At 47.1% G+C, this 115,343-nt stretch carries 113 protein-coding genes and 1 pseudogene (1 of these 114 running past the window's edge); 35 read left to right on the top strand and 79 right to left on the bottom strand.

Going from position 1 to position 115,343, the window contains the following annotated elements; genetic code table 11:
• On the bottom strand, positions 1–725 hold the 5' portion of the coding sequence (locus Q0394_RS09550) for a hypothetical protein (protein ID WP_298947203.1). Its footprint begins 325 nt before the window's first position; the window shows 725 of its 1,050 coding nt (coding positions 1–725); the start codon lies at positions 723–725; its stop codon lies beyond the left edge, outside the window.
• Positions 726–730: 5 nt separating this feature from the next.
• Entirely contained in the window at positions 731–1,624 is an 894-nt protein-coding gene (locus Q0394_RS09545) for a DMT family transporter (RefSeq protein WP_298947201.1), read from the bottom strand.
• Between the two features lie 138 nt (positions 1,625–1,762).
• Between Q0394_RS09545 and der the strand changes: the two genes are divergently transcribed.
• The 6 genes from der to Q0394_RS09515 all read left to right on the top strand — a co-directional run bounded on the left by der (position 1,763) and on the right by Q0394_RS09515 (position 9,029).
• Positions 1,763–3,166 carry a ribosome biogenesis GTPase Der gene (der, locus tag Q0394_RS09540; protein ID WP_298947199.1) on the top strand — a complete coding sequence of 468 codons (1,404 nt, stop codon included), beginning with the start codon at positions 1,763–1,765 and terminating at the stop codon, positions 3,164–3,166.
• Positions 3,159–3,674 carry a shikimate kinase gene (locus Q0394_RS09535; protein WP_298790166.1) on the top strand — a complete coding sequence of 172 codons (516 nt, stop codon included), beginning with the start codon at positions 3,159–3,161 and terminating at the stop codon, positions 3,672–3,674. Before der ends, Q0394_RS09535 begins: the two co-directional genes overlap by 8 nt.
• Positions 3,675–3,962: 288 nt before the next feature.
• On the top strand, positions 3,963–4,928 hold the full coding sequence (trpS, locus tag Q0394_RS09530; RefSeq protein ID WP_298790164.1) for a tryptophan--tRNA ligase: 966 nt from the start codon (positions 3,963–3,965) through the stop codon (positions 4,926–4,928).
• A 16-nt stretch (positions 4,929–4,944) separates the two neighbouring features.
• A complete protein-coding gene (locus Q0394_RS09525; protein WP_298947195.1) occupies positions 4,945–5,385 on the top strand; it encodes a copper resistance protein CopD in 441 nt (146 codons plus the stop codon).
• 9 nt (positions 5,386–5,394) lie between these two features.
• Complete coding sequence (gene serS, locus Q0394_RS09520) at positions 5,395–6,639, top strand: serine--tRNA ligase (protein ID WP_298947194.1); 1,245 nt, start codon at positions 5,395–5,397, stop codon at positions 6,637–6,639.
• On the top strand, positions 6,639–9,029 hold the full coding sequence (locus tag Q0394_RS09515; RefSeq protein ID WP_298947193.1) for a tetratricopeptide repeat protein: 2,391 nt from the start codon (positions 6,639–6,641) through the stop codon (positions 9,027–9,029). The genes serS and Q0394_RS09515 overlap by 1 nt, the downstream gene beginning before the upstream one ends.
• A gap of 223 nt (positions 9,030–9,252) precedes the next feature.
• On the opposite strand, the gene Q0394_RS09510 is transcribed toward Q0394_RS09515, so the two are convergent.
• From Q0394_RS09510 to Q0394_RS09375, 28 genes are all read right to left on the bottom strand, one after another.
• Positions 9,253–9,951, bottom strand: coding sequence for a vWA domain-containing protein (locus Q0394_RS09510; RefSeq protein WP_298947191.1), 699 nt, complete (start codon positions 9,949–9,951; stop codon positions 9,253–9,255).
• 195 nt (positions 9,952–10,146) lie between these two features.
• On the bottom strand, positions 10,147–11,664 hold the full coding sequence (locus tag Q0394_RS09505; RefSeq protein WP_298790180.1) for a 2-isopropylmalate synthase: 1,518 nt from the start codon (positions 11,662–11,664) through the stop codon (positions 10,147–10,149).
• Positions 11,665–11,787: 123 nt separating this feature from the next.
• Entirely contained in the window at positions 11,788–12,567 is a 780-nt protein-coding gene (gene pssA / locus Q0394_RS09500) for a CDP-diacylglycerol--serine O-phosphatidyltransferase (RefSeq protein WP_298947188.1), read from the bottom strand.
• A complete protein-coding gene (locus tag Q0394_RS09495) occupies positions 12,548–13,192 on the bottom strand; it encodes a phosphatidylserine decarboxylase (RefSeq protein ID WP_298947186.1) in 645 nt (214 codons plus the stop codon). The genes pssA and Q0394_RS09495 overlap by 20 nt, the downstream gene beginning before the upstream one ends.
• A 4-nt stretch (positions 13,193–13,196) precedes the next feature.
• A complete protein-coding gene (gene ftsH / locus Q0394_RS09490) occupies positions 13,197–15,125 on the bottom strand; it encodes an ATP-dependent zinc metalloprotease FtsH (protein WP_298947183.1) in 1,929 nt (642 codons plus the stop codon).
• 18 nt (positions 15,126–15,143) lie between these two features.
• Positions 15,144–15,974 (bottom strand): 50S ribosomal protein L11 methyltransferase, encoded by an 831-nt coding sequence (locus tag Q0394_RS09485; RefSeq protein ID WP_298947181.1) that lies wholly within the window; start codon positions 15,972–15,974, stop codon positions 15,144–15,146.
• Positions 15,975–15,986: 12 nt separating this feature from the next.
• Positions 15,987–16,352 (bottom strand): chemotaxis response regulator CheY, encoded by a 366-nt coding sequence (locus Q0394_RS09480; RefSeq protein WP_039888294.1) that lies wholly within the window; start codon positions 16,350–16,352, stop codon positions 15,987–15,989.
• A gap of 66 nt (positions 16,353–16,418) precedes the next feature.
• On the bottom strand, positions 16,419–17,129 hold the full coding sequence (gene hisA / locus Q0394_RS09475; protein WP_298947273.1) for a 1-(5-phosphoribosyl)-5-[(5-phosphoribosylamino)methylideneamino]imidazole-4-carboxamide isomerase: 711 nt from the start codon (positions 17,127–17,129) through the stop codon (positions 16,419–16,421).
• Positions 17,129–17,740, bottom strand: coding sequence for an imidazole glycerol phosphate synthase subunit HisH (hisH, locus tag Q0394_RS09470; protein WP_298947179.1), 612 nt, complete (start codon positions 17,738–17,740; stop codon positions 17,129–17,131). Before hisH ends, hisA begins: the two co-directional genes overlap by 1 nt.
• Positions 17,737–18,633 carry a PDC sensor domain-containing protein gene (locus Q0394_RS09465; protein WP_298947177.1) on the bottom strand — a complete coding sequence of 299 codons (897 nt, stop codon included), beginning with the start codon at positions 18,631–18,633 and terminating at the stop codon, positions 17,737–17,739. Before Q0394_RS09465 ends, hisH begins: the two co-directional genes overlap by 4 nt.
• Before the next feature lie 2 nt (positions 18,634–18,635).
• Positions 18,636–20,414 carry a UDP-N-acetylglucosamine 4,6-dehydratase (configuration-retaining) gene (gene pglF / locus Q0394_RS09460; protein ID WP_298947174.1) on the bottom strand — a complete coding sequence of 593 codons (1,779 nt, stop codon included), beginning with the start codon at positions 20,412–20,414 and terminating at the stop codon, positions 18,636–18,638.
• Positions 20,415–21,503 carry a UDP-N-acetylbacillosamine transaminase gene (gene pglE, locus Q0394_RS09455; RefSeq protein ID WP_298947172.1) on the bottom strand — a complete coding sequence of 363 codons (1,089 nt, stop codon included), beginning with the start codon at positions 21,501–21,503 and terminating at the stop codon, positions 20,415–20,417.
• A gap of 234 nt (positions 21,504–21,737) precedes the next feature.
• Complete coding sequence (gene pglD, locus Q0394_RS09450; RefSeq protein WP_298947167.1) at positions 21,738–22,343, bottom strand: UDP-N-acetylbacillosamine N-acetyltransferase; 606 nt, start codon at positions 22,341–22,343, stop codon at positions 21,738–21,740.
• Positions 22,330–22,935, bottom strand: coding sequence for an undecaprenyl phosphate N,N'-diacetylbacillosamine 1-phosphate transferase (gene pglC / locus Q0394_RS09445; RefSeq protein WP_298947161.1), 606 nt, complete (start codon positions 22,933–22,935; stop codon positions 22,330–22,332). Before pglC ends, pglD begins: the two co-directional genes overlap by 14 nt.
• The gene (pglA, locus tag Q0394_RS09440) at positions 22,928–24,055 is read right to left on the bottom strand and encodes a N,N'-diacetylbacillosaminyl-diphospho-undecaprenol alpha-1,3-N-acetylgalactosaminyltransferase (protein WP_298947155.1); all 1,128 of its coding nucleotides are present in this window, start codon (positions 24,053–24,055) and stop codon (positions 22,928–22,930) included. Before pglA ends, pglC begins: the two co-directional genes overlap by 8 nt.
• Before the next feature lie 59 nt (positions 24,056–24,114).
• Positions 24,115–26,475, bottom strand: a complete 2,361-nt coding sequence (locus tag Q0394_RS09435; RefSeq protein WP_298947153.1) for an STT3 domain-containing protein — start codon at positions 26,473–26,475, stop codon at positions 24,115–24,117.
• A complete protein-coding gene (locus tag Q0394_RS09430) occupies positions 26,465–27,592 on the bottom strand; it encodes a glycosyltransferase (RefSeq protein WP_298947151.1) in 1,128 nt (375 codons plus the stop codon). The genes Q0394_RS09435 and Q0394_RS09430 overlap by 11 nt, the downstream gene beginning before the upstream one ends.
• On the bottom strand, positions 27,589–28,572 hold the full coding sequence (locus Q0394_RS09425) for a glycosyltransferase family 2 protein (RefSeq protein WP_298947149.1): 984 nt from the start codon (positions 28,570–28,572) through the stop codon (positions 27,589–27,591). The genes Q0394_RS09430 and Q0394_RS09425 overlap by 4 nt, the downstream gene beginning before the upstream one ends.
• Position 28,573: 1 nt before the next feature.
• Positions 28,574–29,638 (bottom strand): glycosyltransferase, encoded by a 1,065-nt coding sequence (locus Q0394_RS09420; RefSeq protein ID WP_298947147.1) that lies wholly within the window; start codon positions 29,636–29,638, stop codon positions 28,574–28,576.
• Positions 29,639–29,731: 93 nt separating this feature from the next.
• Complete coding sequence (locus Q0394_RS09415) at positions 29,732–30,487, bottom strand: glycosyltransferase family 25 protein (RefSeq protein ID WP_298792009.1); 756 nt, start codon at positions 30,485–30,487, stop codon at positions 29,732–29,734.
• Positions 30,484–31,998 carry an MATE family efflux transporter gene (locus tag Q0394_RS09410; protein WP_298947142.1) on the bottom strand — a complete coding sequence of 505 codons (1,515 nt, stop codon included), beginning with the start codon at positions 31,996–31,998 and terminating at the stop codon, positions 30,484–30,486. Before Q0394_RS09410 ends, Q0394_RS09415 begins: the two co-directional genes overlap by 4 nt.
• A complete protein-coding gene (gene tviB / locus Q0394_RS09405) occupies positions 31,998–33,230 on the bottom strand; it encodes a Vi polysaccharide biosynthesis UDP-N-acetylglucosamine C-6 dehydrogenase TviB (RefSeq protein ID WP_298792006.1) in 1,233 nt (410 codons plus the stop codon). The genes Q0394_RS09410 and tviB overlap by 1 nt, the downstream gene beginning before the upstream one ends.
• On the bottom strand, positions 33,227–33,670 hold the full coding sequence (locus Q0394_RS09400) for an ecotin family protein (protein ID WP_298792004.1): 444 nt from the start codon (positions 33,668–33,670) through the stop codon (positions 33,227–33,229). The genes tviB and Q0394_RS09400 overlap by 4 nt, the downstream gene beginning before the upstream one ends.
• Positions 33,667–34,989 carry a UDP-glucose/GDP-mannose dehydrogenase family protein gene (locus Q0394_RS09395; protein ID WP_298947271.1) on the bottom strand — a complete coding sequence of 441 codons (1,323 nt, stop codon included), beginning with the start codon at positions 34,987–34,989 and terminating at the stop codon, positions 33,667–33,669. The genes Q0394_RS09400 and Q0394_RS09395 overlap by 4 nt, the downstream gene beginning before the upstream one ends.
• Positions 34,986–35,972 (bottom strand): UDP-glucose 4-epimerase GalE, encoded by a 987-nt coding sequence (gene galE / locus Q0394_RS09390; RefSeq protein ID WP_298947123.1) that lies wholly within the window; start codon positions 35,970–35,972, stop codon positions 34,986–34,988. Before galE ends, Q0394_RS09395 begins: the two co-directional genes overlap by 4 nt.
• A 57-nt stretch (positions 35,973–36,029) precedes the next feature.
• Positions 36,030–36,248 carry an excalibur calcium-binding domain-containing protein gene (locus Q0394_RS09385; RefSeq protein ID WP_298947095.1) on the bottom strand — a complete coding sequence of 73 codons (219 nt, stop codon included), beginning with the start codon at positions 36,246–36,248 and terminating at the stop codon, positions 36,030–36,032.
• Between the two features lie 296 nt (positions 36,249–36,544).
• Complete coding sequence (locus tag Q0394_RS09380) at positions 36,545–37,456, bottom strand: DNA ligase (protein WP_298947093.1); 912 nt, start codon at positions 37,454–37,456, stop codon at positions 36,545–36,547.
• Positions 37,453–38,511 carry an NAD-dependent epimerase gene (locus Q0394_RS09375; RefSeq protein ID WP_298947092.1) on the bottom strand — a complete coding sequence of 353 codons (1,059 nt, stop codon included), beginning with the start codon at positions 38,509–38,511 and terminating at the stop codon, positions 37,453–37,455. Before Q0394_RS09375 ends, Q0394_RS09380 begins: the two co-directional genes overlap by 4 nt.
• 220 nt (positions 38,512–38,731) lie before the next feature.
• Here Q0394_RS09375 and Q0394_RS09370 point away from each other — a divergent pair, with 220 nt between their 5' ends.
• A complete protein-coding gene (locus Q0394_RS09370; RefSeq protein ID WP_298947090.1) occupies positions 38,732–40,054 on the top strand; it encodes a DUF1565 domain-containing protein in 1,323 nt (440 codons plus the stop codon).
• Positions 40,055–40,369: 315 nt separating this feature from the next.
• Here Q0394_RS09370 and Q0394_RS09365 read toward each other — a convergent pair whose 3' ends face one another.
• Positions 40,370–41,287 (bottom strand): 3'-5' exonuclease, encoded by a 918-nt coding sequence (locus tag Q0394_RS09365; protein WP_298947088.1) that lies wholly within the window; start codon positions 41,285–41,287, stop codon positions 40,370–40,372.
• A gap of 63 nt (positions 41,288–41,350) precedes the next feature.
• Between Q0394_RS09365 and waaC the strand changes: the two genes are divergently transcribed.
• The 4 genes from waaC to rfaQ are packed head-to-tail and all read left to right on the top strand — an operon-like array spanning position 41,351 to position 45,075.
• Positions 41,351–42,337: a lipopolysaccharide heptosyltransferase I gene (waaC, locus tag Q0394_RS09360; RefSeq protein ID WP_298947085.1), complete on the top strand. Its 987-nt coding sequence runs from the start codon at positions 41,351–41,353 to the stop codon at positions 42,335–42,337.
• A complete protein-coding gene (locus Q0394_RS09355; RefSeq protein WP_298947083.1) occupies positions 42,330–43,223 on the top strand; it encodes a lipid A biosynthesis lauroyl acyltransferase in 894 nt (297 codons plus the stop codon). The genes waaC and Q0394_RS09355 overlap by 8 nt, the downstream gene beginning before the upstream one ends.
• Positions 43,217–43,990, top strand: a complete 774-nt coding sequence (locus Q0394_RS09350) for a glycosyltransferase family 2 protein (protein WP_298947081.1) — start codon at positions 43,217–43,219, stop codon at positions 43,988–43,990. The genes Q0394_RS09355 and Q0394_RS09350 overlap by 7 nt, the downstream gene beginning before the upstream one ends.
• Complete coding sequence (rfaQ, locus tag Q0394_RS09345) at positions 43,987–45,075, top strand: putative lipopolysaccharide heptosyltransferase III (RefSeq protein ID WP_298947078.1); 1,089 nt, start codon at positions 43,987–43,989, stop codon at positions 45,073–45,075. Before Q0394_RS09350 ends, rfaQ begins: the two co-directional genes overlap by 4 nt.
• A 198-nt stretch (positions 45,076–45,273) precedes the next feature.
• Here the strand turns inward: rfaQ and Q0394_RS09340 are convergent, their stop codons facing one another.
• From Q0394_RS09340 to Q0394_RS09325, 4 genes are all read right to left on the bottom strand, one after another.
• On the bottom strand, positions 45,274–45,711 hold the full coding sequence (locus tag Q0394_RS09340; protein WP_298947075.1) for a hypothetical protein: 438 nt from the start codon (positions 45,709–45,711) through the stop codon (positions 45,274–45,276).
• Positions 45,712–45,758: 47 nt separating this feature from the next.
• On the bottom strand, positions 45,759–46,517 hold the full coding sequence (locus tag Q0394_RS09335; protein ID WP_298947073.1) for a hypothetical protein: 759 nt from the start codon (positions 46,515–46,517) through the stop codon (positions 45,759–45,761).
• 141 nt (positions 46,518–46,658) lie between these two features.
• The gene (locus tag Q0394_RS09330; protein ID WP_298947067.1) at positions 46,659–47,417 is read right to left on the bottom strand and encodes a polysaccharide deacetylase family protein; all 759 of its coding nucleotides are present in this window, start codon (positions 47,415–47,417) and stop codon (positions 46,659–46,661) included.
• The gene (locus Q0394_RS09325; protein ID WP_298947062.1) at positions 47,407–48,750 is read right to left on the bottom strand and encodes a hypothetical protein; all 1,344 of its coding nucleotides are present in this window, start codon (positions 48,748–48,750) and stop codon (positions 47,407–47,409) included. The genes Q0394_RS09330 and Q0394_RS09325 overlap by 11 nt, the downstream gene beginning before the upstream one ends.
• Positions 48,751–48,913: 163 nt before the next feature.
• On the opposite strand from Q0394_RS09325, the gene Q0394_RS09320 reads away from it, so the two are divergent.
• Positions 48,914–50,200, top strand: a complete 1,287-nt coding sequence (locus tag Q0394_RS09320; protein WP_298947060.1) for a lipopolysaccharide heptosyltransferase family protein — start codon at positions 48,914–48,916, stop codon at positions 50,198–50,200.
• On the opposite strand, the gene Q0394_RS09315 is transcribed toward Q0394_RS09320, so the two are convergent.
• Genes Q0394_RS09315 through Q0394_RS09300 form a run of 4 tightly spaced genes read right to left on the bottom strand, consistent with a single transcriptional unit; the run spans position 50,148 to position 54,373 of the window.
• Positions 50,148–51,335, bottom strand: coding sequence for a glycosyltransferase family 4 protein (locus Q0394_RS09315; protein WP_298947058.1), 1,188 nt, complete (start codon positions 51,333–51,335; stop codon positions 50,148–50,150). The two genes, Q0394_RS09320 and Q0394_RS09315, sit on opposite strands and share 53 nt — an antisense overlap.
• The gene (locus tag Q0394_RS09310; protein WP_298947056.1) at positions 51,332–52,405 is read right to left on the bottom strand and encodes a glycosyltransferase family 9 protein; all 1,074 of its coding nucleotides are present in this window, start codon (positions 52,403–52,405) and stop codon (positions 51,332–51,334) included. Before Q0394_RS09310 ends, Q0394_RS09315 begins: the two co-directional genes overlap by 4 nt.
• Entirely contained in the window at positions 52,392–53,444 is a 1,053-nt protein-coding gene (locus tag Q0394_RS09305; RefSeq protein WP_298947054.1) for a glycosyltransferase family 4 protein, read from the bottom strand. The genes Q0394_RS09310 and Q0394_RS09305 overlap by 14 nt, the downstream gene beginning before the upstream one ends.
• On the bottom strand, positions 53,441–54,373 hold the full coding sequence (locus Q0394_RS09300) for a glycosyltransferase family 9 protein (RefSeq protein WP_298947052.1): 933 nt from the start codon (positions 54,371–54,373) through the stop codon (positions 53,441–53,443). The genes Q0394_RS09305 and Q0394_RS09300 overlap by 4 nt, the downstream gene beginning before the upstream one ends.
• A 133-nt stretch (positions 54,374–54,506) precedes the next feature.
• On the opposite strand from Q0394_RS09300, the gene Q0394_RS09295 reads away from it, so the two are divergent.
• Both Q0394_RS09295 and Q0394_RS09290 read left to right on the top strand, forming a co-directional pair.
• Entirely contained in the window at positions 54,507–55,538 is a 1,032-nt protein-coding gene (locus tag Q0394_RS09295; protein WP_298947050.1) for a glycosyltransferase family 4 protein, read from the top strand.
• Positions 55,522–56,694, top strand: coding sequence for a glycosyltransferase family 9 protein (locus Q0394_RS09290; protein ID WP_366115918.1), 1,173 nt, complete (start codon positions 55,522–55,524; stop codon positions 56,692–56,694). The genes Q0394_RS09295 and Q0394_RS09290 overlap by 17 nt, the downstream gene beginning before the upstream one ends.
• Positions 56,695–56,960: 266 nt before the next feature.
• Here Q0394_RS09290 and Q0394_RS09285 read toward each other — a convergent pair whose 3' ends face one another.
• The 6 genes from Q0394_RS09285 to gmhB form a co-directional block, all read right to left on the bottom strand.
• Entirely contained in the window at positions 56,961–57,269 is a 309-nt protein-coding gene (locus tag Q0394_RS09285) for a YolD-like family protein (RefSeq protein ID WP_122873410.1), read from the bottom strand.
• On the bottom strand, positions 57,262–58,524 hold the full coding sequence (locus tag Q0394_RS09280; RefSeq protein WP_298947049.1) for a DNA repair protein: 1,263 nt from the start codon (positions 58,522–58,524) through the stop codon (positions 57,262–57,264). The genes Q0394_RS09285 and Q0394_RS09280 overlap by 8 nt, the downstream gene beginning before the upstream one ends.
• 94 nt (positions 58,525–58,618) lie before the next feature.
• Positions 58,619–59,185: a D-sedoheptulose 7-phosphate isomerase gene (gmhA, locus tag Q0394_RS09275; RefSeq protein WP_009492810.1), complete on the bottom strand. Its 567-nt coding sequence runs from the start codon at positions 59,183–59,185 to the stop codon at positions 58,619–58,621.
• The gene (rfaE1, locus tag Q0394_RS09270; protein ID WP_298947048.1) at positions 59,175–60,578 is read right to left on the bottom strand and encodes a D-glycero-beta-D-manno-heptose-7-phosphate kinase; all 1,404 of its coding nucleotides are present in this window, start codon (positions 60,576–60,578) and stop codon (positions 59,175–59,177) included. The genes gmhA and rfaE1 overlap by 11 nt, the downstream gene beginning before the upstream one ends.
• Positions 60,571–61,557, bottom strand: coding sequence for an ADP-glyceromanno-heptose 6-epimerase (gene rfaD / locus Q0394_RS09265; RefSeq protein WP_298947047.1), 987 nt, complete (start codon positions 61,555–61,557; stop codon positions 60,571–60,573). Before rfaD ends, rfaE1 begins: the two co-directional genes overlap by 8 nt.
• Positions 61,554–62,078: a D-glycero-beta-D-manno-heptose 1,7-bisphosphate 7-phosphatase gene (gmhB, locus tag Q0394_RS09260; RefSeq protein WP_298947045.1), complete on the bottom strand. Its 525-nt coding sequence runs from the start codon at positions 62,076–62,078 to the stop codon at positions 61,554–61,556. Before gmhB ends, rfaD begins: the two co-directional genes overlap by 4 nt.
• Positions 62,079–62,218: 140 nt before the next feature.
• Here gmhB and Q0394_RS09255 point away from each other — a divergent pair, with 140 nt between their 5' ends.
• Together Q0394_RS09255 and Q0394_RS09250 are read left to right on the top strand one after the other, a co-directional pair.
• Positions 62,219–62,524 carry a c-type cytochrome gene (locus tag Q0394_RS09255; protein ID WP_298947043.1) on the top strand — a complete coding sequence of 102 codons (306 nt, stop codon included), beginning with the start codon at positions 62,219–62,221 and terminating at the stop codon, positions 62,522–62,524.
• Positions 62,525–62,667: 143 nt separating this feature from the next.
• Positions 62,668–62,970 carry a c-type cytochrome gene (locus Q0394_RS09250; RefSeq protein WP_298947042.1) on the top strand — a complete coding sequence of 101 codons (303 nt, stop codon included), beginning with the start codon at positions 62,668–62,670 and terminating at the stop codon, positions 62,968–62,970.
• 182 nt (positions 62,971–63,152) lie between these two features.
• Here Q0394_RS09250 and Q0394_RS09245 read toward each other — a convergent pair whose 3' ends face one another.
• The 5 genes from Q0394_RS09245 to Q0394_RS09225 all read right to left on the bottom strand — a co-directional run bounded on the left by Q0394_RS09245 (position 63,153) and on the right by Q0394_RS09225 (position 67,997).
• Positions 63,153–63,452: a hypothetical protein gene (locus tag Q0394_RS09245; protein ID WP_298790627.1), complete on the bottom strand. Its 300-nt coding sequence runs from the start codon at positions 63,450–63,452 to the stop codon at positions 63,153–63,155.
• Complete coding sequence (gene ccoS, locus Q0394_RS09240; protein WP_298790625.1) at positions 63,403–63,615, bottom strand: cbb3-type cytochrome oxidase assembly protein CcoS; 213 nt, start codon at positions 63,613–63,615, stop codon at positions 63,403–63,405. Before ccoS ends, Q0394_RS09245 begins: the two co-directional genes overlap by 50 nt.
• A complete protein-coding gene (locus tag Q0394_RS09235; RefSeq protein WP_298790623.1) occupies positions 63,612–66,014 on the bottom strand; it encodes a heavy metal translocating P-type ATPase in 2,403 nt (800 codons plus the stop codon). The genes ccoS and Q0394_RS09235 overlap by 4 nt, the downstream gene beginning before the upstream one ends.
• 309 nt (positions 66,015–66,323) lie before the next feature.
• Positions 66,324–66,776 (bottom strand): hypothetical protein, encoded by a 453-nt coding sequence (locus Q0394_RS09230; RefSeq protein WP_298947040.1) that lies wholly within the window; start codon positions 66,774–66,776, stop codon positions 66,324–66,326.
• 111 nt (positions 66,777–66,887) lie between these two features.
• On the bottom strand, positions 66,888–67,997 hold the full coding sequence (locus Q0394_RS09225; protein WP_298947037.1) for a cation diffusion facilitator family transporter: 1,110 nt from the start codon (positions 67,995–67,997) through the stop codon (positions 66,888–66,890).
• Between the two features lie 141 nt (positions 67,998–68,138).
• On the opposite strand from Q0394_RS09225, the gene rho reads away from it, so the two are divergent.
• Positions 68,139–69,485, top strand: coding sequence for a transcription termination factor Rho (rho, locus tag Q0394_RS09220; RefSeq protein ID WP_298947035.1), 1,347 nt, complete (start codon positions 68,139–68,141; stop codon positions 69,483–69,485).
• Positions 69,486–70,242: 757 nt separating this feature from the next.
• On the opposite strand, the pseudogene Q0394_RS09215 reads toward rho, so the two are convergent.
• The 3 genes and pseudogenes from Q0394_RS09215 to nusA all read right to left on the bottom strand — a co-directional run.
• Positions 70,243–71,193, bottom strand: a pseudogene (locus Q0394_RS09215) (minor capsid protein); the annotation flags it as partial.
• Positions 71,194–71,310: 117 nt separating this feature from the next.
• A complete protein-coding gene (locus Q0394_RS09210) occupies positions 71,311–73,863 on the bottom strand; it encodes a DNA polymerase III subunit gamma/tau (protein WP_298947267.1) in 2,553 nt (850 codons plus the stop codon).
• A gap of 721 nt (positions 73,864–74,584) precedes the next feature.
• On the bottom strand, positions 74,585–75,685 hold the full coding sequence (gene nusA, locus Q0394_RS09205) for a transcription termination factor NusA (RefSeq protein WP_298947031.1): 1,101 nt from the start codon (positions 75,683–75,685) through the stop codon (positions 74,585–74,587).
• Between the two features lie 148 nt (positions 75,686–75,833).
• Between nusA and Q0394_RS09200 the strand changes: the two genes are divergently transcribed.
• From Q0394_RS09200 to Q0394_RS09165, 8 genes are read left to right on the top strand one after another with little or no spacing between them, the layout of a single operon-like run.
• Positions 75,834–76,076, top strand: coding sequence for an HP0268 family nuclease (locus Q0394_RS09200; RefSeq protein ID WP_002949978.1), 243 nt, complete (start codon positions 75,834–75,836; stop codon positions 76,074–76,076).
• Positions 76,073–77,383: a tRNA (N6-isopentenyl adenosine(37)-C2)-methylthiotransferase MiaB gene (gene miaB / locus Q0394_RS09195; RefSeq protein ID WP_298947029.1), complete on the top strand. Its 1,311-nt coding sequence runs from the start codon at positions 76,073–76,075 to the stop codon at positions 77,381–77,383. The genes Q0394_RS09200 and miaB overlap by 4 nt, the downstream gene beginning before the upstream one ends.
• A complete protein-coding gene (locus tag Q0394_RS09190; RefSeq protein WP_366115940.1) occupies positions 77,373–77,999 on the top strand; it encodes a lysophospholipid acyltransferase family protein in 627 nt (208 codons plus the stop codon). The genes miaB and Q0394_RS09190 overlap by 11 nt, the downstream gene beginning before the upstream one ends.
• Positions 77,996–78,448, top strand: coding sequence for a hypothetical protein (locus tag Q0394_RS09185; protein WP_002949984.1), 453 nt, complete (start codon positions 77,996–77,998; stop codon positions 78,446–78,448). The genes Q0394_RS09190 and Q0394_RS09185 overlap by 4 nt, the downstream gene beginning before the upstream one ends.
• Before the next feature lie 56 nt (positions 78,449–78,504).
• Entirely contained in the window at positions 78,505–79,506 is a 1,002-nt protein-coding gene (locus Q0394_RS09180) for a hypothetical protein (protein WP_298056685.1), read from the top strand.
• Positions 79,499–80,023, top strand: a complete 525-nt coding sequence (locus tag Q0394_RS09175; RefSeq protein ID WP_298947023.1) for a hypothetical protein — start codon at positions 79,499–79,501, stop codon at positions 80,021–80,023. The genes Q0394_RS09180 and Q0394_RS09175 overlap by 8 nt, the downstream gene beginning before the upstream one ends.
• Positions 80,016–80,543 (top strand): hypothetical protein, encoded by a 528-nt coding sequence (locus tag Q0394_RS09170; protein WP_298947021.1) that lies wholly within the window; start codon positions 80,016–80,018, stop codon positions 80,541–80,543. The genes Q0394_RS09175 and Q0394_RS09170 overlap by 8 nt, the downstream gene beginning before the upstream one ends.
• Positions 80,544–80,603: 60 nt before the next feature.
• Positions 80,604–81,956 carry a PAS domain-containing protein gene (locus Q0394_RS09165; protein ID WP_298947019.1) on the top strand — a complete coding sequence of 451 codons (1,353 nt, stop codon included), beginning with the start codon at positions 80,604–80,606 and terminating at the stop codon, positions 81,954–81,956.
• A gap of 85 nt (positions 81,957–82,041) precedes the next feature.
• Here Q0394_RS09165 and Q0394_RS09160 read toward each other — a convergent pair whose 3' ends face one another.
• The 4 genes from Q0394_RS09160 to panC form a co-directional block, all read right to left on the bottom strand.
• Positions 82,042–82,812 (bottom strand): DUF2971 domain-containing protein, encoded by a 771-nt coding sequence (locus Q0394_RS09160; protein ID WP_298947017.1) that lies wholly within the window; start codon positions 82,810–82,812, stop codon positions 82,042–82,044.
• 299 nt (positions 82,813–83,111) lie between these two features.
• Positions 83,112–84,098: a tRNA lysidine(34) synthetase TilS gene (gene tilS / locus Q0394_RS09155; RefSeq protein WP_298947015.1), complete on the bottom strand. Its 987-nt coding sequence runs from the start codon at positions 84,096–84,098 to the stop codon at positions 83,112–83,114.
• 1 nt (position 84,099) lies between these two features.
• Complete coding sequence (rimO, locus tag Q0394_RS09150; protein WP_298947013.1) at positions 84,100–85,407, bottom strand: 30S ribosomal protein S12 methylthiotransferase RimO; 1,308 nt, start codon at positions 85,405–85,407, stop codon at positions 84,100–84,102.
• Position 85,408: 1 nt separating this feature from the next.
• Complete coding sequence (panC, locus tag Q0394_RS09145) at positions 85,409–86,230, bottom strand: pantoate--beta-alanine ligase (protein ID WP_298947011.1); 822 nt, start codon at positions 86,228–86,230, stop codon at positions 85,409–85,411.
• Between the two features lie 107 nt (positions 86,231–86,337).
• Here panC and prfB point away from each other — a divergent pair, with 107 nt between their 5' ends.
• The 4 genes from prfB to Q0394_RS09125 are packed head-to-tail and all read left to right on the top strand — an operon-like array spanning position 86,338 to position 89,725.
• Positions 86,338–87,438, top strand: a complete 1,101-nt coding sequence (gene prfB, locus Q0394_RS09140) for a peptide chain release factor 2 (protein WP_009492776.1) — start codon at positions 86,338–86,340, stop codon at positions 87,436–87,438.
• An 11-nt stretch (positions 87,439–87,449) separates the two neighbouring features.
• A complete protein-coding gene (locus tag Q0394_RS09135; RefSeq protein WP_298947009.1) occupies positions 87,450–87,755 on the top strand; it encodes a type II secretion system protein in 306 nt (101 codons plus the stop codon).
• On the top strand, positions 87,752–89,095 hold the full coding sequence (locus Q0394_RS09130; protein ID WP_298947006.1) for an FAD-dependent oxidoreductase: 1,344 nt from the start codon (positions 87,752–87,754) through the stop codon (positions 89,093–89,095). The genes Q0394_RS09135 and Q0394_RS09130 overlap by 4 nt, the downstream gene beginning before the upstream one ends.
• A gap of 21 nt (positions 89,096–89,116) precedes the next feature.
• Positions 89,117–89,725 carry a tetratricopeptide repeat protein gene (locus Q0394_RS09125; RefSeq protein WP_298058706.1) on the top strand — a complete coding sequence of 203 codons (609 nt, stop codon included), beginning with the start codon at positions 89,117–89,119 and terminating at the stop codon, positions 89,723–89,725.
• Positions 89,726–90,109: 384 nt separating this feature from the next.
• Here the strand turns inward: Q0394_RS09125 and Q0394_RS09120 are convergent, their stop codons facing one another.
• A complete protein-coding gene (locus tag Q0394_RS09120; protein WP_298947004.1) occupies positions 90,110–92,107 on the bottom strand; it encodes a TonB-dependent receptor in 1,998 nt (665 codons plus the stop codon).
• Between the two features lie 216 nt (positions 92,108–92,323).
• On the opposite strand from Q0394_RS09120, the gene exbB reads away from it, so the two are divergent.
• From exbB to Q0394_RS09105, 3 genes are read left to right on the top strand one after another with little or no spacing between them, the layout of a single operon-like run.
• On the top strand, positions 92,324–92,752 hold the full coding sequence (gene exbB / locus Q0394_RS09115; protein ID WP_002950017.1) for a TonB-system energizer ExbB: 429 nt from the start codon (positions 92,324–92,326) through the stop codon (positions 92,750–92,752).
• The gene (exbD, locus tag Q0394_RS09110) at positions 92,745–93,122 is read left to right on the top strand and encodes a TonB system transport protein ExbD (protein ID WP_002950018.1); all 378 of its coding nucleotides are present in this window, start codon (positions 92,745–92,747) and stop codon (positions 93,120–93,122) included. The genes exbB and exbD overlap by 8 nt, the downstream gene beginning before the upstream one ends.
• Positions 93,088–93,951 (top strand): energy transducer TonB, encoded by an 864-nt coding sequence (locus Q0394_RS09105; protein ID WP_298947003.1) that lies wholly within the window; start codon positions 93,088–93,090, stop codon positions 93,949–93,951. The genes exbD and Q0394_RS09105 overlap by 35 nt, the downstream gene beginning before the upstream one ends.
• A 277-nt stretch (positions 93,952–94,228) precedes the next feature.
• Here Q0394_RS09105 and Q0394_RS09100 read toward each other — a convergent pair whose 3' ends face one another.
• From Q0394_RS09100 to gap, 7 genes are all read right to left on the bottom strand, one after another.
• Positions 94,229–95,254: an NADH:flavin oxidoreductase/NADH oxidase gene (locus tag Q0394_RS09100; protein WP_298947001.1), complete on the bottom strand. Its 1,026-nt coding sequence runs from the start codon at positions 95,252–95,254 to the stop codon at positions 94,229–94,231.
• 193 nt (positions 95,255–95,447) lie between these two features.
• Positions 95,448–95,630 carry a DUF2625 family protein gene (locus Q0394_RS09095; RefSeq protein WP_298947000.1) on the bottom strand — a complete coding sequence of 61 codons (183 nt, stop codon included), beginning with the start codon at positions 95,628–95,630 and terminating at the stop codon, positions 95,448–95,450.
• Positions 95,599–95,937 (bottom strand): DUF2625 family protein, encoded by a 339-nt coding sequence (locus tag Q0394_RS09090; RefSeq protein ID WP_298946997.1) that lies wholly within the window; start codon positions 95,935–95,937, stop codon positions 95,599–95,601. Before Q0394_RS09090 ends, Q0394_RS09095 begins: the two co-directional genes overlap by 32 nt.
• 209 nt (positions 95,938–96,146) lie before the next feature.
• A complete protein-coding gene (gene fabI / locus Q0394_RS09085; RefSeq protein WP_298946994.1) occupies positions 96,147–96,965 on the bottom strand; it encodes an enoyl-ACP reductase FabI in 819 nt (272 codons plus the stop codon).
• A 265-nt stretch (positions 96,966–97,230) separates the two neighbouring features.
• Entirely contained in the window at positions 97,231–97,929 is a 699-nt protein-coding gene (locus Q0394_RS09080) for a triose-phosphate isomerase (RefSeq protein ID WP_298946992.1), read from the bottom strand.
• On the bottom strand, positions 97,926–99,128 hold the full coding sequence (locus Q0394_RS09075; RefSeq protein WP_298946985.1) for a phosphoglycerate kinase: 1,203 nt from the start codon (positions 99,126–99,128) through the stop codon (positions 97,926–97,928). Before Q0394_RS09075 ends, Q0394_RS09080 begins: the two co-directional genes overlap by 4 nt.
• A 16-nt stretch (positions 99,129–99,144) precedes the next feature.
• Entirely contained in the window at positions 99,145–100,140 is a 996-nt protein-coding gene (gap, locus tag Q0394_RS09070; RefSeq protein ID WP_298946982.1) for a type I glyceraldehyde-3-phosphate dehydrogenase, read from the bottom strand.
• A 313-nt stretch (positions 100,141–100,453) separates the two neighbouring features.
• Here gap and nadD point away from each other — a divergent pair, with 313 nt between their 5' ends.
• Together nadD and rsfS are read left to right on the top strand one after the other, a co-directional pair.
• Entirely contained in the window at positions 100,454–101,005 is a 552-nt protein-coding gene (gene nadD, locus Q0394_RS09065) for a nicotinate (nicotinamide) nucleotide adenylyltransferase (protein WP_298946980.1), read from the top strand.
• Positions 100,990–101,316, top strand: coding sequence for a ribosome silencing factor (gene rsfS / locus Q0394_RS09060; protein ID WP_002952699.1), 327 nt, complete (start codon positions 100,990–100,992; stop codon positions 101,314–101,316). The genes nadD and rsfS overlap by 16 nt, the downstream gene beginning before the upstream one ends.
• Positions 101,317–101,478: 162 nt before the next feature.
• Here rsfS and Q0394_RS09055 read toward each other — a convergent pair whose 3' ends face one another.
• Positions 101,479–101,625, bottom strand: coding sequence for a hypothetical protein (locus tag Q0394_RS09055; RefSeq protein ID WP_298946979.1), 147 nt, complete (start codon positions 101,623–101,625; stop codon positions 101,479–101,481).
• Positions 101,626–102,233: 608 nt separating this feature from the next.
• Between Q0394_RS09055 and Q0394_RS09050 the strand changes: the two genes are divergently transcribed.
• Positions 102,234–103,061: an alpha/beta hydrolase gene (locus Q0394_RS09050; protein ID WP_298946977.1), complete on the top strand. Its 828-nt coding sequence runs from the start codon at positions 102,234–102,236 to the stop codon at positions 103,059–103,061.
• 260 nt (positions 103,062–103,321) lie between these two features.
• Here Q0394_RS09050 and Q0394_RS09045 read toward each other — a convergent pair whose 3' ends face one another.
• From Q0394_RS09045 to rpsB, 13 genes are all read right to left on the bottom strand, one after another.
• Entirely contained in the window at positions 103,322–104,668 is a 1,347-nt protein-coding gene (locus Q0394_RS09045; protein WP_298946971.1) for a hypothetical protein, read from the bottom strand.
• 199 nt (positions 104,669–104,867) lie between these two features.
• Positions 104,868–105,515, bottom strand: coding sequence for an aldo/keto reductase (locus Q0394_RS09040; protein ID WP_366115938.1), 648 nt, complete (start codon positions 105,513–105,515; stop codon positions 104,868–104,870).
• A complete protein-coding gene (locus Q0394_RS09035; RefSeq protein WP_298946969.1) occupies positions 105,466–105,804 on the bottom strand; it encodes a twin-arginine translocation signal domain-containing protein in 339 nt (112 codons plus the stop codon). The genes Q0394_RS09040 and Q0394_RS09035 overlap by 50 nt, the downstream gene beginning before the upstream one ends.
• A 212-nt stretch (positions 105,805–106,016) precedes the next feature.
• Positions 106,017–106,886 carry a neutral zinc metallopeptidase gene (locus Q0394_RS09030; RefSeq protein ID WP_298946968.1) on the bottom strand — a complete coding sequence of 290 codons (870 nt, stop codon included), beginning with the start codon at positions 106,884–106,886 and terminating at the stop codon, positions 106,017–106,019.
• Between the two features lie 243 nt (positions 106,887–107,129).
• Positions 107,130–107,489, bottom strand: coding sequence for a VanZ family protein (locus Q0394_RS09025; RefSeq protein ID WP_298947262.1), 360 nt, complete (start codon positions 107,487–107,489; stop codon positions 107,130–107,132).
• Between the two features lie 68 nt (positions 107,490–107,557).
• Complete coding sequence (argS, locus tag Q0394_RS09020) at positions 107,558–109,144, bottom strand: arginine--tRNA ligase (protein WP_298946966.1); 1,587 nt, start codon at positions 109,142–109,144, stop codon at positions 107,558–107,560.
• 9 nt (positions 109,145–109,153) lie between these two features.
• Positions 109,154–109,378: a twin-arginine translocase TatA/TatE family subunit gene (locus Q0394_RS09015; RefSeq protein WP_002952710.1), complete on the bottom strand. Its 225-nt coding sequence runs from the start codon at positions 109,376–109,378 to the stop codon at positions 109,154–109,156.
• A gap of 40 nt (positions 109,379–109,418) precedes the next feature.
• Entirely contained in the window at positions 109,419–110,027 is a 609-nt protein-coding gene (gene gmk / locus Q0394_RS09010) for a guanylate kinase (protein ID WP_298789944.1), read from the bottom strand.
• Positions 110,028–111,617, bottom strand: coding sequence for a saccharopine dehydrogenase (locus Q0394_RS09005; protein ID WP_298789946.1), 1,590 nt, complete (start codon positions 111,615–111,617; stop codon positions 110,028–110,030).
• Positions 111,618–111,681: 64 nt separating this feature from the next.
• Complete coding sequence (fliR, locus tag Q0394_RS09000; protein WP_298946962.1) at positions 111,682–112,443, bottom strand: flagellar biosynthetic protein FliR; 762 nt, start codon at positions 112,441–112,443, stop codon at positions 111,682–111,684.
• A 429-nt stretch (positions 112,444–112,872) separates the two neighbouring features.
• Entirely contained in the window at positions 112,873–113,529 is a 657-nt protein-coding gene (locus Q0394_RS08995; RefSeq protein ID WP_298057567.1) for an ABC transporter ATP-binding protein, read from the bottom strand.
• A 4-nt stretch (positions 113,530–113,533) separates the two neighbouring features.
• Complete coding sequence (gene tsf, locus Q0394_RS08990; RefSeq protein ID WP_297940000.1) at positions 113,534–114,598, bottom strand: translation elongation factor Ts; 1,065 nt, start codon at positions 114,596–114,598, stop codon at positions 113,534–113,536.
• Positions 114,598–115,343 (bottom strand): 30S ribosomal protein S2 (gene rpsB, locus Q0394_RS08985; RefSeq protein ID WP_298946958.1); only part of this gene is annotated, 746 nt, incomplete at its 5' end. The genes tsf and rpsB, both read right to left, overlap by 1 nt.

The raw sequence follows: 115,343 nt of genomic DNA, 5'->3' as shown, positions 1-115,343 counted from the left end.
TTAACGTAGTCTTTAGAAAGTTGATAGTTGCGTATAGTCGTTTCCGGCTTTTGTTTTTCTACGTTTTTTGTATCTTTTAGGCTCTTTTTATCAAACAAGGATAGCATCTGGTAAGAACGCATAAAAAGCTCCGCCGTATCAGCCACATTACCACTTATCTCCAAAATAGGTTCTAAAACCAAATTTGAAAAATCGCTATTTGCTATTATTCTAAAGTCAAATTCAAATCCCATCTCTTGTATTATGTTGTTTATATCAACAAAACAAGGGCGCAAGGCATCTAAAATTTGTCTATTTATTTTAGGGGATGCAAAGATAATTTCTGCTTTTTTAACACCAAAATATCCATAAATACACATGGCGGTTCTAAGACATTTTTTTACTACTCTAACTACCGTCTCATCAAGACCGCCGTAGTTTAGTCCGGACTCATGAAAAGCAACATCAACTGCATAAATTTCATTCATACGATCATTTGAACAAACACCCAAAGCATCGCATTCAGCCTGCTGCAAAAGCTGCTTTAAAGAAGTATTTTGCTTGTAAATTTTATATCCGTATTTATTAGAAAAAAAACCATCTGTTTTCGACATAATTTTTTCTAGTTCGTCTGAAAATTTTAGTTCCCATTTTGGAGAAATTTTCCAGTTAGTTTGCACTATTTGACACTCTTTAACATGGCGAAGCCAGGAGTAAAATAAAGATTCGCCCATTTCTATTTTCATAAAATTTATCTCTCCCTTGCTACGATTATTCCGCTGATAACGACCAGCATTATACCAAAAAACGCCGCCGCATTAGGCAGCGTATCGCCCATAAAAAAGCCCACTACTAGCGAAAATACGACGTCCATATAGCTTATCGCGGCAACCGAGCCCGCCTTTTTGCTCGCCGCATACGCCTTCGTCATATAAAACTGGAAAAAATAGCCCGCAAGCCCCATTAGCACGATTAGGATTACGCCTTTAAAATTTGGCGCAACAAACGGCGAAAGCAAGAAATCTAGAGGCTCAAATTTGACCCACTCCGCAACGCCCATCAAGAGCATCGGCAGAGCCGTTCCCCACGCCATAAAGCTAAGCACGATGACGCTCGTGTCGTAGCTTTTGCGCAGGGTTCTAACGCTAAGCATCGCAAGCGCCGCCCCCACGCCGCTCCAAAGCCCCAGCCAGTCGGTTTTACTGATGCCTAAATTCGGCTGGATGATAAAAAGTATGCCGATAAAACCTAGAAATATCGCGCCCCAGCCCTTTTTACTAAGCGCTTCTTTTAAGAAAATCGCCGCAAAAATCGCCGTGAAAATTGGGCTCGTTTTTTGAAAAGTATAAGCCGCGCCTAAATTTATATGAGCGATGTTGTAGAAAAGAGCAAAAAGCGCGATCGTGCCGATAAATCCGCGAAACATCAGCACCAAAAGTTGCCCGCCTTTTTGATGCGTCGGCGGCCTTTTGTAAATCGCGTAAAGCACGATAGCAAGACCGACGGCATTTCTAAAAAATACGACCTCGATACTAGACATCTGCTCGCTCAAAACCTTGGCAAAGCCTCCCACGGCGGCAAAAAACATACACGCGATGATCATATAATAAGCGCCCAAATGGTGCAAAACGTATCTGCGAAACAAAATTTTTCCTTTAAATTTAGGCGTATTGTAATGCAAAACGGCTTAAATTTATAAACAATGTAAGCAAAAAATTTGTATAATCGGGATTTTAAGCGGCGAAGTCGGCCGCAAATTTAACGGGATTTTTAAGGGAAAATTTTGCAAAAGATAATTTTAGTCGGCAAGCCAAACGTCGGCAAAAGCTCGCTCTTTAACCGCCTAGCCGGCAGACGTATAGCCATCACCAGCGACGTTAGCGGTACGACGCGAGATACGAACAAAACGATTATAGAAATTTACGATAGAAGCTGCGTTTTGATCGACAGCGGCGGACTGGACGATAGTAGCGAGCTCTTTAAAAACGTCAAGGCAAAAACCCTAGCCGAAGCTAGAAGCTCGGATGCGATCATCTTTATGGTCGATGGCAAAATGATGCCTAGCGACGAGGATAAAGCCCTATACTACGCGCTTTTAAAGCTAAATTTACCGACCGCGCTCGTAATCAACAAAATAGACAGCAAAAAAGACGAGCTACGAAGCTACGAGTTTGCAAATTTCGGCGCAAAAACGAGCTTTGCTATTTCAGTCAGCCACAACGCGGGCATCGACGAGCTAGCGGACTGGATCTATAAGCAGCTAAAAGACGAGATCCGCCCCGACGTCGGCGAGGATCTGGACGAGTTTTTAGAAAATTTCGGCGACGACGGCGAGGTGGTTAAAGAGCTATCAGCTCGCGAGGACTATGAACGCAAAAATATCCAAGTAGGCATCATCGGACGCGTAAACGTCGGTAAAAGCTCACTTCTAAACGCGCTAGTAAAAGAATCTCGCGCAGTGGTGAGCGACATAGCCGGCACGACGATAGATCCGGTAAACGAGACTTTCGTCTATGAGGATAGGGTTTTTGAGTTCGTCGATACCGCGGGCATCAGAAAACGCGGCAAAATAGAAGGCATCGAAAGATACGCGCTAAACCGCACCGAGTCTGCGCTAGAGCTCGCCGATATCGCGCTTTTGGTACTTGATAGCTCCGAGCCGCTAACCGAGCTTGACGAGCGTATCGCGGGTCTTGCGGCCAAATTTGAGCTCGGCGTCATCATCGTGCTAAACAAATGGGACAAAAGCGAGGAAGATTTTGATAAATTTAGCCGCGAGATCAGGGATAAATTTAAATTTCTAGCCTACGCGCCGATCATCAGCGTCTCTGCTCTGGGCGGCAAAAGGGTACATAAAATTTACCCGCTTATTTTAGAAGTTTATAAAAACTACACGCAAAAAATCCAAACCGCAAGGCTAAACGAAGCCATCGAAGAGGCGGTAAAAGCGCACCCGATACCGCGCGAAAAGGGCAAAAGCGTGAAAATTTACTACGCGGTGCAGTTTGGTTTCGCGCCGCCAAAAATCGCGCTCGTGATGAACCGCCCGCGCGCCCTGCACTTTAGCTACAAGCGCTACCTAACGAACAAGCTACGCGAGAAATTCGAGCTATCGGGCACCCCGATCGTGCTGATACCTAAAAATCGTAGCGGCTCGGACGAGAAAAACGAGGGAAAAAGTGAGTAAAAATTTAGTTTTTATCGGCTTCATGGGCGTTGGCAAAGGCACGGTAGCAAGGCATATCGCGAAAAAAACGGGTAAGCTGTTTTTAGACACCGACGAGCTGATCGAAAGCGAGCAAAATTTAAAAGTTAAAGAAATTTTCGAGAAAAAAGGCGAGGAGTATTTTAGAAAATGCGAGGCAAAACTCGCTAAAAAGCTGGCCAAAAACGTAAAATCCTCGGTGATAGCGGCGGGCGGCGGCTTTGCAAAGGTTAAAGGCCTTAAAAAAATCGGCAAAATCATCTATCTAAAATCAAGTTTTGAGGCGATTTTAAAGCGTATAGACGAGAGCGGCGAAGCGCAGATGCACTACGCCAAACGCCCGCTTTTGCGCGATCTAAACGCGGCTAAAAAGCTTTTTAACGAGAGAAAAAAGATGTATAAAAACGTCGCCGATCTCATAATCGACGTCGAAGGCAAAGGGCTAGAGCAAGTCGCGAAAGAGATTTTAGAAAAAATAAAAAAGGATTAAGTAAAATTTGGGTTGAAATTTGAGCGGTAAACGTCAAATCTTAAGCGATCTAAAATTTAAGTTCAAATTTGATGGATTTCAAAAGTTTAATGCAACAAAAATAAGCGGCAATATTGTCAAATAGCCGTGCAAATTTTATAAAAACAAAAAATAAGGCGCGATATTTTTTCGCTAGACGCGGCAGATTTTGCTTTGCGAACGAGGTGCACTTGTCGTGCGTCGCAGTGAAGCTAAGCAAAATCTAACAAAGTAAAGCGGAAAAAGATAAGCCGCAAAAAAGGATAAAATTTGAGAGTACTAACGGGTTTGCAACCAAGCGGCAAACTACACCTAGGCAACTACTTCGCCTCAATTAAGCAAATGGTTGAGGCGCAGGGGCAAAGCGAGATGTTTATGTTTATCGCAAACTACCACGCGATGACCTCGGTCGCCGACGCAGGGAAGCTAAAACAAAACACTTATGAGGCGGCGAGCGCGTTTTTGTCGCTGGGTATCGATCCGCAAAAGAGCGTATTTTGGGTGCAAAGCGACGTCAAAGAGGTTTTAGAGCTCTACTGGATACTTAGTCAATACACTCCTATGGGCCTGCTCGAGCGCGCTCACAGCTACAAGGACAAGGTCGCAAAGGGCCTAACCTCGCATCACGGGCTTTTTAGCTATCCCGTTTTGATGGCGGCTGATATCCTGCTATACGGCGCGCAGGTCGTACCCGTGGGCAAGGATCAGATCCAGCACGTCGAGATCGCGCGCGATATCGCGATCAAATTTAACAACGAGCACGGCGACATCTTCGTCCTGCCGGAGTACAAAGTCGATGAAAACGTAGCTACCGTGCCCGGCACAGACGGCGCGAAAATGAGCAAAAGCTACGGCAATACTATAGATATTTTTGCCGGCGCCAAAGAGCTAAAAAAGCAAATTTCAAGCATCGTGACGACCTCCGAGCCGCTTGAAGCGCCTAAGCAGTGGCAAAACTGCAACGTCTATAATATCGCAAAATTATTCCTAGACGAGGACGGACAGCGCGACTTGCAGGCTAGATATGAGCGAGGCGGCGAAGGACACGGACACTTTAAGATGTATCTAAACGAGCTGGTTTGGGAGTATTTTGCAGACGCGAGAGGCAAATTTGATTATTATCTAAATCACGCAGGCGAAGTGGATGAAATTTTAAACGAAGGCGCGAAAAAAGCGCGAGCCGTCGCAGCGCCGATAATGGAAAAAATACGCGCCGCAACAGGCATATACAAATAAATTTTAAAGGAAAAAAATGCAAGCAATCTACCCTTACGCGCAGCTTATTCACCTGATCTGTGCTATCATTTTCGTCGGATTTTTATTTTTCGACGTGATTATTTTTTCAAGAGCCAAGGCCAAACTGCCCGCGGAAATAGCGCAAAAAGCGCAGCAAGCCATCTCAAGCGTCGCGATAAAAATCATGCCGCTTTGCGTGCTGCTTTTAGTACTAACGGGCGGCATGATGATGAGTAGCTGGGTCGGCTCGAAAGCCGGCGGATATTTTGAGTCGAATTTACAAATCGTCTTTATGATAAAGGTTATTTTGGCGCTACTGATATTTGCGGCCGTAGCAACCAATCTCACGTGTAAATTTATACTAAAACGCCCTAGCCCTCTAGGCAATATCCACCCGTTTGCGTTTGCGGCGGCGGCGATCATCGTGATATTTGCTAAAGTTATGTTTATGGTTTAAGGAGAGGATATGATAAATTTAAAACTACTCGACACTCGCTACGACGAGTTCGTAAAAAAACTACAAGGCAAAAACGTAAAGCCCGAAGTTTTAAACGAGCTTTTGACGACGTTTAACGAGCTAAAAGCAAAGCGTCAAGCGCTAGAAAATTTCCAAGCGATCCAAAACGCCAAGAGCAAAGAGCTTGGCATAAAGGCTAGAAACGGCGAGAACACCGACGAGCTAAAAAACGAGCTAAATTTGAACAAAGCAGCGATGGGCGACGCCTCCGAGATCGTGCGAACATACGAGGAAAAGCTAGAAAACATCGCAAGCTGCGTGCCTAATATCACCGATGACGACGTGCCGTTTGGTGCCGACGAGAACGATAACGTCTGCGTAAAAACAGTGCTCGAGCCGACCAAATTTGACTTCACGCCAAAAGAACACTACGAACTTGGCGAGAACTTAGGCTGGCTTGATTTCGAGCGCGGAGTTAAGCTCTCTGGCTCACGCTTTTGCGTACTAAAAGGCATGGGAGCGCGCCTATCAAGAGCGCTAGTTAACTACATGATCGACTTTAACAACGCGCGCGGCTTTGAACTGGTTAACGTGCCGTTTTTGGTAAATGCAAACACGCTTTACGGCACAGGACAGTTGCCTAAATTTGAAGACGATCTATATAAGGCTCAGGGCGAGGATTTGTACCTGATCCCTACTAGCGAGGTGCCGGTGACCAATCTTTACAACAACGAAATTTTACCCGTCGAGAACCTACCGATAAAGATGACTTGCTGCTCGGCGTGCTTCCGTAAAGAAGCGGGCTCAGCAGGACGCGACACGCGCGGCATGATCCGCCAACATCAGTTTGAAAAAGTAGAACTAGTAGCCATCACGACTCCGGAGCAAAGCGCGCAGATGCTAGACGAGATGGTGGCGTGCGCTAGTGATTTGCTAACAAGCCTTGGATTGCCGCACCGCCATATGCTACTTTGCAGCGGAGACCTTGGCTTTAGCGCGGCAAAGACGATAGATCTTGAGGTCTGGCTACCCGGACAAAACAAATACCGCGAGATAAGCTCGGTATCAAACACGCGCGATTTCCAAGCTCGAAGAGCCAAAATCCGCTACAAAGACGGCAAGAAAAACGCTCTGGTAAACACCCTAAACGGCTCGAGCCTAGCCGTAGGCAGGACGCTCATAGCGATAATGGAAAACTACCAAAAAGTAGATGGCAGCATCGAGATTCCGGAAGTTCTTAAAAGGTATATGTAGTGGCGCAAAACGACGATGAAAACGTAGTAATCCTCGAAGAGGCCGAAACCCAGCTAAGCGACAAAGAGCCTCGACCGGAAGGGCAAGAAGGCGGCGAAAGCGACGAGCTGGTTTCGCTCGACGAGCTAGAACCAGTAGTCCCCGAACAAACCGCAGACGCGCAAGATGACGCCAAAAAAAGCAAGAAAAAGCTTTTTATCATCGGAGGATCGGCGGGCGCGCTCGTCATCATCTTGGCCGTAGTTTTGTTTTTCGTTTTTAGGGGCGAGAAAAAGCCTCCGATAGATGAAAAACAGATCGTAAAAGATATCGAGGAGCACTACGAGTCGCAAAAATTCGGCAGCTCAAAGATCGACGACATGATCGCTAAGGCAAATTTACTCTACGAAAAGGGCAATAAATTTGAAGCGCTAAAAATCTACGAAAACATCGCCGTCTACAACCAAAGCCTCTCAAACTACAATCTTGGCGTCTCGCAGATGAGGCAGGGTAAATTTGAAGACGCGCTAGAAAGTTTTAAAAAAGCTATCGACAATAACGAAAACGTCGCCGTTAGCGCCATAAACGCCGCGGTTAGCTCGCTGGAGCTAAAAAACGAGCAAAATTTTAACTATTATATAAATCTCGCTAATTCGTTTTTGTACAAGGAGGCAGACTCTCCGCTATACAACTACTACTACGCGCTCATAAACTACTATAAAGGCCAATACATCGAGGCTCTAGCGGCCCTCTCGCACGCCGAAAACGGCTACTACAAAGACCGATATGACTACCTCGCGGCTAAAATTTTAAGCTTTATCGGCGACGATACCGAAGCGATACAAAAGCTAGAAGCGCAAAAGGAATTTGACGCAGACCTGGCGCTTGGCATGCTTTACGCAAGACTCGGGCAGTACGAAAAGGCCAGAAATAGGCTAAATTTAGCGCTAAACAAGGGCGGCGACTCAAATAAAATAAACTCGATGATAGCCATCATAAACCTAAAAGACGGCAAATTTGAAGCGGCGACAAATGAAATAAAGGCCGTATTTCACGAGGATCCGTTATTTTTAAACGCGAATTTCCCGATTAAAACGATACTAAAACCCGAGCTTTTTGACGTAAATTTAGCTCAAGCACACTTTAGAAACGACCTGTTTTTCGATAAAACCAAACGATATGAGACGCTGTTTTACTTCGCGCCTTATAAGGTTTTTGACCCGAACCAAACGATAAACTACATAAGAAAAGGCGGCGTTAGCCTATTTTTGGACGACGCAAGCGCGGCGGGCAACTACCTAAACGCTAGCGGCGCGCTCTCAAAGGTAAATTTAGAGCTCTCATCAGCCATCGCAAACGCCCTAAACTACAAGCTAAAACAGGCCAACGCGCAGTTTGCCTCGCTCATCTCGCTCTATCCCGAGCACTCGGTTTTACACTACGACCTAGCGCTTAGCTACGCGCAACTGGGCAACTTTAGCATGGCGGCAAAGCACTTTATCATGAGCTATCACCTAGACCCTACAAATCATCTAGCTGGCGTGCTAGGCGCTATCGCAAACGATATAAACGCCGTGGATAACACCAAACTACTACAAGAAATTTCAGAAAATCTCGACCACGACGCGAGCTCAAAAGACGCGCCCGTAAGCCAAGCTCTAATGGCGCTCATCGCAAACAATAGCGGCGCTTTAATGCGCTGGCTAGAGCAAGAAAAGGAAGAGAGCGCGCTAAATTTAGCCTTTGACGCGATAATCGCAAAGATGACCGACAAGGGCGAGGAGTTTGCTAAAAAAACGCAAATTTTAAAGGCCAAGCTGCCTGAAGATATCGTGGCGAATATCCTTGATTTTATCGCAAACTATAAGGATGAAGGCATCAAAAAATACGTCGAGCAAATCCAAATTTACTTCCACGACAAACGGCTAAATGACGCGGCGTTTTACCACGGCGCAAACATCATCAAAGAGCAATACATAAAGCTTTTGCAAATCTCGGGTCTACTAAACTACGAACGCGAGAAAATAAAAGCGCTACTAAAACAAGGCGCCAATAACACCGATTTGCTCCAGACGCTAGCTTATATCGACATTTTCACGAATGATTTTGAAGAGAGCTATCAGATCTACAACCGCATAATCGACGAATTTAAGATAAACGACGCGGGCACGCTATTTCTAGCTGCCGTAGCCGCCATCGGCTCAAACCACCCGCAAAACGCAACCGCGCTTTTGGAGCTATCTAAGCTTACCGATCCAAATGCGATGGAAAGCCGCGTGGCGCTTGGACACCTATACCAAGAGATCGATAATATCGAAGCTGCGACGATACAATACGGGCTGATAAAAGATCCGAATTTTAAAAGCAAATTCGTTGATTTTATGATTGATTACGAGAAGCTGAAAAAGTAGTTTTATGCGGGCGATACGGCGATAAACTCGTCGCAAAGTCGCCCGAATAATTTTTATGGATTAATAGCACCGAAGCGAAGCTGCTTTGTTAAATTTGACGAGAAGCAAAAATAACTCGCCTCGTCAAATTTGATCGCCCTGCTACACTTTGTGCTATGACTAGCTATTTTAAAAAATAACCGCAAATTTAAGCACGGCACTAAGCCGCGCCTAAAGCCAAATTTTACTTATCCTCAAGCACCTTTTCGCGCCATTTTGAGCTTGATTTTTTATCCATCGCCATATCTTTAGACATCTCGGCAGCAGCCTCAAAGTTTTTCTGTACGCCCTCGCTGCTGTTTTTGTATTTCACCGCGTTCGTACCCTTTATGCCTAGGCTCTGTGCCTCGCTAACCGCATCGATGTTCGCACCCAAAAATATAAACTCCCAGTCGTATTTTTCCTGCTTGTCGCTTATCATTTTTTTGATCTGCGCCTTTGAGTACTCCCTGCTCGAATTTTCTTGCCCGTCGGTTACGATCACGAAAAGCACGGCTCTGTTTTTAGCATAGATATCCTCGACTTTTGAGATTTTATTTATCGTATCGCCCACAGCGTCTAGTAGCGCGGTGTTGCCGCCTGCGACGTAGTCTTTACTCGTTAACTTCTCGACCTTTTTGATATCGGCTCTATCGTGCAGCGTCTTAAAATTCGTATCAAAAAGCACCGTAGTTACCTTGGCGTCCACGCCCGCTTCTTTTTGCTTGTCGATCATCGAGTTAAAGCCGCCGATAGTATCGCTCTCAAGCCCGCTCATAGAGCCTGATTTATCCAGGATCAGCACCATCTCAAGCTGCTTTGGCTCAGATTTTTGCGGCGCTTCCTCGCTTTTAGCAAACGCAAAAGCCCCGATAATCATCAACAAAAACGCGATTTTTTTCATATTTTCTCCTTTGAAAATTTGGTTTGATTATAGCAAATTTTAATGGCGCGGCGGTAAATGCGAGAAGGTTTAAATTTGAGTTTTGTATTTTTGTTGATTTTAAAACAAGCCGAATTTAAAGGTTAAATTTTACAAATTTAAGGCCCGAATCCGAGCCTTAAATTTACTAAGAAACGCGGTCAAACCGCTCGAATTTTACTTTGTCGCAGTGATTTTTACGTAGCTGTTTAGCGCACCTATATACGCTCTAGCGCTCGCCGTCATCGTATCGATATCAAGTCCGTGACCGATGATGGTTTTACCGTCAAATTCGACCTTTACTACGACATTTGCCAGCGCATCCTTGCCCTGAGAAACGGCGCTAACCTTGTAATCCTTGAGCACGCCGTGGATGCCGCTTAGGCGGTCGATGACCTTAAATATCGCGTCCACCGTACCGTTGCCTAGCGCCGCGTCGCTCTTGATCTCGTCGGCGTAACGAAGCGTGATCGCCGCGCTGCTTAGGCCTTTGTTGCAGCTGTTTTGCGTAAGCGTCAAGAACTCGAAAACCTCAGGGATCTTGATGATCTCGCTCGTGACTAGCGCGCGCAAATCATCATCAAAGATCTCTTTTTTCTTATCCGCAAGCGCCTTAAATTTCTCAAACGCCTCGTTTAACGCGCTATCTTCTAACTCAAAGCCAAGGCTGATTAGCTTATCTTTAAAGGCATGGCGGCCCGAGTGCTTGCCAAGCACGAGCGAGTTTTTATCTAGCCCGATACTCTCCGCGCTGATGATCTCGTAGGTCTCTTTGTGCTTTAGTACGCCGTCTTGATGGATGCCGCTTTCGTGAGCGAAGGCATTTTTGCCAACGATGGCTTTGTTTGGTTGAGGCTCGATGCCGATGATGCCCGATAGCAGGCGCGAGCTAGGATAAATTTCCTTGCAAACGATGTCGGTATAAAGCGGTGCGAATATATCTTGGCGCGTCTTTATCGCCATTACGATCTCTTCAAGCGCGGCATTTCCCGCACGCTCGCCGATGCCGTTTAACGTACACTCGACCTGCCTGGCGCCCGCTTTTATCGCGGCTAGCGAGTTTGCCGTAGCTAGGCCTAGGTCGTTGTGATTATGCACCGAAACGACCGCGCGACCGTTTATAAATTTAACCATTTCTCCTATGCGAGCGGTAATCTCCTCGGGATATAGATACCCCACGGTGTCTGGGATGTTGATCGTTTTTGCTCCGGCGTTTATAGCGGCGTCACAAATTTCTTTTAAAAAGCTCATCTCGCTCCTGCATGCGTCCTCGCAACTAAACTCCACGTCGTCGCAAAATGTTTTGGCGTATTCTACGGCTTTTACGGCGCGTCTGATTACTTCATCGGGAGCCATTTTTAGCTTAAACTCCATATGGATCGGGCTTGTAGCGATAAAGGTGTGGATGCGTCTGTTTTTAGCAGGCGCGATAGCCTCTCCGGCGGCCTTTATATCGCCGTCCACGGCGCGGGCGAGCGAACAGATGGAGGCGTTTGAGGCCTGCTTGGCGATCTGATGTATCGCGTCAAAATCGCCCCTACTAGCCGCAGCAAAACCGACCTCCATGACGTCCACGTTTAGGCGCTCCAACTGGCGCGCGATACGGATTTTCTCCTCGGTATTCATCGAGGCACCAGGGCTTTGCTCGCCGTCTCGTAAAGTCGTATCAAATATTATTATTTTATCATTGTTCATTTTTTATCCTTTTTGGAGTTTTAGTTCGTATGGTATAAATTTGATTATTAGGGTGTGAAACAGTCGCTGCTTAGCGCAGCAGCAGAAGTAGGGAGAAAAATGCGTTAAATTTGACGTTGCCGTTCATTCGCTCTCCTTTTGGATTTTTTTGTTTTTAAGTCTCATAAAAACGTATCTGATTATACCGTAAGAAACATAAACGCTCATTAAAGTCGTAACCGCTTCGATGGGGCAAACGTAAATAGCCGAAAACGCAACCGTAAGTCCGACTAAGATGCGCAAAAAGTCAGCCCTTTTGAGATCTACTTTTTTAAAGCTCGGGTAACGAATGTTGCTTACCATCAAAATAGAGAGCAAAATTTGCAAAAACAGCAAAAACCACTCGGCGCTTCTAGTAAAATCATACTCTAAGCTCAGCCCGACCCAAAATGCAGAAACTATAGCGGCCGTAGGTATCGGAAGGCCGATAAAAACAGACGGCTCATAGGTGCCGGTCATTACGTTAAAGCGTGCAAGTCTAATAGCGCCAAAAACTACGAACAGTGCTGCGACAAGCGAACCCAAACGTCCAAAGCTATGTCCGACTGTAAAGTAAAAAAGCATCGCAGGCGCGACGCCGAAAGCTATCACGTCGGCAAGACTGTCAAATTCTACGCCAAATTTAGACGTGGTTTTAGTTAGCCTAGCTACGCGTCCGTCAAGTCCGTCCAAAAATAGCGATAAAACTATGTAAATAATAGCCTTGAAAAAATAGCCGTTGGCCTCCTCGACCAAACCCGCGCTAGCCGCTATGTAGCCGCGCACGGAGACGATGATACTAATGATACCCAAAAACGCCGAAGCCGCCGTGAATAAATTCGGCAAAATGTACATTAACTGAAGTTTATGCTGATTGTCTTGCATCTTTTTCCTCGTAGCTAAAAAACCCTAAAATGCCTGCGCTTGCCACTTTTTCGCCAACACTAACGCTTATTCTCGTATTTGTGGGCAGTATCAAAACCACCTCGCCGCTACTTAAAAAACCAAATCTCCTGCCCGCTTTTAAGTGGCTAAAATTTTCAAATGAAATACCCTTACTAAGAGGCCCGGCGATGATGCGGATCGCAAATTTGTTGTTTAAATTTTTACATACGAACAAGGCTCGCTCGTTTAAATTTTTAGAAGCTTCCATGGCGTTACACAAAAAAAGTCCGTGCCTTTGTTTGACTTCCAAAAGCTCCATATCGCAAGGAGCTCTGAGCGCGCCCGCGTCAAATACGCCCTTGCGGATAGTTATGGCTACACACTGCGTGTCAAAATAGTAAATTTTATCTATGCTTTTGATCTTACCGTCGATCGGGCTAAGCATGGCGTAAGCATCGTCGCTTCCTAGCGCTCGCTCTGGGTTTCTAAACCAAAATACGCAAAGCGCAAAAAGCATGAAGAATAAAATTTGACACACGCCCAAAAACAGCGCAAGCAAAAGCAAAAGCCCTAAAACGAAAACGTATTTGTAGCCCTGTTTTGCGATTAGCCCGATGTTTTGCATATCTTTACGCTTGTTCCTCTTTGTTTTCTTCTAAATTTACGAGCCTGCTAGGCATGCCGCGCTCTTTTTCGTAGTTTGCGATGATCTCTCTAACCTTCGCGCCCTCGATAGTTTCCTCTTCGTAAAGCGCTTCAACCATCTTTTCTATCGCGTCACCGTAAGTTCTCAGCGTCTCAAGCACGTGTTTATAGCGCTCATCAAGCGTGGTTTTGATAAATTCATCCACTTTTTCCGCCGTTTTATCGCTATAGTCCCTATCGGCCTGACCGCCAGCCAGGAAAGTACTGCGGCGTTTTTCAAGCACCATAAGTCCAGCGATATCGCTCATGCCATATATCGAGATCATCGAGCGAAGTATATCGGTCGCGCGCTCTAGGTCGTTACCAGCACCGGTTGAAATCTCTTTTATAAAGACCTCTTCAGCTGCACGTCCAGCTAGAAGCACGTCCACTTCAGCCATTAACTCGTGACGCTGCATCATAAATTTATTCTCTTCAGGCGTATGAAGCGTGTAACCAAGCGCCGCAAGTCCGCGCGGTATGATCGATACCTTGGTGACTCTGTTTGCGCCTTTGGTAGTCTCTGCTATGAGCGCGTGTCCGCTCTCGTGATAGGCCACGATGCGCTTTTCTTTCGGATTTATACGGCGAGATTTTTTCTCAAGACCAGCGATCGCTCGCTCGACGGCCTCTAGCAAGTCAGCCTGCTCGACTTTGCCTTTTTCTTTTCTGCCTGCTAGCAGGGCGGCTTCGTTTATGATGTTTGCAAGATCCGCTCCCGCAAGACCTGCTGTCATACGCGCGATATCCTCGATACTAACGCTATGGTCAAGCTTAATATCTTTTATATGCACGCGTAAAATTTCGATCCTGCCTTTAAAATCAGGCTTATCGACAAGCACCTGCCTGTCAAATCTACCCGGCCTTAAAAGCGCGGCGTCAAGCACCTCCGGACGGTTGGTTGCGGCAAGTACGATAACGGGCGACGCATCCGAGCTAAAGCCGTCCATCTCGGCTAAAAGCTGGTTTAGCGTTTGCTCGCGCTCGTCGTTTCCGCCGATCATTCCGCTAGCTGCGCGGCTCTTGCCGATAGCGTCAATCTCATCTATAAAAACGATCGCCGGAGCTTCTTTTTTCGCATTTTCAAAAAGATCTCTCACGCGGCTAGCACCCACGCCGACAAACATCTCGATAAAGCTTGATCCAGAAACCGAGAAAAACGGTACATCCGCTTCGCCAGCGACGGCCTTTGCGAGTAAGGTTTTACCAGTGCCCGGAGGTCCTACCAAAAGCACGCCTTTTGGGATTTTGGCGCCCAAATTTATATATCTATCCGGATGCTTTAGGAAATCCACGATCTCTTTAACTTCTTCTTTTGCTTCCTGCACGCCCGCCACGTCGGCAAATTTAACCTTCGGTTTTTCCGAGTTTACTAGCTTTTTAGAGCTCCCCATCCCAAGGATACCGCCGCCCATATTTCGTTGCATACGGCTAGCCAAAAACATCCAAATTCCAAAGAAAATAAAAATAGGAAGTATCCACGAAAAGAGCATTTCGGTAAACCAGTTCGTCTCGCTATACGCTCCATAAGGGATCTTTTGCTCCTCCAAAATCGGCACTAGCGTCGGGTCATTTACTCTTTTGGCAAAGTACGTTCTGCCGCCGTTATCAACGGCTTTTATCGAGGTTTCGGAGATGCCAACCTGCGCTACTTGCTTGTTTTTTATCATCTCTTTTATCTCGGAATACGAGGTGCTTTTCGAGCCGGCCGCGCTCTGCCCTAGTAGCGTGCCGTCCATCTCGCCGCCTCCAAGCCCACGAAATGCTATCACTATCACGATAGCAAAAATGGCGAAAATCAAAATCGGATTTTTATTAAAAAAATTATTTCCACCGTTATTTAAATTTTTATCATCATTTTTTCTGTTATCCATTACGTTCCTTAAATTATTTTACGCTTTTTGAAATACGAAGCTTTTCCACTCGTTTTTGGTTTGACTTTCTACTAGTTTGAGCGACGAAAAAGCTTCTAAAATTCGCGTTTCGTATTTATCCAAAACACCTGCTAAAACCAGATATGAGCCCTCTTTTAGCAAATTTATCAAATCATTTTTTAGCATTAGTATCACGTCGGCGATTATGTTTGCGACGACGATATCGTATTTTTTATCCAAATTCGCCACCGAACCGGTCCAAATTTGATTAAATTTAACCCCGTTTAGCTCGGCGTTTTTCTGCGAGCTTTGCACTGCTTGCTCATCAGTATCGCAGGCATCCGTGACGCAGCCTAGTTTTGCTAGGGCGATGCTTAGTATCCCACTTCCGCAACCCACGTCAAGCGCACTCATACAGCTTGATGCGTATTTTTGCAGATACTCTATGCAAGCGCTCGTACTCTCGTGGTGACCCGAGCCAAAGGCAAGCGCGGGATCGATGATGATGTTTTCAAACACGTCTTTAGACTCTTCCCAGCTTGGGTGGATGTAAAATTTACCGATCTCTATCGGTCTTACGTTTTTTTTGTATTCGTTTAGCCAGTCTTTATTTTCTTTTTGACTTTTTATTATCTTAAACTCGATCTCGCGGCCAAGCGTATTTTGCAGAGATTTTGCGTATTCTCGTAGGCCAAATTCCACTTCGTCTAGCTCGTCTTCGTCCCGCACGATAAACCCGCCGGCAGTCTCCTGTGTACAAGTAACGCCCAAAGAAAAAACGAGATCTTCGAAAAGCTCGCGAAGCTCCTGCGAGCAAAGAACTTCAAGCTCGTAAAATTTATCTTTCAAATTTATGCTCTTTTAGCCTAAGACGTCTTCAAGTTTTTCTTTCAAAACTTGCGGCGTAAACGGCTTTACGATGTAGTTATTGACACCTGCTTTTAGCGCGGTTATAACCTCGGCCTTACCGCCCTCAGTCGTTACCATGATGATAGGCATATCGACGTATTTTTGCTCGGCGCGGACTTTTTTTACTAGCTCAAGGCCGTTCATCTCAGGCATATTCCAGTCGGTGATAAGCACGTTTATATCGCTATGTTGGCCTAAAATTTGCCACGCTTCGACTCCGTGCTCAGCCTCTAAAATTTCCTGATGTCCGAGCCTTTGCAGGGTGTTTTTTATGATTCTTCTCATAGTGGAGCTGTCGTCAACTACTAGTATTTTCACAATCGTATCCTTTTTTAAAAAATGTCCAATTCTAGCAAATTTTATATTTAAATTTACTTTAAAATTTTATCGGCCCAGCTTAAAGGCCTCTTTTAGATCAAGCGCTCCTTCGTAGTACGCCTTGCCTACGATAGCGCCGTAAACGTCTCCCGCGCGCATTAGCGCCCGAATATCCTCTATATCTTTTACGCCGCCGCTTGCGATCGTATTTATGCCGCTAGCTTTTGCGATTTGCGATGTAAATTCCACGTTCACGCCGCTAAGGGTGCCGTCTTTTGAGATATCGGTGCAGATTATCGCTTCGACTCCGGCTCCGGCAAATTTAGTCGCTAGCTCGGTCGCCCTCATCTGCGATACCTCCGCCCAGCCCTGCACGGCGACGAAGCTGTCTTTGGCGTCTATGCCGACGGCGACGCTATATTTTTGAGCCATTTCTTTAGTAAAATTCGGATCCTTTAGCGCTACCGAGCCCAAGATAACGCGCGTTATGCCGCTATCAAGGTAGCTTTTTATTCGCGCTTCATCGCGTATCCCGCCGCCGATTTGGATTTGTAAATTTGCTGCTTTTGCGATTTTTTCTACGGTTTTTAGATTTACCGCTTCGCCGGCAAACGCTCCGTCAAGATCGACGACGTGAAGCCACTTTGCGCCCATATCTTCAAATTTTTTAGCTAGCTCCCACGGCGCGTCCGAGTAGACTTTTGCGCTACTCATTTCGCCTTTAAAAAGCCGAACCGCCTTGCCCTCTTTCAGATCTATCGCAGGGAAAATTTCCATCACATCTCTCCGAAATTTCGTAAAATTTTTAGTCCCGTCTCATAGCTCTTTTCAGGGTGCGGCTGAAAGCCGAAAATATTATCTTTGCACACCGCGCTTACAAATTTATAGCCGTATTCGCTAAAGCCAAGCGCCGCATCATCATCGCAAACTACATGATAAGAGTGCACGAAGTATAAATACTCGCTAGCGGCTAGATCCTTATTTATCGGCGTTTGCTTGGTAAAATTTATCGTATTCCACCCGGTGTGCGGCACCTTTAGCGGAGCGTCAAATTTGGACGGGTCAAATTTAACCACTCGCCCATTTATGAGTCCTAGCCCCTCGTTTACGCCAAATTCCTCGCTTTGCTCAAAAAGCAGCTGCATACCCAGACAAATGCCTAAAAACGGCTTTCCGCCGGCTACGGCCTCTTTTATCGCGGGGATAAAATTTCTATCTTTTAGCTTTTGCATAGCTTCGCCAAAAGCCCCGACTCCAGGTAAAATAATCTTGTCAAATTTACCCAGCTCCTCGCCGCGACCGACGAGTTTCGCCTTTAACTTTAAACTCTCAAACGCGTTTAAAACGCTCCTTAAATTTCCCGCGCCGTAGTCGATGATGCCAATCATTGCGAGCTCCTTTGCTTGGTAGCAAAAAGATAGATGCTAAGCGCGATCATCAATATCGCGACGCCGCCGATGAGATAGATCGCGTTTATGATGTGGTCCGGCGCCGTGATGGCAAATTTAAACACGAGCATCAGGGCCTCGATCGCAAGCGCGATGATGATCGATCCGATAAATCTGATCATCGTCTTGTTTTCCATATCCTCGCCGCGCTTGCTTTTGCCTAGCACCTCTTCTTCAAATATCGCTTTAACCAGGTCAAATATCGCAAGCGCCAGCGTCAGCACAATCGTGTGCTCAAACATCTTTTCGACTTCGATATTTAAAAGATCGTTAGCCAAAAGCCCTTTAAGCGCGTCAGCAAACAAAAACAAGGCTATGGTAAAAAGCGCGACCGAAAACGCGGCGTAAACGACCTTAAGAAATTTGCCAAAGTAGCTCTCTAGCTTGCCATGAGAGACGATGGTTAGGATATTTTCTAGCGAAACGTCGATACACGCGACGAATTTTAGCTCTCCCTTATCATCATATATCGGAGTGGACGCCGTCACGCACAGCTCGCCCGTTAGCGAGGATGGATACGGGTCGCTTAGCACGCAGCGCTTTTCGCGCACCGCGGTGTAATAATAAGACTTATTGCTACAGTTTTCGCCGCCGCCGGCTTTGTATTTTTCATTTAAGCTCACGGTGTCGCCTATTTGCACGCCGTTTGCGTCAAGTACGTAAAACGCGTCAAAACCCTCTATCTCGTGAGCCATTTTATCAAAGCCGCTTTTTATCGACTCGGCGTTTACTCCCGGCAGCCTGTTTGGCAAATTTTTACTAAAAAGATAGCATATATAGGCTCTAGCCTTATATCTTAACTCTGAAAATCTCTGTATATCTTGCAGCGTCAAATTTATTCCTTATTTAGCGCGTGATTAAACTCCGGCACGATCTCTTTGAGCGCAGCCGCGACATCGTCCGCGTGCGTTAAATTTTTAATTTGCTCGTTTAGTTTAGCTAGGTCGTATTCGCCCGAGTGCGTCACGAAAATAGACTGAAACTCGGTTTTTACGTCGTCTTTGTTTATTAAAAGTTCCTCGTAAAGCTTCTCTCCCGGGCGGAGACCGACGAATTCGACGCCTAGGTGCTCTTTGTTTGATAAAATCAGCATCTTTTTAGCTAGATCGGCGATCTTTATTGGCTCGCCCATATCAAGCACGAAAAGCTCGCCGCCTTTTGCGATCGAAGCAGCCTGAAGCACGAGCTGACAAGCCTCGGAAACCAGCATAAAGTACCTCGTGATATCAGGGTGCGTGACGGTTAGCGGTTTATTGTTTTCGATTTGTTCTTTAAATTTCGGTATTACGCTACCGCTTGAGCCTAGCACGTTGCCAAAGCGCACCGCGACGATCTCAGTTTTAGCAGGTAAATTCGAGTTTAGCGCGTAAAGCTCGCACACGCGTTTAGTCGCGCCCATGATGTTCGTCGGGCGTACAGCCTTATCGGATGATATCATCACGACCTTGCTAACGCCGTATTCGATAGATAGATCGATCAAAATTTTGGTGCCGATTATGTTATTTACGACCGCGGCTTTAGGGTTTGCTTCGCAAAGCGGCACGTGCTTATAGGCTGCGGCGTGGATCGCGATCTGCGGTTTAAACTCCTCAAAAACCGCGCGCAAGTCAGCTTCGTTTACGATATTTATCATCTTGCTCACGGTTTTGTCGCTGTGAGTTATCTCGCCGATTTTGTAGAGATTAAACTCGCTGTGATCGATCATGATTAGCTTGCTAACGCCAAATTTTAGGCACTGCTTGCAAATTTCACTACCGATACTACCGCCCGCGCCCGTGACCAAAACGACCTTGCCGCCTAAAAATTTCTCCACCGCGCTACTATCTAGGTCTTTTGGCTTTCTAGCTAGCAGATCCTCGATCGAGATATCCTTGATCGCGTCCTTGCCTGTGCCAAACATCGAGAAGATCTTGATATCGCGGATACCGTAAGCCGTAAGCTCGTCAAAAAGCTCGGCCAGCTCGTCTTGACCGAGCGCTAGCGCGATGATAGCGGTTTTTACGTTGTACTCTTTGATCAAATTTGCGATTTCGCTCTTTGGCTGCACTAAAAACCCGTCGCAGTAAGTGCCGACTAGATCGCTCCTGCCGTCTACCACGCCCACGGCATATAGATCGATGTAGCCCTGCCTAAGCCCCTTTAAAACATGCAGCGCCTTTGAGGTAGCGCCGATAACGACGCATGGCTCGCCCGTATGCGGCTTTTTAGAAAAGTCCAAAAACATACGCTTGGCGATCCTTAAATTTCCGATTAGCAGGCACGAGATAATAAAGTCTATAAAAACCACGCTTCGAGGAAACGGGTTAAAAACTGCAGGCATCGCAAAATAAACGATCCAAAAGCAGACGATCGCGCAAAGATGAACGAGGAAAATTTTCCTCGCTTCGTTTAGTCCGAAAAATCTCCACGGCACCTTGTAAATTTTAAAAAGCCACATGAAAAATAGCTTTAAAACCACCATCGTAGCGCAGCCCGCGACCAGTCCGCCTCTAAAATAATCAGGCAGAACGCCGCTAAATCTAAGCAGATACGCCAGATAAAACGACGCGACAAATATCACGATGTCAAAGGTTAGAAAAAACGCAAGCCGCTTTAGCTTCGTCGCTTTAAACATTTATAAATTTTCCTTTACGATTTTTACCACTCGCGCAAACTCCTCGTCCCCCATCGCCGTACCGCTAGGCAGGCAGATACCGTGCGCAAACATCTCCTCGCTAGTGCCGTCCGTGAACGCTAACGCCCCCTCAAACACCGGCTGCATGTGCATCGGCTTCCAAAGCGGACGGCTTTCTATATTTTCTTTAGCGAGTGCGTCTATCACGCGCAAGTGCGCACCTTTTTCTTTAAACAGCGCGGTCGTTAGCCAGCGGTTGCCGCGAGAATTTAGGGTTTCAGGCATAAACTCAAGCTCAGGAAGCTCTTTTTGATATTTTTCAAAAATTTCGCGTTTTTTTATCACGCGCTGCTCGAGCACCTCCATCTGCGCCGTTCCGATCGCGCCTAGCACGTTGCTCAGGCGGTAGTTGTAGCCGTAGTCTTTGTGCTCGTAGTGCAAAAACGGCTCTCTAGCTTGGGTGCTGTAAAATCTTGCCTTTTCCACGAGCTCTCTTTCACCCACTAGCATGCCGCCGCCGCTTGTGGTGATGATTTTGTTGCCGTTAAAGCTATATGCGCCCAGCCGTCCGAACGTGCCCAGCGCTTTGCCGTTCAAAAATCCGCCCAGCGCCTCGGCCGCGTCCTCGACAACGGCGATATTTTCCCGCTCGCAGATCTCGCAGATCTCTTTCATCTTTGCCGCCTGACCGTAGAGGTGCGTGACGACGAGCGCTTTTGGCTTTTTAGGCGAATTTGCGATCGCCTTTTTTAGCAGCTCGGGGCTTAGATTCCAGCTTTCGTCGCTATCGACAAAAATAGGCGTAGCGCCTTGATAAAGTATCGGGCTAACAGACGCCATAAAGGTAAACGTAGAGGCTAACACCACATCTCCCGCGCCGATGCCTAGCACCCTTAGCGCCAAGTGGATCGCCGACGTGCCGGAATTTAGCGCCAAAGCATCGGGCGCTCCCGCGTAGCTTGAGACGCTTGCTTCAAATTTATTCACGTATTCGCCAAGCGGCGCGATGTAGTTGCTCTTAAAGACCTCGTTTATGTACTCTTGCTCTTTGCCGCTCATGTGCGGCGGACTTAGGAAAATTCTTTGCATTATTATTCCTTAAAGAAATTTACGCATTGTAGCACTTAAAATCTAAATATTTTTATAAAAACTCGTTTAAATTTGCTTTTAGGCCGTAGAAAATGGGGATTTTGTTAAATTTTGCGTCAAAATGTATTTTGGAACTGCAAATTTGACGCAGCAAATGATATTTATATATTTTGCCTGTGCCGACTTTTGTCGCTACGGACGTAAATTTGACGAGCGATATTTTGGCTCTCAAATTTAGCTCAAATTTCGCCTAACTTTAGCGGGATTACCGTAGGCGACGCTACCGTCTGCGATATCTCGTACTACGACGCTGCCCGCTCCGATGATACAGTTTGCACCGATTTTTATGCACTGCACTGCGCAAGATCCTATGCCTACGTGGGTATTTGCACCAACGATCACGCCGCCCGCTAACGCCGCGTTTGGGCTAATGTGCGCAAAATCGCCGATCTCGCAGTCATGCTCGATGATCGCGCCAGTGTTTATTATCGCACCCTCGCCTATTACAGCGCGCGCGTTTATGACGGCATTTGGCATCACGACCGCGCCCTCGCCTATTTGCGCGCTAGCGCTTACTACCGCGCTTGGATGGATCAAATTTACTATGACAAAGCCCGCGTTTTTTACTCTTTCTTGCAGGATGCGCCTGATTTTATTATCTCCGATAGCTACGATCACGTCCGCTTTTTCTAAGCTCGGGTCAAATTTGAGCACGTTTTTGCCGTCAAATTTGGCATCGTCTAAAAACACGACCTCGCCGTATCCGCAGGCTCTTGCTACGTCCGCGACGACGGCTCCGTGTCCGCTAAAGCCGTAAACGTAAATTTTAGTTGCGGCCATTAAATTTCTCCGTCGTGGCCATGCCTTCTTTACTTACACCGCTTCGTTTTAACACCTTTTGCACCGTTAAAATCGCGATTTTCACGTCCAGCGTAAAGCTAAGCTCGCGGACGTATCTCGCGTCAAATTTAAACTTCTCCGCCCAGCTGATCGCGTTGCGGCCGTTTACCTGCGCTAGTCCCGTGATACCCGGTCTCACGTCATGGCGGGTTGCCTGCTCGGCGTCGTAAAGAGGCAGGTACTCAACCAAAAGCGGACGCGGCCCGATGAAGCTCATATCGCCTTTTAGCACGTTAAAAAGCTGCGGCAACTCATCAAGGCTCAGGCTTCGGATGGTCTTGCCGACGCCGCTTAGGCGCAGCTCGTCGGGCAGCAGTTCGCCGTCCGCACCGCGCTCGTCGCTCATCGTTTTAAATTTGTAAATTTTAAAAATTTTAGCGTGCAAACCCGGGCGCGCCTGCGTAAAAATGACGTCCTTGCTAACCTTAAAATATATCAAAACTGCAACAACCGCCATAATCGGCAGCGTCAGTACGATTAAAAAAATCGCACCGCAAATATCCAGTAATCTCTTAAAAAACACTCTATACATCGATAAATTTCCTATAAATTTCTATATATTTTCGCGCGACCGCTCGCTCGTCAAACTCGCGCAGGGCGAGCTCCCGTCCGTTTCGGCCCATTTGCGAGGCCAAATTTTCGTCGTTTAGTAAAATTTCTATCTTTGCGGCTAGGTCGGCGGAGCTTTTTACCTCGCAAAGCAGGCCGTTAAAGCCATTCGTCACGGCCTCGTTACATCCTGCCACATCGCTAGCTACGACTGGCCTACCCATACTCATCGCCTCTAAAACCGTGCGCGGAAAGCCCTCTTTGTAGCTTGGAAGCGCAAGCAGATAGCTAGTCTTTAAAAGCTCTGGCACGTCGTCTCTAGCGCCCAGATACCGCACGGCGCCGCCAGTTAGAAACTTCGCGTCGGCAGTACTTTTGTTTCCTTCAAACCCTTCGCCCGCAAAGACGAACGCGCAGTCCTCGCGCCCGCGCAAAAGCTCTGCCGCCTCGTAAAACTCTCGCACGCCCTTGTGCCACATCGCGCGCGCTATCATCAGCACTATCTTTTTGCCGCGCAGATCCTCGCCCAAATTTGCGGCCGACACGCTGTTTTCGTCAAATTTGAGTGTATCCACGCCCACACTTTTTATCTTAAAAATTTTCTCCTCGGCTATCAAACCGCGGCTCAAAAAATACGCCGGATCGGCCTCGTTTACGAACACGCAGCCGTCGCTCATATTTAGCGCTTTTTTATAAAGCGTCTCGATCGCGGCGCGTACTAGACGGGTTTTTAAGTCGTTATCGATATAAAAGCTGCCAAGCCCCTCGACCAAATTTATCACGCGCTTTATGCCCACTTTTTTAGCCGCAAAGGTGCCAAATACGTTTGACTTGTGCGCCGAGGTTTGCAGCAGATCCAAATTTAACCCGCGTAAAATCTCGGCGAGCTTTTTTGAGTTTTCAAGCACGGTTAGAGGATTTAAGCTCGCGCGGTCAAGCTCGTACGTCACGCAGTTAAACTCGCTTTTTAGCCTATCCGTGTAGTCGCCCTTTGGCGCGATAGCAAACACCTCATGCCCGAGCCGCTTTAGCTCGCGCATGATCGGCGCGCGGAAAAAGTAAATGCTCATATCGGCGTGACTCAAAAATCCAAATTTAGCCATTTAAAAAACCTCTATCGCAAATTTAGCGGACACCTGTGCCTTGATCAAATTTACCGCCCTCATCTTAGCAACCTATAAATTTTAACCGCGCCGTTTAAAACGACCGGCTCAAACAGCTCTTTATCGTAGTTTTCGAGTACGAAAAGCTGTATGTAGGCCGAGTTTAGCACCGCTTCGTCAAGCACCAAAAACCGCCTGTAATCCTTCATAAAAATTAGGTAAATTTTACCGTCCGAGTCCATCTCGTGTTTTTTGACGACCAGCTTATCCTTTTCGTCGTAGCTTGTTTCAAAGTAAGTATTTACGGGTATTTCGCGCTCGCCGATATAGACCTTGGACGCGTCGCCCGATACGCTAAACCCTCCGCCGATATTTATCGTATCGCCGTCCACCGAGTAAGGCTTGCCCGGATAAAATATCGCTCCATACTCCTCGCCGCTGTTTAGATCGAGGTTTGAAAAGCGCAAAACGGCGCTAAAGATATCGATCATGGAGTCAGGCAGATAATAATAAATCTCGCGTGTTTTTTGTGGCGGCTGGAAATCCTTGCTATTTAGCGAATACAAAAACGAATTTACGCTCGTGGCGTTGTAGTCCTTTATCATCTGGTTTAAATTTAACCCGAATCTCTCGCTAAAATTTCGCTCGGTGTATTCGACCTCGAGACGCGCCATATTTGCCGACATGCGCTGGTTGCTAGCAAGAGCAAAGCTCACGGCGAAGTTATCCCTACCTAGGTGCTTGCCACCGTCGATGAGGGTTTTGACGTCCGCGTAGTAGCGGATCGGGTAGCCATAGTCCCACCACGCCAGCACGTAGTCCTCGCGCCCCGCGATCTTGTGTAGCTTATCCAGGCTCTCGACCTCGCTTTTGGCAAAAACGGTGCCGACTTTGTAGCCGTAAATGTGCTCTAAGCAAGGCATCAAGGATAGCGCGGCGATACAAAAGACGCAAATTTTTTCTAAAAGGGCGTGTTTTTTGAGCGAGCTTAGGCCTGAGACCATAAAATAAGCCGCCCCGCAAATAAGTGCCGCCGCCGCAAACGTGGCTAGATATACGCCAAAGCCCGCCTCGCCGTCAAAATTTGGCGCGAAAACTGGAGATTTGCCGTGCAAAAGGCTGTAATATTTATCAAAATACAAAAAGAAAAACGCAAAAAACGCCGCTAAACAAACGGTGCAAAATTTGTCTAAAATTTTATCTTTTCCAAAAAAACTCACGCAAAGTGCCGCAAAATATCCAAATCCTATCGCCATCACGGGCACGGAGTAGATCGTAAATCTAAGCCCGCCTTTTAGCGCCAAAAACCCAAGTAGCAGCATCGGGAGCGCAAGCAAAAAGGAGCGAAATTTAAGACAAAGCGCGGCGATGCCTACAAGCGACAAAACAAATGTAACGATATGACCGCTGATACGCTTAGCAAAGGCATTTATCGACTCAAACTCAAACGAATAATCGCTCATTTCCATTATCGTTTTATTTACGTTATAAAAATGAAAAACCGGCTCACTACTCTCGGAACCCCCGCGAAATACGTAAAATTTAAGCTGAAATAAAATTTGATTTAGTCCGCCGCTAAAACCCAGAAGCGCGACGGCTAAAGCAAGACAAGCCGCGATAGCGCGTTTATCCCAGATCTGCGGACGAAATCTCATCGCTAGATAAAGCGCGACCGCAAGCGCGCTTTTAGCGTAAAAATCGATATACGTAAGTGCAACTATCATCAAAATGACAGCCTCGTAATTTAGCGCGTTTTTCCTATCAAAAACCAAAGTATAGAGCAAAAATGCGCCCAGCATGGCAAAATTTAGAGAGTAAGAGCTCGGATACCACCAGTCGTTTATCAGGATAAAAATCGGGATAAAAATGAGATCATTTGCGTTTTTTTTCTGCGCGAGGCGTATCATCGCCCAGACGCTAAATGCGGGCAGCACGATCGTGAGCATATCGGTGTCGTAGTAGCCCGCCATCGTGCGGTTGTAGTAGCTATTTGCAATGCTAGCTAGCAGCGCCGCCGCAAAGCCCATGCCGGGCATCTCATACTCTTTGCCTATCAAAATCACGGGAATAACGATAAGCGAGCTAAAAAACACGCTCATATAAAGCAAGATACTCTCGAAGCTAAAAGGCAAAATTTGATACAAAAAATACGTAAGCGTGGGCATCGAGCGGCCGTAATAGCTAAGGTCGTTTGGCTGATGAAAGCCCGCTATCATGTCGCGCGCGCCCTCGGCAAAGGCGTAGCCGTCGTTTGTGCTGATCATGAGCTGATCGTTCCAGAAAAAGTGCTGATATTCGCCCGCCCAGTACACCCAGTACATCCTGCAAACCACGCTAAAAACAAACGCCGCAAGCATCAAAAAACAAGTTTGCTTTGAAAATTTAAATTTGCCGGGGAATTCTAAAATTTTACTCGCCATTTTCACCCTCTAAGTATCCTATGAGTTGCGCCGCGACGGCGTTTTTATCAAATTTTACTACGCGGTCGTACGCTCTTTTTTCGTAATCTTGCCTCAGATTTTCATCCTCAAGCGCTCTCCTCATCGCCGACTCCATAGCTTTTTCGTCGTCAACAGGAGTTAAAATGCCGTACTCATCGTCGCCAAGAAGCTCTCTAGCGCCGCTTTTATGATCGGTGGAGATGATAAATCTCTCGCAAGCAAGCGCCTCCAAAAGCACGTTTGAAAAGCCCTCAAAGCGCGAAGCGCAGACAAAACACTGCACGCTTTTGATAAATTTAAACGGATTTTTATCCGTGCCTAGCAGCTTTACTCGCTCGCTCACGCCAAGCTCATCGATCAAATTTTGAAGCTCGCCTTGCAAAGGCCCTTTGCCTAAAATCCCAAGCGTCGCGCGCTCGTCATTTAAATTTGCGATTATTTTTATTAACATCGCTTGATTTTTACCGCTATCAAGCCGCCCGATATTTAGAAAAAACGGCTTAAATTTGCCCTCTAACGGCTCATCGGCGAGAGTTTTTATCGCCGCTAAATCAACCGCATTATATAGCACTTTCGTCTTTTCCCTGTCGCAGCCGAAATTTCGCACGAGATCATCGGCATTTCCCTGCGCGTTAGCAAGGATAAGATCGGCTCTAGAGTAAAGAGCCTTGACTAAAATTCTATTAGCCAGCCCGCTAAGGCCGCTTTTATAGATAACCGACGGACAGCTGCGCTCGCTTATAACCATACGTCCTTTTACTCCGGCGATCCTTGCTAAAAGCGCGATGTAGCAAGGACGGTTCATTAAGACAAAATGCAGGTCAATAGCCAAGTCGTCGCAAAGTTTTTTATAGTTTAAGGCTAGAAACGGAAACAAAAGCCCCAAACGAAAAAGCTTTTTTACGCCGCTCTCATATGGATCCGAGCGCTCGAGGAAGTGAATTTTAACCGCGCTTGGTATCTCGTAGGCTACAACCTCGCTCATCAAAACGAGATGAACTTCGTATTTTTCGCACAGAGCCGGGAGCAAATTTGAAACCACGCGCTCCGCGCCGCCCGGCCCCATCGAGTAGAGAAAAACGGCTAATTTTTTCATTCGCCGCGCGTTTTTTTGTATATCCAAACGCGAATTTTAGTTAAAAACAAAATCATAGACTTTGGAAACGGGCTTAAAGTCAGCATCGCCAGCGCTTCTTTGGTAAATTTAAATTTGAGGCTTTTAAAAAGATATTCGTACATTTTTTTGTATTCGCCGCCAAATTTAGCATAGTACGCCGCCATTTTATAGAGGATCGCGATATGAGCATCGTTTACGCGAAATTTCGGCTCGGCCGAATTTGCCCCGTTTGCTCTAGCTTGAGCGTTTTTCTCAGCAATCTTTTGCAAAATGAGCTCCGCAGTCATCGCGTAGCCTTTCATTATGCAAAGCGGGCGCTTAAACGAGTTTATCGTGACGCTGTCGCTGCGGTGAAAGCGGTAAATACGCACTGCATCGTGTAGATAGTAAGCAGGAAGATCAAAAAGGTAGATCCAAAGCGTATTTTCGCTACCGTAAAGCCCCTTTTCAAAGCGCCTCTGCCCGATCGCATCGCGGCGAAACATTATCAAAAACTCGCCCGTTATCTTGCCGTCGTAGTAGTCCTGCGGCGAAATTTCCCCGCTTTTATTTAGTCCAAATCCCGAAAATTTCGTCGTCGGCTCGCCGTCAATCTCAAAATAACAGTTCGCCCATACGCTAGCATACCCCTGCTCTAGCACGGCCGCCATCTTGCTTATGGCGCCTTCTATCAGCAAGTCATCGTCGTCTAGTATCACGAAAGCATCGCCGCTAGCGTGGTCAAAACCGTTGTTTTTATTGCCGTTTGGGCCGCGGTCATAGGTTTGGTTTAAGACGTATTTTACGTTGCCATATTTAGCGACGTAGCTTTGCGCAAGCTCGCGCGTGCCGTCGTTTGAGTTATCGTCGCTGATTATGATTTCTTTGTTTTCGTAGTCTTGAGCCAGCGCGCTTTTTAGGGCGGCTTCAAAAAGCTCTTTGCGGTTGTAGGTTGGGATTATTATGCTTACTTTTAGCATTTTAGCTCTTTATGTTTTGTGTGATAAAATCCATCCACTTTTGATAAATTTGATCGGTTTTAAAGGCATTTTTGCGCTCGTTGGCGTTTTTTACCAGCTCTAGTCTTAGCTCCTCGTTGCGCATTAAAAGTTCGATTTTACTTCCGAGCGCTTTTACGTCGTCTATCGGTACTAAAAATCCGTCCTTGCCGTCCTCGATGAGCTCTTTTGCGCCGCTTGTAGCAGTCGCCACCCTAGCGCAGTTAAAAAATACGCTCTCGATTAAAACGTTTGGTAAGCCTTCGGTTTTAGAGCTTGAGACTAAAATTTTAGACCTTTCGTAAAGCGAAGCGACATCGCTCGTTTGCCCTATAAATTCGGCATTTAGATGCAGTTGTTCGTGCGCGATGAGCTCTAGCCTTTGCCTTTCCTCGCCAGCGCCTGCTATCACAATTTTCCACTCTTTTAAAAGCTCTTTATCTACTAGGCTCATAGCTTTTAAAAATACGTCGCAACCTTTAAGCGAGATGAGACGACCGACGAAAAGGATGATATTTTCCTTCGGCAAGCCCTGTTTTTTGGCTTCAAACATCGGATTATACATCACGGTTTTATTTTTTACGAAGCTATAGTATTCGTAGTCCTCTTTTGTAAGCACCGTGAGTCCGCTAGCTAGCGGGTATAGAATACGGCGCAAAAACAGCCAGCCGCGCCCTTTGAAAAAATCGGCGCTTGAATGCTCGCTGATAAAAAGCGGTTTGTTTATAAATAAATTCGACAAAATCACGTTGATATTGGTGCTATCCATCGAAGAGATAACGACGTCAAAACCGCCGTTTTTGATCAAATTTCGCTGATAAAAAAACTTTTTCACACGCCTGATTAAATTTGCAAAAAATCCTTTTTTTACCATCGGAAAAGGCAAATCGATCAGCTTTATCCTCTCGTCTAGCTCGTAAAACGGCGGTTTGGTGTCAAATTTTAAAAGCGTTACGTCGTGAAATTTCGCAAAATAGCTCGCTAGCAAGCTCATCACGCGCTCAGCGCCGCCTGCTTGCAGGGTCGAAATTATAAATAAAACCTTCATTCTCTCTCCAAATTTTAATCGGTGCGCGAAAATTTAATAAATCTTCAAAATTATTGATTTTATAAATTTTGAGCTTTATAATCGCTTAGTTTCTTATCTTTTAAATATCCGCTCATAGCCTAAAATTGCTGCTTCAAGGCGCGTTGCGGCGACATATTTTAAGCTGTTTAGGCGAGCTAGCGGGGAGACCTTTACCTGCGCTCTTTGCACCCGCTCGGCTTGGATATTTGAGTCCGCTAGATCTGTCGGATGAGCAAAGATATCGCTAAAATACATCTTTAAGCCGTTTTGCAAAAGCAAAATTCTCCAAAAATCAGCCACGCAAAGTGCCTTTTTGTGCGTTTGCAAGATCTTTTCCGCCGCGCGCCTATCAAGCACGTAAGCAGCCGCTCGGTAGATCGTGCCGTAAGAGCGCTTTGAGACCAGCCAAAAATCATCCTCCAGCTTTTTGCCAAATGCACTAAATCGCCCCTCTAGCCCGTCTTGCGCGCCGCAAATGAGCGCCGAGCCTTCGTCCATCTTAGCAGCCGTTTCAAACGCCTTTTTCACGCCGTCCTCGTCTCCGATAACGTCGTCTTCTAAAATGAGAGCAAATTTGGCGTCGCTTTTTAAAAACTCCTCGTAAGCGCGCATGTGAGAGAGCGAGCAGCCGACCTCGGACGGGCTTAACAGCCTGCCGTAGGCCTCAAGGCTAGCTAGCGCGTAGCCATAGTACTCCTTTGCGCTCATAGCCCTGCCGTCGGTCGCCTCGACAAGCTTAAATTCGCCGTAGTTTTTAAACCGCCCTTTTAGCTTTTCTCGGCGCGCCTCGTCGCTTTTTAGCGAAATAACGAATACTAAATTTTTCATCTTTTAAACTTCGATTTGATCTTATTTATCACGATTAGTTGCTCTCTTTTATCAAATATCAAAAATAAGCTCGCGGCGTAACCGAGCGCAAGTAAAACCGCCGAATACGCGGCAAATTCGCTCCAGCTTGAAATCTGCACGAAATTTCGCAGCCAAAAAAACAGCCCGCAAACAGCTACAAAAACGGCCAAATTTTTAAAATAAACGCCATAAAAAGTGGTAAGCGGCAAGCTCAAATTTAAGGCGGCATTTATGAGGTCAAACCCCAAAATGCGCACCGAATAAAGTGCGGCGCCGACGATCGCCATACCGTAAATACCGTAAGGTGTAAATTTAAGCACGGCAATCTGAGCCAAAATCGTGCCGGCACCCAAAATAGTGTTTGCTATCGCGGGGCGTTTTAGTTTATTGGTCGCACTGTCGAGATTAAAAAGCGAAAAAACGTAGCTAATAAATATAATCGGCACCAGGGTTATCATCGAAAGATTATAGATTAGGCTTATCTCATCCGCGCTTTTAAACGGTAGCCAAAGCGTGTAAAATTCGCGTCCAAAAGCCACAAAAATAGCAGCCGGTACGCTCATGACAAAAGCCGTAACTCGCATCGAAAATTTAGCATCCGCAACAAGCGCGGTCAAATTTGACTTAGAGTAGTGCTCGACAAATTTTGGCGCAAATATCGCGCTAAGCTGCGCTACGAAGCTTTCCAAAATGATCGGAGCCGCCTTTGAAACGGCTAAAATTCCCGTCGCGTTAGCGCTTAAAAAGATGTTGCAGATAAACAGATCCATACCGCTCATAAGCACGCGGTTTAGGGCGTTAAAGCTATTATAGACGCCTGATTTTAGCAGCTCTTTTATCCGCGCAAAGTCAAATTCGCGCGGGTTAAATTTAAGCTCCGGAGTGATACGGCGCGAAACCCAAACGCTCGTAAAAAACACAAAGAGCGACGCGACTAGAGCGGAGATCGCGATATAAGCGATCATCGGTCTGAAAAAATAAAAAAGCGCGACGATGAGAACGGCCAAAATGGCGCTAGACGCGGCGTTGCGAACGGAGATGATGTAGAGCTTGTTTTTGATAAACATCGAGACGCTGATGACACCGTTAAAAAGTCCGACGCAAAAATTTATAAAATAAAACGCAAAAGTAAGCCGCACGTCGCTAAGCAGCGCGTCGCTGACGTTTAGCACGCTTTGTAAATTTAAGATAAAAATGCCGGCACCCAGCAAAATCAGAACGCAAAAAAAGATATTTACGACTAGAACCGACGAGTAGTAGGCGTTAGCCGCGCGGGTGCCCCCTCTGTGCCACTCGTACGCGACGAAACGGCCGCTAACCGAGTTTATCGCAGCGGTTACTACTAGAGCATAAGCCACGATAGCGTTAGACAGCCCGACAAAGCCGTAGGCTTCGTTGCCTAGGCTTTTTAGAATGTAAGGCGTGAGGAAAAAATTTATCCCCATCGAGACGATAAAAACGACGATGGAGCTGATCAAATTTACGAGCATTACAGCCTTGCGTCGGCGTTTTCGTAAACGTTTTTGATATCGTAAACGAGAGCTTTGCTAAATTTTAACCCTTTAAATTTATCGTGAGCGACGGCGATCACGACGCAGTCGTAGTCCTCCTCGTCAAAGCTTTTTAGCGGCACGATACCGTATTCGCGCTTTACCTCGGCCTCGTCCGCCCACGGATCGTAGACGTCCACGCGGCAACCAAAATCCTTAAGCTCCTCGATCACGTCTATCACGCGCGAGTTACGGATATCCGGGCAGTTTTCTTTAAACGTAAGGCCAAGCACCAAAACGCGAGCCGAATTTATCAAAACGCCCCTTTTTATCATCAGTTTTACGACCTGATCTGCGGCGTATTTGCCCATATTGTCGTTGATGCGGCGTCCGGCTAGGATCATTTCCGGATGAAAGCCAAGCTCCTGCGCCTTGTGCGTGAGGTAGTATGGATCTACGCCGATGCAGTGGCCGCCTACTAGCCCAGGGCGAAAATTTAAGAAATTCCACTTCGTGCCCGCAGCCTGCAAAACGGCGTTCGTGTCGATGTTCATCTTGTTAAATATCATAGCAAGCTCGTTCATAAAGGCGATGTTGATATCGCGCTGCGTGTTTTCGATGACTTTGGCGGCCTCAGCAACCTTGATAGTAGGCGCTTTATGCGTGCCCACCGTTATGATCGAGCGGTAGACCTCATCGACCTTGTCGGCTACCTCGGGCGTCGAGCCGCTAGTGATTTTTTTGATTTTAGTTACGGTGTGCTCTTTATCGCCCGGGTTTATGCGCTCAGGCGAGTATCCGCAGAAAAAGTCCTCGTTAAATTTAAGCCCGCTTTGCTCAAGCAGCGGCACGCAAATCTCCTCCGTGACGCCAGGATACACCGTGCTTTCATACACGACTATATCGCCCTTTTTTAGCACCTTTGCGACGCTTTGCGTGGCTTTTACCACTGGCGTTAGATCGGGACGTTTGTTTTTATCTATCGGCGTCGGGACGGTAACGATAAAGAAATTGCAATCCTTTATATCGTCCAAATTTAGGCTAAATTTCATGCCGTTCTCTATCGCTTTTTTCATCTGCTCGGCGCTAAGCTCCAGTGTGCGGTCATACCCGCTTTTGAGCTCCTCTATGCGGGCGGCATTGACGTCAAAGCCCGTGACTTCGTATTTCTCGCTAAATGCAGCCGCCAAAGGCAGCCCAACGTATCCTAGTCCAATAACGGCTATTTTCATTTATTTTTCCTTTTTAATTTTTTTGGTTCTATCGTTTTTACGCGTTCATACATTCTTATTTCCGCGCCTACTCCTTGCGGAGTTATGATTTTAACGGGGCTAACGCCAGGTAAAATTTGAGTGAATTCGTAATAAACCCGCCTCTTTTTCTTTCCGTCCTTGCAAAGCATCATCGTTTGCGCCAGCTCGTCACCGCCGCTAAATTCATAATAAATCCCGCGCGCGTCCTCTTTTTCCTCGAGTTTTCCGCCGAGTAAAAAGGCAAAGTTGCAGTTGATTTGCATATCTTTAAAAAACGCGACTTCGTATTTAAAATAATCAGGCGGCATCTTTGAAATAGGTAGCTCGAAAATATTTTCCTCGGTTTTCGCCGCGTTTTCGCCCGCCAAAAGCGCAAACGGCAGCGCGCAAGCCGCGATAAAAAGTAAAATTTTCCTCATGCTTTTACTCCGATTTGAAAATACTTAAAGCCCAAATTTGACAGATTTTTCGCGTCGTATTGATTGCGCCCGTCAAAGATCACGGCATTTTTTAGCCGCTGTTTCATCTCCATAAAATCAGGCGACCTAAACTCGCTCCACTCGGTAACCAGCGCGAGCGCGTCGGCGCCGTTTAGCGCGTCGTATTTGTTTGGAGCAAATTTTAAATTTGAGTTAGGTAGATATTTTTTGGCTTCGTTTACGGCTTTTGGATCGTAGGCGACTACGTTTGCGCCCGCGTTTTCTAGCGCTTTTATGAGCACTAGCGAGCTAGCCTCGCGCATATCATCGGTGTTTGGTTTAAACGCTAGCCCCCAAATCGCCACCGTTTTTCCGCTCAAATTTCCGCCGAAAAATGCTGAAATTTTTTCAAAAAGCACCGTTTTTTGCGCCGCGTTTCTAGCCTCCACCGCGCTTAAAACCTTCGGCTCAAAACCGTTTTGTCTGGCGGTGTAGATGAGCGCCTCGACATCCTTTGGAAAACAGCTACCGCCGTATCCGCAGCCAGGATATATAAAGCTATAACCGATGCGAGAGTCGCTGCCGATTCCTTTTCGCACCAAATTTACATCCGCGCCTACGCGCTCACAGATACCCGCGATCTCGTTTATAAAGCTTATTTTAGTCGCTAGCATAGCGTTTGCGGCGTATTTGGTCATCTCTGCGGACTTTACGTCCATAGCGATAAAGCGGTCGTGATTTTTCATAAACGGTGCGTAAAGCTCGCGCATAACGCTTTGACCCCACTCGCTACTAGCGCCTACTACGACGCGATCGGGCTTTAAAAAGTCCTCTACTGCCGCGCCCTCTTTTAAAAACTCGGGGTTTGAGACGACTTCAAATTTGACGTCCATATTTCTCTTTTTTAGCTCGCCCGCGATCACTTCGGTTACCTTCTCTGCAGTGCCGACGGGGACGGTTGATTTATCCACGACGATTAGCGGCGAGGTTAAATTTTGCCCGATACTTTTTGCGACCTCTAGCACGTAGCGTAGATCAGCCTGCCCGTCCGCGCCCATAGGCGTGCCCACTGCGATAAATAGCACGCTAGCGTGCGCCAAGGCCTCTTTTATATCGACGCTAAATTTGAGTGCGCCGTTTACCCTGCACTCCGCGACGATCTCAGAAAGTCCAGGCTCATAGATCGGTATGACGCCGTTATTTAGGGCGTTTATCTTGGCTTCGTCTACGTCTACGCATATGATGTCGTTGCCCATTTTAGCTAGGCACGCGCCGCTAACGAGCCCCACGTAGCCAGTGCCTACGACTGCGATCCTCACAGCCTCTTCTCCCACTCAAGCGCGGTTTTTATGATTAGCGCCAGATCCTCTCTCTTAGGCTGCCAGTTAGTTAAATTTCTTATCTTTTCAGGCTTTGCGATGAGTCGTGCGGGGTCGCCCTGTCTGCGAGGCGAGTTAATAACCTTAAAATCAACCCCGCTTACTTTTTTAGCCGTTTCTATAACTTCCTTTACGCTAAAGCCGCGGCCGTAGCCAACGTTAAAGATTTCGCTTTTTTCGTACTCACTTAGATACTCTAGCGCGCTTAAATGTGCGTCGGCCAGGTCGCTCACGTGGATATAGTCTCTCACGCAGGTGCCGTCTGCGGTAGGATAGTCGCTACCAAAAATTCCCATACTCTCACGCTTACCCAGAGCCGTCTGCGTCGCGACTTTGATTAGATGCGTGGCGTTTGGATAGTTTTGCCCGATGAGACCCTCCTCGTCGGCGCCCGCGACGTTAAAGTAACGCAAAATCGCAAATTTGAAATTTTCATTTGAAGCGGCGTAATCTTTGATGATCCACTCGCTCATTAGCTTGCTTCGGCCGTACGGGTTTATCGGATTTGCCGCGGTTTGCTCATCGACCTCTCCGATCTCTGGCTCGCCGTAAACCGCCGCCGTGGAGCTAAAGATAAATTTATTTACGCCGTACTGCTTACAATAGGTCAAAATTTTAGCGACGTTTGCGGTGTTGTTTAGGTAGTATTTTAGCGGATCTTGCGTGCTTTCAAAAACCTCGATAAATGCGGCGAAATGGATAATCGCGTCAAATTTGCCCTCCGCAAAAATCCCGCTTAGATCATCTTCCAAATTTGCCTTTACGAACTTAAATTTACCGATTTTCTCAAGCGCGTCAAGCGCCTTTGTAGTACCTTTGCAGAGATTATCCACGACCGTTATCTCGTGCCCGCCTTGCTTTAAAAGCGCCTTTAGCACGTGAGAGCCGATGTAGCCCGCTCCGCCTGTTATTAAAATTTTCATAGCGATTCCTAATATTGTGATTTACGAATACATTTCGTTATGCATGCTTTTGCTAAATTATTTTTCTTTACTGCAGAATTGCCTTTCGCAAGGTATGCCGTCGTTATCGCCGTCGGTTCTTTGAGTTCCACCATCCTCGTATCTTCCGCATTTTTTTAGATACTCTTTTGCCTCGGCGCAACTGCTAAAATGACTGCAATGCGTTTTTTTGTTGCAATCAATCGTAGTACTGAAAGCAAAACTTGCGACCATTAAACTAAGCAAAACATATTTCATATTTTTCTCCTTAAAAGATGAGCGATTTTAGATAGCTTCGGTATTATATGTAGATTAAACTTATAGAAATCTTTTGCAGCAATGTGCCTGTTAAATTTGCCCAAGAGAGCGACAGCTGCGTAAAACAAGCGCTTTTTGATACAAGCGTTTCAAATAGCAGAAAAAGAATTAGGCTAGCTTGACAGGCAAGACTTTACAAAATATGAAAAACAATGCAAGCGGTAAATTTACCAAAAAGCACTTTCAATTAAATTTAACCGCTTTTATCAGCAAATTTTGCCCCAAAACAGCCAAATTTAATCCTCTCTAACCCGCAAAAATATCGGAAACCTAGGCAATCCTTTTGCGGTTAAATTTTGATATTTGTAGGTTATTATAGAGCCGATCTTAGGCGGGTTTGCGCGCTCTTCGTCGCTAAAGCCCGAGCCTATCTTAAATTTTACTCCGATAGCGATTTGCTCGTCTGGGTTTGAGCCTGCAGCGCCGAGCGATTTGCATGTTACCGAGCCCATGAGCCCGGCGTATTTACCCGTTCCCGCGTTTATCGCCGTTACTTCGCACTCGGCGTCTTTAAATTTTTTATATTTCAGAGCGTTTTTGCTTCGTTTTCGCTCGTATGGCGCATTTGGCTCGCGCACGACGGCACCCTCACCGCCCTTTGCGATGATGGCCTCCGCAAATGCCTCAAATTCGGCGTTATCTTTTATTTTTACTTGTTTGATTATCTTTAAATTTTGTCCTGATTGCGGATTTTGCAAGATAAATTTTTCAAGCTCGCCAAGGCGATCTAAAAGTCCGCCGCTAGCCTCAGGTACGTCAAAAACGTAAAATTTGATCTCGCTCCACGCCGCGACGCTGGGCGTTTTATCCATCACTATCGATTGGATTTTTTCAAATTCGCCCCGAGCCGTATAGAGCTCGCCGTCAAGCGCAAATGGCGGAAAATGCGCGCTCCAGCCCCCTGGCGCGGCTAGAATTTTGCCGTTTCGCGAGAGCAAATTTCGCCCATCCCAGTAGGCGCGCACGCCGTCTAGTTTCTCGCTAGCTAGCCAGGCGCCGACGTTTTGTCCTTTATATTCGCTAAGTTTTAAAAGCTCAAATTTAGCCTTTTTAGCGGCATCTGCGCTCACCGCGCTGCTTAGATTTTCGCTATGCGCTGCCAAAGCTAAATTTAAAAAGGCGGCCAGCAAGAGCGCGAAAAATCTCAAATTTTAACCCCGTAAAACTCGCAGTACCACTCGATAAACCTCGCTACGCCGTCATTTACGCTAGTGTTTGGCTTGTAGTCAAAGTCCGCTACCAGATCACCCACGTCCGCATAGGTCGCAGGTACGTCGCCGGCTTGAAGCGGGAGGAAGTTTTTCTCTATCTCACGGCCGATTTTTAGCTCGACGGCCTTGATGTAGTCCATGAGCTCGACGGGGCTGTTGTTGCCGATATTATAGACCTTAAACGGCGCGCTTGACGTGGCGGGATCCGGATGCTTCGCGTCCCACGCTGGATTTGGTTTTGCAGGGTTGTCGATGCATTTTATGATGCCCTTTACGATGTCGTCCACGTAGGTAAAGTCGCGCTTCATCTTGCCGTAGTTAAAGACGTCGATTTTCTTGCCTTTTAGCGCGGCGTCGACGAACAAAAACAGCGCCATATCAGGGCGTCCCCACGGACCGTAAACGGTGAAAAATCGCAGTCCCGTAGTCGGCACGCCAAATAGATGCGAGTACGTATGCGCCATCATTTCGTTGCTTTTTTTAGTCGCGGCGTAGAGGCTGATCGGGTGATTTACGCCTTCGTGCGTAGAAAACGGCATATTTTCGTTTAGGCCGTAGACCGAACTAGAGCTTGCGTAGACTAAATTTGCGGTTTGGTTGTGGCGGCAGCACTCAAGGATGTTCATAAAGCCCGTAACGTTGCTGTCGATGTAGGCTTGCGGGTTTATTAGCGAGTAGCGAACGCCCGCCTGAGCGGCCAAATTTACGACGCAGTCAAATTTCTCGCTCTCAAAAAGCCTTTTCATCGTCTTGCCGTCGGCTAGATCGGCTTTTATAAATTTTAAATTGGGCTGCGTTTTTGAGGTGATAAGCTTGCCATAGTCTATCTCGCTTACGTCAAAGCCCGCCGTCTTTAGGCGCGCGAGCTTTAAATTTACGTCGTAGTAGTCGTTTATGACGTCGTATCCAACGACCTCGTCGCCTCTTTTTACCAGGGCGTTTGCCAAGTGAAATCCGATAAATCCCGCCGTTCCGGTTACTAAAATTTTCATGTTTTTTCCTTTACGATTTGACGTTATTTTAGCACAATCTCATTTATTTCGCCGTTAGCCTGTGCGCCTCGAGGTAAAATTTGAGCAAATTTGCGCGGCCTTGGGGTCAAATTTGGCTTTTAAATTTGCAAATTTAAGTGGATATTCTTAAACGAACTTTTAAAAATTTTACTATTTTACTGTTATAATCAACTAGCCAAATTTACACGAGGATACGACGATGCCTAGTATCAAAAAAGCCGCTCTGCTTTGCCTTTTTAGTGCATTTGCCCTGCTCGGACACGCAGCCGAGCTCTACGTCTCAAAAGACCTGGGCGACAACGCAAATGCCGGCACCAAAGAAGCGCCGCTAAAAAACATCGAAAAAGCCGCCCAAATAGCCCAAATAGGCGACAAAATTTGCGTCGCCGAGGGCAACTACTACGGGCTAAGAGACAAAGGCTTTATCATCATCAAAAAGCCCGTCGAGATCTACGGCGGCTACTCCAAGGACTTCGCCGCGCGCGACGTTTTAAAGCACCAAACCCGCATCATGCCGCCTGCGTCCGTTAACGGCACGGGCTCGTCAAATCCGCTAGTCGAGCTAGACGTCGTCGCAGCACCTGGAGAGAGGCTCATTTTTGACGGCATTATCTTTGATAAGGGCGACTCAAACGCCTATGATCCAAGCAGAGGTAAGCCAAGAGGCGTAGAAACAGGCATGCTCGTCCTGCCGCCCGGAGTCGGTCAAAACGGCAAGGCTACAAACGTCATCACTGCGGCAAAACCGCTTTTGGGCGGTAAATTTTTAGGCGGCGGCGAGCTTGCGATACGAAACAGCGTCTTTGGCAACGGCAACAACTCAGCGGTGAGACTAGGCGCTCACGGCGAGGTAAATATCGCAAACAACGTCTTTGTTGCAAACGCCATCAGCGCCTGCGAAATCTGGGGCGCGAAAAATCAAGCCGACGCCGTCAAAATCGACTTTAGCTACAACACCATGCTTTTTACCTGGCCGCGAACGGCTAGCTTTGGCGACGGCGGCCAAGGCTTTAAGGTCATGACCAAAGCAGACGTCGTCATCCGCCGCAACATCATCGGTCTCTCGGCCTTTGCGGCGATAGAACGCGCCCGCATCGATAGTCCCGTAGCCATGGAGAAAGGACGAAAAGTGCGCGTAAACGACAACCGCTTTTTCCTCAACAAAAAAGCCGACGCCATCCTGCCGGGACTCGGACTTTTTGAGACGATATTTGCAAAGGATTTTGCAGATGTGGATCTCTTTGACGAGGCGGTCGGTAACGAGGAGCTAAAGGACGACAGATCGCTAAGAAAAGCCATAAACAAGGCGTATATGGAAGGGTTTTTGGACGCTTCATACAAAGAGAGCGTGGACTACGATCCAAATTCGTTTACAAACGAGCTAAGAAGGGTGTTTGGGATAAATCAAATCGCGACAGGACAAAGCGAAGTGTCGATGTTTGCCAACAAATATCCGCTAAAAGACGCGATTAAACTCTTTGGCGCGGTAGAGGGCTACGGCGCGCAGGAGATAAAGTACTGATTTGCCATGTGTTTTGTCTAGAAATTTGACATTTACGGGATTGTTTTCGTGCCGTCTTTCGTCAAATTTGATTTAGTCGCGGTCAAATTTGCAAATTTGCAGCTATTTTTGCGGCGTTAGGTTGCGTGTCTTTTTCGTCAAATTTGATGCTGTAGCCGCTAAAGCGAAATAAAATTTGCCCAGTAAAAGCCAAATTTACTAATCGCTCGCCAAGCTACGTCAAATTTGACCGCGCCCTAAAAACAAAATACGCGTCAAATTTACCAAGCCCGTGCCGTTTCGAGCCGTTTTGGCCTGCCAAATTTCGCTAACCTCTCACTGCTCGTCCAAATTTATCTCGGGCATATTTTCTTCGGTGTAGTACTCCTCTGCCCCGGCCTGTTCGCCGTCTTCGTCAAGCTCGGGCTCATCCTCGTAGTTTTGCGTCTCAAGGCGCACTAGTTCGCGATCGACCGCCTCGCAAAAAACCGGCGTATAGCCCATCTGAGCGCAGTTTGCCACTAGCCACTCGCTCATCACCGAGATATCGTCGGCGTAATCATCCAGCGTCAAATTTCCGCGCAAAAGCTCGTATTTTAGGAAAAGCCAGTAGGTGTTTAGCACGTCGCTTTCGCAGTATTCGTTGATCTTATCTATCTTGCCGTCAAAAAACAGCTCCATCACCTGATCGCCGTGCACGTCGTATTTACCGGGCAAATTTAAGCTAGCGCAGAGCGTGTCCAGCTTTAGCCCGCGCACGGAGCCAAACTCGCTCACGTGGTCAAGCAGATCAAAGTGAAATTTACCGCTGTATCGATCGCGGTAGTTGCCGTCCCATTTGCCTTTGCCAAGCTCCTTGTTTTCGACCTCGTAAAAGCTCGGAAACGAGATGTTGTACCTCATCGCGCGCATTAAAATCATCGGCAGGTCAAAGCCGCGCCCGTTAAAGCTCACGAGACGCGGGTTGTGCGAGTTTACGAAGCCGATAAATTTATTTAGGATTTCGCGCTCGTTTGCGCCCTTCATCGTGCTTACGCGCAAAAATTTACCGTACTCGTCCGCCATCACAGCTGAAATCGCCACGACGCAGTGAAACATCACGGGTAAAAACTCGCTTCCACTTGCTGCTTTTTGCGCGGCAAACGCCTGCCTCGCCACCTCCGCGTCGCTTCCCTCAAAGCCGTAAATTTTACGCAAAAGCGCGGTGTCCGGCACCGTTTCGCAGTCAAAAACGCAGATATAATTTTTAGCCATTTCAAACCTTTTTTAGCTATTTTTGCCTAAAATGATAGCTAAAAATCTTTATAAAAGCGATAAATGAATAAAAACACAGCCCCAAACATCGCCGTTATCAAGCTCTCCGCCCTGGGCGACATCGTCCACGCGGTAGTTATTTTGCAGTTTATCAAAAAGCACCTGCCAAAAGCGAAAATAACGTGGTTTGTAGACGCTAAATTTAGCGAGATTTTATTCCTTTGTCCGCAAATTTCGCACGTCGTTTCGCTACCGCTAAAAAACGGCGAATACAAAAAAAGCTTGGGACTGATCGCCTCCGCAAAGCAGGATGGCAAATTTGACTATGTCATCGACCTGCAAGGACTTCTCAAATCCGCCGCGATCGCAAAGCTTCTTGGAAAAAATAGCTACGGATTTGACAAATTTAGCGTCAAGGAACCGCTTGCGGCGCTGTTTTACGGGCATAAATTCAGCTGCAACTACGCCCAAAATATCATCTTGCGAAATTTGAGCCTTACGGCTTTTGCTCTGGGGTTTAGCTTTAGCGAGGATGAGATTTTAGCCAAGCAGCCTTGTTTTAGCGCTTCGCAAAGTAAATTTGATAGCTCAAAAAAGAAAATTTTGATTGCGCCTTTTGCTAGCGAACCGAGTAAAATTTACAATAAATTTGGCGATGTTATCGCGCTGCTTGACGATCCGCAAAGTGAAATTTTTGTCTGCTTTAACGGCGAAAAAGAGGAAAAAGAGGCTCTAAATTTGATCAAAAACTCAAACGCAAAATCGCTAAATTTGAGCCTAAAAGAGCTCGTGAGTTTTATCTCAAGCTGCGATCTGGTTATCGGCAACGATAGCGGCGTGACGCATATCGCCTGGGCGCAAAATCGCCCCTCTATCACGCTTTTTGGCAACCGACCGGCCAAGCGAAACGCCTACGCGACGCCCGTAAATTTAACCATCGACGCTGGTAAAAAAATAGACGCGAAAAAGATAGATAAAAGCGACTTTTGCGTGCGAGATATCGCTCCGCAGGCTATCGCAAACGCGGCAAAAAGGCTGCTTGATGCGTGATTTATTTTACCTTTGGCTTTATAGATTTTTTAAATTTATCTTTACCGTTACGCCCGCGTTTTTGCTTGATCCGTTTTTAAATTTCATTGCGTTTTTGTTTTATAAATTTGACGCCAAACACACCAAAATCATCAGAGCAAATCTAAATTTCGCCTACGCGGACGAGCTAACAGCCGAGCAAAAAGAACAAATCATCAAAGACACGTACCAAAACTTCGCCAAATTTGCGGTAAATTTTATAAAAAACCAAAACGCGAGCAAGGAAAAAATCCTAGAAAAAGTCGAATTTAAAAACGAGCAAATCCTGAAAAACGCGCTTGCTTCGGGTCGTCCGATCATCGTACAAACCGCGCACTACGGGCAGTGGGAGCTCTTTTCGCTGGCGATGGCGGCAAAATTTGGCGGCGTTAGCATCGTCGGACGCGCGCTTGATAGCGCGGTCATGCAGCGCATTTTGGAGGCGAACCGCACCCGCTTTGATATCGAGCTCATCGACAAAATGGGCGGCGCCAAGCAAATTTTAAAAGCGGTCAAGGCGCGCCGATTAGTCGGCATCCTTGTCGATCAAAATACCGCCAAAGACGAGGGCGTAGAGGTTAAATTTTTTGGACGAAAGGTTTTGCATACGCCCGCAGTTAGCATTTTCGCGCAAAAAACAGACGCACTCATCGTACCCGCGTTTATCCGCGAAAAAGGGGCAAAACTCAGCGAAATTTGCTTTTTTCCGCCGATTGACATTAGGGATTTTGACAAAGATGAAGCCGTGCTAAAGGCCACGCAAGCGCAAGCTGACGCCACAGAGGCCGCCGTACGCGAGAAGCCTGGCGAGTATTTTTGGTTTCATAAACGATTTAAACATTTTAACGAGGAAATTTATAAATGCTAAGCGTAGTTATCCTCACGCTTAACAGCGAAAAATACCTCGCCGAGGTGCTAAAAAGCTGCGAATTCGCAGATGAAGTCGTAGTCGTAGATAGTGGCTCGCAGGACGCTACAGAGCAAATTTGCGCAGGGTTTAAAAACGTCAAATTTCACAAAGAAAAATGGCGAGGATTTAGCGCGCAAAAACAGCTGGGCGTGGATCTAGCGCACAATCGCTGGGTTTTCGTGCTAGATAGCGACGAGGTGATTTTGGAGCCGCTGAGGGAGGAAATTTTGCAAATTTTACAGCGACCCGAGTTTTGTGCATACGAGGTGGCGCGCGCAAATATTTTTTTCGGCAAAGAAGTGCGCACGATGGGGCTTTACCCCGACTGCACGGTTAGGCTTTTTGACAAGACGCAGGCGGAGTTTGACGGGCGCGAGATACACGAAAAGGTCGTTTTAAAAAGCGCGGCAAAAACCGGCGAACAAATCTCGGCAGGCACCGCAAACGGCGCAAATTTAACCAGCCCAAAAAATGAAATCGGCAGGCTAAAAAACCACTTCAAACACTACGCGTATGATAGCATCGAGCAGTTTATCGCTAAGCAAAATCGCTACTCGAGCCTGGGAGCAAAGGGTGCAAAATCAAGCAAATTTAAGGCCGTTTTAAATCCCGCGTGGACGTTTTTTAGGCTATTTTTCCTAAAAGGCGGCTGGCGCGAGGGCTGGCGCGGCTACGTGATAGCAAGGCTTTACGCGCAATACACATTTTGGAAGTACGTAAAATGAAAGATAAAAAAATCAAAATCCTAGTTATGAAATTTAGAAACATCGGTGACGTGCTGCTCACGACTCCGCTCGTCGAAAACCTGCGCCGCATCTACCCGGGCGCGCAGATAGATTTCGCGCTAAACAAGGGCACTGAGGCGATGATCGAGGGCAACCCGAACATCCAAAACATCCATATCTACGACCGCGCGAATATAAAAGAGGTCGGCTTTTTCAAGCGACTTTGGCGCGAGCTAAAGTTTATCCGCGCTATCAAAAAGCAAAAATACGACATCGCGGTGCAGACCACGACTGGCGACCGCGGCATCATAGTCGCCAAATACGCCAAGATAAAAACCATCGTGGGCTTTGAGGGCAAAAATAAAGCTGTAAATAAAATTATAACGCACAAAGCCCCTAAAATAGGCGGCCTGCGCCACACAGTGGATCGTAATCTAGACGCCCTGGCCGCGCTAGGATTTGAGCCTAACGGCAAACGAGTTAGCGTGTATTTTGATCCAGAGTGCATCAACTATCTAAATTTACCGCCTAAATTTATCCACGTGCACCTAACTAGCCGCTGGATGTTTAAGTGCGCAGACGACGAAACTATGGCCGCGATAATCGACTTTTGCGAGGGGCTTGGCGTGCGGGTCGTGCTAACGGCCGACAACAACGACGCCGAGCTTAAAAAGCTAGACGCCGTGCTGGCGCTATGCTCCTCTAGCCCCGTAAATCTGGGCGGCAAACTCACCCTAAAGCAAACCGCCGCGCTCTCGAAGCGCTCCGCGATGTTTATCGGCGTAGATACGGCGATCATGCACCTAGCCGCGGCCAACGACGTGCCCGTGATCGCGCTGTTTGGGCCTAGCGGGGCGTTTGAGTGGGGGCCGTGGGATAACGATCTGGACACAAACGGCTACACGCAGCGCAACGGCAACCAAACTATGGGCAAGCACGCGGTATTTCAAAAAGACTGGGACTTCGTACCGTGCGACAAAGAGGGGATGATAAAGCACGGCGTGGAGCGGACGCTGATGAGATTTGAGGGCGAGGAGCTAGAGGCGATAAAAAGCAAAATCAGGGTAAATTTGAGCCGAATCTAAGCGTGCTTTGTAAAATGCGGCCGTTTTGGTTAAATTTTACGAGTAAATTTGAGCTGCGAGCGGTAAGTTTGGCTGCTTTGGTTAAATTTGACGATCAAATTTATCGGCTCGGATCTTGCAAAGTCAAATTTTACTTGAACGCTAGCCGTCAAATTTGAACTTCTTGATTTTATAAATTTGGGTGCTTAAATTTGACGCCTAGGCTTTCTTTTCGTTAAACACATACGAGATCACGAAAACGATCAAACAAACGGGCGCGAACGCAAATGCAAACGCCACGCTCCAGCCGGCGGCACGCTCGCCCCAAAAATACCCCGCCGCGAGGCATGCCAAAAACCCGCCGTAAAAAGCGCCGAGCGATAAATTTTCTACCGTAAAAAGTAGCAAACTAAGATTTGGATTTTTTACAAAAAGCTTGCTTAGCTTAAAATTTTTATACCTTTTGAGCAGATACCAAAGCAGCGCGCAAGCCAAAATCGCAAATATTGCCGCAAAAACGGCAATCCTTAGCGCGCCCTCAAAAGGCAAAACCGCCAAAATCAAAGCCGCCGCCCACCAAGCGAGTAAAAAAACCATCGGCACCGCTAGCAAATATCTCGCCGCTCTGTGAAATTTATACCTTTGCTCTGCATCCATCGGTCTTAAGTCTCTTAAATTTTTTAATAAAATTCATCTTAGAGAATTTAGCGTCTCTCTATATCTCTACCGCCCAAATAATATTTTTCCAGCGGATAATTTAAATTCCCGCAGTTATCAAATTTAAAACCTTTTCCTATTCCCGCTACAGCATTTTTTCTCTCTTTATAGTATTTCTTGATAATATTAAAATTTTTTATTGTATCGCACAGATACTCCGAATGGTTAAATTGCATATAATTGCCGTTAAATATAGCAAATTTATCAAGGAACAAAGTGCCTGTAGTGTCTTTATCACCACCACCGATCCTAATTATCGGCCTATCAAGCCCCAGACTTACGCCATCCGGAGATATTTTTAGATATTTTTTAGGATCGGTTTTTTTAGCCTTTAGCTCTTTCATCAGTATCTCCTCGGTCGTTTTTCCCTCTTGATAATATTTTTCTAATACTTCAAAACAATTCGATAAGTTTATATTTTCTAGTTCGTAGTATGCAACTTCGTATTTGCTAGACCAAAGGCTACCATAGGTTTTCAACCTATAAGCATCGATCATTTGGTATAATTTCACATTATTATCTAAATATGCTCCTCCCACTTTTTTATACAACTCCTCTTTGGGCAAAATTCTGTTTTCTTTGAGGCAGTATCCCTGCTTGTATTTGTCGTAGTCGGAAAGGGAAACTATCGCAAAACCTCGCGAGGTGGAGTAATCGGGGATTATACGGATAAATGCGGCGCCAAGTATCGCCGCTAGAAGTAGCGCCGTGGCTATGATTTTAAATTTATATTTGCGAAATTTCATCATGATCCTTTAGACGCCAAAGCGAGCAAAAACCTCGCCGCGCGAAATTACGTCCATTATTTCGCGCCTCTCAAATTTGGGCCAAATTTTAGCTAGACTCGTCAAAATGCCCAAATTTTACTCAAAATTTAGAGCAAAATTTTACTTCTTTATCTTCGAGTATATCCCGCCCAAAATGTCGTTTTGATAGATAAAAAGCGTGCGCTTTAGCCACGCAGCGTCCTTTTTAGCGGCGATGCGCTTGATAGCCGATAGGTCGCCGTCTGGTCTGTTTATACCTCGCTGCGTCGTGAAAAACGCCTCGTAACCCGCCCTCCTAGCTAGACGCATCAAATTTTCGTCGTATTTGCCGCGCGGCCAGCACAAAATTTTATCCTCGACGCCCAAATTTGCGAGCATAAACTCGCGGCACCGAGCGAAATTTTCCTCAGGCGGGAGCGCGCCGAAATACTCGTCAAAATGCGTATGCGTATGCGAGTGAAAGTCAAAAACGTCCCGCATCGCAGCTATCTCGTTAAGACTCAAAAATACGTCCTGCGGGCGCTGGGGCGCTGCTTTTTTGTATTCGGAGTGAGTTAGCTCGATAAACTCGCCCCGCCGCATGCTCGCGCGCTCTATCCACTGCGTCACTAAAAATATCGTCGCCCGTAGCCCAAACTTGCGCAAGACCTGGTAGGCGTAAACGTAATTATCCTTCCAGCCGTCGTCAAAGGTGATGAGGACGCTTTTTTTGGGCACGGCTAGCTCGCCCTTTTTGTAGGCGATAAATTCGCTCATCGTAAGCGTTTTGTAGCCCGCCTCTGCCAAAAACCGCATCTGCGAGGCAAAATCCTCCGCGCTAGAGGCGATAAATCCACCCTTTTTTAAAACGTGATGATACATCAAAACGCTAACGCTCAACGCCGCCTCCTTTAGCTCCCGCCCGCGAATTTGCCGCCAGTAAGACGAAAAATCCTAGCATATAAAACATATAAAGTATGCGTAAATTTATCGCCTCAAACAGCCCGCGCACGCCGAAATAACACGCAAGCGAGATAAAAATCGCCGCAAAAAGCAGCTCGCGCGAGCGTAAAAAATGCCTAAACGAATACGCCAAGAGAGAGATGAAACCGCCCAGTAGCAGCGCCGTACCGACCGCACCGTAGTAGTAGTAGTGCCCGATAAAAAACGGCTCGTCGTTAAACCAGTACCGCTCGCCGCTCGGCCTCGTCTGCATCATCGAGATCTGCGCGCCTTTGTCCGCCTCGTCGCGCAAAAAGGCGTCGTACTGCTCCTTGCCGTGCCCAAGCCCCATTAGCGCGCGCGGACTCGCAAAAAGCAGCGGCAAGCGCTCCTTTAAGATTAGGTCGCGACCCGAGCTAAAGCTAAGCCCCGCAAGGCGCTCTCTCATGCTCTCGTTTTGGAGATTTGCCTCGCTCACTATCCCGATCTGGAAAAATTTATACATCGCCGTGGGTGAGCTCAAAACCGCCGCCGACGCGCCCGCTACGCAAACGGCAAAAATAACGGCAAAGAGTTTAATTTTACGCTTCGCCTCGCCGCCTAAGATATACAAACAAAAACCAAATAAAACAAAACAAACCAGCATCGCGCCCCAGCTGCCCCTAACGCCGCTCAAAATATCAAGCCCCACGGCCGCAAAGCAGAGCAAAGCAACCAAAATCCGCGCCCATACCCGCCTAAAGATAAAAACTCCCGCAAGCGCAAAAGGCAAAAATCTATCCACGTAGTCCGCATATGCTCGGCGCACGACCCGCGCGTCAAATTCGCCCGCGCTGCCAAGCCTCTCAAACTCGCTAAAAAGCGGCGCGGCATAGTAGATACTAATAACCGCAAAGGCCGCTATCAGCGCGTAAAAAAAGGCCTTTGACTGAGCGGTCTCGCCGTTTGCCGCGACGTAAACGATGAGCAAAAAAGCAAATCCGCGCCCAAACTCGCCCGCAGCGTTGCCCAGCGAATCAAACTGCGGCGCGTAGGGAAAGGCCGAGATCAAAAACGCGTAAAAAGTAAATGTAATAAGACAAAACGCTGGCACGCGAGAGATGCTGAAATTTCCCCCGACTCTTGCGGCAAATCGCGTCCTATCCGTGAAATAAAGACAGATCGCGCAAACAAGCGCGAGGTAAAGCGAGATATTTTTCGCCGCCGTCATGCGCGGGATATGCTCGCAGGCGATAAAAACGCAAACGAGGTATAAGGCGGCGTTTTGCAAGCGGTTTTGTAGCTTCGTCATTTTCTCCCTTAATTTTAAAACGCCCATTATAACGATAAAATCATTAAAATCCAGTAAGCGGTTTTTGGCTAAATTTTACTCGCAATCGCTCAAAAACCGGCCGTAAATTTATAAATTTATGCTAAATTTAGGCTAAATTCTATAAATAATAAAGGTCTAAATTTTGATATATTTTCTCATATATTTACTGATTTACCCATATCTTTTTGCGATGAAAAAGCTAAAATTTAAAGGCGAAAAAGGCAAAATTTTACTCATACAAACCGCTAAAATCGGCGACTACGCAAACTCGGCCGTGATCTTTGAAAAGCTGGGCAAATTTGACGTGCTCATCGACGAGATAAACCTAGCCTTCGCAAAACACGACAGCCGAATAGAAAAAATATTTACGATAAACGACGTAAGGCGTAAAAAGGCCTCAAAACTAGGGCTCACGCTAGATCTTTTTTTGCGCAACTACGAGAGCGTCTACGTGCTGATGCCAAATAGCCTAAACCTCTTTTTGGCACGCTGCACGCTAGCTAAAAACATCGTCGCCGTGCATCACTACGCGGTATCTAGCGACTTTGCCCTGCTGGCGCTCGGTATGAAAAAAGTGCCGCATACCCTGCAAGACCTCACGCTGCTAACCTACCTAAAAACGCTGGACGAGAGCGAGCTAAAATATGAAAAATGCTTGCAAAAACCGCTCGTTGTTCCGCGCGAAAATATCGTAAAAAGCGGCAAATTTAAGATCGGCGTGAGCCTAAGCGCGGGTAATAAAATGAAAACGCCGCCAAAACATACTTGGGAAAAAATCTTTGAAATTTTCGCTAAATTTGACTGCGAGGTTTATATTTTCGGTGTCGGCGAGGAGGCGGTGCTGTTACAAAACCTACTCGCGCAAAATACGGACGAAAAGCGGGCAGAAAATCCCAACGACCTACAAATTTGCGCGGATTTGGCTAGCGATACGAGCGAAATTTACGGCAGCCCTGAAAATATAAACGGCAAGCAATCAAAGGCTCAAATTTGCAGCAAAAATAGCACTAACGACGGGTCAAATTTTAGCTCGCAAATCTGCGATACTTACGTAAAAAGATTCGGCGAAAACGAGCTAAAAATCATCTCTTTAATAGGTAAAATCAAGCTTGAGGAGCTGCCGTTTTATCTCTCGCAGATGCAGCTTTACGCGAGCTCGGACACGGGCAACTACTACGTCGCAGATAGCGTGCGCACGCCCACGATCTGCCTGATGGGGCCTTGTTTTGCCAGCGAGCAAAGAGGCGTCGCCGACTCGCTCGTGATAAACTCACATCTGCCGCCCATTAGCTCCGTGTTTAAAACCGTGCGGGGTATCGACGCGAGCGCGTTTTTCGAGCTTAGCGACCAAAACCTCGCAGACATCGAGGCCTTCGTCAAAGTTCGCTATATATCCTATCTATCCCGCGAAGATAATTTTCTATGCTAAATGCCTTTATAACGGCATCGTCGGGGCTTTTTGAGGCTGGCTTACGCAAGCTCTCAAAGCAGGCTAAAAGCGCATCCGAGCTTCTTTGAACTATAAAAAAATCTTGCTTTTTTGAGGAGGTTTCATAAATCTCCCTTATGACGGCGATATCCGAATACACCACGCCAAGCCCGCAGCCAAGCGCCTCGATGACGACTCTAGGTAGCCCCTCGTCGCTGGAAAATCCAAGCACGTAGTCGCACGCCGCGTAAATCTCGTCCATCTTTGAAACAAAGCCCAAGTACTCGGCCTTGCCCGATTTTATCAGCGCGTCAAATTTGGCTTTCGCCCCCGCTTTTAGCTCGCCTCCGCCTGCGAAATAAACCTTTATATCGCTTCTTTTTAGTCCCGCAAGTGCGTCAAAAACTAGCTCGTGCCCCTTTAGCGTCAAGAAATTTGCGGGCATTACGATATTTATTTTTTCGGCGTCAAATTTGGCTTTTAGGGTGGCGCTTTTATCGTCGCCGCTATTTTTTAAATTTGACCGAGAATGGCTCAAATTTTCATCCGTCTCAGACTTTTCCCGCCTTAAAACAGGCGCCTCCACGGGGTTATAAACAACGTTTTTGGTCATTTTTATCTGCGCGGCGTAAAATTCGTAAGTCGCGTTTGAAACGCAAACGGGCGTAAATTTTAGCCGCTTTAAAATCTCAAGCTTAAAGGGCTCGACGGCCGAGTTTTTACGCAGGTGTTGCACTACCGCGATATTTAGGGCGTTTGCGGCGGCGATATAGGCGAGATTGGTTGAAAAGTGATTATTTAGATGAAGGATATCGGGCTGCACCTGCCGTAGCAGGCAAAGTGCATAGTCGTAGTCTTTTTTGTAGAGGTATTTTGCTAAAATTTGCCCGCCCAGAGCGCGCAAAAGCTCTTTTTTTAGCTTTGAGGGCTGCTTTTTGGACTCAAATTTTATAAATTTAGCCCCGGCTTCTTCGATAATTTGCGAGATATTGCGTCCGCCCGCCTCGTAATCAGTCTCAAAAAACACACATAGCTCGTATTTTTGCTGCGCGGCAAGCCCCCGCAAAAGATACAAAAAACTCTTCGTCCCGCCGCCGTATTCGCGCCCCGTATCGACGAACAAAATCTTTTTCAAATCATTTCCTTTAGCATCCCCCAGACCTCATCCGCCCCTATTTGCAGCATGCACTCCTGAAATTTGCAGTTTTTGCCGACGCAAGGCGAACAGGTGCGCGGCTTTTTGATAAATTTATGGATATTTTCGTCAAAATCCGGATTTGAGTTCACGGGCGAAGCGACGGCAAAAAGCCCGATCGTAGGCGTTTTTAGCGCGGCTGCGACGTGCAGCGGGCCGGTATCGGGCGTGACAAGCACGTCAAGCCTGGCTATGAGCGCGGCAGCCTCTCGCAGACTAAATTTACCCGCCGCATCTATCACGTGCGCGCTTCTTAACTCCTCGTCTAACTGCGCAGTCATCGCTCGCTCGGCGGGACTGCCCGTTAGCACGATGACGGCGTCCGTGCGCTCCAAAATAATTCCCGCCAGCTCCCGCCAACGCTGCCAAAACCACTGCCTGGAAACCGTGCTAGCCCCCATCTGAAAGCCGATAAATTTGCGTTTGCCGTCTTTTTTTAGCATTTCATCGACACGGGCGAAATCCTCATCGCACAGATACAAATTTAGCCTCGTATCGCGACTTTCGATGCCCACGAATTTAAGCTGCTCGAGGCGGTTTAGCACGACGTACCTCTCATCTCCGTAAGGCTCGGGCGTGTTTGAGTGAAAGGGGCTAAATTTACTGCCCGCGTTTGGTAGTTTAAAGACGTATTTGGCTCCACAAAGAACAGCTAGAGGCGTAGCTTGCGGCTCGTTTGAGTGTAGGATAAAAACTATGTCGGGTTTTATCTTTTTTAGTTGCGACAAGGCGCGCAAAAAACCGCCTTTTTTGCCGTCATAAAGCAAAATTTCATCGATATTCGGATCGGTTTTAAAAAGCGGCGCGGTAGATGGATTTAGCAAGGCGACCGTGCGAACGTGCGGGAAATTTTGCCTAAAGACGCGAAAAACGGGCGTGTTAAAAATCGTGTCGCCAAGCGCGGTGTTGCTAAAAAAACAGACCGTTTGTATGGGCTGCGTAACCAGCTGCGTTTTGCGCACACTTTTAAAGCGCAAAATGAGCCGCGCCGCGCTCTCAAAGAGCCTCATACATCGCTTCCGTCTGCGCTACCATCGTCTCTATCGAGAAGTTTCGCACGATAAATTCCCTCGCGTTCGCGCTAAATTTCGTCCGAAGCGCCGCGTCTTCTATCAGCGTTTTTAAGGCCGCTTTGAGCGATTCTTTGTCGCCGTTTTTAAACAAAAGCCCCGTTTCACCGCTACTTATCGCCTCGCCGATACCGCCCGCGTCGCTACCGATACAAGGCACCCCGCACGACTGCGCCTCAAGCAGCGCCGTACCCAGCGCCTCCATCTTTGATGGTAGCACGAAAACGTCAAAACTACCCAAAAACTCGCTCACGTCGGTGCGCGAGCCTAGCATGTAGATGTTTGGCGTTTTTATTTTTTTTAGATTTTCTTCCTGCGGACCGTCGCCGACCACGACCAGAGCGGTATTTGGTAGATTTAGCTCGCTAAAAGCTTCAAATAAAAGCTGATGATTTTTCGCTGCGCGCAAAACCGCCACGATACCGACTACGGCGCAGCCCGAGCTCAAATTTAGCTCCGCTTTTATATTTTTAGTAAAATTTGGATTAAACCGCGCCGTATCCACGCCCGTGTAGATAACGTCTATCAAATTTTCCCGCACGCCCTGCGAGACTAGCTGGTTTTTTACGGCGTTTGAGACGGCTACGATTTTGTCGTTTACATTATAGCTAAATGCCGATCTAATCGGCGTTTGCAGGTGTCTAGTGCGCACCACTTTAGCGCCCGTTAGCTTTGCGACGATCGCGCCGATGTTGCCGTCCTTGCCAGAGTGCGTGGCGATGATAGAGATATTTTTTTCGCGCACGAAACGGCAAATTTTAAAAATTTCAAAAATATTATAAACCTTACTTAGGTTAAATTCTATAAACTCACAATCAATCGGCTTTTCAAAGCTTTTTGAGCCAGGATTTAGCGCGTAAAATACCTTAAATTTATCCTTATTTAGCCCGTTTATGACGCGCTGCGTGCGGTGCTCCTGCCCGCCGAATCCTAGCGAGCTTTCAAGCTCCAGGATGTTGATTTTATCTGTTTTTTTCATATATTTTTGACCGCCTCGTAGATTTCCCCGTCCGCGACGTCCTGCGCCCTTTTGCTTGCGCTTTGCAGCACGGCACACTCCGCGCCGCCGTAAATGGGAGCCCAGCGAGCGGCGTCCGTTTTGCCAAGCACTAGCACCGTTTTTATGCCAAGCGCCGGAGCTAGATGCGCTACGCCGCCGTCAAGCGTGAGGACGAATTTAGCCACCCGGATATAGCCTGCAAGTTCGTCTAGGCTCGCAGTCGAGGCAAACTCCACGCCCGCCTCTCGCGCTACTTTTTCGCCAAATTTTACATCCTCTGCGCTAACGGCGACGCGTCCGAAATTTTGCTTTAAAAATCCCAAAATCCGTAAAATTTTAGCCTTGTCCATGCGGTTTTGCTCCACCCTCGAGGATACGTGAAAAAATACAAAATCCTTAAATTTCTCGCTTTTAAAGCTAGGTACATAAAGCGTCTTTTCTCCGTCAAATTTCGCTCCAAGCGGCGCTACTAGCTCGCAGCAAAGTAGCGCCTCGTGAGGAGGCAGATTAAAGTTTAGTTTATGCGTTATTAACGAACCGCCCTCGTTTTGCTTTGCTGCGCCTATCGTCGTTTTAGCTCCGGCGGCTCTGGCAAATATCGCAGCAGAGGGCGAATAAGCGCTTCTAAAAATCACGGTTGCATCATATTTTTCGCGGCGAATTTGAAGCAAAATTTTACATTTTCCCCAAAACGCCCGTACTTTTGCCGCCAGCCCTTTTACGTGCTTTGGTTTAGTGTAGATATAGATTTTATTTAAAAATGGATTGCCGCGAACGACGCATGCGTTTAGGCTGTTTACCACGATATCTATCTGTGCGCACGGATGAGCCTTTCGCAGCGCTTCAATCGCTGGCGTCGTGCAGATGAGATCGCCGATGTTATCGTTTCTAACGAGCAAAATTTTCACGATTTTCCTTTTTTTGCGCGATTATACCTATTTTACGCTTATACTTATTTACGCCCTCATCCTTCGCACGTCTGGCATAACCTAAAATTCATCAAAAAACTTATAAAATAGCGCTAAATTTTAAAAGGCGAACATGAAAAAAATAGTATTTTTAAGGCTCGATCCGGGCGCTATCGGCGGGGCGCAGAGGTATCTCTCGCGGCTCGTTAAAGCGCTAAAAGACTCGGGCGTTGCGTGCGAGACGCGCGGATTTAACGGCAGCAAAAAGCTAAGCTCATGGATCAAAGCCCTACGTTTTAACGCGCAAGCAAAGCGGCAAAAGGGCGTGGACGAGATCTATTTTAGCCTTGAGCGCATCACCTGCGCCGACATCTACCGCGCGGGCGACGGCGTGCATAAAGTCTATATGAAAACCAAGCCTTTTTGGTTTGTAAACCCCCTAAATTTCGTCATTCCCTACCTTGAAAAGCGCACTTTTAAAAATGCCAAAAAAATCATCGCCAACTCAAATTTCATAAAGCGTCAAATTTGCGAGACCTACGCCGTCGCCCCTGAAAAGATCGCAGTCGTCTATAACGGCGTAAATTTGCCTATGCGCGTACAAAAAGGCTCGGCAAAGCTCGCTCTTTGTGAGGAATTCGGACTTGATTTTCACCTACCGACGCTGCTGTTTGTGGGAAGCGGCTTTAAACGCAAGGGCGCGGATGAGTTTTTACGCATCGCGGCTCGCCTTAAAACCCGCGTAAACTGCCTGATCGTCGGCCGCGATAAAAACGCCGCTCGCTACAAAAATCTAGCCAAGGAACTAGGCCTAAACGCCGTATTTACGGGCGCGCAAAAAAGCGCGGCGAGATTTTATGAAGGTAGCGAGCTGTTTTTGTTCCCGACGGCGTACGAGCCGTTTTCAAACGTCGTTTTAGAGGCGCTTAGCTACGGCTGCGTCGCTATCACGACCGCTCAAAACGGCGCGGCGGAGATACTACCGGGGGAGTTTGTGATGAGCTCGCCGCAAGACTACGACATCTGCGCTCTGATCGATGAAATCCTAAACGACGACGAGCGGCTAGCAATGCTGCAAGAGCGAAATTTGGCGCTTGCTAGCGAGTTTAGCATCGAAAAAAACGCGAGCGCGACGCTGGAGATCATACGTGCGAATCTTGATTGAGCTGCCGACCTGGCTGGGCGACGCCGTGATGGCGAGCGCCGCGGTAGAGGCCGTCGCAAAGCACGCGGCGGTTGGCGCGGGAAATTTGACGGGCAAATTCAAGGACCCAGGCGAGCGAGATTTTAGCTTTTCGTCGCAAAATTTCGGCTCCGTAACGCAAGAAATTCAAATTTTTAAAAACGATACGCCAAATTTGGACGGTAAATTTGAAGCCGACAGCGACGCAAATTTGACGGCGAGCGAGCAAGAAAATCAAAATCCAAAAAATTTGACCGATGAGCCCGTCAAAATCGTATTTTTCGGCTCGTTTGCGGCGTGCGAGCTTTTTAAAGCTCACCCAAACTGCGAACGCGTCATCGTGGATAACAGCAAAAAGGCTAAATTTAGGCTCTGGCGGCTATTTTGGCAGGCAAGAGAGCTTGGCAAATTTGATGCGGCGTTTAGTTTTAGAAGCTCGTTTGCGAGTAAAATTTTACTTTACGGGGCGCGGGCTGGGCAAAAATTTATTTTCCAAAAGAGCAACGATAGCGCGCATCAGGTGCAAAAATACCTAAAATTCGTCAAATCCGCATTGAATTTGAAACGAGCGGACGACGAGCTAAAGCTTTACTTTGAGCCGCGTAAATTTGACGCGCCCGTACTCGGGCTAAATCCCGGCGCTAGCTACGGAAGCGCCAAACGCTGGTATCCGGCCTACTTCGCGCAGGTGGCGCTGCATTTTAAAGACGAATTTAAGATTATGATTTTCGGCGGCGCGGGCGAGCGCGATATGTGCGAGCAGATCGAGCGAATTTTACGCGAAAATGGCGCGGATTGCGAAAATCTAGCGGGTAAAACGAGCGTGCGGAAGCTTTGTGAAAATATCGGCGGCATCGGGCAAAGCGGCGGGATATTTATCACGAACGACAGCGGTCCGATGCATATCGCCGCAGCCTACAAGACGCCTACGATCGCGCTTTTTGGGCCGACGAGATTTACGCAGACCTGTCCGTGGCGCAACGAAAACGCCCGCATCCTGCACCTAAATTTAGAGTGCATGCCCTGCATGGAGCGCGTCTGCCCGCTAAAAACCCACGCCTGCATGAAAGATCTCTCGCCGCAAGCCGTCATCCAAACGATCGAGCGAGAATTTCTCGCCGAAGCGACAAAAAACTAGAAATTTTAGTGCGCGGCTTTTCTCAAACGGCCGCAAATCAGCAAAAGCCCCGTCGCGCATAATGTTTTTGCAAACGGAGTGCGACCAAATTTAACGCACCCAAAGCACGCACTTGAGATAGCGCAAGGCGGCTTAATCAAGGCAAATCTTACTGTTCCGATTTTAGCGCACTTAGGATTGCGCCGCATTTTTTAGCCGTCAAGAGAAGTGCGGGCAGATCAAAATTTGTGCCGTCTATAGTATCTCGCACACCGCAAAATCCCGACTCACGAAACAACCTCAACCGCGTAAATATCGTCAAATTTAACCCTCGTCTTTACTACCGTTAAGCTTTTATCCATCAAATTTACGTTTGAGACCAGCCCCTCTATACTCACGTAGCCCTGTCCGTCGTGGTATGTGATTTTTACTTTGTCGGCGGGCTTTAGTTTGCTTATTTTATTTAGGATCTCTTCTATCTTAGACTCGTCTAGGTCTAGCTTTTCGCTCTTTTCTCGCTCCTGCGCTTTTAGGGCTTTTTCTAGGGTCGATAGGGGATTAAACGAGCTAAAGATCTTGGCTCTATCTTTATTCACCGCTTTTGTGGCCTCCTATCTTTTTGTTTCTATCTCGTCCGGTGGCCTCCGGTAGCAGGTCGATAGCCCTTAGGATGGAGTTTTTGCCGTATTTTTCTTTTATCTTGTTTAGTGTTTTTAGCACCGTTTTTTCTTTTGCGTTTTCTTCTTCAAAGAGGCTTTTTTCGGTTTTGCTTTCCTTTACGACGTCGTTTGCCGATATGCCAATTTGCCTGATGAGGCCTGCGTTTTTTATCTTTTTTAGATACAGCTCTTGTGCTGCATCCATGAGTACGCTAGCGATATTGCTAGGCGTTTTAAACCTTACCGTGGCCCTTTGCGCAGGTTCGTTTTTGTCGGCGAATTTGATGTTTATCGTGAGCCCGCTAGCCCGCACCTCCTCGTTTATCATCTTTAGAGCTAGCCTATCGGTCATCTCTTTTAGCACGATTAGAGCCTCTAGCCTCTCGTAGTCCCTAGGTAAAATTTCCGAGCTAAAGTATGATTTGGTCGATGGTTTATAAGCCTTGATATCAGCTATAGTGGTGGGCTCGATACCGTTTGCGTGATCTAGCGCGATATAGGCGTCGATACTAAACACTCTCTCAAGCAGGCTAAATGGGGCGTTTGCCATATCTTTCATGCAAAATATCCCGTATCGCTCAAGCTTTGCTCTAGTTTGCTTGCCTATGCGCCAAAAATCATTTAGCGGCTGATGCGTCCAGAGCTTTTCTTTATAGAGAGCTTCGTCTAAAAAGGCGATACCGTCCTCGCTGTGCTTAGCTAGGATATCAAGGGCTATTTTAGCCAGATACAAATTCGTCCCCATGCCGCAGGTCGGCGTTACGCCCGTGGTTTTTAGGATGTCGTCCATTATCATCTTTGCCATAGCTCTAGCTTCTAGTTTATAAAATTTTAGATACGAGGTGAGATCGATAAAGGCCTCGTCGATGGAGTAGACGTAGATGTCCTCTTTGGCGACGTATTTTAGGTAGATGCCGTAAATTTTAGCCGCGTAGTCTATGTAAAATTGCATCCTGGGCGGCGCGATTATATATTTGATATTTTTAGGGATTTCAAACAGCCTACATCTGTTTTTTACGCCAAGAGCTTTGAGGGCTGGGCTAACGGCTAGACAGACGCTGCCTTCGCCCCTGCTAGAGTCTGCGACGACTAAATTTGCCTCAAATGGATCAAGCCCTCGCTCAACGCACTCGACCGAGGCGTAGAAGGATTTTAGATCGATGACGGCGTAGGCGGGAGTTTGGGTTTTCATGGGTAGTTAAATTTGCTTGCGCGCTAGGCGGAGTTAGAGAGCGGCTAGGCGAGCCGAATTTGACTCCGCCGCCGCAAATGATTTTAAATTTAGCCTAAAACGCATCGTCGATAGCTTGACAGATGATATGCCCTATCATGATATGCATCTCTTGGATGCGCGGCGTATCGTTTGACGGCACGACCAAATTTAGCTCGCAAAGCTCGTTCATAGCGCCTCCCGTGCGGCCGCTTAGACCGATGGTTTTGATACCGATTTTTCGCGCGAGCTCGAGCGCTTTTACGACGTTGCCGCTGTTTCCGCTAGTAGAGATCGCGATGAGCAGATCGCCCTCGCGGCCCAGAGCTTCTAGCTGACGCGAGAAAACAAACTCATATCCGTAGTCGTTGCCGATCGCCGTGAGCGCGGAAGTATCGGTCGTTAGAGCTATGCCAGCTAGCGCGCCACGCTCGGTTTTATAGCGACCCGTTAGTTCGGCTGCGATGTGCTGCGCGTCTGCAGCACTTCCGCCGTTTCCGCAAAGTAAAATTTTACCGCCCGCCTTTAGCGTCGCTACCGCCGTTTCGCAGGCTTTTTTGATATCCGCTTCCAGCGCAAAGGTCGCCTTGATAGTGGCTAGATGTCCCTCTAGCTCGCTTTTTATCATATCTTCAGTTTTCATTTTTTATCCTTTTTATCGTCGCGCTCGTGCTTTTGCCCGCTACGAACTCCACTAGCCGCACGTCTTTTACGGCGTTGCTGCCGACGACTTCTTTACCTTCGTAGTCCGCGCCCTTGACGAGCACATCCGGACGCAGCTTTTCGATCAAATTTAGAGGCGTTAGCTCGTCAAATATCGTCACGTAATCAACCGCCCCAAGCGCCGCCAGCACGGTAGCGCGGTCAGTCTGCGAATTTACGGGGCGAGTGTCGCCCTTTAGCGCGCGCACCGAGGCGTCGGAGTTTAGCCCGACGACTAGTATATCGCCGAATTCCCGCGCTTTAGCCAGATAGCTCACATGTCCCGCGTGCAGGATATCAAAGCAGCCGTTTGTAAAAACTAGCCGTTTTTCGCCGCGATTTGCCAGCGTCGCGGCTAGTTCGTCCGCGCTTTTGATTTTCTCCTCAAAGCCGGCAGCGTTTTTACGGCGCACGAGTTCGTTTATCTCCTCAAAGCTAGCAGTGGCCGAGCCGACCTTAGCCACGACGACCGCAGCGGCTAAATTTGCCGTCTCGATCGCCTTTTTGATACTCTCTCCCGCACCCAGCATCACGCCAAGCGTCGCTAGCACCGTATCTCCCGCACCAGTTACGTCAAAGACCTCTTTTGCCAGAGCGGGAAATTTAACCGCCTGCCCGTCCTCCAAAAGCGCGATACCCTCCTCTGAAATCGTGATTAGCGAATGGGTCAAATTTAACTCGTTTTTTAGTAAATTTAGCGCGGTAAAAAGCTGCTCGTCGTTTTCTATCTTAAATCCCACGGCCTCGCCCGCTTCTTTTTTATTAGGCGTTAGTAGCGTAGCACCCTTATACTTCGAGTAGTCCGCGCCTTTTGGATCAATTAGCACCGGTTTGCCAGCATCCGCGCAGGCTTTTATGAGCTTTTGGCACAGCGTAGGCGTCAGCACGCCCTTGCCATAGTCAGATAGCAGCGCGACGTCGTAGCCCTCTAGCGAGCGGGCGAAATTTGCCGCCAGCTCGTCCTCGCACGTTACGGCTTCGACGCTTTCTTTATCGATACGCACGACTTGCTGATGCGTCGCCATCACGCGGCTTTTTATCGAGCTCGTGCGCCCTTTTTCTCTTTTTATAAACTCAGCCCTAGCGCCCTGCTCGCGCAAGATCCGCTCGATCTCGTCGCCCGTCTCGTCGTCTCCGAGCACGCTCATGACGCCGACTTTCGCGCCTAAAGAAAGCAAATTTAGCACTACGTTGCCCGCTCCGCCTAGGCGTTTGGTTTCGTTTTTTATCTTTACTACTTGCACGGGAGCTTCGGGCGAGATGCGCTCGCAGCTGCCCCAGATGTAGTGATCGAGCATCAGATCGCCCACGACTAAAGCACGTACTTCACGCATTTATCTCTTCCTCGTATATCCTTTTTATCTCGGCTACGTAGTCTTTTATGCCCTCTTCTAGGCTAAATTTAGGCTCATATCCCAGCGCCTTTTTGGTCGGCTCGATATCTGCTTGCGTATGGAACTGATAGGAGCGCGCGTACGGGTTTGGGATGTATTCGCAAGGCAAATTTGACCCCAGCTCGCGCTGTAAGATATCCACGATCTCTTGGAAGCTTCTTGCCGTGCCAGTCGCCGCGTTATACACGCCGCTAGCAGCGTTTAGAGCGAGCATATTTGCCTGCACGATGTCTTTTATATAGACGAAGTCGCGCTTGATTTTGTCGCTGCCTTCAAAGAGGCGCGGGTTTTTTCCGCTCAAAATTTGCAGACCAAACTGCAACACCATCGAGGCGGTTTTGTTTTTATAAAACTCCCTAGCACCATAAACGTTAAAGTATCTCAGCCCCACGACCGCGACGCCTCTTTTAGCGTATTTTCGCCCTAGATCGTCCATTTTTAGCTTTGAAAACCCGTAAACGTTATTTGGCGCTTCGCATTCGCCCACTCTTTGCGGGCTTTTTGCGTTGCCGTACGTGGCTCCGGAGCTTGCATATATCATCCTGGCATTCGTTTTTTCGCAGATATCTAGCAGGTCTTTAAAGCTATTTAGATTCGTCCTCATTAGCTCGCCTTGCTCGGTTACCGTGGTATCCGAGATCGCCGCCTCGTGAAATATCGCGTCAGGGGCGAATTTCTCGATCATGGCTAGCGTTTTAGCGCAGTTTATGTCGCCCTCGTAAATTTCGCCCGAAAAGCCGAGCAAATTTTTAAAATGCCCGAAGCTTTTTAAGTTGCCGTTGCTAAATTTCTCGTCGCTTCTAAATTTATCCACGGCGAGCACTTCTACGTCTTTTAAATTTTCATCGAAATAATGCGCCAAATTTGAGCCGATGAAGCCCGCTGCGCCCGTTATCACGACCTTTTTTATATCTTTCATATTTTTCCTTCTTTTTTTAAAAACTCTAGCGCCTCAGCCACGCTTTTTAGCCGGTCGTCCAGCTTTAAATTTATCCCGACGCCGGCACTCTGCCCCGCCTGCATGTCGCTATCCTTGTCGCCTATCATGATTGAGCGCGCAAGGTCGATATTTAGCTCGTTTGCGGCATTTAGCAGCATGCCTGGCTTTGGTTTACGGCAAAGGCAATTAGCCTCCGGCGCGTGCGGACAAAAGTAAATTTTCTCTATCTTTACACCCTCTTTTTCAAACTCGCCCAGCATAAACCCGCAAAGCTCGTCAAACTGCTCTAGCGTGTAGTAGCCTCGCCCGATGCCTGATTGATTCGTCACCACGACTAGCGCGTAGCCAGCCTTGGCAAACTCTCTCAAAGCGGCGAAAATACCCTCTTTAAAAACGAAATCCTCGCACCTATAAACATAGCCCACATCCTCGTTTATCACGCCGTCGCGATCGAGAAATAGCGCCTTTTTGGACGCCGTTTTAAACCCTGTTTTATCCATGCCTAAAATTATACAAAAAAAAGCTAAATTTAAATGAAAATCGCCGTCCGCGCCGCAGTATAAACTAATATAAAAAAATAATGTAAAATTTAGCTTTTAAGACTATAATACGCATACAATTTTATCAAAAAGGATTGAAAATGAAAAAGCTTATCATTGTTTCAGGTGCAGCCGCATTGCTAGCGGGTAGCCTATTTGCCGCTGACGGCGCAACACTTTACAAAAAATGCGCAGCCTGTCACGGAGCCAAAGCTGAAAAAATGTATCTAAACAAAGTTCCTGCACTTAGCACGCTTTCAAAAGAAGAGATCGCCGAGAGCCTAAAAGGCTATAAAGCAGGCACTCTAGATAAATTTAAAAGCGCAGCTATGATGAAACCTATCGCAAAACCACTTAGCGACGACGACATCGCAGCTCTATCAGATTACATCCCTACTCTAAAATAACCCTTTTCGGCGGAGTTTTTCCGCCGATTTTTTCTCTGCTTTTTATTTCGCGCTTCATTTTAGTAACTTTTTTATCAAATTTCTTTTCTTTTAAGCTTTTAGGGCTATAATCTCGTCTAAATTTCTATCAAAAAGGATGAAAGATGAAAATCTATCACATTGCAACCGCCGTTTTGGCGCTAAATTTATCTCTACTTGCGGCCGACGGCGCAGCTATTTACAAAAAATGCTCAGCCTGTCACGGCGAAAAAGCGGACGTAAAATACGCAAACAAAGTGCCTGCGCTAACTAGCATTAGCAAAGAAGACCGCATAAAAGCGCTACAAAGCTACAAAGACGGCTCAAACAACAACTTCGGCATGGGCAAGGTCATGCAACTACACGCCAAAAACCTAAGCGACGAGGATATGGCGGCGGTTAGCGAGTATATCGATAGCTTAAAATAATCTTTACGAGTAGATTTCAAACGATCTCTGCAAAAATCTCAAAAATCCCGCGACTGGCTCAAATTTGACTTTAAATTTGAGCTTTTGCCACTATTTAGAAAGAATAATTTTAATAGGCGCAAAGGCTCGCAAAATTTGAGTCAAATTTGACGCCGCTACACAACCAAACCCTTGAATGAAATTTAACCCTCGCTCACCGATTTTAGCCGCACAAACGTCAAATTTGCCGTAGTCGCACTGACTAGATCGATTTTAAGCCACTTTTTAAAATTTTCACTCAGATTTGCTACCTTATAGAGTAGTTTTAAAGCGGCAAATTTAGCTCCAAATTTGCTCTGCTTCAAATTCTTGCGCAAATTTATCCGCTCAAATTTAAACCCACTATCCGTCAAATTTGCCCGCACGATTTCTGCTAAATTTAAACAAAAATACTCACTCAGGCGACTTATAGCCCTTTTCTTTACGACGCAGTTCCAGCTCATAGGCGTCGTTTAGCGCGTCTTCGTCGTCAAATTTCGTCCCGTCCAAAAACTTTCGCTCGTCGTCAAACTGCCTGGTTTTGAGCCCCCACAGCAGCGCCGCCAGTCCGCATGCGCCTAGCAGCGTCGAGACCCCGATCATCATCGCCACGACCGCCCCGCTCATCGCTCGCTCCTAGCCCGCATCGCGTTTAGCACGACCGCGACCGAGCTTAGCGACATCGATAGCGCGGCCACTGCCGGCGCTACGTAGCCGGCCATAGCTAACGGTATCGTCACGGCGTTATAAACGAGCGAAAAGGCCAAATTTTGCCGCACGATGCAGTAGGTTTTGCGCGCGAGCGCTACAGCAGCCGCTAGCGAGGCTGGGTCATCTCTCATTAGCACGACGTCGCTTTTTGCGATACTCACGGCCGCTCCGCTGCCCATGCACACGGCCACGCTTGAGAGCGCTAGCGCGGCGGCGTCGTTGATCCCGTCGCCTATCATCAGCACGTTTCGCCCCTGCTGCGCAACTCTCTCTACGTAGGCGGCCTTGTCCGTAGGCAGAGCGTTTGCGACCGTTCCCTCGATGCCAAGCCCCTCTGCTACGCGCTTTGCGGCGTATTCGTTATCGCCCGTTAGCATCGCTACGCGCATACCGGCGTTTTTTAGCGCGGCTACGCACTCTTTGGCGCCATCTTTTAGGCTCTCTTCTAGCTCAAATACCGCCGCGATCTGCCCGCCCTCGGCAAAAAAATAACAAGTGCCACGCACGGCTTCGCCGTTATAAAGCCCAAGCTCGCGCATAAATTTTTCGTTCCCGCCCGCTAGATTTATGCCGCCAAATTTAGCCTGCGTGCCGCGTGCTGCGATATTTTCAAAGCCGCCTAACTCTAAAAGTTTTAAATCCTTAAAATTTGCGCGCAGGTACTCGCCGACGGCGCGACTAACGGGATGATCCGAGCCGCTAACCAGCGAAAAAAGCGCGCTTGCGTCAAATTTGCCAGCGTGCGTAAATTTACTCACCTTAAGCCGCCCCGACGTGAGCGTGCCGGTCTTATCAAACACGGCCGTATCGCATTTGGCGAGGCTTTCGATGATGCGCGTTTCTTTAAAAAGTATCCCGCGCCTAAAGCCCGCTCCAAGCGCAACGAGCGTGCTAACGGGCGTAGCAAGCCCCAGCGCGCAGGGGCACGAGATCACCACGACCGAGATCGCGACGATGAGCGCGGCGGAGAGCTCGCCCGTTCGCCAGAACCAAAACGCAAACGTAGCTAGAGCCAGCGCCGTGATAGCAGCCGAAAACCTAGCCGCGATAGCGTCTGCGAGCGCCTGAATACGCGGCTTTTTGGCTGCGGCGGTTTCGAGCAGATTTATGATACGCGCCAGCACCGACTCGCTAAACACGGCGCCGACCTCATAAACCAGCGTACCGTCCACGCACACAGAGCCGCTTTTTATCTCGTTTTCGCCCTCTTTCGCGCTCAGATACGCGGGCGCGCTCTCGCCGCTAAGGCTAGATAGATCAAAGCTCGCCGCGCCGCTGATAACGATGCCGTCTAGCAGCACGCGCTCGCCAGCTCTCACGACCACGAGCTCGCCCACCCTCACCTCCTGCGCGCTTTTTAGAGTTATTTCGTCGCCGTTTTTGACGCTAACTGAGTTTAAATTTAGCGAGTTTAGATTATCGAGCGTGTCGGCGGCTTTTTTCTTGCTTAAAATTTCCAGATATTTGCCGATAAATACGAAAGTGATTATCATCACAACCGAGTCAAAATACACCTCTCCTTGCCGCGAAAACATCGAGTATATCGAGAAAATATAAGCTGCTAGCGTGCCCGTAACGATGAGGCTATCCATATTTTGCGTTTTGTTTTTTAGTGCCGCCCAAGCGCCCCTAAAAAACCCGCTTCCCGTATAAAAAAGCACCGGCGTAGCGAGGATAAATTCGGCGAAATTTATGATAGAGCGCACGTCGGCGCGCATGCCCGTGAAGTAGCCGCCGTACTGCGCGACGGCCAGCCACATGATGTTCATCGTGCAAAAAATGCCCACCAGCAGCCTCGCGTAAAACTCGCGCTTTTGCAGAGCGAGCCTGTGCTCCTGAGCCTGCGCGTCGTATGGGTAGGGCTCAAAGCCGATGGAGCGGACGAGGGCGAAAATTTGGGCCAAATTTATCTCTTTTTCGTCCCAGACGATGAGGGCTTTGTTATTAACCGAGTTTATATTTACCTCTAAAATTCCCTTCTGTGCAAATAAAACCTTCTCGTTTAGCCAGATACAAGCCGAGCAGTGGATACCCTCGATGATGAGCGAGATTTTATTAAATCCGTTCTCGTTTTTGACGTAGTTTTGATAAACAGCCGCGAGGTCCTCTTGCGACTTTTGCGCCGCGTTTTTTGCGCCCCGGGCAGGATTTAGCGTAGTTTTACCAAGCCTTTCGTAAAACTCACCTAGCCCGCTTGCGTTAAGTATCTCGTAAACTCCCGCGCACCCCTCGCAGCAAAACAGCTCCCCGCCGCGTTCTATCAGCGCCTCGCGCTCAAATTCGCCCCTACAATGCGCGCACTTAAATTTACCCATCGATTACTTTTTTCTTTCGTTTTAAGATTTTAGATTATACGCAAAATTTCTAAAGCCTCGCTTGATTTTGCTAGCTTTGGCGCGGATTTCGCTTGCGTCCGAATTTGACGACGAATTTGATAGATTTTGCTCGCGTCAAAATACCCCCATAAATTTGGCCGAGACTAGCACCTTGAAAACGCTGGCAAACTTACGAGAGAGTTTTTAATGCTTGCAAATTTCAGCCTCGAATTTTACAAAGAATTTTTACCCATAACCGCTCTTTGAAAACTTGTAGTAATATAAATGGCATCTTGAGCGCCAAATTTACTACTTTCGCTCTCTTTTTATTAAGCGGGCTATTATGATTATAAAAAGTATTTCGGCTAAAAATATGCCAAGCCCTTGGGCGATAACAGCATTTTCCGGCTGAGCCCCAACCGTAAACGGTAGTACCGCACCCAAAATAAGCGCCAAAATAATCGTCGCAACGGTAGGCAAAAATAAATCTATGAAAAATTTTGAAATTTCGTCAAAGCAACTTAGTCGTCTATAAATCACCGCGCACACGCTGCTAAAAAATATCCAAAAACCGACTAAATAAGCGATATTTAACTGAAGCCAATCGAGCGGATCGCTCAGATCGCCGAGAGGATCGGCGTCTCCTGCCGGATTATACTCTGTAAAAAGCGCAAGCTCCACCGCGCTAGTCGTAAGCCCGTAGATACTCATAAAGCAAAAACTCATCGAAAACGCACAAGTCAAAATTTTTAAAAATACCATTTTTTCTCGCAATTAGATTAAATTTTACACTCCGGCTTTATATTTTTAAGCCGCAGGATTATAGCACATTAAAACGTCCTAGGCGCTACCGATTTGTCCCTCCCTCAACCATCACGCAAACTCCCTATCTATCACGATAAAAATTTTATATCCCGGAAAGCTTAGCGAGATCTCGCGTTCGATCTGGGCGCGTAGTCGGACGAGGTTTTTCTCGGCAAAATCGACCACCACGTCAAACCTCACGCTCTTTTTCTTGGTATCGATAAAAAACGCGTGAAATCCGCGCACGCTGCTAAAGCGCGAGAGCAGATTTGCCACGCAGGCGCGACTCTCGTCCTGCCCCAAATTCACGCTATAAACGCCAAAAACCAGATATATCCTGTAAATTTTATAGATTTCGATTTGAAGCTCGTTTAGCCTCTGCGAAACCTCGCTAAGGGGCAAATGCTCGTCTATCTCGACGTTAACCGAGCCCACGTATCGCTGCGCGCCGTAGTTGTGAAGGATCAAATCGTATGCACCGCGCACGATCTCGCAGCGATTTACGGCGGCGTAAATTTCGTCGCTGATCTCTTTTTCGACGCGCTGGCCGATGATTTTATCAAAAGTTTCTTTTATCAAAAATACGCCGTTTACGATAATAAAAAGCGACGCCAAAGCGCCAGCGTAGCCGTCTATCTGGATGTCGGCGAAGTATGAAAGCCCAGCCGAAACCAAAATCACGCACGAGATGATCGCATCGCCCAAAGCTTCCTGCCCGACGGCTCTAAGCGAGATAGATTTGGTCTGTTTGCCGATCTTTTTGTAGTAAAAGCCGAGCGCAAATTTGACGAATATCGCGCAAAACAAAAACGCCAAAAACGGCATCGTAAAACTAGTAGGCTCTGGCGCAAAGATGTTTTCGACCGAAGTTTTTAAGAACTGAAATCCAAGCATCAGCACGATAACCGAAACGATGAGACCGCCGATATACTCGGTCCTGCCGTAGCCGTAGGGGTGGTCTTCGTCGGGCATTTTGCTAGCTAGTTTTGAGCCAAATATCGTGATAATACTTGAGCCCGCATCGCTAAGATTATTTACGGCGTCTGATATCAGCGCGACCGAGTTTGAAACCATGGCGATAAAAATTTTCGCCGCAGCTAAGAAAAAATTTGTAATTATACCGATAAGCGCGGTTTTTATGATCGTTTTTTCGCGCTTGCCGTCTTTAAAATCCATCATTTTGAGATTCCTTTTCATTTTTGGCGAGATTATATCACTTCTTGACATCAAAGCCAAAATTTTATAAAATGCGACTTTCAAAACTTCTTTTGAAACTTAAATTTATCTACAAAATTATTCCGTAATTTTAAAGAGGACACAATGGAAAATAACGCGACCCAGCCTGCAAATTCTGTGCAGGAAAGTCAAAAAACCACAAAAAAACACCAAAACTCGCGCACTCACATCCCCGTAGACGGACACAAAATCGAAGAGCTAAGAACTCTTAGTCTAGAGGAGCTCATCGCTATCGCAAATAGCGTAGGCGTCGAGAATCCGCGCGAATTTCGCAGACAAGATTTGATATTTGAGATCCTAAAAACCCAAACAAAACAAGGCGGATTTATACTTTTCACGGGTATTTTAGAGATCACGAGCGAGGGCTACGGCTTTTTGCGCTCGGTAGACGCAAACCTCAGCGACAGCTCAAACGACGCCTACGTCTCAAACTCTCAAATTCGCAAATTTGCCCTGCGCGTGGGCGACATCGTGACAGGTCAAGTACGCGAACCCAAAGATCAGGAAAAATACTACGCTCTGCTAAAAATCGAAGCGCTAAACTATATGCCGCTAATCGAGGCCAAAGAGCGCCCGCTATTTGACAACCTAACTCCGCTTTTCCCGACGGAAAAACTTCGCCTCGAGTATGATCCCATGAAGCTAACGGGCCGCGTGCTCGATCTCTTTACACCACTTGGCAAGGGTCAACGCGGCCTCATCGTCGCCCCTCCTAGAAGCGGTAAAACCGAGCTCATGAAAGAGCTAGCCCACGGCATCGCGCGCAACCACCCCGAGTCGCATCTCATGGTATTGCTCGTAGACGAGCGTCCCGAGGAGGTCACCGATATGCAGCGCTGCGTAAAAGGCGAAGTGTTTAGCTCGACGTTTGACCTGCCTGCGATGAACCACGTGCGCGTCGCCGAGCTCGTCATCGAAAAGGCCAAGCGCCTCGTAGAAATGGGCAAAGACGTCATCATCCTACTTGATAGCATCACCCGCCTAGCGCGCGCGTATAACACCGTAACTCCGCCAAGCGGTAAGGTGTTAACCGGCGGCGTGGACGCAAACGCCCTGCATAAACCTAAGCGCTTTTTTGGTGCGGCGCGAAATATCGAACACGGCGGCAGTCTCACCATCATCGCTACCGCGCTCATCGACACGGGCTCTCGTATGGACGAGGTAATTTTTGAGGAGTTTAAGGGCACGGGCAACAGCGAGATCGTCCTTGATCGCAACATCTCCGACCGCCGTATTTACCCGGCCATCAACGTACTAAAATCAGGCACCAGAAAAGAGGAGTTACTGCAAAAACCGGACGAACTGCAAAAGATCTGGGCTATCCGCTCGGCGATCGCGACGATGGACGACGTAGAGGCGCTTAAGTTTTTATACGCTAAGATGCTAAAAACCAAGGACAACAAAGAGTTGCTTTCAATCCTTAACGAATAGCTAAGTTGCGTTTTTAGATAAATTTAACCCTTGCACGAGTCGTTTCGGCTCGCCGACCTATTTTAAAATACTCTAATTTTTATAAATTTACAAACCGTCGCCGCTTAAATTTATGCCAGCAACGGCTATTTTAGCGCCAAAATTTAATGTAGCCTTTCAAATTTACCTTTAGCTTTTGCTGTCCGCCGCTTTGCGGGCATGAGCAATCATCAGCGTTTTTTAGCTTTTAGCTTTTTTACCTCGCTTAAAAGCTCTTTGTTTTTAGCGCTCATTGCTTCTTTTTCTGCTTGCAAATCACCGACTTGCTTTTTTAGCTCCTCAATATCCATTTTGTCCTCCACGAGAGTTAAATTTAAGGCACTGCCTTTGATAGAATAGTAACTTAAATTTTAAAGCGGGTTGGTTTGGTAAAAATATTCTGAAAAAGTCCAAATTTGGCAAATCCTGCAGGATTTACTATTTTTTGTCATTTTCGCAGGATTTTTTGAGAGCACGAAAAAACAAAAAAGTCAAGAGTAAAATTTACATCGAAATCGTTGTAAATAATTTTTTTCTTACATCGAAAACGATGCATAAAATAAAATTTCTTGCGCTAGGAATGATGTAAAAAATATGGTATAATGACGGCACAGTTAAGGCGAAAGGTCTGACCGCAAGGAAAATGGCCCAGCTTCCTAGCAAAGCATTACCGCCCCGTTTAGCACGCAGTGTTCCTGCGGAGGTCTATCCGTGTGAGGGTGTGGGTGGTCTCACCGCCTTATCTGTTTTTCTGAAATGCTTTCATATCACTATCCCAACGCTTCTTATTTACGTGAAAAATCACGCCATCGGTTGGGTTTATCCCTATGTCTATCATTTTATTTTTGTCGCCGTTTAGCGCTTTGGCTATGATAAAGCCTCCCTTGCGAGATGATGGCTTAATATAATCATAATTTTTTAGAGCGTCGGCAATGATAGCTTTTACCTCGTTTTCATCTTTAAACATTCCGTCATCTTTATGGTGTTCGTATAGATATTTAATCGAGCCCCTAATCTTATCCGTATTTAAATTTATCCGCTTTTTTAGCTCTTTCGGTACTTCAAAATGCTTAACGCTTTCTTTTGAGTATTCCCAAACGCTCTTTTTCTTGGCAAGTTCGCCCAAATCCAATACTCGCCCCTGCTGCGTTATCAAATCTCGCATAGTGATCTTGCCTTGCATAAATAGCTCGGCTCTGCCTTTACCTAGCGTCTTTTCTATCACTTCGGGGCTTTGGGTTTTTAGCCAGTCGTTAAACGTCATATCCTGCGGCACGTAGCCGTCCATACTTGACCTAGTGCGACCGCTCGCTTCATCCATTCCCTCGACGCCTAGCTCGTCCCAACTTTTGGTTACCGGTATTATGGTGCTGCGGTAATTAAAATGAGTATTTACGCGGGGTTTGCGAAACGGGAAATTATGCCCGATAGGCTCGTAGTCCTTATCCCATATTAGTCCGTCGTAGGCTCTACACAGCTCTGACGTGCGAGTATCTAGCGTGGCTTGGTATTTGTAGCATTTTATGACGCCCGCGTTTGCTTCAAAAAAGGCTTGACGAATTTCGCTTACTATTGCGCCCGCTCCGGTTAATGCTATCGCCGTTGCATCGCGTTTGTTTTTTTGTAAAGCCTGCGATATTCTTTGAGCTAACATCGGCGTAGTTTCGCCTAGGCTCACGCCTATTTTTAGCTCGCGCTCAAGGCGTTTTTTCTGATCGGCGTTTAAGCCATTGTTCCACGCTTTGACGGTCGCGCTACAACAAAGGCAATAAAACTTGCCCGCGAATTTAGAGCCGAATCAAACCCCTCAAATCTCCAAAATTTCAGGCTCTCCAAATAGTCGTTTGGCTTCTTTTAAAACTGCTTGATTTTTTGTGGCTTTAGGATCGGTTTGGGTTTTTGCGACCAAATTTGACGTAGGATTTTGAGCGTTTAAATTTGCCTCGCTTTGAAACTCGTCGCCGCTTAAATTTGACATATCTAAATCTTGTCTTACGTCGGCGTTTGCAGGCTCGCTTGCGTCTTGCTCAAAAAGGCCATCGTCATAGTCCGCCGCCTCGCTAAACATCTCGCTCACGTCATCATGATCAAACGGCGGCTTGCCAAAAGTAGCCGTTTGCAGTGCGATGTTTTGGTTAAATTTAGTTGTGCCGCTTGGTTTTTGCTCCGTTTTTGCGGCGTTTTGACTCTCGAGTTGCCTTAGTTCAGCATCTAAAAACGCCAGATCCGCCCCGGCTGCGATTCCGTCGTCGGTCTTAAATTTTAGCGAATACGCCTCATGAAAATCGTGCGTGTCGTCGCGCATACTCTCAAAATCGGGCGCAAATTTAGGCTCGGTCGGTTGATTTAAACCATCCTGCGTTTGCAAGCTTTGCGTCAAATTTGCCGCGTTTTTGTTTAAATTTAAGGGCTCGGTTTCGTCGCGCAACGAGTCGCTATTAGCTTGCGTGCTCGGAGCCGCGTCATTTACATCCGTTTGCGTTTGCTGCGTCAAATTTTGCGTTTGCTCGCCCTGCTCGCCGCTTTCAAATTTGGCGTCTAAATTTTGCTCCGAGGACGTAACTACACTATCCTCGCTACCGTCTGAAAACAAATTTCCGGTCAAATTTGAGGGCTCTTGCGCTTGGGCGTTTTGGCTGAAATTTTCTTGCGCGACGTCCGCGTCAAATTTGCCGCTCTCATGACTTGAAACGGTTTTGGCGTCATCAGATTTTGCCGCACCGCCGCGCTCGTCACCCAAATTTGCCGAGCCCTTTTGCTCTTGCGCCCCTATTTCTGGGCTTTGCCTGGGAGTTATCTTTATCTTTGCGCTCTCGCCAAAAAGACTTCGCAAGATCTGCAAAATCACCTTCGAACCCTCGCGAAGCCGCTTCTGATCCTCGCCCGCCGCGCTTGAAGCCAGACTCATACAGCCGTCCGAAAACTCCAAAAACTCGATGCAGTTTTTAAAACACTCGCCAAGATCAAAGCTGCGGTCGTAAATTTTGGCCAAAAATGCCTCGTAAGCGGGATTTGGTATTTTCGCGGTGTGGGTTTGGCTACCCGGCTCCTGCGGCACCTGTGCGCTCAAATTTGCCGAGCTATCCAAAGCCTGCACCTTTAAATTTCGTCCCTGAGCCGTACCGTTTTGTGAAGCGAGTTTAGCCACGTTTGCGCCCGTCAAATTTGATCCGTCCGCAGAGGGCGAAATTTGACCCGTCTGTGTAGGAGCCGCAGATTTAGCCGCTTCGCCTCGTCCGCCAGCAAAATTTGACGCCGCGCGGGAGCCGCCAAAATCGGCCGTGCGCGCCTGCGAATCCGCAAATTTTTCCCTCGCGTCAACGGCTATCATCTCGTCGATCGATTTTAGATTTATCGCCTCGATCATCATAAAAAGCATCACGCCAAGCACGAATCCGCCGTCACTGCTGACGCTTAGCATCGAACGCGCCTGCGAGAGGATCCTAAAAAATCTCTCGTATAAAAGCAGCGAGTATTTCGGGCTTTGCGCGAGGAAATTTGCTTTTAGATTTGCCGTTATCTCATCTATCACCATCTCGGCATCATAGCTCTCCAGCTGCGCTACCGCCGCGCTTACGGCTGATTTATCGCCGCTCGTAACGAACGCCAAAATCTCCTCTATGCGCTGCGGATCAAGCAGTCCCAGCATCTGCGCGACGGCGCTTTGCGTTAGCTCGCCCTTGGCGTAGATGATGGCCTGATCTAGCAGCGTGAGAGTGTCGCGCAGCGAGCCCGCGCCGCTACGAGCGAGTATCTCGAGAGCCTCTTTTTCGTGCGGGACGTTTTCGCGGTTTAGGATAAAGTCAAGATGCGCGACGACGTCCGGGCGCGAGATCTGGCGAAATCTAAAATGCTGCGTGCGCGATAGCACCGTAGCCGGGAGCTTGAGCGGATCAGTCGTGGCTAGGATAAATTTGACGTAGGGCGGCGGCTCCTCGAGCGTCTTTAGCAGCGCGTTAAACGCAGGCGTGGAGAGCATGTGCACCTCGTCGATGATAAAAATCTTAAAGCGCGCGATCGCCGGAGCGTATTTGGTCTGCTCGATGAGCCCCTTTATATCGTCGATACCGCGGTGGCTGGCCGCGTCCATCTCGATGATATCGATGTGGCGGCCTTCGTTTGCAGCGATACAGTTGGCGCACTGCTCGCAGGGCCGGCTTGTCGGGCCGCGATCGCAAACAAGCGCCTTCGAAAATATCCTCGCGCTTGATGTCTTGCCGCTGCCGCGAAGTCCCGAAAAAAGGTAGGCGTGGGTTAGGCGGTTCTCGTCCAGAGCGTGCGTGAGGCTGGTGCTGACGGCCTCCTGGCCTACGAGCTCGCTAAAATTTCGCGGTCTATATCTAAGCGCTAATGCTTGCAACACGGATTTTTCCTTAAACTTAAGATGAGATATTCTACTTTTTTTTGGATAAAAATTTAATATATTACGGCTCGGGGCGTCGCGAAACGAGTCGCCGAGCGGGATAAATTTGGGCTAGTAAATTTGCCCGCAGGCGCGAATCCGTTGCATGCGTGGGACCTGGCAAATTTGACATATATACTGCTCGATTCTTGCAAAACTGCTACAAATTTGATGCAAAATAGCCCAGCCCAAATTTCGTCAAATTTAGCTGCAAAGATTTTGGTAATTTGGCGAAATTTGCTATAATCGCACGAAAATGAAATTCAAAAAAGGGAGAAAATGAGAAAAGTTGTATTATGCGCGTTTATTTTGGCATTTGGATTTTTAGCTGCTGGTTGCGAGAGGAACGACTACCAACACCCGATGTACCGCTCTACTAAAAATAAATAACCTAAAATTTGGCGGTTTATCCGTCGCCTTAAAATCCCAAATTTATCTTATTTTGCCGTTTAATAAAATTTGGCGTTTGCAAGGTGTATTTTAAAATTTAATTTCCTCGCAGGCTTCTTTTATTTTTTAAATTATGGATACTGATAAAATTTGAAAAATAAAAAGCGGCAAATTTTAGCGCGCGAAACAGATCAAATTTGAGCTAGATTTATTTACTCAAATTTAACCCGGACGTTGCGCCCTAAATTTACCGCTCTAAACAAATGCTGCCAAAAGGGCTCAAATTTGGCTACAAATCGCCAAACAGCGCCTTTAGATCCTTCGCGTTTTCGTCTTTGCTCTCGCCTCTAGCGCCTAGCTCGTTTAGCTCGATCTCATAGCCTGTTAGCATGCTAGCTAGCCTGATATTTATGCCGCTTTTGCCGATAGCCTTGCTCTTTTGCTCGGTTACTAGGCTCACGACGGCTTTGTTATTTTCGCCGATTTTAACCGAGCTGATGATCGCGGGCGCCATCGCTCGCGTGATGAGGATCGCAGGCTCGGCCGAATACTCGATCGCGTCGATATTTTCGCCGTTTAGCTCCTTTGTGACGGCGTTTATGCGCACGCCTTTGGTGCCCACTGTCGCGCCCACGGGATCGACGTTTGGCGAGGTGGCTACGAGCGCTACTTTAGCTCGTTCGCCCGGGATTCTGGCACTTGCGGCGATCAGCACTAGTCCGTCTTTGATCTCCGGTACTTCGGCTTTTAGCAGTGCTTCGAGGAATTTTGGCGACGTGCGGCTTAGCTCGACCTTGATACCCATAGATTTGTCGATATAGACGCTTTTTATGACGGCTTTTACGACGTCGCCCGGCTTAAATTTCTCGCCTTTTATGCGGTTTTTGCGCGGCATCACGGCTCGCAACTCGTCTATTTCTATGAAGGTATTTTCATCGCCATCTACGCGCGTGACGGAGCCAAAAACCATGTGTCCGACCATGTCTTGATATTTTTGGAAGATTTTTTCCTCCATCAGGCGCTGGATGTGATACTCAAGCTCCTTGTGAAGCGTCTGCGCGGCGGTGCGGCCGAGATTGTCGGTAGATAGCTCGTATGTTAGCTCGTCGCCGATCTCTACTCCGCTATCGACCTTTCTAGCCTCTCTTAGACCTATAAAATGCTCGTTATCCTCGGCTAAGCGCTCGTCGCCGTCCTCTACGACGGTGATTTTTTGATATAGATGAAGAGTCTTGGTCGCATTATCTATAACCGCGTCGTATTCGTAGTTTTCGCCGTATATTTTCTTTGCGGTATTGATAATAGCTCTTATGACGCGCTCTTTTACGTCCTCGATTTCGAGTCCTTTTTCATTTGCGATAGATTCTATGATATCCGCTATTTTTTCCATATTATTTTTGCTCCGTTATTTAAATTTGGGGGAATTTTTGAGTTAGAGGGGTATTATACAAGCTTTATACTTTTAAGAAGTTTAATGCGTTTTTTAAGATGTTTTTGCTATATTCACAGATTAAATTAAAGATTTCAAAGGATTAAAAATGGAGCTAAAACTCGCTAGAACGCAACTTGACGCCAAACCAAAAACGATCTCTCTTGAAAAAATCGAAGCGGCATTTGCTAAAGATCCGCAACAAATTTTCTATTTCGACAGAGAAAACAGCCACAAACAACTCATCGCTTTGGTTGAATTTTTCGAGGAAAAAGGCCTTAGCGTCTATCACCGCACCGTAAAATACGGTCTCGACGAAAACGACTACATGTACGAGGTGCACATCCTTTGAGCGCAGCGCAAAAAAAGCTCTTTATCCAGACTTTAGGCTGCGCGATGAACGTCCGCGACAGCGAGCACATCATTGCAGAGCTTAAACAAAAAGAGGACTATGAGCTCACTCAGGACATCTCCGAGGCCGACCTCATCCTTATCAACACCTGCTCGGTGCGCGAAAAGCCTGTGCATAAGCTTTTTAGCGAGATCGGCGGTTTTGAAAAAGTAAAAAAAGCAGGCGCTAAAATTGGAGTTTGCGGCTGCACGGCAAGCCATCTGGGAAGTGAAATTTTTAAACGAGCGCCTTACGTGGATTTCGTACTCGGTGCGCGAAACGTCAGTAAAATTTCAGCTGCCGTTAAGACGCCTAAATTTATCAGCACCGATATAAATCACGACGAGAGCGAGTACGCATTTGGCGAATTTCGCGGCTCACCGTATAAAAGCCACATAAATATCTCGATCGGCTGCGATAAAAAATGCACCTACTGCATCGTTCCGCACACCAGAGGCGACGAGATCTCGATCCCGGCAAATTTGATCCTGCGCGAAGTAAAAAAAGCGGCCGAAGGCGGAGCGAAGGAAATTTTCTTGCTCGGGCAAAACGTAAACAACTACGGCAAGAGATTTTCAGGCACGCACGAGAAGATAGATTTTAGCGACCTACTCGTAAAGATCAGCGAGATAGATGGCGTCGAGCGCATACGATTTACTAGCCCGCATCCGCTCCATATGGACGATAAATTTTTAGAAATCTTTAGCCAAAATCCCAAAATTTGCAAATCCATGCACATGCCGCTTCAAAGCGGAAACACCAAAGTACTACGCGAGATGAAGCGCGGCTACACCAAAGAGTGGTTTTTAGACCGAGCAGCTAGACTGCGCGCGATGTGCCCCGAGGTTAGTATTTCGACCGACATTATCGTGGCGTTTCCTGGCGAAACGGACGAGGAGTTTGAGGATACGATGGACGTGCTGGAAAAAGTACGCTTCGAGCAAATTTTTAGCTTTAAGTATTCGCCTCGCCCGATGACCAAGGCGGCGGAGTTTACAAACCAAATCGACGAAGTCGTCGCAAGCGCTCGTCTAACCCGCCTACAAAGCCGTCACAACGAGATTTTAGACGAAATAGTCGCGGCGCAAAAAGGCAAAATTTTTGACGTATATTTTGAGGAGCTTCGTGCAAACGGCGGCGTCGCCGGCAGAAGCTTTAATAACTTCCTCGTTCAAGTCGCAGGTAGCGAAGAACTGCTAGGCAAGACGCTAAAAGTGCGCGTGAACGATCCAAAGAGAATGGTGCTTTACGGTGAGCTTGTGGGCTAAATTTAAACGAAGCGTTTTTATAAATTTAGCCCCGCGCATTATCTATTTTTTTATTTGGATTATATTTTTAACCTGCAAAAAGAGCTTTTCTAAGACAAATTTGACGAACGAGCCCTGCGTAGTGCTATTTTGGCACGGCAGGCTGGCGCTAATGAGCTTTGCCTACGTACACTGGTGGAAAAACGGCCAAAATCCGCAAAGACGCGCCAAGGTAATAATAAGCGACCACAAGGACGGCGAAATCATCGCACGCGTGATTTCGTTTTTCGGTATCGGCGCGATCAGGGGCAGTAGCTCAAAAGGCGCGGTAAAGGCTCTCGCGCAAAGCTTTAGAGAGCTAAAAAGCGGCGTCGACGTCATCATCACCCCGGACGGCCCGCGCGGCCCCTATCACAGCGTCGCCGACGGAGCTGTCGTCATCGCACAAAAGCAAAATGCGCCTATACAAATTTTAAACTACGAAGCGAGCAAATTTTGGCAGCTAAAAAGCTGGGATAAGATGATAATCCCAAAGCCTTTTAGCGAGATTTCTTACACGCTCTCGCCGCCTTTTAGCCTGACAGGCATGGAGCTAGAAGCCGCAAGAGAGCAGATAAAAAAGGAGATGGAAAAATGAGCTCAAAGACCGTTATTTTAATTATCGGAGCACTTTTGGCGGCTATTTTTGTCTCATTTGTTACGCTTAGCCCATCTTACAAAAACGCGCTTGGAGCCAAATTTTACTACGAAATGGGCGATTACGAAACCGCCTATAAGCTCTCAAAATCAGCCTACCATAAAGATATCTACAACAAACTCGCCCACACCGTGATGGTGCAAAGCGAAATCTCACAAAAATACGCCCTCTACATCGCTCGCTCAAACGGCTACCTAGAAAATATCCAAAAAATCAGCAAATCAGGTAAAGTAAGCAAAGTAAATTTAGACAAAATTCGTATGATGTGCGACATCGCCGTGAGCGACTATGCAGAGCTTAAGCCGTCAAATTTGACCGATTCAGACCTACAAGAAGAAGCAAAACGAATAAAAGATAAATTTTTAACCCTACAAAAAGAGCTGTTTTAACTCTATTTTATGGCTTTTTGGGTATTATAACGCATCGTAATTTTTAGGAGAAATCTTTGCTGATACGTCGTTTTTTTAGCGTTTTATATCTTAGCGCCGTTATCCAGTCTAAAAAATGCATATTTTACGGCGAGGCATACAAGGGCGCAACTCCTATCAAAACGATAAAAAATGAATTTGACCTAGAAGAGTCCGGCAAAATCTCGGACAGAATAAAAGAGTATCTAAAAAATCTACAAAAAGAGTATAAATGGGTTTATATTTCGCTATTTTTCGACGCGCTCGAACAAGGCGCATTTGAGGCAAAAAATGCCGAAAATCTCGAAAAACTAGGCATAAAGACAAAAGAGATAACTTGCATAAATCCTGCTAAAAATTGGCTGATCTATGCAAAACTTTCAGACGTTAAAGCCGCCGAGAGTAAATTTGGCGATACGGACATAGACGTACTTTATTCGCCCATAGTACTTATACAAAAAGAGATCGAGAAACAAAAATTATCTACGGCAAAGACGCTTTTTATTTATGCCTGCAAAGAAATTTTCGCCATCTGCATTACATCAGGTAACGGCGCAAAATACGCCACAGTTTGTAAGCTAGATGAGGACGACGGCGACGAGAACGTCGAATTTGATAAAGAAAACAGCGACGAGATAGATGATTTTATCACGAATGTAGACGAAAGCTTTAACAACATGGACGGTCTAGAAAATTTAGACGATATGTTAAAGACCGGCGATAGCCAAGAGGAGTTTGCCGACCTAGACTACGATATAAATATGCCAGAATCCACCGATGTAACCGCCTCGGTATCGATATTTGGGCGCGATATGAGTATGTACCGGTATATATCGTTAGCGCTTAAAGAATTTTATTCAAATCCTCTATACGAAGGCGATTTTATCGAAAATGTCGTGATTTTCGACGCTACAGAGAGGACGAGCGCTACGTTTTTACACTATCTAGAAAACGAACTCTTAGTAAAAACCGCCGTTTATCCCGTCGATACGCTAAAAACGATGACCGAGCTAATGAAAAAAGAGTTGGAAAATGACTAGTTATAGCTTTATAAGACCTCAGAGAAAACCGATTTTTAACCTTTTTAGCAAAATTTGGCTGTTTTTTATCGCTACGATAGTGTTACTTTTTGCTGCGGCAAATTTCTTTGTTGAGTTTAAAAGTAACTCGCTACGAAACGAAACGCAAATTTTAAAACAAAAACAAGAGCAGACGCAAGAGCAAATCAAACAAGCCGACGAGCTCACTGCGCTTTTAAAGCAAAGAAGAGATAGCGCAAACGAGATAGCGGCCTCAAATGCTGTCTTAAAACAAAGCCTGCGCAATCTACTCGATCTTGTCCCCTCAAGCATCACGCTACACGAGATCTCGATGGATAAAAACTCACTCGTCGTAAAAGGCACTACGCCTAGCCGAGATATTTACAATATGTTACTCGCCACGCCGCTAAAGTCGATTTTTAACACGTCAAATACCTCTTTTTATCAACTAGATAGCGGCTGGCTAAATTTCATCAGCACAAATAAAACCGACAGCTTAGAGGGTAAAAATGAGTAAAGATAGAAGCCTACAAAATATCGACGTTACCAAATTACTCATCTATATTCTAATTTTTATAGTCGCTTGCCTTGTGATGATATTTGGCTTTTTAGTACCGAGTATCAAAGAATACAAGCAGGTAAAATACGAAAGTCGCATGCAAATCGCCGCAAGTGCGCAAACGCAAAGGCTCTACGACACCAAATCAAAAGCCCTAAACGAGATAAAGCAAAACGACAAGGCCGTATTAGAAGCTCTTGAAAACAAATTTGACGTAGAGAATTTTACTCAATTTGCCTCAAAGTACTTTATGAACGTAAATCTAAGCGAGCCAAAAGAGGCCGCAAAAAACGGTGAGATCTCGGTCTACGAGCTAACGGTAATGGGCTCCATGAAAACTCCTGCTAAATTTTACGAGTTTATGGATGCGCTACAAAGCTACGAAAATATCGTAAAAATCGACTTTCCGATCAAAATGCGCAAGGATGCCGAAAAAATCGACGCGACCTTTGGCGTCAAAATTTACAGCTTAAGATAAATCAAAGTTTTTACTCTCCGCTTTTTGTATAATCCTTAAAATTTAAGTTAAGGATAAAAAATGATTAAATTTAATAACGCCGCCGTTGCCTTGGCGACTGCGATCTTAAGGGATTATCTTAACGGAACGGTAAATTTTTTCGCCTCTAGAAAAGCTGCAAAATCCGAACTAACGAAACTCACGCCGGCCGATTTTAAAAACGTGCGCGCAAATTTGCTAAATTTAGGCTTTAAGAGCGAGTTTATCGATGAAAACGCCGCCGAGCTATCAGAAATCCTGCGCGGTATCCTAACAGCCGAGCGCCCCAATTTACCAAAAGACCACCCTATCGCCACCTACATCGACGAAAACGATGCCGCGCGCGAACTAATCGCAAAGGCAAAAGAGCTGCTAAAAAAGAAATTTATCAAAAACGAATGGCTTGAAATTTACGACAAACTGGGCGGCTTTAACAGAACGCACTTTGCTAGAAAACAGCACCAGCTCTACTCAATGCTCGAAAACAAGGGATTTGACCGCCCGTCGCGCTTTATGTGGAGCTTTGATAACAAGGTCCGCGACGGTATCGCCGCAGCGCGCGAGCTGCTAGAGTGCGGCAAGGCGGATGAGTTTATCGCGGCTCAGCACGAGATCTACGAAAATCTACTCGATCTGCTCGGACGCGAGGAGGCGGCGCTCTATCCGACGTCGCTGGAGCTAATCAGCGAGGATGAGTTTCGCGCGATGAGACGAGGTGATGACGAGATCGGGTATTTTCTCATCGAAAAGCCGAGCGAATTTTATCCGTTAAATTTGGAGTCCGGTAGCAGCTCGGAGGCAAATTTAAAGGACGTAAATTTACAAAGCGAGTCAAATTTAAGCGCGGCAAATTTACAAAACGACAACCTAAACGAAGCGGTTTTAAATCCGAATTTCCTAAAAGAGCTGTCAAATTTGATGAGTAAATACGGGCTAAATCCAAACGCGAACAGCGATAAAAACGCGGTTTTTGACGTCGCCACGGGCAAGCTTACGCTAGAGCAAATCAATCTCATTTATAAGCATATGCCCGTTGACCTCTCATTCGTCGATGAAAACGAGATCGTGAAATTTTACACCGACACCAAGCACCGCGTATTTCCGCGAAGTGCCGGCGTCATCGGGCGCGACGTGAAAAACTGCCACCCGCGCGAGAGCGTAGCTAGCGTGCTAGAGATCATCGATGCGTTTCGTAAGGGCGAGCGCGATGAGATCGACTTTTGGCTGGAGCTTCACGGCAAATTTATCTACATCTACTACGCCGCAGTGCGCGATGAAAACGGCGTATTTAAGGGGGTGCTAGAGATGATGCAAGACGTCACGCGCATCCGCAGCCTAGAGGGCAAACGCACGCTGGTGACGTGGGACGATCTAAAGAAAAAATACGGGGAGTGATAGTTTACGACCAATAAATTTACTTGAACTTAGTAGTCAAGGGCTACTAAGTTCAAGATATTATAAATCAATTTTTGTTTGTATCTTAGATATCTATAAGCTCATCATCATATCTGCTTTTATACATGCTAATTTTTACTTTATTGTCGTTTAATATATGCTTTATAGCATTTACTAAACATTTTAAATTGCAAGCTATATTGTTTTCGCCATAATTAACTCTAGGCAAAAATCCCCTTCCTAGAACTATACGCTCTATATCTATATCTACATTATTGCAAACATTGTCCAATATTGCCCTATATTCATGCTCATATTCCCAAACATTATCTTTTCTGGTTAATATATCGATTATGTTTTTTTCAGAATGGAAATATGATTTACCTTCATAAATATTGATATCTTTAATTTTCTGACGATATCTTACCTTTTTTACATATTTTCTACGAAATGCTTCTTTTACACTAAAATCTATCCTTAGCCCTAGATGACTATTTGCATAATGTGCCCACATAAGTAGCTCGTGATTTCTATATTTACCGTTTTTCTCAAAATCATCAAATTTCTCACTAAAACAACATATATTTTTTTCTAGTTTTCTTTCATACATATTATCTAACACTTCTTTAATACTAATTCCTTGTTTATATATAGCGTTAAACCAACCCTCTCTAGCGTCATTAAAGGTAGTAAAATTAGGAGCGTAAAGTTGTTTATTTTCCAATATGCCTCTTAAGCGCTTATTACTGTCAGAATAAAGCGAACATACAAAATTAGAATGAACATCTATTTCGCCGCTATGAACAAACGGTCTAAATTTTGAAAATATCTTGATTTTCTCTTTTGTTTGCGACATTTTTATAATCCTCTATTAAATAATATTATCTAGCATATGAAACAATAGCATATTTTAAATATTTTTTGAATTAATTTTTAGCAGATTTACATTGTTCTTGTATAAAAGCCAAAATATTATAACCGTGAACAACAGAAGAGGCAATACTTAGTTTATCAGATAATAGACGGCATCACACGCATTTCAAGCAATGACGAGATTTTCATCCATCTCAACCACATTTGCGCCTTTTCTAAAATTCGGGTATTTTTTCAGCACCGGCTAGTGGCCGAAGTGCAGATCGGAGGTAAAACAAACGTTCATAAAAGCTCCTCAAATAGCGCAAGATCCGCGCCCTCGGCAAATAAAAATCCGCGATTTATCGGCGGGATTTTTAGGGTGCGGCACGCTTCTTTAAATTTCTTTTCCATCGCGGCTTTGATATATGGCGTTACGAGAATAATTTTTGCGCCAGCCCCGACGGCTACCTTACCGCCTAGCACGCAGCCCGTGCCATTTTCTAGGCAGCGTGCGCATTCGCTTCGCTGCGCCGAGCTTAGCACGAGTCCTAGCCGCTTGCAGGTAAGACCCACGCCGCGAAGCTCGTTTGCACCGCGTTTTACGAGGTAAATTTTAAGCGCAGGATTAGAAATTTCGGGAGCTAAATTTAACGCATCGGCCGCCAAAAACTCAAAGCTCTTTTTCACGCCGTTAAAATATTCGTCCAAAAACGGCTCGCTAAATTTAGCGCGAATAAATCCGCGCTTAAACCGGTCCGTCAAATTCGTCTCGTCGGTGAAGTATTTTAGGTTTCGCTCACGCAAAAACCGCTCCAGCTCGCACTTTCGCACGCCTAGAAGCGGACGAGCGATCACGTAATCCTCGCGAGTCTCAAGCTCCTGCATGCCAAGCAGCTCGCTAAGCCCCGCGCCGCGCCCAAGCTGCATCAAAAACCACTCGAATTTATCATCAAACTGATGCGCCAAGATCAAATTTTCATATCCCCGCTCGCGGCAAATTTCGGCGAAAAAATCATATCTGGCCGCGCGCGCCTCGTGTTCGAAATTTGAAGCGCCCAGCTGTACGCTTTTTACGTAGATTTGTTTGTTAAATTTAGCCGCCAGATCTCGTGCCGAGGCGACCTCGTCCTTACTTTGCGCGCGGACGTTATAGTCCACGATCGCAAGGTCAAATTTCACGCCCGCCTCGTCCAAAAGGTAAAAAAGTGCCGTACTATCGACGCCGTGCGAAAATGCAAGCAGATTTCGCCCCGATTTTAGCTTATGTAAAACTGGCGCGCTTAGCATTTTAGGCCTTTGCCGTGATCTTGCCTAGCGCCTGGGCGCCCGCTACCTGCGTGATCTCGCACCAGTAGCGACCGCCGGTTTCTAGCTGCTCCACGTCGCTTTCGTTGATCAAAATTTCGCCGTCGATGTCCTTGTCCCACAGCGCCTTTTTCGCGGCGTAAAACATCTCGCCCTCGCTGCTTTCGCCCTCGAGCGAAACGATAAATTTTTGCCCTAGCTCCTGCGCGAAGCTCGCCTCGATCGCGGCTCGAGTGATATTTTCGATCTTGCTTAAGCGCTTTGAGATGATTTTGGCGGGCACCTGCTCCATCTCGTATGAGAGCGTGTCCTCCTCTTTCGAATATGCAAACGCCGAAACGCGGTCAAATTTAAACTCCTGCAAAAACGCGCAAAGCTCGTCAAATTCAGCTTCACCCTCGCCCGGGTGTCCGACGATGACGCCCGTTCGTAAAAACGCACCAGGTGCCTTTTTCATCAAATTTAAAAGCTCTTTTATCCGCACCGCGCCGCTTCCGCGCCTCATTATTTTTAGCATTTTGTCGCTCGCGTGCTGGATCGGCATATCAAAGTAGTTTACAAACACCGGCGAGGCGATGATGCGCTCTATTAGCGCGTTTGAGGTTGTGCTAGGATAGAGATAAAGTATGCGCGCGGTTTTGACGCCCTCGATCTTTTCTACTGCGTCAATTAGCGAGATAAGCCCGTCGCTAACCGCGTGATCGCGCATATACGAGCTGCTGTCTTGCGAGAGGAAGCTAAAGTCGTAGTAGCCCTTTTTTACGAGCTTTTGCACCTCGTCTACGATGTTTTCCAGCGCACGGGATTTTAGCTTACCTTTAAAGGTCGGGATCGCGCAGAAGCTACATTTTTGGTTACAGCCCTCTGAAATTTTGATGTAGGCGTGGTAGTTTGAGCCCGTTATCACACGCTCTTCGCTTGCTTGCAGGTAGGTATCCGGGCTAAATAAATTTTGCTTTTTTAGGATGATTTCATCGATCTTGTCGTAGTCTCCGACGCCGGTAAATAGATCAACCTCGGGCAGCTCTTTCATCAGCTCCTCGCGGTAGCGCTGCATGAGGCAGCCCGTGACTACGAGCAGGGAGCCTTTTTTGCGCGCTTCGTGCATATCCAGGATCGCGCGGATGCTCTCCTCTTTTGCCGAATTTATAAAGCCGCAGGTGTTTACGATAATGACGTCAGCAGAGGCGACATCTGGCGTGATCTCATAGTTTGAGAGGCGTCCGAGCATGATCTCGGAGTCCACCAAATTTTTGTTACAGCCTAATGATACTAAGTGAAGTTTGCCCATCTTATACCCACAGATTGTCGATCAGGCGCGTTTTGCCCACATACGCGGCGACCAGGATGATGGTGTTGTCCGGTTCTATTAGCGAGATCTCGTTTAAATTTCTATCGACGATCGCGACGTAATCGACGTTTAGCGGCTCTAGGGTTTGTAGCATCTCGCCTTTTATCGTTTGTGCGCTTAGCTCGCCTGCCGCGATCAAATTTGAAGCTTTTTTAAGCGAATGCGAAAGCTTAAGCGCCTCTAGCTTTTGCCCCTCGTCTAGGTAGGCGTTTCGCGAGCTAAGCGCCAGTCCGTCGCGCGCGCGAACGATCTCGCAAGGCACGATCTCTAAATTTAAAAAACAGGTTTTTACGAAATTTCGCACGATGAGTAGCTGCTGCGCGTCCTTTTTGCCCATATAGACGCGCTTTGCGTTTGTTAGATTAAAGAGTTTATTTAGCACGCGAAGCACGCCGTCAAAGTGTCCAGGGCGAGTCTTGCCCTCAAGCACACTCGCTAAATTTTCAGGCGCGCTGATTAGCGGCTCGGTATCAAAATATAGCTCCCTAGCCTCAGGCGCAAACATCGCATGCACGCCCAGCTCCTCGCAAATTTTAGCGTCGTTTTGTTCGTTTTTGGGATAGCTATCAAAGTCCTCGCCCGCCAAAAACTGAGTCGGGTTTACGAAGGTCGAAACGATCGCGGTTTTGTTTTCTGCTACGCATCTTTTTATGAGGCTAGCGTGCCCATCGTGAAGCGCGCCCATCGTAGGTACGAAGCCGATATTTTCGGGATTTGCCGCGACAAAATCTCGCAGCTGTTCTGCTGTTTTTAAAATTTGCATTTTCTCTTCTTTATGTTTAATTTTAACGCGCGATTATAGCAAATTTTATCTTTACTCTTACAAATATGTTATAATCACGCCAAAAAGCACAAAAAAGGTCTTAAATTTTGGATAATTACGAATACACGGAACTCCTAAAAACCCTAAACACGAAAGTAGAAAATATCGCGGGCGTCGTAAAACCCGAGAGTATCAAAGCTCGCCTAAAAGAGATCGAGGAGATGGAAAACGATCAAAATTTCTGGCAAGACATCGCAAAAGCGGGCGCCATCGGCAAAGAAAAAACGAAAATTTCAAATATCTTAAATAATTTCCTAAATGCCAAAAGCGCCGTAGACGACGCAAAGGATCTATACGAGCTGGCAAACTCTGAAAACGACGAAGAGACGATAAATTCGCTCTTTGCCGAGGCTGGCGAGTTAGAGGATAAGATCGTAAATTTAGAGATTTCTATGCTACTTAGCGGCGAGGACGACGGCAAAAACGCCATCGTCACCATCCACCCGGGCGCAGGCGGCACGGAGAGTAACGACTGGGCTAGCATGCTATACCGCATGTACCTGCGCTTTTGCGAAAGAGAGGGCTTTAAGGTCGAAACTCTGGACTTTCAAGAGGGCGAAGAAGCCGGGCTAAAGGACGTGAGCTTTATCGTTAAAGGCGTAAACGCTTACGGCTACCTAAAGGCTGAAAACGGTATCCACCGCTTAGTACGAACCAGCCCGTTTGATAGCGCAGGTCGCCGTCACACGAGCTTTACCAGCGTGATGGTAAGCCCCGAGATCGACGATGACATCGAGATAGAAATCGACGAAAAAGATCTAAAAATCGACACCTACCGCGCAGGCGGAGCAGGCGGTCAGCACGTAAATAAAACCGAGTCTGCCGTGCGTATCACTCACGCACCCACCGGCATCGTCGTGCAGTGTCAAAACGACCGCAGCCAGCACAAAAATAAGGCCACCGCGATGAAAATGCTAAAATCGCGCCTGTACGAACTAGAATTAATGAAACAGCAAGAAGCCGCCGGCAGTATCGAAAAAAGCGAGATTGGCTGGGGGCATCAGATCCGCTCCTACGTGCTTTTCCCGTATCAGCAGGTTAAAGACAACCGCAGCGGCGAGGCATACAGCCAAACCGACGCGATACTAGACGGCGATATAAAAAAGCTCATCGAGGGCGTTTTGGTAAGCCAAAAAAGCATAAACTAGAAAGGAAAAATATGGAAATTTCAGCTCTTTTAAACCAACTAGGCTACAACGAAAACGACGCAACCGCCGCACAGGTTAGGCGCATACTAAACAACTGCGACGGGTTAAATTTAAGCAGTATCATCACACTAAACGACCACCTAAAACCGCTTGGCGGCTTCGTAGCGATGAGCGGCAGCGAGAACGTGTTTAAGATAAAAAATGCAGACAAAACGCCCGATGCGCTAAACGTGATCGAAAACTGGGCTGAAAAAAACAAGATAAACATAAAAAAAGTGAATGAAACTACGCACTACATACTAGGAAAAAACATATGAAAAACTACGATATCATCGTCATCGGCTTTGGCAAGGCCGGCAAAACTCTCGCCGTAAAAGCCGCAAATTTAGGCAAAAAGGTCGCCGTGATCGAAAAATCGGCGCAGATGTACGGCGGAACATGCATAAACATCGGTTGCATCCCGACTAAAAAGCTAGTAAATTTAAGCAAAGAAGCGCAATACGTAAATAACAACGTCGCTGGCGAATACTTCACGCTAAGTATCGAGAAAAAAGACGCTCTCGTTTCCGCGCTTAGAGCTAAAAATTTCACTATGCTTGACGGCAACGCAAACATCGACGTGATAAACGGCACGGCTAAATTTATAGATAAAAACAGCATCGAAGTCGCGGCTACGGATGGCTCAAAAAGCGTGATTACCGCGCCGACGATCGTTATAAATACGGGCTCGGTTAATGAAAAACCAAACTTTGAGGTTAGTTCAAATTTTGCTTACGACAGCACGGGGATTTTAAATCTAAAAACGCTTCCAAAGCACCTAGTAGTCGTGGGCGGCGGATATATCGGGCTTGAGTTTGCCTCGATGTTTGCCGAGTTTGGCTCAAAAGTTACCATCGTAGCTCGCTCGGGCGTGCTAAAAAACGAGGACGAGGACGTAAAACAGAGCGTAAAGGCGCTGCTACAAATGCAAGGCGTCGAGATTTTAGAAGGCTGCGAAGTTAAAAATTTAAAAGACGGCACGCTAAATTTCACCCAAAACTGCGAGCCAAAAAGCCTTGACGCGGACGCATTTTTACTAGCGACGGGGCGCGTAGCGGCGACTGCGGAGCTAAATTTGAGCGCAGCAGGTGTACAAACGGACACTAAGGGAAACGTGCTAGTAAACGAGTTTTTACAAACCGCCCAGCCGCATATCTACGCAGTGGGCGACGTTCGCGGCGGCGAGCTTTTCACGTACACGAGCCTAGATGATTTTCGCATCGTATTCGACAAGCTTTTTGGTGCGGGCAAACGTAGTACTCTAAACCGTTCACCTCACGCTAGCGCGCTTTTTACCGAGACTCCGCTAGCTAGCATAGGACTAAGCGAAAAACGAGCCATGGCGCAAAATTTAGACTTTAAAGTCCTAAAACTAGCGCTAGCCGCGGTCCCCGGCGCAAAGGTAGTCGGCAACGAAACAGGATTTTTAAAAGCGATCGTGGAGGCAAAAAGCGGCAAAATTTTGGGCGCAGCATTTCACTGCGTTTACGCAAACGAGCTTATCAACGAGATCGCCATCGCAATGGCTCTAGGCGCGGGCGCTGATTTCTTTAAAAATCAGATTTTCACCCACCCTAGTATCAGCGAAGCGCTAAATGACCTCTTTGGACAATTTTAAAAACGACGGAAAGGATAAAAAATGAGAAATTTACTTCTTACCTTTATCGGGCTTTTGTTTGTAGGATGCGCAGCTTCAAGCGGCGGACCCAACGACAACCCCGACTACGATTTTAACAAACGCGCCATCGAAGTTCTAAAGCCAAAATGCGAAAGCGGCAACTACTCCGCGTGCAACGATCTTGCCATCAGCTATCAAAATCTGCAAGATCACAAAACCGCTCTAAAATACTATGAAAGAGCATGCAAAAACAACTATCAAGCCGCCTGCACAAACCTCGCCAACATGTACCAAACCGGCCTTGGCGTAAGCAAAGACGCAAACAAAGCACTTGAAATCTATAGCGCCTCATGCACGAACGGCGGCGCGTATTCGTGCTACTACCTAGGCGAGTTTTATCGCTCAAACGCCGACGGCAAAGAGCCAGACTACGCAAACGCTATGTCGGCCTACGATAGAGGCTGCAAACTAGGCGACGTACCGTGCTGCACGAACACGGCCGTACTTTACGAGCACGGCCTAGGCGTAGCGCAGGACGAGTCAAAAGCTAGAAGCATCTACCGCTCGGCGTGCTTTAGCGGCGACACGTCTGCATGCGACAATCTAAAAAGAATGGGCAGAAAGCGCTAAATTTAACGCATTTAAATTCGGTGTTAAATTTACTACGGCGAGTCAAATTCGGCTCGCCTTTTTAAATTTGACCGTAGCAAATTTAACTTCAAATTTGCCTCAAAATTTACCTCCCAAAACCCACATCTTAAAAATATAAAAACCAAAAACCATCCGTCAAATTTGATGCCTAACACTCGCAAATTTAACAGCTAAAATTTAGGTTTTATTTTTGACGTTCCATAGCCAAATTTTATTCGCTCCGCCAAAAAACAGGTTAAATTTGAGCGGATTTTCCCTGCAAATAGCAAAAACAAACAACGCCAAATTTGAGTAAATTTTATAAAAGATAGAAAAAGAGGGGCTCAAATTTAAGCCCCCGGAAGCGTAAGTTTAGAATAAAAATTAAAATTTATAAGAGACGTTAACCTTAAAGTTTCTGCCAGGCTCCCAGTCGATCGCGTTCGCATCGCCCGTGTACTGGGCCATTCTTTGAGAGTGCGAGACGTAGGCTTTGTTAAATACGTTATAAACGCCAGCGTTTATCTCAAGTCCTTTAAATTTACCGCCACTTGGCGCATAAGTGAGATAGATATCACTCACGGCGTAGCTCGGGATATGTACGGCAGCGTCGTTGCCAGCACTCGTCGTGTCTTTCGAGGCGAAATAAATAAGATTATAGCCCACGAGCGTATCGATAGCGTTTATCGAATACTCGGCGTTAAAGGTGTATTTGTCGCCTTGGTCGCGGTAGCCAATGATATTTGACGTGTAGTAGCCGCCGCTACCGTTTCTCACGCGGTCTTTATATCTTACTTTTTGATGAGTGTAGCTGGCACCCAGGCTTAGCGCATCTAGGTTTAGCCTAGCCAAAAGCTCGACGCCGTCGATATCCGCGCCGCCTGCGTTGATCCTATAAAGCACCGGATTTATGCGTCCGCCGGCTGCGTTATTATCTACGATTAGATTTTTGTATTTGGTTTTAAAGTATTTAGCTACGAAGCTAACGTGTCCCGTTTCGCTAAACTCGCCCTTGTAGCGTCCGCCGATCTCGTAGCTATCGCCCGTAGTGGCCTTTAGATCAGGGTTTGCTCTGTATCCCAGCGCCGTACCCCTGCTAGAGCCGCTAGCTAGCATGGACTCCATAACGTCCGGTCCTCTAAACACCTTAGCGTAGCTAGCAAATACCCCAAGCCCTTTCATAAACTCGTAATCAAGCGCGAGAGCTGGCGTAAATTCGTCAAATTTGTATTTGTACCCGCCGATATTTGCGCCGGTACCGTTATAGGTCTTTAGCTCGTGGCGCTCGTATCTGATGCCAGGAGTCACGGTTAGGCCTGCAAATTTGATCGCGTCTTCCAAATAAAACGAGTAGTTGTTTACTTTTTCGGGGCGGTTGTTTTGCGGCTTGTTAAAATTTTCGCTGTGGTAGTACTCCGCGCCGTATCTTAGCGTTTGCGTCACGTCGCCCGTCTCTATCGCGGTTTTTGCTTTCGCGCTTAGGCCTCTAGTTTTTACGCCCCATTTGCTACCGTCGATCCTCTGATGTTTCGTATGATAGGCCGTTACGTCTAGGTTTAGCAGCTCGCTAGGAGTAAATTCGTACTTTAACGTCGTCGTGTCGCGCTCGTATTTGCGGTAGTCATCATTTGTATGCCAACTACCAAATTCTGCTCTTAAAGGATAAAGTCCCTTGTAGTGGTTGTGCTCGTGAGAGAGCGATATCCTGTGCGCATCTAAAAAGCTGTATCCGAGCTTAAAAAGATAGCTAAGGTCGTTGCCGTCGCCGCCGATTTTCTTGCCATTGCCGCTTTTACCGTAGTCGTAACCTTTGTGATTTATCGCGGCTAAAAAGTCAAGCCCCTCGACGGGCGCGGTAAAAACCATGAGTCCTTGCGAAAATTCGTCGTTATTTGAGGCATAGCCCGTTTTGATTTTGGCGCCGATGATTTCGCCCTCTTCCAGCAGATCTCTAGCGTCCACCGTCCTAAAGGCTACCGAACCTCCCAGAGCCCCAGCGCCGTTTACCACAGAGCGCGCACCGACCTCAACGTCGATGGCTTTAATTAGATCAGGGTCGATTAGTAGGTCTGCGTTGTGGTGAAAGGTATTTCCGTTTTGTTTCGCGCCGTCGATCGTGATGTTTAGACCGCGGTCACTCACGCCTCTCATGTAGATTTTTTGATTCATGCCGTTCGTACCGCCCACGTAAACGCCCGGGATATCGCGCATAACGTCTTTTAGTATGCCTGCGTTTCTCGTGCTTATTTTTACGTCGTCTACGCCGTAGCCGCCGCTAGTGCTGCTTACCTCTACGCCGCTTAGCGTTACGTTCTCCGCGGCATTTGCGCCGATAGCCAGAGCCGCTACGAAAGAAAATTTCGCAACATTGTTAAAACTCATTTTTTCTCCTCTTTAAATTTACGAAAATTTGCGCCGATTTAGAAAAACATTTAAATTTTGTTTTCTTTAATCAGCTCAAATTTTGAAAACGAATACTACAATCTTAAGACTAAATTTTAGGTAAATTTATATAAAATATTACTTGCTTATTCGTTATTGACAATAAATACCATAATCTGCTATAATTGGCGCGCAAATTTTACAAGAAGGCATTAAATGGAATTTCTCAAACACAACGTCGATTACGTTATCATCGGTATTTTAGGGCTTATGAGTTTTACGGTAGTGTGGCTTACGATAGAGCGCTTGATCTTTTACGCAAACGTTAAATTTGAAAACTACAAGAACCAAGACGACTTTGAAGAGAGCGTAACCAGAAATTTAACAACGCTTTATATCGTTTATTCAAATGCGCCGTATATCGGGCTTTTGGGTACGGTTGCGGGCATCATGGTAACCTTTTACGACATGGGTATGAGCGGCGGCATCGATACTAAAAGCATCATGGTCGGCCTGTCTCTCGCACTAAAAGCAACCGCGCTAGGCCTCATCGTCGCGATACCGACGCTAATGATCTACAACGCGTTTATGAGAAAAGTGGACGTACTCGTAAACCGCTACAAGGCTTCACGTGAGAATGCCTAAAAAAGAGGGATTAAACGTAATCCCACTCATAGATATTATGCTCGTTTTGCTAGCTATCGTGCTTAGCATCTCTACCTTTATCGCTCAGGGCAATATCAAAATCGACCTGCCAAACAGCGAGAGCGCGGAAAAAAAGCAAGACGAAAACGATAAAATAGCCGTTTTAATTAATAAAGATAATGAATTTTTTATAGGCGAAGAGAAAATCGCCGAGGAAAATTTGAAAGAAAAGCTAAACGAGATAAAAAACGAAACGTTAATAGAACTTAAAAGCGATAAAGAGAGCAAATTTGACTCGTTTATCAAGGTTATCGACATACTAAAAGAAAAAAATCATGAAAACTTCGCTATCACGACAACAACTGAATAGACGCGCCAGCTTTACGGGGCTTGGCGTTTCTATCCTGTTGCACTCTATCCTCATCGGATCTTTTATCAAATTTTACGAAGAACTAAAACCGATGCCGGAAGAAAAAAGCGTCAAGATAGCGCTAAATACCTTTACGCCGCCAGCAGCTCCGCTCCCGCCAGCACCCACCCCACCGGCCCCGCCGCCTCCGGCACCGCCTGCGCCGCCTCCGCCAGAACCTGTCGTCACGCCGCCAGAACCGCCAAAACCGGTCGAGCCACCTAAGCCGATAGAAAAACCAAAACCAATAGAAAAACCGGTAGAGAAGCCAAAACCCGTGGAAAAGCCCGTGGAAAAACCAAAGCCTAAACCTACGCCAAAACCGGTTAAAAAGCCTGAGCCGGAACCGGAACCGGAACCGCAAGTAGCGCAGGTAGTACCGCCTGCACAGCCGTCGCCGCCTACTTCTACGCCGCCCGCAGCGCAACCAAGTAGTGCTCCAAGCTCGAACGTAAAATCAAATTTACCGCCTAGCGGAGCTGAAACAGTTGGAGAATTTAACTTCGCGACATCAGCCGGCGACGAGAGATTTTCTAAGATCCAAAAGGCGATACAAAAGCATCACAAATACCCTAAACGCGCGCAAAAAATGCGCCATCAAGGCGTCGTAGAGGTTAGCTTTTTATACAAAAAAGACGGCAGCGTCCGCGACGTAAAGGTGATAAAAAGCTCAGGCTTTGAGACACTAGACGAGGCCGCAGTCGAGCTCATAAACCGCGCTGCACCTGATTTTCCGACGCTTGATCGCGACTACGTCATAAAAATCCCGGTTAGCTACAAACTCACCTAAATTTAAGCCGTTTTTGCGGCTTAAATTTTATCTTTAATTCTACAAATTTGACGCAATAAATCAAAAAATCAGCCGTTTTATTTATGAATTTAGCATTACTAAAATCGGTAGCAATCAAATCAAATTTGACGCCGTAGCAGGGACGTAAATTTGCCAAATTTACAGTCCTAATAGCTAGGCTAAATTTGCCAAACGGTTTGCCCAAGCGACCGATCAAATTTACTCAAAATTTAGCCGACGCAATTAGTTCAAATTTACGCCGAGCGATCTTATAAATTTACTTAAACGCCCTTTTGTATGAGTTTTCTATCAGTTCAGCGCACCCTAGCTCACTCATCGCAACCTGCGCGAAATTTGGATTTCGCAGCAGCTCTCTACCGTAGGCTACCGCGTCGCAAACGCCGCCTAACAGCAGCGCCTCGCCCTCAGATGCCTTTGTGATGAGCCCGACCGCGATTACGGGTATGCCAACCGCCTGTTTTACCGCCCTAGCGTAGCTCGCCTGATACAGCGGAGTAAACGCAGGCGCGCTATCCGTGCGCTCAAAAAATCCGCCCGCCGAGACGTGGATAAACGCCGCGCCCAAAGCCTCGAGCTCTTTTGCTAGCCGCACGCTATCCTCTAGACTCCAGTCGCCCTTCACCCAGCTATCCGCGCTTATGCGCACGCCGACGGGGATTTGCACCGCGGCTTTTATCTCGCTTAAAATTTCTTTTAAATATCTCGTACGATTTTCGAAGCTCCCGCCGTATTCGTCGTCTCGTAGATTGATCTCAGGCGAGAGAAATTCGCTGATTAGATAGCCGTGCGCGGCGTGGATCTCGGTCGCGGCGTATCCTGCACGCTCGGCTCTGATCGCGGCATCGACGAAAGCTTGCTTGACCGAGACAATGTCCTCTACGCTCATTTGTTTCGGCGTTTTGTAACTCTCGCTAAATTTTACCGCGCTAGGTGCGATCAGATCCTCACACTCGCTTTTTCTGCCAGCGTGCGCGAGCTGGACGGCCATTGTGGCGCCGTATTTGACACACTCCTTGACGAGCCTGGCGTGCGCCTCCTGCTGTTCGTCGTTCCATAGCCCCAGATCGCGACTCGTGATCCTGCCTCTAGGCTCGACCGCCGTAGCTTCGACGATGATGAGCCCGACGCCTCCTAGCGCGCGAGCGGCGTAGTGCAAGCGGTGAAAGCACCTAGGTTGGCCGTTTTCGTTTTTGGCCTTATACATACACATCGGCGGCATGGCGACGCGGTTTTTGATCTGCAGATCGCCGATTTTTAGCGGCGTAAAAAGCAAGCTTTGCATGAGAAATCCTTTAAAGATTATTTGCGGTTATTTTAGGATATTTGTTTAAATTTATTTAGTTGAGTGCCAAATTTTAGCGACCACCCGCAAGCGGATGAGATTGTAAAAGCAAAAGCGTAAATCAACTATTATGTTAGTTCCCGTCAAATTTGAATTTACTTGCCGCCGTTAAAAATAGAAGCAAAGTACTCGTCTATGCCCATGCCGTTTTTTTCATCTGTTTTAGCCTTGGTTTTACGTCAGCATCTTGCCAAAGTATCGGCGGCAAGGCAAACATCACCCTATCAAGGCTAAATTTTCTCACGTCATCGCGCCAGCCATCCCAGCGGTAAAGCTTGTAAAATTTAGATATATCGCCGCAAAGCGCCCAGTACAAAAACTGCGAGTAGCCAAGCTGCGTCGCCGCTATCTGGCGCATAGTAAAAGACGTTGCCGGATTTGCCACAAAATGTGCCGCCGTTTATCGCGAAAAATCCGCCCAAAACATCGTCTGCCACGAGCAAATAGCTAGGCATCTGCCCAGACTCACTAAAGCTTTTGCCAAGATTAAAGCTGTAAATTCCGCGATTTATCCGCTCGCAGCCAGAACCAAGCACGCGCAGCCAACCGCTCTCTATCACAACGCCACCGCACCCATAAACAAGCGCTCCCATCGGCGAGCGTGTAGTGACCTGAAGCCCCAAAAGCTCGCTTTGAGCCCTGTCCTAGTCACGCGGTAAAATCTCATAGCCATTTTTGGCCTCTTTTAGCCACTCTTCTATTAGCGCCCGGCCCCGGCTCATTTGTGTCTATAAGCTCGCCTAAAGCCCTCATCGCGCGCCATTTGGGTCAAATTTGATGAAATTTAAAAGAAGGATTTGGCGAGTCGCCCCGCCAAATTTATATTAGTAGATTACTTTGCGTCCCAAGCTAGGATCGTGTTACCCTCGGCGTCGGTGGCCACGTCGCCCATGCCCATGATGTTGTAGCCGCAGTCGACGTAGTGCACCTCGCCGGTCACACCGCTAGCAAGGTCGCTAAGCAGATACATAGCACTGTTACCGACATCATGCGTCGTGACGTTGCGTTTTAGTGGGCTGTTTACTTCGTTGTAGCGTAAAATCATCCTAAAGTCGCCGATTCCGCTTGCCGCAAGCGTTTTGATCGGGCCCGCAGAGATCGCATTTACGCGGATATTTCTAGCGCCAAGATCGTGAGCGAGGTAGCGCACTGAGCTTTCAAGAGCCGCTTTTGCGACGCCCATGACGTTGTAGTGAGGCACGAATTTCGGCCCGCCAAGATATGTGAGCGTAAGCACCGAGCCGCCCTCTTTTAGCACCGGAAGCACCGCGCGTGTGAGGCTTAGCAGCGAATACACGCTCGTACCCATCGCGATATCAAAGGCTTCTTTTGTAGTGTTTACAAACTCGCCCTCTAGCGCTTCTTTAGGCGCATAGGCTACCGCATGCACGACGAAATCTATCTCGCCAAGGTCTGCTTTGATACGATCCGCAAGACCGTCTAGGTGAGCTTGGTTATTTACGTCTAGCTCGTAGACGAATTTACTACCAAACTCCTCCGCGATCGGCTCTACGCGTTTTTTTAGCGCGTCATTTAGGTAGGTAAAGGCCATCTGCGCACCCTGCGCGTGACAAGCTTCGGCGATGCCGTAAGCGATAGATTTGGCGTTAGCGACGCCGACGATGAGGCCCTTTTTTCCTTTTAAAATCATTATTTCTCCTTTCTATTTTTGCTTGGCTTTTGAGCGCTTTTTGACGCTTTTATTAAAATTTTGCTCGGCAGACCATCCGTCTAGCCTACGCAAAATTTTAATAAAAGCCCCAAAAATCATCTCAAAATCCTACGCAATTTGACATAAAATTTTTGCAATTCAAATTTAAAACCAAATTTGATAGCGGCAGTATCGCGAAGCTAGACTAGGCGGCTTAAAATTTTGCGACGGGAGTTACCATATTAGGCAATGACCGAGCAAAATTTTAAGACAATGAAGTATAGCGATGCGAGACAACGCGTATAAGCTCTAAAAACTTCGACGCGTCCCAGCTCGCCGTACCCACTAGTACTCCATCGCAGTTTTTAATCCCCGAGATCCCACCGATATTTGCGGCATTGACGCTGCCACCATAAAGTAGCGGTGCGCTCGTCTGCTCGCGGATAAAATTCAAAATCTCCTCGATCTGCTCCGCGCTCGCGCTCCTGCCCGTGCCTATTGCCCAGATCGGCTCGTAGGCGATCAGCAGCCGCTCGTAGCCAAGGTCGATATTTTTTAGCTGCTCAGCCAAAAACTCCTTCGTGCGACCCGCTTCGTTCACGCTCAAATTTTCGCCGATGCAGTAAATGATCTGCCAGCCCGCCTTTGCGGCGAAGTCAAATTTAGCGCGCAAGAGATCCTCGCTCTCGCCAAGCTCTCGCCGTTCGGAGTGTCCGATCAGCACGCTTTTTACGCCAAATTCGTCCAGCATCGCCTTGCCGATCTCGCCTGTGTGAGCGCCGCTTTCGCACGGGTAGAAATTTTGAGCGCCGAGTTTAAATTTATGAGTCGCAAGATCAAGCGCGCTAAAGGGCGGAAACACCGTCACGTCGTCGTTTGCGCTTAAATTTGCGTCTAAAATTTGGGCGTACTCTTTAAAGCTCGCTCTTGTGTGATTGCACTTTAAATTTGCTAAAAACCTCACTCCGCAGCCTTTCTAAGCGGTTTTATGCCGGGTAGCTCCTTACCCTCGATAAGCTCCAGACTCGCGCCGCCGCCTGTTGAGATAAAGGTCATCTCGTCGGCGTCTCCCGCGCGCTCTACGACGTCGGCCGTATCGCCGCCGCCAACGACGGTAGTCGCGTGAGTGTCGATGATTGCGTGGCTCATTTTGATGCTGCCCTTGCTAAATTTATCCATCTCAAAAACCCCCATCGGCCCGTTCCACCAGATGGTTTGCGCGTCGGCGATGACCTCTTTAAAGAGCCTAATCGATGCCGGTCCGATATCTAGCCCCATCCAGCCGCTAGGTATTTCTTGAGCTGGGACGAATTTTACAGCGCTTTCAGCCGAAAAGGTCTGAGCCGCGACGACGTCCACCGGCAGGTAAATTTTAACGCCAAGCTCCCTGCCCTTGCGCAAAATTTCGCGCGCATCGCCCAAGAGATCTTCTTCGAGTAGCGAGTTTCCGATATTTTCGCCGAGCGATTTAAGAAACGTAAACGCCATACCGCCGCCGATTATCAGCTTATCCACGCGCGGAAGCAGGTTGTGTAGAGCCTGCAGCTTGCCGCTAACCTTACTACCCCCAACGACCGCGACGAACGGACGCGCAGGGTGTTTGATGAGATTTTGGGCGAAATTTATCTCTTTTTGCAGTAAAAATCCCGCCGCTTTATGTTTCTCGTCGTAAAATTTAGTGATCGCCTCGACCGAGCTGTGCGCCCTGTGGCAGACGCCAAACGCGTCATTGATGTAAAATTCGCCGTATTTAGCGAGCTCGCCGGCTAGCGCCTCGTCGTTTTTGGTTTCGCCTTTTTCAAAGCGCAAATTTTCAAGAAGTAAAATTTCGCCAGGCTTTAGCGCGGCGGCTTTAGTTTTGGCGTCCGCTCCGATGACGTCCTCGGCAAAAATCACGTCTCTATCAAGTAGCCTAGAAAGCCTCTTTGCCACGCCTCGTAGCGAAAATTTCTCCTCAAAGCCGTTTTTCGGTCGTCCTAGGTGACTAGCTAAAACCACGCTGCAGCCGTTATCTAGGCAGTAGCGGATAGTTGGGATCGCTGAGCGGATCCTGCGGTCATCAGTGATGTTTAAAAACTCGTCCATCGGCACGTTAAAATCGCACCTTACAAATACCTTCGCGCCGCTAAGCTCAAGATCGTTGATCGATAAAATTTCACTCATTTTTCACCCTTTAAATTTACTTCGTAGCCACGATCTTAGCTAGATCGACGAGTCTTGTCGAGTAGCCCCACTCGTTGTCATACCACGCAAAGACCTTCACCATATCATCGGCGATGACCTGCGTAGTGTCGCTGGCTACGATGCTGCTGTATGCGCTCGTGCAAAAGTCGCTGCTAACTCTATAATCGTCATCGACAAACAAAATTCCCTTTAAATTTGACTCCGCAGCCGTTCTAAACGCCTCGTTTATCTCCTCTTTGCTAGCCGGTCTTTTCAAAACTGCCGTTAGATCGACCATCGAGACGTTCGCGACCGGTACGCGGACGGCTTGGCCGTGCATCTTGCCGTTTAGCTCAGGAAGTACTTTTGCGATAGCTTTGGCGGCTCCAGTGGTCGTAGGCCCGATATTTAGGGCTGCAGCGCGCGAACGGCGGAAGTCTTTAGCCTTCACGTCAACCAAGCTTTGGCCGTTCGTATAGGCGTGGATCGTGGTCATGAGCCCTTTTACGATGCCAAATTTATCGTTTAGTACTTTTGCGACGGGAGCTAGGCCGTTTGTCGTGCAGCTTGCGTTTGAGACGATCGCTTCGCCTGCGTATTTATCGTCGTTTACGCCGACTACAAAGGTCGCCGTGTCGTCTTTTGCAGGAGCGCTCATGACGACTTTTTTGACGCCGCGAGCTAGATAGGGCTCGCATTTTTCGGCGGTTAAAAACTTGCCCGTACACTCCAAAACCACGTCTGCGCCGTAGTCTGCGTAGCTAAGCTCGTTTAGATCTCTTGTTGAAAAAACTCTTATCTTTTTGCCGTTTACTTCTATAAATTCGTCGCTTATCACCTTAACGTCTTGCTTAAATTCGCCGTGCACGCTGTCGTATTTGAGCAGATAGCGCGTCATGTCGCGCGTCGCCGTGTCGTTGATAGCGACAAGATCAACGTCGTCTCGCTCTAAAATAATACGAGCAGCGCACCTGCCGATACGTCCAAAACCGTTGATCGCGATTTTTACCATGTTTAGCTCCTTGTGCTAGATTTTCCGGTCGCTTTAGGGCGCGCGGAAAGGTTATTTTCATACTTTTTAGCTTTTGCGCGTTAAATTTACCAGCCTCAACCGATGCCGAGCGCGTAAATTTAAGCCGCTCTAAAGCCCGCCTTTGCAAATTTGGCCCTTGCTTGCTTGCCAAAAAACGAGCCTTGCGAGCCCAAAAATCCCCAAATTTTACAAAATCTCCATTTAATTTGCGCTTTATCGGCGAATTTTTTGATTTTCAACCAATTTTCACTTCAAATTCGCTAAACTGCACCGAAATTTTAAAGGCAAATTTATGAAAATCGCGCTTTTTGGCGGTAGTTTCGACCCGCCTCATCTCGGGCACGACGCCGCCGTTAAAGCCGCGTTAGAGCAGCTAGACGCGGACAAGCTCATCATCATGCCGACTTTTATCAGCCCGTTTAAGAGCGAGTTTTCCGCTCCGCCGCTGCTTCGGCTAAAGTGGGCGAACGAGGCTTGGGGCGCGCTGACAAAAGTCTGCGTGAGCGACTACGAGATCGCGCAAAATCGTCCCGTACCGACGATAGAAAGCGTGCGTCATATACGGCAAATTTACGCTATGAGCGAGCTTTACCTCATCATCGGCGCCGATCATCTAGCAAGCCTAGATAAATGGCACGAGATAGACGAGCTCTTTAAGCTAGCGACCTTCGTCGTAGCTAGCCGCGGCGACGTAGTCGTGCCTGAAAATTTTAAAATTTTAAGCATAAATGCGCCCGTTTCGTCATCGCAAATCAGGCAAAATTTGGACAAAAGCCTGATGATACCGTGCATAGCGGACGAGGCGGCGAAATTTTACCAAGGAAAAACATGCAAGAAAGAATAGAACGAATCATCAAAATCCTAGACGCCAAGAAGGCCGAAGCCATCGAGGCTATCGACATGAGCGGGCGCGAATACATCGCAAAATGCGTCATCATCGCTACCACGATGGGCGAACGTCACGCCTACTCGCTAACGGACGACCTAAAAGAGGGACTAAAGGACGAGGGCGAGCAGTTTTTAGGCATAGAAAGCTCCGGCGACTGGGTCGTGATCGATCTAGGCGACATCCTCATCCACCTCATGAGCGCGCAGTACCGCGCCAAATACAACATCGAAGAGTTTTTAAGCAAGCTAAAAGAGGTAAAAGCTTAAGCTAAATTTAGCTCGCCGCGCCAGTAGCGTCAAATTTGCCTAAAGCGCAAAGCGGACGGTAAATTTGACCAAAGCCGCCGTTTTAACGCTAAGATTTGCCCGATCTTGCAAGCGGCGTGCTTGATTATTTTAGTCAAAAGCCGACATCGCAGGCTTTTGCTTTTATTTTAAAAAAGTCAAATTTGAAGCGGACGTCGTCAAATTTAGCGACTTTTCAAACCCATACTGCAAAGACTGGCGGCACGAACTGGAATTTAAATTTGACCGCTCATAGTTTATGGACGAGCTTAATAAGATCACCTCTATCATAAACTCCCAAATTTCTTAAATCCAAATTTACGTGCCCAGACAACTATCTTTTTGATGTGACAAATCGAGTCAAATTTTACCCTAATCGCTTGACGGCGCAAAGCTCGCAAATTTAACTGGCGTAACAAAAATAAAACTAAAAACCTACGCTAAATTTCTCCTGACCGTAAAATCTCCAGCAGAAAAAATCCAAAAGCTAAATAAAATTAAAAATTATCTTGCGAAATTTAACTTTTAAGAGGGCGAGCAAAAAGGAAAATTTGCGATCAAATTTGGCGCCAAAGCCGGCAAGATGGGTTTTGCAACCTTGAATTTCGCCCGAAAATTTAACACAGAGCCGATAGTGAGCGGGGTACAAAACACGAATTAGACGCGTTTTACTGCGCTTTGGTTTTACAAAAACTGGCAAAAAGGAGCTAAATTTGAACTTTTTAATACGCAAAAGCAACCGATTTTAGCGCGCTACGGTCAAGGCAGTTTTAGCGCCGAAATTTAAAAGCCGACTACCGCGAGTTTTCCCTACTTTTTTAGCGATTATTTTATAAATTAAAAGCCTGCCTTAAATCTATTTTTTATATAATCAACCAAAGTCAAGATAAAGGATGCTTATGTTTAGAAAAACTTTTGTTTTATTGGTTGCGCTCTTTACGGCGCATTTGTTTGCGGGCGACGCGTACTTGCACACGAGCGAGTCAGCCCAAAAAGGCGTAGCGCAGGCTCAAATCGCGCTTCCAAAAAATGTCACGGGCGGCGATATTTACGTCGGACTTTTTAAAGATGCCCCAAAGACGCAAGCCAAAGCGCCGGTCGTAGTTTTCCTGCACGGCTCATCTGGTATCAACAACAAAATAGGCCTTGACAAATGGCAAGAGTGGCTAGCAAAAGAGGGCATAGCAAGCTTTATGTTTGATAGCATGGCCCTAGAAAACAGGATAACCTACAAATCTCCGGCAGATAAGGAGATTTACGAAAAGGTCCATTCGCTACGCTCTAGCGAAATCAAAATCGCCTTGGAAGCGCTAAAAAACACTGAATGGGCGGATACGAGCAAGCTATTTTTAGCCGGCACCAGCGAAGGCGCGGTGGCTGTAGCCAGATACGAGGGCAATGACTTTTTGGGCAAGGTTATAAACTCTTGGTCGTGCGAGGAGAATTACTTTGTAAAAGAACATAAAACGGCGCTTAGCGATACGCCGGTTTTAAATTTAGTAAGCGATCAGGATAAATATTTTTCTCAAAAAAATAGCTATCTGGGCAACGAAAACGCCACCGGAAACTGCGCCGCAGCCTACGGCGACAAGAAAAATGCGATAGTTTTGCTCTTACCTAATGCTCCGCACACGCTCATAAATTTGCCAGCCGCGCGCTTTGCGACCGTTTCTTTTATCAAAAGCATACTTGAGGGCACGTTTGACACCGATACGGTCGGCGAGTAACAACTGATAAATTTGCGGCGACGAGGTCTATAAATTTTGTCGCCGCACTTTTTACCGACTCGTAAATTTGAGCCGAATTTTAGCGGTCTCGCGGCAAAAATACTTCGTTTTATATTTTTTGTATTCAAATTTAGTAAATTTGTTTTAAATTTTAGCATTTAAAATTTGAGTCAAATTTTGCAAATCTTAGCTCCGCATTTTATTTGCCAAGACCGGCATTTTAAAAACGTTAAAATTTGAGCCGCTATGCCGCGCGTCTCTTACCACCGATAAATTTTATCCTCATAAGCGATCAGTCTAAATTCCTCTTTGTGGTTGCCGTTGCCGATCGTGTGGCTGTCTTGGCCCGCGCCGAGGCGTAGTTTATGTAGCCTGCCGCCGTATGTACCCACAAAAAGCACGCTACCGTCCTCGCTTAGAGCCATAGACTTTATCGTACCGCCCAGATAGTGGTGCCAAATTTTACGCCCGTCCTTGCCGACTGCTTTTATGTAGCCGTATGCGTCGCCGAGGATATAAAAGTCCCGCGTCGCTACGCCCGCGTAAACCCTCATCGCATCGTCGATCAGCGTGAAATTTTTCTCGCCATCTTCGTCATACGAATAAGCCTCAACATCCACCCCTTGCTTTAGAGCCGCCCTGTCCACGCCGATCGTGACGCCGTTGCAGAAGTGGCAGGAGTTCGCTATAAGCTGAGTATCGTCCGCGCTAAATAGACAAAAGTGCGGATACGAGCTCTGCGCGCCGATGCTGCCGAGCCGCTCGCCCTCGCTATCCATCAGGACGTGATCGTCGCACTGCTCGCCGGCGACGATGAGAGCGTTGTCGTTTGATAGCGCCGCGTTAGCCATGTCGATATAGAGTGCAGCGTTGCCGTCATCGTCCTCGTAGAGCTGCCCGTCCTCATAGATCGGATGGATGAGCTTCGCGCCGCTTTGCGAGATCAAAAATATCCCGTCGTGGCAGCTCAAAAGCACCTTGCTACCGTCGTTGAAAGGTAAAATTTCAGCCTCGTCGTATGTCAGCTCCACGTCGTGGCTAAATTTCGCGATAGGCTCGCCGCCACCCTTGCCGTCGTAGCCTTTTATGAGCTCTATCTCGCCTCTCCTAAGAAGGGCGTAAATTTCGTTTCGTTTGGATTTGCCCACCGTAATGACGCCCTCTGCGATAACGCTAACGTGCTCACCTTCTAGCAGATATAGCTTCTTACGCCAGCCTTCAGGCTCGCTTTGAGAGACGATAAAAAGGACGTTCTCGCTGCGCAAAGCACAAATTTGATCGACATTGCCTAGCTTGTCTCCTATTTTATCCTTTTCGCCAGCGTTGCCCGCTTCATCCTCGCACCCCTCAAAGATAATGTTTGAGGGCGGAAAATCAGCTCTAAATTTCACCGTTTCGCCCCGTTCATTAGCCTCCTTTAGTAGCGCAAAAACCGCCTCGCAAAGCTGCGTCATACCCTCGCGCTCATCGACCAGATCTTCGCCCTTGTAGGCGTCCCAGCCGTGAACCTCCGCAAACGCCACCATATCGTTTACGGCCTTGGCATATTTCTCGCCCTTTTCATTCCACTCTTTTTGCCACTCCGCCTTAAGCGCCTCGTAGTCCAAGTTTTCATTGATTTTCCTTAGGTTTGTTGTCCGCTTTTTCGCTGCGATTCGCGAAATTTTAACCAAGACCGCTAAAGCTAAATTTAACGTCTCTAAAGCTAGCAAATTTAGCGCAGCTAATCAGCAAATTTGCCATCAACCCAAGCTTGCCGAATTTAAGACGCGCAAATTTGAGCGCAAAACCAGCCTCGTCCGCCTACTAGCTCCGCCAGAGCTTTTCTACCTGTGCGGCGTCCTCGTCCGCGAGCTCAAAGCCGAAAATATCGATATTTTCAAGCAATCGCTCCTTGCTATCGGAGTTTACTACCGCGCAAACCCCGTGTTGTACGAGCCAGCGCAAGATGATTTGTGACCGCGTTTTGCCGTATTTTTCGCTGATTTGCGCAAGCGCAGGCTCTTTTAGCTCTTCGCCGGGTTCATATAGCAGCTGCACTTGCACGTCATGGTCGGTCACCTTGCCGTGCGCAACAAAGCGCCGCAGATAGGAGTGCGCAGGCGTCTGATAAACCGCGGGTTTAACTTCGCTGCCTTGCGCGATTTTGGCTAAATTTTCGGCCCCGAATTCTCCAGGGTAATCGCAAATGCCGATCGACGCCGCAAGTCCCTCACGGTAAAGCCGCTGTAAAACGTGCCAAGCAAGGCTAACATCGCCCGCCCCTGCGTGCAGCAAAAGTAAATCAACGTAGTCGGTATTTAGTTTTTTCAGCGAGTGCTCAAAGCTTTTTATCATGCCGCTTTCATCGCCGTTTTGAGCACCGAGCGCGCTTTGGATAAATAGCTGTCCGCGCTCTAAGCTGCTAGCCGCAAATGCAACAGCTGCGCCCTCCTCGCCCCCGTCCGTATCGATCAGGCGGTAGCCTAGCCCAAGAGCCGTCCCCCAGCGCGTTTTTGTCTTTCAAACCATCAAATTTAGCTGCGCTAAGTCCAATGATCGGCATCAAAATTCTATTATTTAGCGTGAGGTATGGCGTCATAGCCGCAAACTTTTCGCCGAGATTTTTCGCGCCGCTTAGATCTACGCCGTCCGTCAAATTTGCCGCGCCGATCTCGCCGATCTGCTGGGCAAACAAATTCACTCCCGCGGCAAGACCCGCCGCGCAGGTCGCCGCGCCCTTTATGAAGTCCCTTCTTTGCATTTTCGCTCCATTTTTGATTTTATCGATTGCTTGGCTAAATTTAAATTTGCAAAACAAAAGGCACCGCCGCGCCCAAATTTATTTAAAATCACGGAAATCTAAAATTTACTTGCGACAAACGACATCCGAAAGGCCGCATTTAAATTTATCCAAATATGCCCGAGTAGAAATTTCGCGCTCGCCAAACGCAGTCCAGGGCTAAAAAGTCAAATTCAGATCTCAAACGCGCAGGAGCTTGGCTGTCCGCCCTCAAATCCCTTTTTAAACCACGTCATACGCTGCTTTGACGAGCCGTGCGTGAACGAGTCTGGCGTCACGCGGCCTTGGTATTTTTTCTGTAGCGCATCGTCGCCTATCGCGCTCGCGGCATTTAGCGCCTCCTCGATGTCGCCGTCTTCTAGCACCTTGTAGCGCCCCATGTAGTGCGCCCAGACACCCGCATAGCAGTCGGCCTGCAGCTCGACCTTGACTTGCAGCGCATTTTGCTCTACCGGGCTTTTCGTGCGCGATTTTAGCTCGTTTACCTTACCGAGCGTGCCTAGTAAATTTTGCACGTGATGCCCGATCTCGTGGGCGATCACGTATGCCTGCGCGAAGTCGCCCGCGGCCTTGTATTTGGCCTCTAGCTCGTCAAAAAAGCTAAGATCAAGATAGACTTTTTTATCCGCGGGGCAGTAAAAAGGCCCCATCTGCGAGCTAGCCGTGCCGCACGCACTAGAAACGCCGTCTCTAAAAAGCACTAAGCTAGGCTCTTTGTACTGCGCGCCGCCCGCCTTAAACACCTTACTCCACACGTCCTCGGTCTGCGCCAGCACGGCTGAAACAAAGGAAACCTTTTCTTTCTCCTGCGGGCTATCTAGCGCCGCCCTTTGAGTGCCCGCGCCACCGCCATCAAGTAGCGCGAGAGGGTTAAAGCCCATAAAATACGCGACCGCGCCGATAACTAGCACCACGCGGCCAATGTTTGAGCCCAGCAAAAATCTGATAATCGGTATGAGTGCGCCCAGCGACCCCATGCTGTTTACGCTGTTTTGCCGTCTATCCTCGACGTTGTCGCTTCGTCTGCTGTCTTGCCATCTCATTTTTTACTCTTTCGTTTTGGATTTTTTCTTAAATTTAGCCGCGGGTTGCGCTGTTTTCTTGTCACTTGGTGCTAAATTTAGGGCATATTTTAGCGACTATTTATAAATTTATCGCTTTAGCCCGCCATTTCGCTCAAATTTGACGCGGTAAATTTGATGGTAAAAGTTGAGTTTAAACAAAGCAAAACGGCACGGCGCAAAATAAGCCCACATAGCCGAGCCGTCAAATTTGAAGTTTTAAATTTAAAATCTAGCTCTAAACCGATCCAAAATTCGCCCCAAAATTCTTGACAGCAAGATCCCAAAAACTATACCGATGCCGTCTGCGACGATATCTAGTAGGCTAAAATAGCGATTTGGCACAAACGACTGCATGATCTCTATCTGGATACCGTATGCTAGCAAAATAGCAAACTTTGCACCCAAATTTAGCCTACAAAAGCCAAAATGCAAAGTAACGTAAAGCGCGGCGAATGCAATGAAGTGATTTGCTTTATCCCAGCTGTTTTCGACGAGTTTTATCTGCGCTGGCGTGAGGGCTAGGTACTCTATCGATATCAAAAATATAAAGAAAAGTGCGGCGGAAATTTTGGAAAGATTCATGGATTTTAAGGGGTTGTTTTTAAACAAGAAGCGCCGGTTAGCGCTTCTAAATTTATTAAATTTAACTCTTACATCTTATCTTTTGCAGCGATACCAATTAGACCTAGAGCCGTTTTTATCGAGAGTGCGACGACGGCGAAAAGCTTTAAAAGCTCGTCTTCGTTTTCGCTGCCTACGACGCGATTTTCGTTGTAAAATTTATGAAAATTCGCCGCCAAGCTCTTTAGGTAGTCGCAAATTTTATTTACCGCGCGCGTGTTAAAACTATCGACTAAGATATCGTTTAGCGTGAGCGCCTCAAATAGCAAATTCTTGCCGTCTTCGTTCAAATTTGCAAATTTAACGCTCGCGACATCGGCGACGTTTTTGCCCGCTTTTGCGAAGATTTGATTGATCCTGGCGTGCGCGTAATTGATATAAAATATCGGGTTTGAGCTATCCTCGCGCTTTAGTTCATCCACGTCAAACTCCAGATGCGTGTCGCAGCGCTTGCTAAGGAATATAAATCTAAGCGCCTCGTAGCCGATCTCCTCGACCACGTCGCTCATCAGCACGACGTTGCCCGCGCGCTTGCTCATCTTGTAGGCTTCGCCATCTTTTAGCAGGCTCACCATCTGCGAAAGTATGATTTCAAGGCGGTTTTCGTCGTATCCAAGCAGATGCAGCGCCGCCTTCATACGTGCGATGTAGCCGTGGTGGTCGGCGCCCCAGATGTTGATGCAGCGGTCAAATCCGCGCCTAAATTTATCGTCGTGATATACCACGTCGCCGGCTAGATAGGTGCCGCGACCGTCCTCGCGCACGATGACACGGTCTTTTTCGTCGCCGACTTCGCTTGATTTTAGCCAGATTTTACCCTCGCTCTCGTATATGCCGTTCTCGCTTTTTAGGCGTTCTAGCGTGAGAGGGAGCTTGTCATAGTAGCTCTTTTCGCTGGCCCAGTTTTCGATGAAAATTTGCGCGTCGGCTAAATTTTGCTTGATCAAAACCAGCACCCTATCCTTGCCAAACTCGGCGAGTTCTAGATTTCGGCTCTCGTCGTAAAATATCTCTTTGCCGAATTTCTCTAGCGCTTCTTTTGCGATAGGCTCTATGTAGTCGCCGCGGTAAAATTTCTCCGGATACGCCACTCTCTCGCCGAATAAATTTTCGCGCGCCCAAAGCGATATGGACGTTCCTAGAAGCTCGATTTGATTGCCTGCGTCGTTGATGTAGTATTCAGTCGAGATATTTTCGCCGATATGAAGCCCGACGCGAGCTAACGTATCGCCGAAAACCGCACCCCTAACATGCCCGATGTGAAGCGGACCAGTCGGGTTTGCGCTGACGTACTCGAGCAAAATTTTCTCGCCGCTAGTTCCGCCGCCTTTTGCAAACTCGCTCGGATTTGCAAGGCTAGCCGAGGCAAATTTATCCAAAAATGCAGGCTTTAGTTTAAAATTTATATAGCCGTTTAGCGCCGTTGCCTCGAAAACTTCGCTATTTTCAAATTTAGACGCTAGCTCGGCGGCTATTGCTACGGGGGATTTTTTGAGCTGTTTTGCCAAACTAAAAGTAGGCATCGCGTAGTGCGCCAAGCCCTTATCTTTTGGCTTCTCCAGCGCAAAGTCAAAGTCCACGACGCCTTTTATTTCGTTTATTACGCTTTTTTTCAACGCCTTTCCTTACGCGTTTTTAGCCGTATCTTCAGTCTTTGCGGCGGTTGCGGTTTCTTCTTTTTTCTCTTCTACTTTTTCTACGTTCTCGGCTTTTTTATCATCTTCCATTTCTGATTTGAAGCTCTTTATTCCCTTACCTAGGCCTTTTGCGAGCTCAGGGATCTTTTTCGCTCCAAAAAGCAAGACCACGATAAGTAAAATAATAAGCAATTGTTGGACGCTTGGACCCATTTTTTCTCCTTTTAATTTTCGTTATATTAGCATAATTTTATCAATTATTCCATTTGTTAATAATCTCTTTTGCGTCTAAATTTGACGTTTTTAGGCGCATCGAGCGCAAAATCCCGCGCAAATTTTCATAGCAGTTTTGCAAGTCGTCGTTTATCAAAAAATAATCGTACTCTAAGATATGCTCCATCTCGCCGACCGCATTTATCAGCCGTTTTTCGATGGTTTCCGCGCTATCGGTGCCGCGATTTTGCAACCTTGATTTTAGCTCGTTTTTGCTAGCTGTCGTGATAAAAACGGAGGTAATATTTTGGGCAAATTTTGATTTTGCGATATTAAAACCCTGCACGTCGATATCAAAAATGGCAATTTTGCCCTCTTCAAGCGCGTTTAAAACGGGCTTTAGCGATGTGCCGTAGTAGTTGCCGTGCACGCACGCCCACTCCAAAAACTCATCCGCGTCTATACCTTTTTTAAACTCGTCTTCGCTTGTAAAATAATAATTCACGCCATCGGTCTCGCCCTGCCTCGGCACTCTTGTTGTGCTTGATATCGAAAAATAAAGATCGTTTTCCTCTTTTAAAAGACGGTTTAAAAGTGTGCTTTTTCCGCTACCGCTGGGGCCGGAGATAATTAAAATTTGCCCCTTCAACTACTTTTCCTCAAAGCTTATATTGATTTTTATGTTGAGATTTTTTAGAGCCTCTCGGAGCTCGCCGTCTTGCAGCGAATTTTCTAGATTTTTAGCCACAGCGTCTGAAATTTGAGCCTTAAGCTCGTCTATTTTTGAGGCCGTTTGAGATTTGTGCAAGCCTAAATCCGCCGCTTCGCCGCTCTCAAATCCGCTCTCGTTAAGCGCTAAAGCCATATCTTTTTCGCTGATTTGCTCGATGTCGCCATACTCGCTCGGATCAATCTGCGGCTCTATTTCAGGCTCGTTTTGCATGGCTTCGGACTCACTGATTTCTTGTGCGTCTTGCTCGAGATTTATTTCCGTCTCGCTTTGATCGTCTGCGGCAAAAATATCATCCGCAAGCTCGTCATCTAAAACATCTTGCGTCAAATTTGCTTCGCTCTCAAAATCCTCTTTCTCTTCCTCGCCCGCTAAGTCCATATCGTCTAGCAAAAACTCATCGCCCAAGGCGCTATTTTTGACCTGCACCTCTTGCTCGTCGGGCTCGTCGGATTTCATATCCATATCGGCAAAGATATCCTCTTGCTCCTCAGCTTCTTCTATTGCAAATTTATCGTCATCTTCCGCTTGTTCAAGGCTTTGCAGAGCTTCACGCTCGTCCGCACTATCCATATCGACAAACTTGGCCATATCAGGCTCGTCCGCCGTTTCAAATTTAGCATCCAAAGGCTCATCGTCTGTATCCAAATTTTCTGACAGCTCGTCCATCTTGTCTATTTCGTCGATTTGATGCTTGATATCCTCGATACTACCGTCAAAATCAAGCTCAAATTTATCATCAATCTCTTCATGCTTGTCTTCGCCATCTACAACAAGCTCTGCCGTGCCGAGTTCAGGCTCGTCGGCCATCTCCAATTTGCCACCAAGAAGCTCATCCGGCGCATCTATATCCGCAGAAAGATCGTCAAATTTATCGTCTTTTGCAGCGATTTCAAACTCATCAAACTCCGTCGGCTCATCGTCCGCATCGTCTAAATCCAGCTCATTGCCTTCGAGCTTTTCGCTTAGCTCATCCATATCGTCGATAGCCTTTACGATCTCGTTTAACTCGTCAAAGGCGCTATCTTTACCAGACGCCGCTTGCGAAATATCGTCAAACTCGTCGTCTAGCCTAAGCTCGCCCGGATCCAGCTCCATGATCTCGTCTTCAAAGACGTCTTCGGCCGGATCGTCCATAAACTCAAACCCTTTGACTGAGATCTCGTCGGTTTCGTCTTTTGCCGCAGCAGCAGGCTCGGCGCTCTTTGTTTTACTCGCCAGATCCTCCACGATAGTGATAAATTCCGTCGGCAAAAACGGCTTTGGCAGTATCCTGTCGGCATTTTCAAAGGTCGGAGAATTTTTAGAAGAAAGGTATAAAATTTTATTTGCGAATTCTTTTAGGTTCATCTCTTTTACGTCGATATCGCTATCCAAGATAAGCACGTCAAAAACGCCGCTAAGCTCGCTGGCGTCGCCGATCTCGACGTATTCGTAACCCATTTTGCTAAGAGCCAGCGTCGCCAAGCGCGATACTGCGGGATTGGCGTTTACAAGAACGATTTTCACGAATTCTCCTTTTTATACCTAAAAAACGTATTTTAAAACATTTTCCATTACTTCAAGCTTAGTTTTAGAAAAATAGCGACGGAAGATCGTTGATAACGCGAAGCACGAGCTGCCTAAAAAGCTCCATCATGCCCGCTAGTATAGCGATCAGCACGGCAAAGCCAATCGTGATCTTGATCGGATAGCCAACGACCAGTAGGTTAAACTGCGGCATCGTCTTCATCAACATACCGAAAATCAAATCAGAAAGCAGCGAAAGCGCCAAAATCGGGAAGGAAATGATAAATCCAAAAGTAAATAAATTTATCATGGACTTTGAGGCGTACTGCACTATATCGGGACTCGGGTAAAAGCCGCCTAACGGAACGTGCGTAAGCGAATTTGAGATAAAAAGCAGGATAAGATGATGCCCGTCAAAGGCCAAAAAAGTCATAAGAGCGAGGAAATTTATGATATTTGAGATAACTGGCGAGCTAAGGCCGGTCTGTGGGTCCAGCACCGAAGCCATCGAAAAGCCCATGATCATCGATATCTGCTCGCCAGCTAACTGCAAACTGGCAAAAACGATGTGAAGCAGCAGTCCTGCGCAAACTCCCAGCGCCGCCTCGCTCACGATATCTACGGCTAGATAGTAAATCTCGCCACTTTTGATACTGGCAAGCGGAAATAAAAATAGCGTTAGCAGAAACGAAAACGCAGTCTTGACGCTCATAGGGATCTGCTCATGCCCGTAAAACGGGAAAAACAGCATCAGCCCGCCTATACGCGCAAACAGCAACATAAAAGTGATGACGCGCTCGGGCGCAAAAAACTCGACTAGCTCCACCTGACTCTTTCGTTTTAAATTTAAATGCCGTTATTTTAGGGTTAAATCCTTGAAAATTCGGTAAATTTAAAAGCCAAATGAAAACGTGCGGAAATTTTAGCTAGATTAGGCGCGGTAAATGCTGCTTTGAGCGCTAAAATTATACACGCAGTTGCCCATTTTAAAATTCAGGCGGTTTAAATTTATCGACCGCTTTAAATTTTTGTTTTTGGGTTAAATTTTAGTTTTGCGGCACGGCAAGCTGTAGGCGTTCGTTTTTATGTTTTGTCGGTTGCCGAAGTCGAAATTAGGCTTGTCGCGGCAATTTTAACAAGTCGCTATGTCTTGCGAACACAAAACCTCTTACGATAAATTTGACTTAAAAATAGCTCACAAATTTGAGCTTAAATTTTAAGCCATAAATTTGGCAAATCGTTGCTGCAAAAATATTCAAATAGCTTCGGGAGAAATTAAAGAGAATTTTTTGTCTTCGAGGCGATAAACCTCGTCGCATTTTTGCGCAAGCTCGTTGTCGTGAGTGACCAAAACCAGCGCCGCATCGTTTGCTTTGATGTAGTTAAACAGCGTTTGCATCACTTCGTTTGCGGTCTGCTTGTCTAAATTTCCCGTCGGCTCGTCCGCAAATATCACGCGAGGTTTTTTGCAAAGCACTCTAGCGATCGAGACGCGTTGCTGCTGCCCGCCGCTTAGCTCGCCTACTTTTTGGTTCATTACGCCGTCTATTTTTAAATTTGCCAAAATTTCATCGTCGATCTTTTGCGCGGATAAAACGGAGGCTAGCTCGATATTTTCGTGCGCGCTAAAGCCTTTAAAAAGATAGTGCGCCTGGAAAATAATACCAAAATCAAATCTACGAATGCGTAAAAGCTCGTTTGCAGGTAAGTCGTAAAGCGACTTGCCGCCGTAGATAACTTCGCCGTTTTTGGGTCGTAAAAGAGTAGAAAGTATATGGAGTATGGTTGATTTGCCGCAGCCGCTAACGCCCGTTATAGCGCAGCTGCCGCCGGCATTGACGCTTAAATTTACATTCTCAAAGAGCGTATAATCATACGCAAAGCCTAGATTTACGCCCTTTAAGATTTCCATAAATTTAGCCTATTTGCGCCGCAACCTCGGCCGCAAAGTCTTCGTTTTTCTTCTCTAAGCCTTCACCAAGCTCGAAGCGAACGTATTTTACTACTTCGATCTTGCCGCCTAGCTCTTTGCCTTTTTCTTCAACGACTTGCTCAATAGTTTTTTTATCGTCCATTACGTAAAACTGTCCAAGCAGCGTAAGGCGCTGATCTAAAACGGTGTTGTCGGCGTAAAATCTCTCGATCTTGCCAGGGATGATTTTATCCCAAATTTTCTCGGGTTTACCTTCAGCTTTTAGCTCTTCTTCGATGGCTTTCGTAGCTTTAGCAAGCTCTGCATCGCCTATTTGGCAGCGGCTAGCATACTCTGGGATGTGATGAAGCGGCTTGCCTAGGCGTTTTAGCTCTTCATTGTCTTTTTCGAGCTCAGCACGAAGTGCGATAAATTCCTTCTCGACAAAATCTTTATCAAGGTCTTTATAGCTGATTACGCTTGGTTTCATAGCAGCTGCGTGCATGCACAAATTTCTTGCAAATTCAGCCGCTTTGTTTGCGATTTCAGCGCTTTCGCAAGCTAGGCCGATCAGTACGCCTACGCGGCCGTTTGAGTGCACATAGCCGTTTACTACGCCTTTGTCGTCCGCTTTTATAGTCTCAAAGCGGCGAACGACCAAATTTTCGCCGATAGTAGCGATCTGGGTTTTAAAATAATCCTCAAATTTAACGCCGTTGATAACGCTTGCGTTTAGGCTCTCGACGTCTTTTATCAAATTTGTTTGGATGTGCGCCGTAGTGTCTTTTGTCAAATTTTGAAACTGAGCGTTTTTAGCGACGAAATCAGTCTCAGAGTTTATCTCGCTGATAGTCGCGGTTTTGCAGTGATCGCAAACAACAACGCTCACAAGACCCTCGCTAGCTAGGCGGTCAGCCTTTTTAGCGGCCTGACCTAGACCTTTTTCGCGCAATATATCAACGGCTTTTTCCATGTCGCCGTTAGCTTCGGCTAGCGCCTTTTTGCAGTCCATCATTCCCGCTCCGGTTGATTCGCGGAGCTCTTTTACCATTTGTGCGCTGATTTCCATTACTCTTCGTCCTCGCTGAAGTCCTCTGAGAAGTCTTCGCTCGCAGCCTCGTTTACGACTGCGTCTTTTTCGGCTTGACTTACAGCCTCTTTGCCTTCTTCTTGCTCGCCGCCGTCTTTTTCAAGCTGAGAGCGTCCCTCGATGATAGCCTCGGCCATCTCTTGGCAGAAAAGCTGAACCGAGCGGATCGCGTCGTCGTTGCCAGGGATCGGGAAGTCGATAACGTCAGGATCGCAGTTTGTATCGATCGGAGCTACGACAGGGATTTTTAGGCGGTTAGCCTCTTGGACGGCGATTTTTTCTTTTACCGTGTCGATGACGAAAATCATATCAGGCACGGTTTTTAGGTTTCTGATACCGCCTAGAGACGCTAGAAGCTTCTCTTTTTTGCGGCGAAGCATTAGCGCTTCTTTTTTAGTTAGTAAATTTATAGAGCCGTCTTCTTCCATAGCCTCGATTACTTCGAGTTTGCGGATAGATTGGCGGATAGTGCCGAAGTTTGTCATCATGCCGCCTAGCCAGCGGTGATTTACGTACGGCATGCCGCATTTTTCAGCATACTCTTTTAGAGTTGCGCCAGCTTGCTTTTTAGTACCTACGAAAAGTATAGTTTTACCCTCTGCAGCCGCGTCGCGAACGACATTATAAGTGTAGCGGAAGTAGCGGATAGTTTTTTGTAGATCTATGATATAGATACCTTTTCTCTCGCCGAAAATGAATTTTTTCATCTTCGGATTCCATCTGC

The organism is uncultured Campylobacter sp., assembly GCF_938039205.1.
GTDB lineage: Bacteria > Campylobacterota > Campylobacteria > Campylobacterales > Campylobacteraceae > Campylobacter_A.
This window is presented reverse-complemented; position numbering and strand designations above follow the sequence as displayed.

Bases quoted from the DNA above. Each gene is read 5' to 3' on its own strand.
- Q0394_RS09185 (WP_002949984.1), top strand. From the start codon at position 77,996: ATGAGCTCAAAGACCGTTATTTTAATTATCGGAGCACTTTTGGCGGCT.
- Q0394_RS09510 (WP_298947191.1), bottom strand. From the start codon at position 9,951: ATGAAAAAAATCGCGTTTTTGTTGATGATTATCGGGGCTTTTGCGTTT.
- Q0394_RS09130 (WP_298947006.1), top strand. From the start codon at position 87,752: ATGAAAAACTACGATATCATCGTCATCGGCTTTGGCAAGGCCGGCAAA.
- rfaD (WP_298947047.1), bottom strand. From the start codon at position 61,557: ATGAAAGATATAAAAAAGGTCGTGATAACGGGCGCAGCGGGCTTCATC.
- Q0394_RS09335 (WP_298947073.1), bottom strand. From the start codon at position 46,517: ATGAAATTTCGCAAATATAAATTTAAAATCATAGCCACGGCGCTACTT.
- panC (WP_298947011.1), bottom strand. From the start codon at position 86,230: ATGCAAATTTTAAAAACAGCAGAACAGCTGCGAGATTTTGTCGCGGCA.
- rimO (WP_298947013.1), bottom strand. From the start codon at position 85,407: ATGGGCAAACTTCACTTAGTATCATTAGGCTGTAACAAAAATTTGGTG.
- Q0394_RS09340 (WP_298947075.1), bottom strand. From the start codon at position 45,711: ATGGATGCAGAGCAAAGGTATAAATTTCACAGAGCGGCGAGATATTTG.
- rho (WP_298947035.1), top strand. From the start codon at position 68,139: ATGGAAAATAACGCGACCCAGCCTGCAAATTCTGTGCAGGAAAGTCAA.
- galE (WP_298947123.1), bottom strand. From the start codon at position 35,972: ATGAAAATTTTAATAACAGGCGGAGCGGGCTACATCGGCTCTCACGTG.
- Q0394_RS09355 (WP_298947083.1), top strand. From the start codon at position 42,330: ATGCGTGATTTATTTTACCTTTGGCTTTATAGATTTTTTAAATTTATC.
- Q0394_RS09430 (WP_298947151.1), bottom strand. From the start codon at position 27,592: ATGAAAAAATTAGCCGTTTTTCTCTACTCGATGGGGCCGGGCGGCGCG.
- serS (WP_298947194.1), top strand. From the start codon at position 5,395: ATGATAAATTTAAAACTACTCGACACTCGCTACGACGAGTTCGTAAAA.
- Q0394_RS09255 (WP_298947043.1), top strand. From the start codon at position 62,219: ATGAAAAAGCTTATCATTGTTTCAGGTGCAGCCGCATTGCTAGCGGGT.
- Q0394_RS09105 (WP_298947003.1), top strand. From the start codon at position 93,088: ATGAAAACTTCGCTATCACGACAACAACTGAATAGACGCGCCAGCTTT.
- Q0394_RS09385 (WP_298947095.1), bottom strand. From the start codon at position 36,248: ATGAAATATGTTTTGCTTAGTTTAATGGTCGCAAGTTTTGCTTTCAGT.
- Q0394_RS09505 (WP_298790180.1), bottom strand. From the start codon at position 11,664: ATGAACAATGATAAAATAATAATATTTGATACGACTTTACGAGACGGC.
- Q0394_RS09415 (WP_298792009.1), bottom strand. From the start codon at position 30,487: ATGAAAAATTTAGTATTCGTTATTTCGCTAAAAAGCGACGAGGCGCGC.
- nusA (WP_298947031.1), bottom strand. From the start codon at position 75,685: ATGGAAAAAATAGCGGATATCATAGAATCTATCGCAAATGAAAAAGGA.
- Q0394_RS09075 (WP_298946985.1), bottom strand. From the start codon at position 99,128: ATGAGTGAAATTTTATCGATCAACGATCTTGAGCTTAGCGGCGCGAAG.
- hisA (WP_298947273.1), bottom strand. From the start codon at position 17,129: ATGGAAATTTTCCCTGCGATAGATCTGAAAGAGGGCAAGGCGGTTCGG.
- Q0394_RS09435 (WP_298947153.1), bottom strand. From the start codon at position 26,475: ATGGCGAGTAAAATTTTAGAATTCCCCGGCAAATTTAAATTTTCAAAG.
- Q0394_RS08995 (WP_298057567.1), bottom strand. From the start codon at position 113,529: ATGGAAATCTTAAAGGGCGTAAATCTAGGCTTTGCGTATGATTATACG.
- hisH (WP_298947179.1), bottom strand. From the start codon at position 17,740: ATGATTGGCATCATCGACTACGGCGCGGGAAATTTAAGGAGCGTTTTA.
- pglA (WP_298947155.1), bottom strand. From the start codon at position 24,055: ATGGCTAAATTTGGATTTTTGAGTCACGCCGATATGAGCATTTACTTT.
- Q0394_RS09305 (WP_298947054.1), bottom strand. From the start codon at position 53,444: ATGAAAAAAACAGATAAAATCAACATCCTGGAGCTTGAAAGCTCGCTA.
- exbB (WP_002950017.1), top strand. From the start codon at position 92,324: ATGGAATTTCTCAAACACAACGTCGATTACGTTATCATCGGTATTTTA.
- Q0394_RS09310 (WP_298947056.1), bottom strand. From the start codon at position 52,405: ATGAGGCTCTTTGAGAGCGCGGCGCGGCTCATTTTGCGCTTTAAAAGT.
- Q0394_RS09350 (WP_298947081.1), top strand. From the start codon at position 43,217: ATGCTAAGCGTAGTTATCCTCACGCTTAACAGCGAAAAATACCTCGCC.
- Q0394_RS09055 (WP_298946979.1), bottom strand. From the start codon at position 101,625: ATGATAGAGGTGATCTTATTAAGCTCGTCCATAAACTATGAGCGGTCA.
- Q0394_RS09165 (WP_298947019.1), top strand. From the start codon at position 80,604: ATGATTAAATTTAATAACGCCGCCGTTGCCTTGGCGACTGCGATCTTA.
- Q0394_RS09410 (WP_298947142.1), bottom strand. From the start codon at position 31,998: ATGCTCGTAAATTTGATCAGCTCCATCGTCGTTTTTATCGTCTCGATG.
- ccoS (WP_298790625.1), bottom strand. From the start codon at position 63,615: ATGAGCGGGGCGGTCGTGGCGATGATGATCGGGGTCTCGACGCTGCTA.
- Q0394_RS09365 (WP_298947088.1), bottom strand. From the start codon at position 41,287: ATGGCTAAAAATTATATCTGCGTTTTTGACTGCGAAACGGTGCCGGAC.
- Q0394_RS09325 (WP_298947062.1), bottom strand. From the start codon at position 48,750: ATGACGAAGCTACAAAACCGCTTGCAAAACGCCGCCTTATACCTCGTT.
- rsfS (WP_002952699.1), top strand. From the start codon at position 100,990: ATGCAAGAAAGAATAGAACGAATCATCAAAATCCTAGACGCCAAGAAG.
- Q0394_RS09420 (WP_298947147.1), bottom strand. From the start codon at position 29,638: ATGAAGGTTTTATTTATAATTTCGACCCTGCAAGCAGGCGGCGCTGAG.
- exbD (WP_002950018.1), top strand. From the start codon at position 92,745: ATGCCTAAAAAAGAGGGATTAAACGTAATCCCACTCATAGATATTATG.
- Q0394_RS09160 (WP_298947017.1), bottom strand. From the start codon at position 82,812: ATGTCGCAAACAAAAGAGAAAATCAAGATATTTTCAAAATTTAGACCG.
- Q0394_RS09250 (WP_298947042.1), top strand. From the start codon at position 62,668: ATGAAAATCTATCACATTGCAACCGCCGTTTTGGCGCTAAATTTATCT.
- Q0394_RS09170 (WP_298947021.1), top strand. From the start codon at position 80,016: ATGAGTAAAGATAGAAGCCTACAAAATATCGACGTTACCAAATTACTC.
- fabI (WP_298946994.1), bottom strand. From the start codon at position 96,965: ATGATTTTAAAAGGAAAAAAGGGCCTCATCGTCGGCGTCGCTAACGCC.
- pglD (WP_298947167.1), bottom strand. From the start codon at position 22,343: ATGGCCGCAACTAAAATTTACGTTTACGGCTTTAGCGGACACGGAGCC.
- pssA (WP_298947188.1), bottom strand. From the start codon at position 12,567: ATGCAAGACAATCAGCATAAACTTCAGTTAATGTACATTTTGCCGAAT.
- gmhA (WP_009492810.1), bottom strand. From the start codon at position 59,185: ATGAAAACTGAAGATATGATAAAAAGCGAGCTAGAGGGACATCTAGCC.
- Q0394_RS09400 (WP_298792004.1), bottom strand. From the start codon at position 33,670: ATGAGGAAAATTTTACTTTTTATCGCGGCTTGCGCGCTGCCGTTTGCG.
- tsf (WP_297940000.1), bottom strand. From the start codon at position 114,598: ATGGAAATCAGCGCACAAATGGTAAAAGAGCTCCGCGAATCAACCGGA.
- Q0394_RS09175 (WP_298947023.1), top strand. From the start codon at position 79,499: ATGACTAGTTATAGCTTTATAAGACCTCAGAGAAAACCGATTTTTAAC.
- Q0394_RS09225 (WP_298947037.1), bottom strand. From the start codon at position 67,997: ATGATGGATTTTAAAGACGGCAAGCGCGAAAAAACGATCATAAAAACC.
- pglC (WP_298947161.1), bottom strand. From the start codon at position 22,935: ATGTATAGAGTGTTTTTTAAGAGATTACTGGATATTTGCGGTGCGATT.
- Q0394_RS09050 (WP_298946977.1), top strand. From the start codon at position 102,234: ATGTTTAGAAAAACTTTTGTTTTATTGGTTGCGCTCTTTACGGCGCAT.
- rfaQ (WP_298947078.1), top strand. From the start codon at position 43,987: ATGAAAGATAAAAAAATCAAAATCCTAGTTATGAAATTTAGAAACATC.
- gap (WP_298946982.1), bottom strand. From the start codon at position 100,140: ATGGTAAAAATCGCGATCAACGGTTTTGGACGTATCGGCAGGTGCGCT.
- Q0394_RS09375 (WP_298947092.1), bottom strand. From the start codon at position 38,511: ATGAAAATTTTAGTAACCGGAACGGCGGGATTTATCGGATTTCACTTG.
- Q0394_RS09295 (WP_298947050.1), top strand. From the start codon at position 54,507: ATGAAAAAAATAGTATTTTTAAGGCTCGATCCGGGCGCTATCGGCGGG.
- nadD (WP_298946980.1), top strand. From the start codon at position 100,454: ATGAAAATCGCGCTTTTTGGCGGTAGTTTCGACCCGCCTCATCTCGGG.
- Q0394_RS09030 (WP_298946968.1), bottom strand. From the start codon at position 106,886: ATGAGATGGCAAGACAGCAGACGAAGCGACAACGTCGAGGATAGACGG.
- Q0394_RS09525 (WP_298947195.1), top strand. From the start codon at position 4,945: ATGCAAGCAATCTACCCTTACGCGCAGCTTATTCACCTGATCTGTGCT.
- tviB (WP_298792006.1), bottom strand. From the start codon at position 33,230: ATGAAAATAGCCGTTATTGGACTAGGATACGTTGGGCTGCCTTTGGCG.
- waaC (WP_298947085.1), top strand. From the start codon at position 41,351: ATGAATAAAAACACAGCCCCAAACATCGCCGTTATCAAGCTCTCCGCC.
- Q0394_RS09245 (WP_298790627.1), bottom strand. From the start codon at position 63,452: ATGAGCTGGAACTGCGTCGTAAAGAAAAGGGCTATAAGTCGCCTGAGT.
- Q0394_RS09125 (WP_298058706.1), top strand. From the start codon at position 89,117: ATGAGAAATTTACTTCTTACCTTTATCGGGCTTTTGTTTGTAGGATGC.
- Q0394_RS09120 (WP_298947004.1), bottom strand. From the start codon at position 92,107: ATGAGTTTTAACAATGTTGCGAAATTTTCTTTCGTAGCGGCTCTGGCT.
- tilS (WP_298947015.1), bottom strand. From the start codon at position 84,098: ATGCTAAGCGCGCCAGTTTTACATAAGCTAAAATCGGGGCGAAATCTG.
- gmhB (WP_298947045.1), bottom strand. From the start codon at position 62,078: ATGGATAAAACAGGGTTTAAAACGGCGTCCAAAAAGGCGCTATTTCTC.
- Q0394_RS09015 (WP_002952710.1), bottom strand. From the start codon at position 109,378: ATGGGTCCAAGCGTCCAACAATTGCTTATTATTTTACTTATCGTGGTC.
- Q0394_RS09025 (WP_298947262.1), bottom strand. From the start codon at position 107,489: ATGAATCTTTCCAAAATTTCCGCCGCACTTTTCTTTATATTTTTGATA.
- pglF (WP_298947174.1), bottom strand. From the start codon at position 20,414: ATGTTTAAAGCGACGAAGCTAAAGCGGCTTGCGTTTTTTCTAACCTTT.
- Q0394_RS09280 (WP_298947049.1), bottom strand. From the start codon at position 58,524: ATGAAAACCCAAACTCCCGCCTACGCCGTCATCGATCTAAAATCCTTC.
- Q0394_RS09100 (WP_298947001.1), bottom strand. From the start codon at position 95,254: ATGCAAAGCTTGCTTTTTACGCCGCTAAAAATCGGCGATCTGCAGATC.
- Q0394_RS09230 (WP_298947040.1), bottom strand. From the start codon at position 66,776: ATGGTATTTTTAAAAATTTTGACTTGTGCGTTTTCGATGAGTTTTTGC.
- Q0394_RS09135 (WP_298947009.1), top strand. From the start codon at position 87,450: ATGGAAATTTCAGCTCTTTTAAACCAACTAGGCTACAACGAAAACGAC.
- Q0394_RS09425 (WP_298947149.1), bottom strand. From the start codon at position 28,572: ATGCTAAAAGTAAGCATAATAATCCCAACCTACAACCGCAAAGAGCTT.
- ftsH (WP_298947183.1), bottom strand. From the start codon at position 15,125: ATGGATAACAGAAAAAATGATGATAAAAATTTAAATAACGGTGGAAAT.
- pglE (WP_298947172.1), bottom strand. From the start codon at position 21,503: ATGCAAAGAATTTTCCTAAGTCCGCCGCACATGAGCGGCAAAGAGCAA.
- Q0394_RS09200 (WP_002949978.1), top strand. From the start codon at position 75,834: ATGGAGCTAAAACTCGCTAGAACGCAACTTGACGCCAAACCAAAAACG.
- rfaE1 (WP_298947048.1), bottom strand. From the start codon at position 60,578: ATGCGTGAAGTACGTGCTTTAGTCGTGGGCGATCTGATGCTCGATCAC.
- Q0394_RS09495 (WP_298947186.1), bottom strand. From the start codon at position 13,192: ATGCAAAACATCGGGCTAATCGCAAAACAGGGCTACAAATACGTTTTC.
- Q0394_RS09370 (WP_298947090.1), top strand. From the start codon at position 38,732: ATGCCTAGTATCAAAAAAGCCGCTCTGCTTTGCCTTTTTAGTGCATTT.
- Q0394_RS09235 (WP_298790623.1), bottom strand. From the start codon at position 66,014: ATGGGTAAATTTAAGTGCGCGCATTGTAGGGGCGAATTTGAGCGCGAG.
- Q0394_RS09035 (WP_298946969.1), bottom strand. From the start codon at position 105,804: ATGCAAAGAAGGGACTTCATAAAGGGCGCGGCGACCTGCGCGGCGGGT.